We start from the raw sequence: 115,343 nt of genomic DNA on the forward strand, positions 1-115,343 counted from the left end.
GGGTGACGCTCCGTCCGCTGCGCTCCCGGAGCAGCGGGCCCCTTCGAGGCCCGTAGCTGCCTCCGCTGCGCTCCAGCAGCCTGGTGGTGCAGCGCACCACGAAGCCAGACCCGCTGCGCGGGCCGGCCAACGGGCCTTCGGCCCGGGCAGCTACAGGAGGAGAGGGAGGCTGGGGTTCTCTTGAATCTGAGGCGGGGGGCCTGCGTCCCCCGGAGTAGTCCGCGCGGGGTGGTGGATGCCGGGGCGGCTCGTCGGTCTGTTTCCTTTGGTTCGGAACTTTTGGTCGATCCGGGTTTGGGGGTGTGCCCTCGAGGTCGGTCGGCCGGGGCTCCGAGTGCGGGTGAGGTGACGTCAGTCAGGGTGGGTGACAGGGTTGTTGGGGCTTTCTTCATGTGGGGGTGTCAGTCGTGCTGCCACCAGGTCACTGCCAGGCCCATCAGGAGGGCTCCGATATGGCGGACGGCTCCGGTGAAGAGCGCTACGGAGACCAGGCGCCGCCACGAGACGGGGGCCAGCGCCCCGCGGCCCTGGTGGGCGGAGGAGGTGCGGTTCTTCTTCGGCATGGTGGGTGTCCTTCGTTCGGGCAGGGCGCGGCAGCGCGCCGTGCAGGGTTGGGTGGTGCAGCAGGCGGTCCACGGGAGGCGGCCGGGGTGTTGTGCTGCTGTGTTTGATCGTGGCAGTGGGGTAGTGGGTGATGCATCCTCAACTGAGCCCTGGTTGACGGGAGAACGATGTAATTTCCACCTCGTGTACACGTGGGAGAGCATCAGCGGGCCCGGCACCATCGACGATCTTGTCGCGGATGCTCATGCGGCCGGCCATCCGGATATGACCGTGCGGCGGATCCACGACTGGATCGCGAAGGGGCTGCTGGACCAGCCGCGTCTGCGTACCCGGCGGCGTGGCTCGGACAAGGCCGAGCACAGCGCCAACCAGCGTCGGCTTCTGCTCCTCCTGCTGGACAAGCACCAGCAGGTCGCGCACCTGAACGCGCTCGCGCAGGTGCCGCTGGCCACGTGGCTGTGGTGGGACGGCTACGTATCCACCCAGCAGGCGCAGCGGGCGTGGGTGACGTGGGTGGGGCGCGGCAGGCGCAGCCAGGAGGTGGCGCGTGAGGGCGCGGTCGGTCTGCTGGAGCAGGTCGGACATCAGCTGGCCACGCCGACGGCGCGGGCCCGGTTCGTGCGGATCATCACCGAGTTGGGCAACGGCAAGACGCTGACGGTGCGCGGGCGGGCCGAACTGCTGGACGCTGTACGGGACGTGATGGAGCCGGAGCCAGTGTTCGCCGCCAGCGGCCTTGTCCGCGCGCTGGGCCCCGCGGGGGCGCCGATGACCGTCGATACTGTCGTGACCCATGTTGAGGCCCTGCGCACAGCGCTGTGCCGCACGCTGGACGGGAAGGTGGACGGTGCGCTGCTGGAACGAGGCCGGGCCGTCTACCGTGTTTCCGCGGTCGACTACCTCGCCAGGCGCAGGGGCCTCGCCTCCAAAGCCGGACAGCTCGCCGGGCTCTTTCGCGAACCCACCCTCCAGCAACAGTTCGACGAGGCCGCGAAGCAGCTTCTATTCGTCCTCGGCATGCACCTCGTCCATCGCCGCACGCACGTGGGCCGGGCCTGAGGCCGGGCGTAGGTTCTGGTCAATCCGGTGAGGTGGCGGCGGATCGGGCTCAAGAGGGCCTCGTTTGGGTGGCCTTCCGCCTGTCTGCCCGGCATGCTCCGAGGATGGATACTGCCTCCGATCTGCTCCCTGTCGTTTACGCCGACGAGTCCTCGAACTCTGGGCAGAACCTTCTCGATCCCGATCAGCCGGTGTTCACACTGGCTGGGGTGCACCTGTCCGACGAGCTGGCAGCGTCGATCGTGGATGAGGTCCGATCCCAGCTTCCCCGCACCCAGGGGGAGCCCAAGTACGGGTCCCTCGCCCGGTCGTCAGTGGGCCGGAAGGCGTTGAAGAGGGCCTTTGGGAGCCTGCCCGAGGGAAGCGTTCGCAGCTTTCTGATGGACAAGCGGTTCATGGTGGTCACCAAGCTGGTCGACGTTCTGGTGGAGCCGCTGGCCGATGCGGACGGTCTTGACCTGTATGAGGACCAGCGCGGTCTGGCCTTGGCCGAGTTGCTGCGCATGGCCGGCCCGGTCCTCGGTGACGAAACGGCGTTTCACCGGATGCTCAAGGACTTCGTCGACTGGGTGCGTCAGCGGGTGGCGACCGAGGATTTCTTCTCCGCCATAGCCGCCTACAGGGCGTCGATCCCCGAGGAGCACGCGGACTTCGCTGGATGGATCGAGTTGCTGGAATGCTGTCGCGGGGTGGCGGACGCGACTGCCGCCGACCTCGCTGCCGGCGAGCAGAGCGACATCCTCGACCCGGCGGTGCCGGCGCTGTACTGCCTTTGCACCAGCTTCGGCGAGGCTCTCGAGCGGTTCCGTCTCGTTCATGACACCTCGAAAGTGATCGATCGGAACGCGACGCTTCTGCGCATGGTTCATCTCCTCCCGGACCTCGCCCGCCCCGGCCACTTCAACGACCCGCTTCCGGCCGTGCAGATCGACTTCGCGGACAGCACGGCGCACCCCCAGCTCCAGATTGCGGATTGGGCAGCAGGTGCGGTACGGCAATGGGCCGCCCACCTGGCAGTCGGTGGCGGTGACCGATTCTCGGAGGAACTGGCGGACGTGGTGAAGCCCTGGGTGGTCGGCGCTGTATGGCCGACTGGGGAAGTCGATCGGCGCGCGTCCGGTCTAGGAGGACGGTGACCGCGTCGCGCTCAGGCAAGTGCGACGGCCAAGCCGAGCGGGCGCGGCCCACGCGCGCTATCTGCTCGTGCCTCGGCCGTCCCGGAGCCGGGACCCTTCCCTCGTCGGCGTCGCCCGTTGCCGAGGGCGGCACCGTGCCCGGGCGGTCGTGGAAGGCTGGTGTGTACCGCGCAGCCCCGCATCCGCAGGGCCAACTGCCGTAGGGATGCGCCTACTTGCGACCATCTGCCCGGGTCCCGGTTCTTCGTGTGCCGGGACCCCCGTCAGGACGGAGTCCTCTTCGTCATGTCCCACCAGCCCCTCCCCCTCTACCTCCGCGTCGCTGGCTGCCGGCGAGGTGCCTCCGGGACGCCTGGGGCCCACGCACACGCTGATCCTGCTGATCGCGTTCCTGGCGTTGGGCACCGTTCTGTTCGTCCAGGGCACACCGATCGGCCACATCCTCATCCTGCTCGGCGGGTGCGGGGCGCTCGGCGCAGCCACCCTCGCCGCGGCCGGCGGCGCTGGCTGATGGCCGTCTTCGTCGAGGCCGCGGTGCGCTCCGGCGCGGGCAAGCAGAGGAGAGGGCGATGGCCTCTCCCCGACCTGACGGCCCGCGCCTGCCGTTCGCCGGCCTTGCCGAGCACCTGACCGCCCTGCGCCGGGCGGCGCGGCTGTCCCAGCGTGAGCTCGCGGCGGCCGCGGCCGTCTCCCGCGGCACCGCACGCCGAGTCCGGCACCGCAGTCCCCTCGACAGAGGTGCTCGACGCCCTCGTGCGCGCCTGCGGCGGAGACCAGGCGGCCCAGGGCCGCGCGCACGTCCTGCGCATGCGGGGTCGCACCGAGCAGCGCGGCCGTCTCCGTGGTCTCAAGGCTCCCGCGGCTGGCCTCGTCCATGCCCGCGCAGGACCTCGGTGCCGCGCTCGCCAAGGAGTACGAGAACGCCGGTGCTCCGCCCCTGAGCCACTTCTTCCGCCCGGCAGAGGGCCACAAGCGGATCCCGCGCACAACCGCCTGGCGCATCATCAGGCGCCAAGGGCTGCCCGTCAACGCCGAGCAGCTGCAGACGTTCCTGGATGTCTGCCGGGTCGGCCGGACGGCCCAGCGGCAGTACCGGCAGGCGTTCGCACGTCTCGCGGCCCGGCGCAGCGCGCCTCCACGTCATACCGTCCGGCGCACGCCCGTCGCCGTTCCGGTCCGGGGTATCGACAAGATTCCCCAGTACTACAGGGACCTGCTGGACCTCATGCCCGAGGAGAACATCGAGACCGTCCTCGCGTTCGGCCGCGCCCACTTCGTCGCCGGGCAGGCGTACCGCAACGGCGCCACGCCGCCCAGCTCTCTGAACCAGGTCATGCAGATCGCGGTCGATTTGTTCGTTGAGGCGAACCACCTCCCGATCGCTCAGGACCGCGGCGCCTGGCTCTCCGGCTCCGACGGGCCTCTCGTGGAGACCAAGGAGTCCGCCAAGGACCCGGGGCTATGGGATCTGTTCACGCGGTTGCAAGCGCGGGGTGCGGTGTCCGGTGGTGGTGCGGCGTGGGTCGCGAAGGGCAACCGGGGGCCGGAGAGCAGACGCGCGGCGTAGGACAAGGCGTTGGTGGTCCCGGCCGGCCCTGGTGCCGGGCGAGGACGCTTGCCTTCCCGAGGCCCGGCCGGGGGGCCGGAGGGCGGTCACGACTCCCCCGCCGTCGAGGAGGGCCGCACCCCTGCCCGGGCGGGCGTTAGGCGAGGACGGCGGGGCCGGCGCTCTCAATCGTCCAGTCGCCGTCGAAGAGCGCGGCGACGAGGCGCACGTGGTGGTCGGGGAGCTGGCCGGCTCGGTGCTTGGTGCGTGCCTTGGCGAGCCAGGCGCCGAGCTTGGCGGCGTCGCCGTCGACGCGGATGGTCTCGCGGGCCGTGGGGGCGCGGCCTTCGCGGTGGAGGAAGAGTTCCAGGAGCTGGACGGTCTCCTCGAAAGTGCGGCGGGTACGGCGTGCGGGGGTGAGGGGGTTGGTGTCGGGGGTGAGACCGAGGGCGGTCATCATCTGCTGCTGGCCGGACGCGAGGGTCTGCCAGGTGGTGAGCTGGCGGTGGAGCCAGGAGCCGATCTTCACGCCGGCCAAGAGGGTGTCGCGGGTGAGGGTGGCGGGGTCGGCGCCGGTGGCGAGATGGGCGCGGAGCAGGTGGTATTTGCGGTGCCAGTCCGGGCCGTGCGGGAGGCGCCAGTCGGGGGCGAGGCGGGTGAGGGCGTCGGCGCGGGCGGGGTCGAGGGGGTTCTTGGTGGCGTGGTGGCGTTGTTCGGCGAGCCAGGCGCCGACGGGGGTGGTGGCGGGGGCGGCGAGGTGGCCGTGGACGCGCAGGTAGTCGGCGGCCGCGGTGAGGCGGGCGCGCCAGGCGGCGTCGTGTTTATCCCAGATCATGCCGAGGGCGTCGAGTTCGGCGATCCAGTCGGCTTCGAGGCGGCCGGTCTTCGCGGCCTCGCGCATGGTGGTGACGAAGGTGCCGAGTTTGTAGCCGGTGGGGTCGGTGTGGTCGGTGGGCACGTCGAGGTGGCCGTGTTCGTCGCGGTAGGCCTGGGCGGCGGCGAGGCCGAGACGGCGGGAGCGGGAGACGCCCGGGCCGCGGGGGTCGAGGGAGATCAAGTCCATCGCGCGGGCGATGCGTTCGGGGTGGACGGTGAAGTCGAAGTGCCAGCGGCGCTGGATGACCTGGCTGGTCTCGCGGGGCAGTCGGTTGGCTTTGTCGGGGAGGCGTTCCAGAATGCGGTGGTCGTGGCCGGCCAGCGCCGAGGCGATCGCCCACACCGGCTCATACGCGGTGCCCAGGATGTCCTCGCTGTCGGCGCCGGGCGGGATGTAGACGGGGACGATCAGGGAGGCGGTCTTGCCGGAGACGTCCAGGCGCAGGGCGCGGCCGAGGGCCTGGGTGCAGCGGATGACGCTGCGGGTGGGGTCGGCGAAGACGATCGCGTCGACGCTGGGGATGTCGACGCCCTCGGCGATCAGCTTCGAGTTTGCGAGGACCGCGCGGTCGGCGGCGGCGAAGTCGTTGAAGATGTCTGCGCGCTGGGCGGGGGTGTGCTCGCCGTGGGCGAAGAACAAGGCCGGGGCGGTGTCCGGGGTGAGGGCGGGGTCAGTGCGGGCCAGCAGGCGCAGGGTGTGGGGGAGTTCGCGGGCGAAGCGTCGGGCGTCGGAGACGAGGTTGAAGTAGACCAGCACCTTCTTCAACCCGTGGTCGGTCATCGCCCGCAGGACCGCGAGGTGCAGGGCGGTGGTGCGCAGCGCACCGTCCTGGTCCTCCCCGCCGCCGTGTCCGGGGGTGGTGGGGGTGGGGAGGTTCAGGCGGCGGCGCAGGTCGGCGTCGGCGAGGGTGGGCACCACGATGCGGTAGTCTGCGGCGCGGCCGTCGGCCACGGCCTGCGCGAGCGTGTACTCGAAGATCTTCCGTCCGTAGACGGCCTTGTTGTCCATGGAGTTGGCGAACGCATCCCCCTCCGGCCCCACGGCGGCAGGGCGGCGGCGCGGGCGGGTCACGTCGGCGGACTCGGCCAGCTCCGGGGCGGCGAAGATCCGCGGGGTGGCGGTCATGTAGAGGCGGCGCTCCGCGCGGATCCGCTGCGCGTCGTTGACGACCGCCCATTTCTTGTCCGCCCTACCGGCGATCCGGTGCGCCTCGTCCATCACCGCCAGATCGAACGCCGGCACCTCGAACCCCGTGCCCTGCGTCGCCTCGATCTTCTCCAGAGAGTCGTAGGTGCAGATCACCGTCAGCGCGGGAATCTGGTCCTGCCCTTCTCCCACGACCGACATCAGACCGCCCAGCGCGTGGGGGTTCGTCGTCGACATGACGCGGGCTGCGGCCAGGTCGTCGCGGCCACCCGCGTCCATGGAGGAGACAATCACCATGTGCTCCAGGTGATGGTCCCGGCGCCAGGCCAGGGCCGTCTGCGCCGCCAGATCCAGCGTCGGCACCACGAACAGCACCAGCCGCGCACCGAGCCCGTCCGCCACCCGGATCGAAACCAGCGTCTTCCCGGTCCCCGTCGCCGACACGAACAGCCCCCGGCTGCCCGGGCGGCGCAGGTGCCGCACCAGCCGCTCAACAGCCTCCAACTGATCAGGGAACAACACGGGACGGCCAGCAGAGCGAGGGACGGCAGACTCGACCGGTGTGACCATGACCGACATCATCGCGCAGCCTCTCCATCTTCAGGCGCATTCGGCTGTGCGCTGCACCACCTGACAAGCAGAGGTTTTGCGCCATCCGTTGTGTATGCGGGGATATTGGCGATGTGGCAACAGGAGTCGCCTGTGGCGGATAGGTTCTGTCTCCTGGGAAGAGGCTGCGGGGGCGCCTGGCAGGTTATGGGGGGGAGTTTGTCTGAGCAGGAGAGCGGCTTCGAGCAGGGTGATCTGTTCGATGGTGTCGCTGCTGGCCCTCGCGGTGGCCGGTTGGACTTCGTGCGGCCTTTTGTTGCGCCGGTGGCATCGACGGCAGGCGCGGTCGTTGACGATCCTGTGTCGTTGCAGCTGGCTGAGGCGATTCACGATGCGTTCGGGGATCTTGCCTCCGATCGGGGTCTGACCCGGTCGGAGATTGCGGCAGCGTGTGCTCCGGTGGCCTCGGGCGAGGCGTTCGATGCCCGGTTCCGGGTCTTTGTGGGGCTGGGGATGCTGGAGCAGGTCCGGGGCAAAGCCTACGAGGGGCGCTACGTCTTCAGTCCGACCAGCGGTGCGGCCTTGTTGGTCTTCGAACGGCTGGCGGAAGCCGGCGGTGTCGAGGAGATCATGACTCTGCTGGACCGTACACAGGTCGGTCTGGCACAGGGCTTGCTGAGTGAGGAGCAGCTGGCCAACCGGCTGCGGCGGGTACGACGTGACCTGTCCATCACCACCGCGCATCTGCTGCGGCTGGTGCGGTCCAAGCCCATCGAGGAGCTGGTGGGTGAACGCCACCACCACCAGTCCAAGGCCGCGTTGCTGGACCATGCGAGGCAGTTGGTTAAGGCCATCAGCAGTCGCTTCCCACGGCTGAGAGCGTCGGGGACCCGGTTGATCGATGAGGCGCTTCGCTATTCGGCGGCCGTGGATGAGTTCTCCGACCGGCTGCTGCAACAGGTGCGAGCCCGCCGGGACTTCAGCATGCTGCTGCCGGAACAGTACCTGTCGGCGGCCCTGGGCGCGCCGGTGGACGCCTTGGCGGAGGTCTTTGCTGCCACAGTGTTTGATCCCGCCAGCGTGGAGATCACCGCGGCACAGGTGCTCGTGGCCGCCGGGGAGCGGCGACCGCCGGTCCCGCGGCGGCGGCCGGCGCGGCCGGCGCCGCTCCCGCCGGGGCCCGATCCGGTGGAAGCGGCGCGGGAGAAGGCATTGCTGCTGCGCCGGCGGCGTTCTGCGTCGATGAATTCGCTGGTCAGGGGCGGGCAGGAGGCTGACCTGACGGCGACGCTGGGGACGTTGCCATGGCGCGCGGCGATTGCCACGGTGGTGGACCTGCTGCAGGCGTCTGCGGACCCGGCGACACCATTCTTCGTGGAGATCGGCGAGGAGGTCCTCGTCGCTCCGGCTGGGGCAGTCACCTATGCCAGTCCGCTGTCCTTGTACCGGCTGCCGCAAGATGTGTCGGGTGCCGTGGGCGGAGACTCTTCGGCCGTGCAGGAGGGGCCAGCATGAACGAGGATGCCTATCTACTGGCCCGGGCCCGGGCCGTACGGGTCGTGCCGCTGGCGGCAGCGGGTGCGGCCGATGGGTTGTCGGTGCTGCGGCGGGCCGCCGATGATGTGCAGCGGCGCCTTGTCGATGTGGAAGCGGCCGGTGGCCCGGCGGTCATGGTGCGGTGGGCGCCGGATGTGGAGCCGGTCAGCGGTGTGGTGGGCGATCCGCTGACGCACCGGGAGGCAGCGCCGTCGCAATTGCTGACGTTGGGAGCTGCTGTGCGTCTGTGCTGGCTAGATCCTGAGCTAGCGATGTATCCGGGGGGCGCGGTGGCCGAGGAGGATGTGCTGGCGGCCTGCGTTCCGCCGGGGGACGGTCTGCTGCGGGAGGGCATGGCCCTGATCGCCCAGACATCGGCGTATCGCAGCGCGCTGCGGGTCCTGCGTGCGTGCGGCTACCTGGCCGCCGACGCCGGGGACGGCATGGTGCGGCTGGGGCCGGTGGTGGCTGCGTGGAGCGAGCGGGATGTCGATGAGTTGCGGCGTGGTTATGACCTGCTGCCCTGCCGGGTGGAGGAGGGCTAGGCATGGAAGTGCGGTATCTGGAGGTGCTGTCGGAGCAGCGCCGTGCAGAGGTGCGGGCAGCGGTGTGTGCGGTGGAGACCGCGCGGGTGCCGGTGCCCGCGGCGCGTTTTCGGGCGTTGGCGGAGGTGCCGCTGCGCAGGGTGGTCGAGGAGGTGCTCGCCGCTTCGGGCCGGACGTTGCTCGGTGTGGGAGAGGGATTCTTGTCCGGCTACGACGACACGGTCAGAGCGCGGCTGGCCGATGAGGGTGTCGGTGTCCTGCCCCGTGAAGACCGTGCCGTGTTGACGCTGGTGCTGCTGTTCAGCGTCGCCGCCCCCCGCGCCGGTGGCAGCGTCCTGCCGCAGGCCCTGTGGACCCAGGGGGTGCCGGTGAGCAGGGAGCGGCTGAAGCAGTCCGCGGTCCCCGACCGGGTTGTGGATGCCGCGCTGAGCCGTCTCGCCGCAGCCGACCTGGTGCGGACAACGGGTTCGGGGATCGTGCTGGGCAGCCAGTTGCTGCGGCTGACGTCGGTGGCCCAGGCCGACCTGTTCGAGCATTTGGTGCTGCTGGCCGAGCCGCAGGGAGTCATGGCCGAGTCGATCTGGCGGCGCCGGGCCCGCGTCGCCAGCCAGGAAGGACAGGAACGATGAACGGCACCTGGCACGAGCGCGGCACCGAGAAGCCGGGTGAGGACGAGGACGGGCAGGAGGGACTGCCCGAGCTCGTCGAGCACCGCGGCATCGTCGGTGACCGTCATCTGGTGGCGGTCCAGACGTTCGATATCGCCCGACTGACCACCCACGCGGTGCCGGTGGTGCCCGAGACGTTCGTCGCCGTGTCCGGGATGGGCTCCAAGGACGACTCCAACGGCTCAGGCAAGACCTCGTTCCTCATCGCGGTCTCGTTGCTGCTGGCCGATCCCCAGTGGCGGTTGGAATCCAACCACGGGCGGGACGCCAGCGGAATCCTGTTCAAGCCCGATGCGGCCGGGGTGGACCGGGCCCAGCAGATTCCAGCCGCCTCGCACGGCTACGTGGTCGGCGTCTTCGCACACGACAGGCCCGACGCATCCGGCGGGCGCGAGGCGCTCGCTGCGAGTGGCCCCCTGCAAGGGGCGCTGACGGTGTGGGTGCGCATCGCCGCGTCCGCCCCGTACGTCCTGGCCAACTGGACCGAAGGCATCCACGTGGCCGATGCGGCCGATGATGCCGAGCGGGCGGCGCAGGCAGACACTCTCTGGCAGGAGCTGGGCAGTGCCAGCAGGCTGTCGGCACACCGCATGGCCGACGCCCTCTACGGCAACGCACCGCGGTGCCTGACCTACCTCGACACGCCGCTGCGCCCGGCGGTTCCCTCGCTGCTGAGCCAGCAGATGACCGCGATGGAACCGCACGATATCGGAGAGGCCCTGATCGCCCTGTCCGGTATGACTCATCTGCTGGAGCAGGAGGCTGCCCGCCGTGGCAAGGCCCTCGAGCACGCTGCGCAGTTGGAGAAGGCGCACGACGAGCACGCCCTGGCCTTGGCGGACGAAGAGGCAGTACTGGAGGGTGTGCGGGCACGTGCTGCTGCCCGCACCGCGCTTGAGGAAGGACGCCATGCGTGGCGGCGCTATCTGGCTGCCTGCTACCTGGAGGCAGCCCAGGCTGACCGGAAACTGGCTGCGGACCTGGAGGACAAAGAGCAGCAGGTGGTGCAGACGCAGGAGCTACTCGACGGTGCCGAAGAGAAGCTGCGCGAGCTGACGGCGGCCACCGGTCTGGCCGCGGCAGCGGCCGCCGCCCGCCAGGAGTGGGTGGACGCCAAGCAGGTCACCGAGCAGGCCGCCGCGCAACGGACATCGGCGGCTACCCGGCGGGACGTCATCCGTCAGAGCATGGCCCCCCTTCGGCCGAGCGCGGGTGTATGGCGGGGATCACCGGTCGCTGATGCCCACAGCGCGCTGGAAGCCGCCACAGACGTGCTGTATGCGGCGCGGCAGCAGACGGCCGACGCAGACAGCGCCCTGTCCCGGGCCCAGAGGCTGGAGGAAGCGGCCCGGCAGGGACGCAGCGGGGCCGCGGGCCAGGCCTTGGAGATCCTCGACGGCCACGGCGTCAACGCCGCAGGGCTGATGGACCAGCTGCAGCTGGAGGAGTCGGTCCGTGCGCAGTGGGAGGCGCGCCTGTGGCCCTGGCGCGACGCCGTGGTGGTGCCGTGGGAGCAGGCAGAACGCGCCCGGGAGATTCTGCGCGACCTTCCCGGTGCCCAGGTCGTCGCCGCCGACCCCGCCGACGGGACGGGCAGCGGTGGGGGTGCCCTGCCTCGGGGGGTGCGCAGTGACAGGGCGCTGGCCGGGTTCTTCGACACACTGCAGGAGCGCACAATGGCTCTAAACGACCCGCCCGCGGCCTACGACGCAGGACTGTCGCTGGCGGTCGTCGGCGGCTTCCAGGCTCCGATCGCCGGACGGGACGCCCGCGTGGCCCAGGCCATCGCGCACCGCCGCCGCTGCGAGGAGGAAGTGTCTGCGGCGGGAGAGGGCCTTGCCGCGGCTGAGTCCGAGTTCGAGGTCGCCGAGATCGAGCACAAGGCAGCCGTGGCGGCACGGGATCTGGCCGCCCTGGAAGAACACGCCTCCGACTTGGACGAAGCGATCGCCGAGGCCGACGGCAAAACCACCGCCGCCCGGAGCGAGGAGGACAAGCGCCACGACGTGTGGGAACAGGCCCAGAACGATCTGACAAGCCATGCCCAGGCGGTGACGACCGCGAAGCTCACCCGGGAAGCGGCCGCCAAGACATACAAGGAGCGGGCCAAGGAGCGCACAGCGCTGGGCAGAGCCCGTGCCGAGGTCTCGTGCCCGCAGTGGCAGCGTCTGTGGGGCGCCTCCGCCGAGGAGGCCGCCGAGTTCCTGGAGGCCGCTGCCCCTGGCACACCGGTGCCCCGGCCCGGCCGCCTGCGGCGGCACGTGGAGGATCATCTGCGGAACGCGTACGAGCACTACGGCCTGCCGGCCGGCGCTGTGGCCGGGGTCGTCGACGAGGATCTGCTCCTGGCGCAACGCCTGCGGGATGCCTTCGCTGAGGAGGAGGCGTTCGCGCTGCCGCGTACGGGCTTCGACGAGGTGGCTGCCCCCTTGCAGACCCGGCTGGACGGCCACAGCGACAAGGATGCCGTCGAAGCCGCCCGGATCACCTCCGGCCGCTCCTTGCGCGAGGAGGCTTTGGCCAAGCTCACTCGTGCGGCGGAGCGCAGCGGGCACACTCTCCAGGCTCTGCAGGACATGATCGAGCATCACGTCGAGGGGCTGTTCGCGCAGATCAGCGACGCCTTCAATGCGTTGGACCGGCAGCGGGGCGGTGACGGTGCGCGCCTGGACTGCACCAGCGTGCGGCCCGAGGGTGCCAGGCCCTGGCGGTGGCAGGTGACGCCGCGCTGGAAACGCTCCCCGCGCGGTGCCTTCGTGCACTACCGGGAGAACGCCAACGGCGCCCAGGTGAAGGTGCATGCGATCCAGCTGGTTCTGGCCGCGGTGCTGGCAGACGCCGAGACCAGGGGGCGGGTGTTGATCCTGGACGAGCTCGGCAACAGCCTGGGCGAGGTCAACCGCAAGGACATGCTCGCTGCGCTGCGGGATGTGGCGCGCCGCCAGCACCTGACCATCCTGGGCACCTGCCAGGACAGTGTGCTGGTGGATGCCGCCGATGTGTGCGACGAACTGCTGTGGTTCGTCCACGCCTCCTCCTCCGACGCCTATAACCAGCCCACCCGTACCTGGGGACACGATTCCGACGGCCAGCGCGTGGAACTGACTGCCGACTGGATCACCGCAGGACGTTCCCATGCCTGAGCCCACCGTGCCTCTCCCCCGCCCCGCCCTGCTGGTCGGCGAAGCCCACGGCCGGCGGGAAGTGCCTCTGCACGGACTTCCCGCCGGGATCATCGCCGTCACGGTGCCCCGCACCCGAAAAGACGGCGACGAGGTCCTCACCCGCGTGCCCGTGGACCGCAAGCGACGCGTCAACCCGGCCGTCGTCGACCTGATTGCCTCCGACCCGGTCCCCGCATACGACCCGCCGGCCGGCCTGGCCGACCGTGATCTGATCAAGGTCCTGACCACCCGGACCCGCAAGCGGTGGACCACCATCGAGGTCGACTTCGGTCAGGACCAGGCGTGGCGCACGGCCGTGTCGTTGATCCGCTGCGGCGCCGTCATCCTGCGCTGCAAGGTCGTGCAGACCACCGGATTCACCCCTGACTCCTGGCAGCTGACCCCGTCCTGGGCATCGCTGAGGGAGGACAAGCTCGCCCAGCTGCGAGGCCACCCCGACCCCTCACGGCTGCACGCCGAACTGCTGCAGGCCATGGCAGGAATCCCCCAGCTCGCGAGCGAACACGCCCTGCTGGCCGCCACCGCTCCGGCACGCACTCTGCAGGTCCCCGCGGGCAGCACCACCGGAACGGAGGACTGGCGGGTGTACGAGGTGGCCGTCAGGTCCGCCGCGGTGTGGTGGGCCGCCCAGTCCCGCCCGCAGCCGATGACCGCCAAGGTCCTGGCGGGCAAGAGCATGCGCGACACCAAGTACACGTGGACATCGGCACGCCGGCAGGCGTTCGCCAACCTCGTCGGCCGCCCCTTCGACCAGGCGGTGGAAAAGACCGACACCGAGTTGCGCATGCGCGGGCCTCTGCGCTGGCGCGTCGATACCGTCATCGCCGACGCCGCAGCCTGCCGCCCCTGGCTGGGCCTGCCCGCAGGCGGCCTGCGCAGCCTCGGGCTCATCGAGAGCTCGGCGGTGGGCGTGCTCCTGGTCGAGAACAAGGACGCCTTCGCCCAGGTGTGCAAACTCCCCGATGTCGCAGACCAGTGGCTGTGTGTATGGGGTGCCGGCTACGCCGCGGACGGCCTGGCCGCATTCCTCAAGGCCATGGCACCGCTGCCGGTGGCCGCCTGGCAGGACCTGGACGCTCACGGCATCCAGATCATCGCCAACCTCACCGAACGCATCGGCTGGCCCATCACCCCCGTCGGCATGGACGTCGACCTGTACCGGCAAGGAACGAAGTACCGCCAGAAACCCGAAAAAAGGGAGGCGAACCGCAAACTGGCCGAGCGGCTCGCCGCCAGCGGGCCGCTCTCCCTGCGCGCCCTGGCTGCCGCCATCGCCGCGAGCGGCGGTGACGGTTGCGAACACGAAACGCTCTACGCCGAAGTCCTGCCCACCCTGGCGCACACGCTCAGTCGGATCACTGACGGAACGGCACCGGACGTCCGGCCGCTCAGTACCGGCGGGGCGTCCTGATCGACCTCTTCATCTGCACAACGCTGCCTGGGCCAGCGCCGAATGCCCTGTTCCTGGTTTCCCTGCCCACCGGCAGACCACCGGCTGTCCGGCTAACAGCTCACGGATGCACCCTGCGAGTTGAGATACGGCCCCACGCGCGCAGCAGGAGAGACGGATGGCTGTCACAACCGAGGGAATTCCGCAGCGGCCCATGGATGAGATCGCCCGGTGGCTGGACCTTTACCGTCAGTTGAGCGTGGTTGCTGTCACCTTCACTTGCCGTAGCTTCGCCGATCTCATCGCAGACCATGGTCGTTTCTTCCATCCGGCGCCCCTGACGAGCCTCAGCCGCAGAGGCCAGGGCAGTGTTCGCCGCAGCAAGCCACTGGACCGACAGGAACGGCTGTACCTATGTCGAAGGTTTCGTCGCAGTCTCCTCTAGTGCTCCCTTCACCCGTTTTGGCCATGCATGGTGCGTGACGGACAGCCGACAGACCGCTGATCCCGCGCTGCCGGACGGACTGGCCACCGGCTACTTCGGCGTCCCTCCCGGATCAGCAGGCGGAGGTCTGCCGGGCGGGGCCGGCTCGGGCGTGCTGTCTTGGGTTTCCCGCTGTGGAGCCTCGGGTCCCGGTGGGCGTTCTATTCGGCGAGTTCGACGCTGATGATGGCGTCGTAGCAGCCGGATGCGGTATCTGCGAGGGCGGTGGCCTCGGGCTGGTCGACGCTCAGCTGCCAGCGGGTCTTCACCGCGACCCAGTCCGCGACATAGCGGCAGTGGGCCGATTCGGCGGGCGGGAGCCAGTTGGTGGGGTCTTTGTCTCCCTTGGAGCGGTTGGTCTTGGCTGTGACGGCCAGCAGAGCGCGGTCGTCACCAAGGTCGTTGGCGTAGCGCTCCCTCTTGGTGTTGTCCCACTGGCCCGCTCCGCTGTCCCATGCCTCCGCGAGGGGGACCATGTGGTCGATGTCGAGCCCGGAAGCTCCATCGACGTCGACGCCGTCGTACCAGGAGTGCCACTGGCCGCCGGTGAGGGTGCAGCGGTCACCGATAGTGGGGGCGACGACGGCTTCGGCTTTGAGGACCTCCTTTCGGGTGTCACAGCCATCTGAGTCGGCGTCGGTCCAGTGTTTGAAGGAACTGCGCTGGTAGCCGGTGCGGTTCTCGTCCTCGACGGGCAGCGCGGCGATCGCCTTGGACAACCGCAGGGACACCTCCCGGGGAGCCGCGGCGGCATGGGCCGGAGCAAGGGGAAGTGTGAGCGAAACCAGGGCGCTGATGCATGCGTAGCGGAGCAGCTTGTTCATGCTGTGGTTATCGAGCGGCCCGCTGCGCTGGGGTCGGTCTGGTTCCAGGAATCACGCGGGTGCATGAAAGGTCATACCGTCACACCAGGACTCGACGCCTAGGGTCCGTCGCCTCTGCTGGGGGTGTCAGCTGTCGGCCGGCGCTGTCACGGTGAGGTCGTAGTCGACCTCGATGGAGAAGCTGCCGGCACTTCCGCGGATCTCGAGTGTGTGGTGGCCGGGGTCCAGCGGCGGCAGCTGCACCCATAGTCCGCAGGCTATGGCCGTGTGGGGGCCGGCCGCGACTGTGACCGCGTTGCCTTCGGCTGCTTCGAAGGTGATGGCTGTTCCCGGGTGATGGTCGTGCTCGACGCTCTGGCCGTTCAGGGTGGCCCTTCCCTCGGCGGTAGCCATGAACGGCTCGCAGCTCTCCGCGTCGCCGATCATGTTGACCAGCGGGAAGAAGACCGGTGTTCCGGTGGGAAGTGTGCAGGTGCGTTCCGCTCGTTCTCCGAAGGTCCCGGCCAGGAACCACATGTCGACGGGCTGTCCTTGGCTGCAGCGGCTTCCGTCGGGGTCCGAGACGGGGTCCTGACTCAACTTCTGCGAGGCCGCCCAGGCCCACCAACGTTCCTGGGGATCCGTGTGTCCGGTGGCCGGCTGGGGCCTCGACGCAGCGCGTTGGGCTTCGGCACACCCTGAGACCAGCACCAGCAGCACCGCTGCTGCTGCGACTGCCCGGTGTCCGAATCTGCCCATGGAACGGCGCCTCCCCCTGACGTGCATGGCCGTCGCGAACCCTATCCCGGACTCGCATCGGCGGCTCAAGGGTGGCTGCCGTGACGACGCATGGCGGCGGCACCGTGGGCGTACCGGTCCGACAGTTCCCGGTGGCCGCGGTGGCATCCAGCGTGTAGGACAGCGCGGGGTGCACGAACTGCAGCAACGTCTCCGCGCTGCTGGAGGGACCGGCCGAGGGCCGGGTCCGCGTCGTGGCCGCCGACGCCGTCACGCCGCTGTGGACGGGGGAGGCGGGCGGCGAGGCACGGCTCATGCTGACGACCTCGGGGCCCGCGCCGGCCGAGGTCTGGCGCTGGCGCCTGGAACCGGGCGAGGAATACCCGAGCCACCCGCACCAGGGCGGGGTCGTGGAGACCGTCAGCGTCACCTCGGGCCGGATGACGTTGATCGTCGACGGCACCGAACACACCGTCGCCGCCGGACAGACCGCCACCTTCGACGCCGACGCCCCGCACACCTACCGGGGTGCGGGCACCACGACCTGCCACCTCATCATGACGGTCCACCTCCCGCCCGGCCCCGGAGCCCCGACCCCCGTGACGTGACACCCCGGTGCTTCCCGGTGGCCCTCCGACGGGGAACGCGGAGACCCCCGGCCGCTCCCGGCTCCGTCGCCGGTGAGGGATGAGGGCGGGGCAGGTATGACCGTCCGCGCACGGCGTTGCGGCCTGACGCACGGCGTGACCGGCGCTTCGGCTGCCCGTTGCAGGGCGGTCGCCGCTGGCAGTCGTGGAGCGGCTCGGTTTGTCACCGCGGTCACTGCTCAGGGGCGCCTTGGCATATGGCTATCTGCGGCTGTCCGGCGACGCGGCCCCGAGGGGCGTTGGCGCCGGACAGCAGTACACAGCCCGCTCAGCGCTGGGTTTGCCGTGGTCAGACCGTTTGGCGTGCGCTCAGTCTCAGCGAGACAGTTCCCGATCGACCGTTCGCTCGGGATCTGGCTGTCCGGATCAGTCTTCGCCGCCGCACTGCGGCCTTACACGGAATCGCGTTGTGGTCTCCATGACGTAAGAATTTCCCTTGTGCTGATAGGAGACGGTCACGCCCTCCATGGAAGCGTGGTCGGTAGCTTTGACTCCGATGAGAAGGTTGGAGGCTTCGTGGGCCTCGACGACGGCCTCTCCGATTTCCCCGCGCAGTCTCCAGTACGAACCTCCGCTGGAATTATCCGTATATTCGGTGGGCGGGTATTCGTCAACGAGGCCGACCAGGGGTGCCAGGGAAGGATCTGCGGGCTGAGGGAATATGACCGCCTCAATGAGTTCCATATTCTTGGGTTCGATCAGCTCCACGTGTGTAACGGTCACCGGAGAATCTGAATCGTTGATCAACCAGTCGTGTCCCATGGAGAACACGGATTCACCCTCGCCCGGACCACATGCCGAGGCGGCCTCGCCTCCTGCTGACAAGGGACCGTTGTGGTTGGCAGAGCCTGCGCAGCCGCTGGCGGCAGCCAGGATGGCCACCGCCAGCATCGCCACGTGGTGGCGTGATTTCACTAAAGAACTCCCGGACCTCTGGCGACCAGCCGCCCCGGGGACGCACCCGGGTATCCCTTTGTTCCGCACAATGCCGCCGTCTGGGGAAACTCGAATTTGACGGAGGCGCTGGAAGCGAATCCTGTCTGTGTTGACAGGTCTATCCCCAGCGATGAACCCAGCTTTGCTCCCGTGGCCCAGGATGTCATTTTCGTCGTATCTTTGACAAAATCTGACCCCTTGATCATCTTAACGCAATAATTGGCCGTCGGGTAACTCGCGCTGCGGTTGTCCGCCCCGCCGGCGAAGCTCGTGGCCCTGGCGGAGAAGGTGAAGGAAGGGCCCGGACTGCGGGTGGTCGTGCAGTACTTTCCATAGGTGTACTTCGTGAAGTGGTGCGTGCCCGTCTTCGGTCCCTGGGTCCCGAAGCCGACGCTGGCAGTGGAAGACCGCTTGAGGGTTCCGCTGGTGCTCCAGGATCCGTATTTTCCTGAACCGGATATGCCAACGCCGAGGGTTGACTCCGCATTCTTGGAGAAGCGGAAAGTTGCCTTCGCGCCCGACGGTCCTGTCTGGTAATTGGAGCCGACATATACCCACTTAGTACCGAAGCTGCTGAGGTACTTCGTACCCGAGACAGGGCAGCCGTTGGCAAAGTCAAGCGCGCCGACCTCATTCTCGTCGCGCTCCACCATCTGAACGTCCACGATTGCGGACTGCACTACTTCCCCGGTGCCCGCTCCGCCTTCACTGAGAGCCACCTGGGCCATGTCCCCAAAGTCGGCATTCTCGAGTTCCGATGTGGGGCCGACCCGCAGGGAGAATGAATGGACTGCGATGTCGGTGGCGCTGCCGTCGGTGGCCACCACATCAACGTCGACGCTTCCTGACGTCGAAGCGAGCTGAGGCAGGACGGAGACGTCCTCCAGCCGCAGCTCGTAGCTTCCCTGATCCGTGCTGCGCGTCTTGGCGATGATCGGAGCATCGACGCTCGCGCCCTCTTCGATCTCGCCGAGACTTTCTCCGTCAGGCCAGGCCTGAAGGTAGACGTACGCGTTGGGGGCCAGAGTGCCGTCCGGCTTCTCTATGGTCCCGGCCACGATCGGTGCCGATGGCAGTTCGCGCGAATCGGTGACCTCCGGAAGCCATGATTCAGCCGGCCGAGACGATGGTCCGGCGTATGCTGTCGTTCCGGTTGCTACCACGACAGTCGCTGCGATGGCGATCGACTTCCACAGCGCACCTGTCGGTCTCGTTCTCAAGCTCAGCACTGAACCCCCCTGAGTAGTGACTGGCCAGCCGCTCCGTCATGGTGACGGACTGCAGCAGTGCCGGAGCGTAATGTGATTGTCGTGTAAAGGTCAAGTCCTTTTGGGGATGTGTGCGTTGGTCCCGTGCTCAGCCCCACCCAAGTCCCTCACGGGCTATGGACGGCAACCGGTGCTTCGGTCCGTCTGGACAGCGGCGAGAGGGGACATGTTGCATGGCCGGCGCGCCAGGCGGCGCCGGCCACAGAGCAGCGGGCAGGCCGGCAGCCGGGCGAGCACCGTAGCCGAAGGGCTTCCGCCATGAGTACTCACTCCGCGCCCCGGGTCATCTGAGCGTCCTGAGCGGCTGATTCAGCCCCGCTCCCACGCGCAGTTCTCCTCGTACCACCGTCGCGCGCTCCGACGCGCCCTCTTTTCTCACCTTCACCGTGCCGCCCGCCCTGTGCTGCGCCCAAGGGGAGTGAGGTCGTTGCCCCCGCACTGGGCTTCCTCTCGCGCTCCCGATGCCGCAGCCCGGCTCGCGGGGTTCTCCCTCGGTTCTGGACCTCCCTTCGGGAGGAAGCTCGGTCCGATGGCCGCTTCCCATCGCCGCGTCAGCGGTGGGCAGCGGCCCCGCCCGACTTGCCGAAACGTTTCTGCGTTCAGGAATTCGATATTTTCGCGCACTTCCAACCATTCGGCCATCAGTAATGCCCATCATCCGGGGGCAAATGCGGGAATCCGGACTGCATCATTCCGCTCTTCAAAGATGATATTCCGTCACGCGGGCGGCCAGGTTTTCTGATTACTGAGCGCATGAATAGCGGCGGACGGCCCCAAGGGGATACCGTTTCGGGTGAGAGAGCCCCGGACAGGCTGCCAACCATTGGCCGGGGCCCCTCATTTTCGAACGCTCGTACAAATTCAGGGGAGTCTCCCTTATGCCCGAACGCAATCCCACGCAGCGGCCGTTTGACGGCAGCGCGCCCTTTGACGTTAGCAGCGTGGCACCGGCCGGAACGGGACAGGGCGTGATCAGTTGCCTGTCTGTCATCGCCCCGGTGGGCGCGGTCGTTGTACTGCCCGTGATGCTCGGGCTGGTGGTCTCCGGGGCATGGCGTGAGCCCGGCGGGGTCAGCCTCGTCGGTGCGTGTCTGGCCCTGGGGTGCTCGGGACGTTACTCCTACCAGCGCATCCGCTGCATGTAGCCGGCCGGCGGTGAGTTCTCCCGCGCCGGGATGCCGGCGCGGGAGCCTCCGTGCATGTCCACCGGTCCACAGAGACGGCCCGTTGTTTTTTCTTCGCCGCTGCGCTCGTACCCCCGTGGCGGCGGGAACGAAATTCCTGCTGTGAGGAGAAGCGCTTCCGTGGCGTCCGAGGAACCCGACATCGTCTTGTGCGGCTTCTGCCGCGCTCACGTCTCCCAGTCCCCGGGAAGGGGGAGGAAGAAGCGGTACTGCGACGCGTCGTGCCGACGTAAGGCCCAGCGCGCCCGGGCCGAGAGCCGTGCTGACAACTCTCCCAGGTACGCGCCGCTGGGGAGGCCCGTGGCATTGGACCTGCAGCAGCTGGTGGCACGGCTGGTACGCGCGGAGTACGAGGACGAGCCGCTGCATGACCTCATCGGACAGGCCCGGGTGATCGAGCAGGAACTCGACACGTACATCGCCGCCGCTGTCCTCGACGCCCGCAATGCCGGAGGCACGTGGGAAGCGGTGGCCGAGGCCGCGAACACCAGCGTGGCCACAGCCCGTTCGCGGTGGCAGAAGGAGAGCGTCAACCGCCGGCTGCGACGGCGCTCCGGACAGCGTGGCACCACGCCGAGTCCGGGTATGACAGCGCCGCGGCCCGTCACGGGCCAGAACGATCAGCGGGCCGAGCGAGCGGCGGAGCAACTCGCCGCGGCGCTGACGAGTCTGCAGGAACGCAGCGGCCTGGCGAACGTCGATGTCGCCAAGTCCACGTCGCTGTCGCCCTCCTACATCTCGCGGATTCTGTCCGGCAACCGCCTGCCCGGGTGGGACGTGATCTGCACGCTCAGCCATGCGTTCAGCGGGGAGCCGGCCCATCTGCGGCTGCTGTGGGAAACCGCGCACGGGATCGCCCCCACTCCGGGCCCGCCCGTGCCCCACGCGACCAGTCCGCTGCTGTCAGCGCTCCAGGGCCTGTACCTGGCGGCTGGCCGGCCCGATGCCGCCGACATCCACCGCGGGATCGGGGGAGCCTTGCCCCTGGGTCTCATCCGGAGAGCGCTCGCTGGCGAGCAGGTTCCGCAATGGCCCGACCTCGGCCGGCTGATCACGGCGCTGGGCGGATCCCCCCAGGACTTCCAGCCCCTGTGGGAGATGACGCGGCTCGCTTTCGATGTCCGCAAGAGCGGTAAGGGTCGTGCCTCCAAGAACCCGGACAGCTGACATGGCCATCACGGAATCGCCCTCGCCAGATCCATCCGGAGGAGATCCGGCATGTCCCCCACACTCCGCCACGATGAGCACAGTTACCGCCGCCGGCTGTGCCTCCCGTCCGATGACGCACGCATGCTGAACACAAACCTCGCCCTGCGCATGCCTGCGTCGTTCACCGCGTTCTGCCTCCTGCACCACGAGAACTACCTGCGCTACTTACAGGCGCGCCTGCCCGACCGCGTGCCCTGCGGCGTGCTCATCGAATCGGCGCTGGGCGACCTCGCCACCCAGTGGCTGGCAGCCTTGAGCAGCCCCTGCACCGCGGCGGCAGCCTGGACCGTACTGCGGCGCTGGGCGCAGGGGGCGTCCCGGCAGTGCTGCGATGCCGGACACCGCGGCCACGACACGCTCCACCGCACCCTGCCCCCCGAACAGGCGGATGTGCTGCTGCTCCACCGCGAGCTTGCTCTCAGCGTGCAAGGAGTTGCCACTCTGATCGGGACGGACCGTCAGCATGTGAACTGGTATCTGACACTCGCGGAGAAAAACCTGGACCGCCTCCGGCCCGACTACGAGTCTCATGGCGGAGCGCAGCGGTAAACGGGGAAACCGGGCGCATGCCGACCCGGATTCACTACGGCGCTGCGCCCGCGCTTTTTTCACCGACCCGGGTGATTCCACGAGTGCTGTACCCGCAGAATCTGGACCCGTGATCAGAGCACGCCCTACGATGGGTTTTTTCGTCAGTCACGAATCGTTTCCCATCAGGCGAGGCATCCGTTCGCATGGGCCAACATCACAGACATCCGCTGCTCGATTCCTGCCGTTTCGATATCTCCATCCCCAGTGCCGCACGAATGTACGAGTTTCTGATGGGTGGCAGGGAATACTATGAGGCGGACCAGGATGCATGCGAAGATCTGCTGCGTCTGGCTCCCGGTATCGGGGCTATTCCCGTCATCCAGCGCAGATTCCTGCGCAGGGTCGTGCGCTACCTCGCCCGGGAAGCCGGCATCCGGCAGTTCATCGACTGCGGCTCCGGACTGCCGGCCGGGCACAGCATCCACGAGGTCGCCCGCCAGGACGCGCCCGAGTCACGTGTCGTCTACGTGGACAACGATCCCATCGTGGTGGCCCATGGCCGCCGTCGGCTGCCCGTCGACGAGCACACGGTCTTCGTCCACGCCGACATCAGTGACTGCGACGCCTTCCTCGCTCACCCCGGCGTGCGGAACGTCATCGACTTCCGTGCTCCGGTGGCGGTTCTGGCTGTGTCCACATTGCACTGCCTTCCCGACCGCGACCCGCATGAACTCATCAACAGCATCGTCAGCCGCCTGCCATCGGGTAGCTTCCTGGCGCTGAGCCAGTGGGTCTGTGAGGACGACCATCTGCGCGGCACCATCACCGACTTCATGCGGGAGCGCACCGCAGGGCAGTGGGGGTCAGTCCAAACACCTACGGCCGTCGCACGGCACTTCCAGGGCCTGGAGCTCATCCCACCGGGGACTGTGGAGGTTTCCTCCTGGCGCCCGGACTCACAACTGGACCCCAGGCCACTGACCACCACGGTTGCCGAGTACGGCGGCCTCGCACGCATCATCTGATCCATACCGGACAGCAGCGGGTCAGATCCCGGGCCGGGCTGAGGCCCTGGGCCGGCTACCCTACTCGGCGTCCTGGTGGGCCTGGTGCATCCTGGTGGCGTCCCTGATCATCTCCACAGCGCCCCTACCCGTCACACCCTCCGCGCCGATGCTCCCCAGCAGCGTGCGGTAGAAGTACGTCTGCTGCTGCTTCTCGCTGTACATCCCGCCATCGTCCATTTCCTTGTACACGATGTCGCACTGCTCCTCGCGGGAGGGGAACCGCAGCAACGTCACCGGAGAACCACCGCAGCCCGAGGCTCCCGCCGAGAACGGGATAATCGCGATGGGCATCCCCTGCTGCACGAGGTTCTCCAGGTGCTCGAGCTGGCGGACCATCACCCCGCGGTTCCCTACGTTGAGCCGCAGGACCGTCTCACTCATCAGGGCCCACAGGTCCAGCGGGCTTTCTGTCCGGGTGAGGAGTTCCTGCCTCTGCATGCGGAAGGCCACACGCCGTTCCACTTCCTGACGGCTCGCCCGCGGCATACCGACCTGAATCACAGCCCGGGCGTAGTCCTCGGTCTGCAGGAGACCCGGAACGAAGTGGGTCTCGTAGTTCCACGAGGAGGAGGCGATCGACTCCAGCGCGTAGTACAGCGTCGTCCAGCCGGAGATGGCATCCGTGGAGGAGAGATGCCACCAGTTGCGCTCATTCGACCTCTCCACCAGTCCGGCGATGTCCGCGAGATACCCCTCATCGGTGACGCCGTAGAGCCTGAACAAGGAGGTCACGTCTTCCGGCTTCAGCCGGTGATCGATGCGGCTCGCCTCGAGCCGGGTGACCTTCGACGTCTCCATCCGGCTGATCTTCGAGGACGAGCAGCCCAGGTGGGCGGCAGCCTGCGCCGCGGTCATGCCCCGCTCCATGCGCAGCCGCTGCAGCATGGCTCCCAGCGCGCACCGCACCGATGTCGGCGCCCGCCCGCGCAGCCCGGCGATCGGCGGCACGGAACCCGGCTCAGCAGCCATGGGGGGAACTCCCTCAACGCAGTCCACGAGCGCCCATTATGGCATTCCCATACCTTCACGACGCGGGAATTCCACCCACCTGGCGTTCACTCAGGACGACTCACGCGAGGAAGCAGTCGAACTCCCCCTCCTTCACTCCCAGAACAAATGCCCGCATCTCTTCTTGCGTATAGACGAGAGCCGGCCCCTGCGGATCCCTCGAGTTCCGCAGGGCCGCGCCGCCCGCAGGGAACACCGCCACCTCCACACACTGACCAGCCGCGTTACTGTGCCGGCTCTTCCTCCACACGACTCCCTCGATGGAAGTCGCCGCCACCCCGTTCACTGCGTCCTGCATCCCCATTTTCTTCTCCCGAGATCGCTAAGCCTTCAACCAGACCCAGGGGACTTAATCTCGCCAGCACGCCCATCTGTCCGGCCAAGGGCGAAATGTAACCCTGCACTTGCCGTAACGAGCAGCAGCGGGGATAGTAGCGGTGAAGAATTTTTTTCTTCCCTGGAGGAGGGCGGTCGATGGCGGCACAGCCTCCCGCCTCTTCCCTCCCCGGCAACGCACAGCACTGCACATCGCACCGCGCCCCGTGCTCCTTGGCCGGCACCGCTGCGGACGGTCACGACCCGGCACTGATGCAGTTCACCGCCCGGCAGTTCGCTCCCTCACCGCACTGGCTCGCCGCAGCCCGCACGTTCACCCGCGACACCCTGCACCGGTGGAACCTCGGCCACATCGCGGACGACGCCGCGGCCATCGCCTCCGAACTCGTCGCCAACGCCGTTCAACACGTACAACCCGAACCGGGCACCGCACCACAGCCCATCTGGCTCGCCCTGGACCGCAGAGACACCAGCGTCCTGTGCATCGTCTTCGACACCAGCAGCACCGAACCCACCCTCCACACACCCACCCCTCTATCCGAGACAGGACGAGGACTCGTCATCGTCCAAGCACTCAGCGAAGACTGGGGCTGCAACATCGAAGTCGAAGGAAAACTGGTCTGGGCTCAGATCTCCTCTGCCCACCGATGACCGCCTCGCCGGTACCATCCGGCAGACACCATGCGGCAGCCACCCCTCCTCGGCCTGGAATCAGGCGGCCCCATCCCCTGGGAGCCACAGGACAATGTCTGCTTCCCCACGTAGCTACCTCAGCGAGCGTGTGATGGATCGGCTGCCCCTCATGCCCTGTGCTGTGCACCTCCGCACATCAGAAGCAGGCACATTGAGTACCCGTCAGTCAGGCGCTCCGCCGTCGGGAGGGTTCATGAATCGGATCGGTGAGGACAGGGTTGCTGGGGAAGCAGCAAGCAGGATGAGAGCCAGGTTCTCCGAGCTGTTTGTCGAAGTGCAGCGCGCTGACGGCAAGGCGGCCGCCCTGTGCGGGCTGACCGGAGGGTTGCTCGCAGCTGGCATTGCGGCGTTGTCGAACTGGGGCAACGCCGCATGGCCGGCGAAGGCCTCCTTGGTGGTGGCGTGCGGCTTGCTGGTCTCAGCACTCATTGCGGCTCTGGCCGCCCTTCGACCATCGCTCCCCCGCCATCCCCGCTCAGCGATGGAGGGTCCTGCGCGAGGGGGCTGTGCACAGGCGCTTGTGACGTCCGTTATTGCCATGAGCAGCGAGGAGCGGCTGCATGCAGATGCGGTCCAGGTGATACGGATCGGAGCACTGGCCCACCGGAAATTTCGGGCGATCAAGGTGGCTGTTGATCTCATAGTGCCAGCCCTGTTTATGGCCGGAATTGGGTTATTGATCGCATACATGACTTCTTGAGAGCATCCCGCGTGAAGCGGGCGCCGTTACTCAGGGGGATCGATGTATCAGCCGCACAGCACTGTCATCGGCGAGCAGCTGTGGTCCAAGCTGTGCGGGCTCTCCCCGGTGCGGGTCCGGCAGTCGCGAAGCGTCCTCCTGAGGCAGGGAGATCCGGGGACCCACGTCGTGCTCCTCGCCGCCGGGACAGCACTGGTCACGCTGACCGGCGCCGAGGGGAACCGCACGTTACTCGCGGTGCGGGGGTCAGGAGAGATCTTCGGGGAACTGGCAGTCGTCGACGCACAGCCACGTTCCGCCTCCGTCATCGCTGCGGAGACCTGTCGCGTGCACATCGTCCCGGCAGCCGACTTCCTGGGATTCGTTGAAGAGCATCAGCTGCTGAACTCACTGCTGCGGCACGCCATCACCCGAGTCCGTGAGGCGGAGGCCGTCCGCCTTGAACTCGCGACCGCGCCGGTCGCCACACGTCTGGCATCAGCCCTGGGCCGTCTCGCTCAGTGGGTGGCCGCGCCGGGCCAGCCAGCACAGGTGCGCCTCACTCAAGAAGAACTCGCACAGATGATCGGCGCCTCCCGCAACGCCGTCGGCTCAGCACTCAAATCATGGCGCGAGCACGGGTGGCTGGACACTGAAGCCGGTGGCGGTCTGCTCATCAAGGACATCACCGCCATCCAGGAACACGTCGGAGCCCAGACGTGACGGGAAGCACCGATCCGGTGCACAGCAGTGGGCAGCGAGGGTCTCCGGGCGCAGACAGCATGGTGCGCCCACCTGCTGAAAGGGCCCTCGTGAACTCCTTCTATCCCTCGCGTGAGTTCGACGTACCTCCGGAGCACGCGCTCCTGGTCGTCGACATGCGCAAGTACAGCCAGATGCCCGAGGCGAAGATGTCGCTCGTCCGCGACGATCTCGACGACATCCTCAAGACCGTGTTCCTCGAGTCCGGGCTGGCGGAAGTCCACCCGGCCGCCGGCGCGGAAAGGGACACCGGCGACGGCGTCATTTTCGTTCTGCCGGCACGGGAGCTCGCTCGGCTGATCGATCCGCTGCTCGGAAACCTCAACAAGGCCCTCCTGCGCTACGACCGTGCGCGGCTGGCCAGCGCACCTCCCATTCATCTCCGCGCGAGTGTCCACGTCGGGCCTCTGACCGCCGACTACCGCGGCGACGCCATCAACGAGGCGTGCCGCTTGGTGAACTGCACCGCCGTACGCGAGGCGATGGAGGTGGCAGTGCAGCGCGGGGAGTTCCTGGCCGCAGCCGTATCGGAGGTCGCCTATCGCCGGACCGTACACGCCGGCCGTACCAGGGACCTCGTGAAGGAACACTTCCTGCGTGCGGTGGCACAGGTGGAGGACAAGCCCGAGTTCAACGAGCCGTGCCGGATCCTCGTGCCCGGTGTGAGCCCAGAAGCAGTTCAACCGCACGTTCGTGATCGCGTTGAGGCACCCGGGCTCGCGAGTACTCACGGAACGTCGTCGGGCAGCAGGGAACGCTCTTCGGCGTCGATGGTGCAGGGTTCCGGCGGGGGGATCCAGTTCAACGGACCGGTGCATCACAGCAACATTGCCGAGACCATTCACAACGCTCGTACGGAGTACTGGCCGCGCTGACTTGCGCCCGTCCCCGGTCTCTTCCCTCATCCCTGCAGATCAGGAACAACACATGTCAGACAACGGCTTTGCCCGTCCCGGCTCCATTCCACCTTTCCTCCCTCAGCCCAGCTCGCCACCGGCACCTGGTGTCTCAGTCGGTCCGCAGTTGCCACAGCAGACGGCACATCGGGCCGATGGGGCCACGACGACGCCCTCTTATCGCAGTTCAGAGCCGCCAGCGCTTTCGCCTGTGCGCAGCCCCGGTGGGACAGACACGCCGACTGCGCCCCCGCCGGATCGGGGCACTCACGTCGGCAATGCGGGTGTCGTCGCAAGCCACATCGAGCAGCTGATCCTGGAGACCCGCAAACGGGACATCCTCGAGGGTGTGGTTCTCGAGCGACATGACATCACCGATGGGCCCTTCATCCGTGAGGCCCAGTGGGAGGAGGCGTGGGAAGAAGCTATCGACCATGACAGCCGGCGCCTCAGACAGCATGTGCTGATCGTTGTGGCGCCGCGTTCCTTCGGGTCGACGACTTTCGCGCTGCATCTCCTTGCCCGGCACACCGACAGTGACACCCGCTTGGTGAAACTGGACGCCGATTGGTCCTCGCCCACCGTAGGTCGGTTGCCTTTGGAGGAACGCCACGCTTTCCAGCTCGATCTCAAGGACCCGGACTGCGACCAGCCCTCGCCCGACTTCCTGAACTCGCTCAGCAAGCACGCGACCAATCTGAAGGCGTGTGGCTCGCATCTGGTGATCACCGTGGCCAAGGAGCTGTGGACCGACGACCACTTCCTGAGGCACCGCGCGGGTATCCAGACGGTCTATCTCAAGGAACCACCCACTTCGCTGAAGGTGGTGGAAGGGCACCTGCGTTTCCACCACCATGTCCACTTGATTCCCTACATCCAGTCGTCCATCGAGGCCAAAGCGGCCTTGCTCGGGCTCGACGCTGTGGAGGCCGTGCGCGCTGCGGGGAAGGCCGTCCAGGCATGGGAAGAACACACCCGGCAGCAGACGACATCGCCGCTGCTCACTCCGGACCGCGCTTCCTACGAGGCGACTGCCTCATTTGAGGAACGTCTTGCGGGCGCGCTCTCGGACTGGAGAGACAAGCTGGACCTCCTGTTCGGCGAGGTTTCAGCAACGCACAACCAGCACGATGCGTCACTCACCATCGAGGACCGCTGTCTACTCATGGCACTCGCCGTGCGGCAGTCAGCACCCATGGCCTCCGTGGCCGCCTGCGCACGTGACTTGCAGGGGCGTGTGACGGAAGACCAGGTCGGAATGACCACGGCATCGGTGTTTGCCGGCCGTGGTCTGCGGCGCCGCATCCATGAGATCGGTGCCAGCGTCGACTCGCACGACACCGTGATCTTCGAACAGCCTTCATACGGCCGGGCTGTTCTGGCATACGTCTGGGACAACTACGAGGTCATGCGCGACCCTGTACTCGCCTGGCTCGTCCAGAACGGCACGGACCAGGAAGCGTCAGCTCGGGTGGCCGATGTCATCACCGAATTGGTGCTGCGTCACGGCCGGGTGACCTACCTCAACGTCCTGGGGACGATGCTCTCGCGCGAGGACAAAGGCCTTCTGAGCCTGGTCATGGAACGCGCTGTCCAAGACGAGCATGTCGGACGCCAGGCTTGGGAGGTGCTCTACCGATGGGCCGGACAACCCGACCGCGCGCTCACCGTGATCTCCACCTGCCAGAGCATTCTGCGGTCCTCTTCCTCAAGCCGCTCATCTACCAAGAGAGCCATGGTGCGGCTACGCAGGATCACCCACACGATCGATGACCGGGCCACTCGCGAGAGGGTGCTCGAGGCCTACCGAGACCTGGCGCAGTTGCCCGGAGGAGCCGAACGGCTCGTCGCGGAAGTCAATGCGTGGCAGTCCTCGAAGGCGAGCCGCAAGAGCGGAAGCCTGGCGTTCCTGGCACTCATGCCGCAGGAGCACAACGGCATGCCCTGGCTGCTATCGGACACACCTCCCGACATCGAGGTGGACTGTGCTCTGCAAGACCTTCTCGGGGAGGATGCGACCGCCGAGGAAGTCATCCCGGCGATCACCAACTGGATCCGCAACTGCACCACCGACCCCAGCACCTACAGCCGGCTTCGCGATCGGCTCGTTCCGACGCTTCGCGGGCACAAGATGTTCCAGGCCTGCATGGAACTCATGCGAGCCCTGGGTGACATCCCCAGCATCGGCGACATCAACGTCGCGCAGGACTTCTACCAGCACCTCGTGGAACCCGCTCTGCGCCCGGTGTTTACCCCCCAGGGGAGGTCTTTGTGAGATGGCCCTGGCAGCGCGCTACACGAACTGCCTCCTGTCCCCAGCCCAGACTCCTTCCCTCTGCCACACCCGGTGTGCCCTTCGAAGGGCTCTTCGTCATCCGGTGGCGCCCCACGTGGCGACGGGGCACAAACCTCGATGAGCAGGTGCGATGCGCTGTACTCGGCGTAGCCACGGAGAGAGCCGGGCAGCTGAGTGCGGCCGATCTCCATACTGCTCAGGACAGCATCAACACGGCTCTGAGCAATGCCCTGGTCCCGCGTGGCAGGGAGTACCGAATCCTGTCGGCCCGCGTCACCTTACGTCTGTCAGCTGGGTCGGCTGAGGTCCTCGCACAGCGCCGCGCTGATGAGGAACGGATTCGCCGGCTGCGGTTCCTCAAGAGGTGCTTGTACGACCACCCGGACCTCGTCGTCCTGGACCGTCTGGAGCAACAGCCGGGTTCACTCGGCGACGAACAGGCCGCTGAGCTGCAGCGAATCGCACGATGGATCAAGTCGTGCAACCACTGGTGGCACCCGCTGCTTCAGCAGTGGGAGCAGCTCGGCGCAGGGTTCGACAACGTTCAAATGCAGCATCAGGCCATGCTCGCCCTGCTGGAAGCGGTCAAGGCCCTCAATGGTGGCTCGCTGCCCGATGCCACACCCGCGGCAGCCCAGCACCCTCAGAGGTCTGCGGAACCCTTGAGGGCACGCTGATGAGGTTGGCACTGGTGCGGGCCTTCCTGGCGCCGATCACCAGCATGCGCGCTCTGTGGTCGTGGGGGCGCGGCAGGGGGAGTCTTTCTTATGACGTCGCCTGGCGCAGAGCTCGCGTATCGCAAGCACCGGATGAGCTCGTCTACCGACTGCATGGCCACCGTGCGAGCTCGGGTGAGGCTGAGGCAGCGCCTCTTCGCCGGTACGGGCATGCTCAGCCTCCGGCGTGTCGACGGTCTGCCGGAGGCGGATGAAGACAGGGCGTAGGGCAGGACATGGCGGCTGCATTCTTTCGGGCGCACGCTGCGGGAAGGCCTCCCCCGTCGTCTGGCAACGCTCCCCCACCCACGCAAAGCCTCGGCTCCGTGGGTGGGGGCGACCCCCGTTTCCAGTGCACCGCTCCTACCTCACATGTGGCCTCACCGCGGGGCAGGATTCACGGAGCGGTTCCGCGGTGGGCAACTGGGGAGGGCACTGCGCTCAGTCCTCGGTGGTCGAGGTGATGGCGGGCTCGGGTGACGGCGACGTAGGCCAGGCGTGCCTCGTCGGCGTCGATGGGCGCGGCAGTCGGCTGGCCGTTGGCGTCGGTCTCACCGGTGTCCTCTGGGGCGAAGTCGTTCGAGATCCGTACGGTGTTCCACTCCCGGCCCTTGGCTTTGTGGGCGGTGGAGATGGTGATGTCGGCGTAGGTCTCGGGGACAAGCTTGTCGACGGCGTTGAGGATGGCTTGGGTGCCGTGTTGTTCGACGACATCGATGAGGGGGGCGAGGTCGCCACCGGCGGGGTCGTGTTCGGCGTATTCCTTGAGGTCTGCCCAGCGCTCGAAGAGCAGGAGTTCGGGGTGGGTGGTGCGGCGGCCGTTCTGGAGGTCGTGGGCGGCGCGGGCGAGGGCCTGGAGGGGTTCGGCTCCGCCGGCCAGGGCGACGCGGCGGCCGGTGGGCAGGAGTTTCATGATTTCGATCATGGTGCCGACGTTGGTGCGGCACAGGATCGCCTCTGGTGTGTCGAGGGGGCCGGTGCTGGAGCGGACGGTGGCGGTTCCGGTCAGGCGGATGGGGGCGTCGGTGAGAGCGAGCCAGCGGTTGGCTTCCTCAGCGATGGCGTGGCCGAAGCGGAAGGAGCGGGTGAGGGTGAGCTGGGTGCCTTTGAAGGCTGACATGACGTCTTTGGCGCCGCGCCATCCGTAGATGGCCTGGGCGGAGTCGCCGACCATGACGAGTTGTGCGTGGTCGCGCTGCTGGTTGAAGACAGTCTCAAGGACAGGATTGGTGTCCTGAGCCTCGTCCAGCAGCAGGTAGTCGGCGGCGATGACCGGGTCGGTGAGGGCCCAGATCTTCAGGTAGTGGTCGTGGCTGAAGCGCACCGCGGCGCCGTCCCGGCTCTGCAGGTCTTCCCACGCTTTGTGGGCGTAGGGGAGGACGGCTTCGGCGAGCTTGTCGTGAACTTCGGGGGCATCCAGGCCGCGCAGGCGGGGGACGTGGTGGGGCTCGAGGGTGCTGTCCGCGGAGTGGCAGAAGGTGGTGACGGCCCGCAGGACGGTGGAGGCGAGGATCGGCTGGCCGACGGTTCGGCCCTTGATGGTGAGGGGCTTGGTGAGGCCGAGGTTCTGGCCCTGCTTCCAGCTGGGCACACGGGGTGCGTTGAGCCGGCCGCTGTAGTGGCGCCCGACCGTGGCAAAAGCCAGGGAGTGAGCCGTCTTGCAGGCGACCGTGCGGGGAAAGACAGCGGCCGCGGCCTGGGCGATCGCCTTGTTGAAGGCAAGGTAGCGGCCCCGGCGCGGCGTGGCCGCGGCCAGCAGAGCCAGCGTGGTGGTCTTCCCCGTGCCGGCGCCGGCCTGGAGCACGATGTGCTCCCCCGCGTTGAAAGCGTCAGCTGCTGCGGCCTGTTCTTCCGTAGGTTCCAGCACGAATCGTCATCCTGTCTTGCGCAGGGGCACGGGGCGGCGGGGCGCGGTCTGCCGTTGCTTGCTGAGGCAGGCGCGACCGCATGACGGCAAAGCGTGTGGGCCCGTACGAGCCCAGCCGCCAGGAGGACGATGAGGGGCGGCGCGCCGGGAGCTGCGCAGCGAGGCCGTGGAAGTCAGCCACTCAGCCCACCAGCCTCGAACACATGCGGCACTTAACGGATATGTGTTCCATTTTCCTGGTTGGCTCTGGGAGCCGCTGAGGTTGGCGGCCACCATGACGTCACGAGCCCTTCAGGGAGCTTCGTGTGCCAGAGTCCGCTGCCGCGCGCACGACTGAACTGGAGTTCGCTCCTTGGCCGACCGTGCGACTGCAGATGCTGATTCGGGTGAATCAGATACCGGACTCGATGGCCGGGCGAGCGGGGGTCACTGCTGTGATGGGCCGGGTGGCTGGTGGCCGTGGCAGATGCTTTCCAGCAGGTCACCGACAGGTTCGCCCAGGGCATGGGCGATGGCGTGCCAGGTCGCGAGAGTTCCCAGGGTGCGGCCCTGTTCGATCTCGATGAGCGTACGGCGCGAGAGACCGCTGCGGGCGGCGAGTTCGTCGTAGGACCATGCGCGGGCCGCTCGCAGCCGGGCCAGCTCCAGGCGGAGCTCGTCCATGTTGGGCTCGGGCGGCAAGATCGTCACCCAGCTATCGCACGACCCGGCACCCCACCCTGTCAGTGCAGACCTCTGCCCTATTTTCAGCGGAGTCTGCAAGATCACAGAGGGCAGGAGGCTGCACTACGGTGTCCCGCCGCCGGCCACTCCCCCACCCACGCCGGAACCGACCCCCAGAGCACGGCCACAGCGAGACACCGAGGAGGAGCGACATCCTCGTGGAGACGACACCCACTCACCCACCGCATCGTGCCTGGACCGTCACCATCCAACGGCGCAGAGAGGGAGTGACTGCGGTGTGCGATGCCTGCGGCTCTCTTCCCGCGCCTCTCCTGGGCATCACGAGTGCCATGCGGGCCTTCGCCCTGTCACACCTGGCCGGCCACGTCCGGGCGCAGCCACTCGCCCCTCACTTGCGGACCTGCCAGTGCGGGGCGCACGGATGCCGCCTGCACCCTCGGCACCGGGGCTGCGACGGCCTGGTTCTTCTCGTTCTGGCCCGCAGCAGGACCGGCCATCAGTGGCGGCTCGCAGACACCTGCCGTGCCTGCGCAGTCGCAACACCCAACGCCGCTGCCATTTCAGGACAGGACAAAGAGCACGAACAGCTGGGTTCAGCCGATCCACCGCTCGCCGTTCCTCTGTTCCACGGCGACGAGGCCCAGCGGTCCTTGGAAGGTGTGGTGCGCTTTTGGGACCCAGCCGAACACGATGTCTGGGACACCAACCCGACATGACCTTCTGATGCCACGGCCAGGACCGGAGGGCCTGGGTGGTGCCTGCGTTTGGGGTCTGGTGTGGCGACGGTGAGGGCAGCCACGGGGAACAGGGCAGTCTGTCAGTCGACCGGCGCAATCCGTCCCCGGGTGACAGGGCTGGTGACACGGCTGGGGGCAGCAGTCGGACGTCCGTTTCAGGCGGCGTCCGGGAGTTCCGGTTCCAGGAACTGCGGCACGACCGGCAGGCCGAGTGCGTCGAGTGCCGCGATTTGCTGAGGGGTGAGCTGGGCGGCGTCGCGCTGGCGCCGCTCGATCCAGGTATCCAGTCTGACATGGTCAACATCGACGGTCTCGACATGTCCGTCGGGGACCTGGAGATGGCCTTCACGTCGGAGAAACTTGCGCGCGGCACGCAGGCCGCGCGCAAAGATCATCGCTGGCCTGGTGGTCTGCCGCGACAGCAGCAGGGCGTGGGGGTGGAGATCCGGGTGATGGCGTGCCAGAAGCGCAAGTTGGGCGAGTTGCCCCGGCTCCAGGGTGTGTTGCCGGTCGATCTGGCGATCCAACCAAGCGGCCAGGGAGGGATCCGTTTCGTTGGTGGCGAGCTGGTATGTGGGTCGCCAGGTGCTGGTGGCAAGGCGGCGACGCAGTAGGGCGCAGGTGTACTGCCAGTCGATGCTCCAGGCGGGGTTCCAGCAGGGGTCGATGGAGTTAAGTACTTCAAGGCGTTCGGGAGGCAACGCGTCTTCGCAGTTCATGGCCCGCAATTGGTCGAGCCACTCGGTCAGGCTGCTGTCCACTCCGGGGGTATCAGCCGTGACTGCGAGGGTGTGGTGGGCGGTCGCGTAGTCGCGGGCTAGGGCGAGGTTGTGTTCGAAGCTACCGGGTGGATGGGGCCAGGAGATGCGCAGCGCGTACAGGGCGAAGGCCTGGTCGGGGTCGAGGGTGCCCTTGGCGTAGCGGTTGCGCTGCTCGCCGATCCATGAGCCGAGGTGGATGCCTTGGAGGTCCCGGTGGTCGGTGGGGACTTCGAGATGGCCGTGCTTCTCGTAGAAACGCATGGCGGCTTCGTAGCCCCTGCTCCAACCGTCGCCCTGGAACTGGTGGGCTCGTAGTGAGAGAACGCCGGCGATCTCGTCGGGGCGCTCGGGCTCGACCAGGGCGGGGTCTTCGGAGCGGCGGCCAGGGCCGCGGCGCAGTCGGGTGTAGAACTTGCTGTCGGCGGTGCGCAGTCCGTCCAGGATGGCCCACAGGTCGCGGAAGTCGGAGGACTCCATGGCCTCGCGGGTGGTTTGTCCCGGTCGGATGTACACGGGGATGATCAGTGTGGCGATCTTGCCGCTGCCTGGCGGCTGGCGCAGGGCGCGGCCGAGGGTCTGGATGATGTCGACGACGCTGCGTTTGGGGTCGGCGAACAGCACTGCGTCGGCTTCGGGCATGTCGACGCCTTCGCTCAGGCATCTGACGCTGCTGAGGATGTGGGTGTGGGCCTGTCCGGGCAGGAGGGCGGTGCGGCTCTGCCAGAAACTTCCCGCGAAGCGCCAGAGCTTGGTGTTGCGCTCGGAGCGGGGCTGGCGGCTGTCGAGAGCGGCAGCCCACAGTTTCATGGGCTGGCTGCCCTGGGCGAAGGCGGTGGCGGTGTGCGGCAGAGTGCGGGCGAAGGTGCGGGCGGCCGCGATCAGGCGGTGGAACGTTAGGACGCGGCTGAGGCGGTAGTCCTGTACGGCGCGCAGCAGTCCCACTTGCATGGCTGCCAGGCGCAGTCCGTCCAGGTGAGGGGTTTTCTCGGCCATGGTGAGGATGTCGTGCAGGTCATCCGCGCTGATGACGGGGACGACGACGCGGTAGTCGGCGAGGATGCCCTGGGCGATGGCTTCGGCCAGTTCGAGGCGGAAGACGACGGGGCCGAACAGTGCGGGGTTGTCCATCGATGCCAGTGGTTGCCTGTACGCGCCGGGGTGTCTGGGATTCGGGTGGCTCCAGCGCCGTGGCGTCGCCGTCATGTAGAGGCGGCGCTGCGCGGGGATCTGGGCATCGTCGTGGATGTCGCCCCAGCTCTTGTCGAGGCTGCCAGTGGTGTGGTGGGCCTCGTCGGCGACGGCGAGGGCCCACTCCGGCAGGCCGTGGCGGCGGTGGGCCTCGACGATCGCGGGCAGGGACTGGTAGGTGGAGAAGACGATGGTGGGGCCGCTGTGGTCGGCGACGCGGCGAGCGAGTTCGGCCGGGCTGGTGGTGAAGGGGATGAGCAAGGCGCCTCGGCCGGACGGGGGCAGGGCGCAGACCGCGATGTGCTTCTCGTCCGGGCGTCCGCGGTCCCACTCGCGTGCTGTCTGCGCCACCAGATCCTGGCTGGGGGCGAGCACGAGGATATTGCCGTGTGGGGTGTAGGTGTCGGCGCTGACCCGGGCGATGACGGTCTTGCCGGTGCCGCAGGCCGCGACCACGGTTACTCGTGGGTGGCGTTGGAGGCCTGCGGTGATGGCGCTGACGGCGCGTTGTTGGTATGAGCGTAGTCGGATGGGCTTGTGGGGCACGTGGGTGTCCTCGGCGACCGGCGGCTGGATCGGCGGGGCGATCGCCGTGCCTGCATGACTCGTGCCCCGCTCCGGGCACCAATTCGATCGGTTTTCCGGTGTTCCTTGTCAAGCGATCTTCGGAATTCCCGTCGATTTGACTGCTTGGGTGGCGCCTTCAGGAGCGTAAATGTCATCCTGATTGGTTCGGTTCGCCTTGAGGCCGCTGTTCCGTGTGAATAGCCTGATCCGCAGGCGCCGAGTAGCCGTCTCGTCAGCTCACCCAGCCAGCATTCAGCCGGGTTGCAGCAGGCAGGACAGGAGCCTCCCGCCAGGCGGCCGAAGGCGACATATCCCGCGCCCCGCAGTGCGTTGGCCGACCTTCAGCCGCCTTCTGCGGCGGCGGCTCTTCGGACGCGAGGAAACGCTTCTCCCATTCGGCTGTCAGGGCGGCCATTCTCATATTCGGCAGATCACTGTCAAGAATCGGTGCACTTTGCCGAATTATTTTCCCTGTTCCTGCCCCTCGTGCCGCTCGGCGTGGTAGCCATGGCCGCAGAGGCGAGGGAGGATCATGGATTCGGTGGCGGGCTTGGACCGGATACGGGTGCGTGAACTGCCGTTGCACGTCCGGTTCATGGCGGGCGAGTCGACCGGCTCCTACGTGACCCGCCTGGCTGGCCGTAACGGGCTGGAGGTCCAGCAGTTGCTGGACGAGGTCGGGCAGGGCAGCACGAAGGCCGTCGCGCCGCACCTGACCGAGCTCTACCTCAACCGCCCTGCCGCCGAGCGCCTGGCCGCCCTGGCCGGCCGTCCGCTGGAGGTGATGCGGCGGGCGCTCGCGAGCCTGGACGCGGCATACCTGCTCGACGACAGTGACGGAACTCCCGCCTGGTCGTTCCCATGGGCGGTGCGGGACGGCTATCTCGTGCGGGCCTGCGCGTTGTGCGCGGCCCGCCGCGGCATCGGCGAACCGGCCTGGATGATGGTGGCGGACCCCTGGCACCTGTGCGCCCGGCACGCACGGTGGTCGGACAACTCCCGTGATCCGCAGATCCCTTGGATCAGCGTGGCTGACTGGCCGCAGATCCTGGCGGCGGAACACCAGCGAGTGGCCATGGAGCGGTGCCTGGGCCGCACCGCACGCGCCCTGTTTGCGGACGCGCGCACACTGAGCGGGCCCGAATCGAGCGCGCCGGACAGGCTCCGGTTGATGGCCGACCGGCTCGGGGAGGCACGGGCCGCCTCCTTGTTGTCCTACCCGCGCACCGTGCGCATCGCCCGCATCCTCGCGCAGGCCGAGCGTCGCCGGCTCAGCCGGGAGCTGACGGCGGACTCCTACGAGGGCTGGTTCGCGCGCAGTTCACAGGAGTTGGGCCCCGGGTACCGGGGAGTGCTGAGGCGGTGGATGGAGTGCCACAAGCCGGTACCGGGTCCGGGGTCAAAGCGCGGGAGTGAGTTGGGGCGGGCCGTGCTGCTCGAACCGCACACACGGATTGCACCGCTGGATTCGGTGCAGCAGCTCAGCTGCCTGCCCTTTGGCTCGGTGGCCAGCGCGTTCGATCGGCCTTTCCTATAACGGCCGTGGTCCGCGAGGACCGGGGCCGTCCTCATCGGGCGAGGCGTCCCGTTCATCCGCGAAAAGCACATCAGGAACGAGTGGGATGCGGCACGGGAGAGGTGATCTTGTGCAGGTGCGGGTGCGTTACCGCGACGTGGACGGGCGGGTGCGTGAGGGCGGCCCGGATCAGGTGCGGGCGGTGCCGCTGGAACGGTGCGAGCCGTTGTGTGAACCGCACGCCTACAACGGCCGCACCTCGATCTTGACGCGGTACTGGTCGGCGACCACAGGCGGCATGGTGGTGTGCGGCAGCGAGCGGCTGATGCACGCGGCCATGCTGCTGGACTTCGACGCGGCCATTACCTGCTTCTCGGCCTACGCAGCCCAGATCGTCTGGGAGGACGGCAGCGCCCATGGGGTGGTCAGCCCGGCGTTCTTCGCCCGCACCGCTGACGGGCGGCGGCTGGCGATCGTGCACCCGGGCCGCGCTGAGCCGGACGGCGCGCGTGAACGCCAGGCGCTGGAGGTGGCGGCGCAGGCCGCCGGGTGGACACTGACGGGCCTGGACGCTCCCATCGGAGTGCGGCTGGCATGGCTGAAGGTGGTGGCCAGCTTCCGTTTCCCCGAACTGTTCGACGCAGCGACCCGTCCGGCCCTGCTGAATACCTTCCGCCAACCCCGCCCGCTGGTCCGCGGAGTAGCCGAAGCCGGCCTGCCCGACAGCGCCCTCGCCCACGCCTGGCACCTGCTGTGGCGCGGCGACCTCCTCTTCGACCAGGAACGGCCCCTGATCCCCGTCTCTACAGCGTGGACCGCCGACACAGCCCACCGGCAGGAGGCGTCGTGACGCCCGGGAAGGCAACGGTGCAGGCACGGGCAGCGTCCGTCCACGCGACGTGGGACCGACGTCGCGTGGACCTGACACCGGGAGTGACAGTGCGCTGGCTGGGCGGCCTGTACGAGGTCGCCGCCCTCCAAGGAACCCGGGTGCACCTGCGCGCCTTGAACGAGAAGGGCGAGGACGCCGTCGCGCTGGTATCCGCAGTGACCTGCGCCGCCGACTTCGCGCTGGTGGAGGAGCAGGGCCGGGAGCGGCCCGGCCCGCAGATCCCGGACGTGAGCATCGTGGACGTGCTCGACCCCCTGGAGCGCGATCGGATGCGCAACTGGGAGTGGCACCTGCACGAGGTCGTTCACGGACTGCCGCCTGGCGCGCCCTCGGGCACCCAGCCGCGCCCGCAGTACGACCTGGAAGAGACGTCGCGGTGGAGCCGGCTGGACGCCAAGTCCCGCGAGCTCAAGGACCTGGGCTGGACGAAGGTGTCGGTCGCAACGTTGCGGCGCCGGGCCCAGGACTACGAGGAGCGGGGCGTCGCCGGGCTCGTAAAGGTGGTCGCCGGGGACTTGTACGGCGACACCGATGAGCGGATCGTTCAGCTGCTGCTGGAGGAACTCCGTGCCGGGACGGAGGAGTCCTCGGGGTGGGCCAACCGGCTGCGAGAACGGGTCGAGGCCCGGCTGCGCGCCGAGTTCCCGAAGGAGGGCCTGAAGCTGTCGCGAAGCGGGTTCTACCGGCTGCTGAAGAACCTGGGCATGCGTGTGGAGACGCTGCGCGGGCCGGTGCGCCGCCGCGAGGAGCGGGCCAGCTCGCCCGAGCCGCCCTGGTCGCCGACCCGGGCGGCGATGCTGGGCGAGGTGGTGCAGATCGACTCCACCGGGCTGGACATCCTGGCTGTCGGAGACCACGGCTACCCGGTCCAGGTCGAGCTGACGGCAGCGATCGATGTGGCCTCGCGCAGCATCATCGCAGCGATGATCGTGCCCCGTGCTCCAGGGCGCGGCTACAAGGGCAAACGCCTGGGCGGGCGGGCGACCACCTCTTTCGACGCGACGCTGATGCTCGCCCAGGCGCTCGCGCCGATGCCCGGGCGGCCCGGCTGGTCACCTTCCGCGGCAGCAGAGAAGAGTTGCCACCTGCCGTACGGGGACCTGGTGGCGTGCGATCCACGGATGGCCGGTGCTGCGGCCCGTCCGGTGATCCGCCCGAAGATGGTGGTCGTCGACCAGGGCAGCATCTACCAGAGCGAGCACTTCACCGACGTGTGCACCTCACTGAAGATCTCGGTGCGCTCGGCGCGCGACCGCACCGCCGATGACAAGGCCGTCATCGAGTCGACGTTCAGCGCGATCAAGAAGCTGTTCTGCCAGTACGTCGCCGGGTACACCGCGCGTGACCTGTCCCGTCGCGGGAAGTTCGTGACCGAGGGCGCCATGTGGCGCCTCAACGAGCTGCAGGACCTTCTGAACGAGTGGATCGCGCTGGGCTGGCAGCAGCACCGCCACGAGGGCCTGCGCGATCCGCACCTGCCCGGGGTCGTGCTGACGCCGAACCAGATGTACGCGGCACTGGTGGCCTGCGAGGGCTACGTCCCGCTGCCCCTGTCGGAGTCCGAGAACCGCAAGCTGCTGCTGTGCGAGTGGCGACAGGTCACCGACAAAGGTGTGCGGATCGGCAACCGCACCTACGACAGCCGGGCCCTGCAGGAGTACAACAAGGAGCCGTCCGGGGTACGCGGGAAGGGCATGAAGTGGCCCGTCCGCTACGACCCCTACAGCCCGCGCTACGTGTGGCTGTTCGACCAGCGCAAAGAGCAGCGCGGCGAATATCCCTGGGTGGAGGCGGAGTTCGTCCACCAGGACCTCATCGGAGACGACTGGTCGCTGTTCTTGTGGGAGACCGCCGAACGCCTACGACTCGAGGCCGGCGGCAGCGAGGAGGACCGGCAGTGGGAGCGCGACATTGCGCTGGAGGTATCCGAGCTGCGCCGGCGCGCCCACCAGGGCCCCACCGACGATCCGGTCATGCCGACGCGACGCGGCCGCGGGCGTACACGCCGGCGGCGCCCCGCAGCCCCATACACCGGCCCCAGCCTCACCGTACGCGCACCTGCTGCTGACCGGTACGCGGACATCCCCGAGCCCGACCCCGCCCGGGTGCGCCCCGCCAGGTCGCTGAACGTCCCAGCCCACCTGCTGTTCGCCAGCGCGACCCTGGCCGACCCCCAACCGTCCCCGCCCGCTTCGCCCGCACCGGCGGGCGCAGAAAGTGTTGACACCCCACCCCCGAACGCGGACACCGAAGCGGCCCTGCCCAGGCCGGCGAAGGCGCCCAACCCGCGGCGGTGGCGTTCGCGCACGTTCTCCGGTCGCGCCACCGACCTGTTCCTGCGCGACCTCGCCCCGCCCCCCGATGACAGCAACAGCCCAGACCCGTCCAGCGACGAGGAGATCACATGAACGACCGCGCCCGCTCCCACGCCCGGCCGGAACCCGCAGCCAAGGCCGCCCCGCACTCCTTGCACCTGACCGATCCCGGGCCGCTGGCAACCAAAGAGGGCTTCCTCGCCCGGGCTCGACGCACCGTCACCCCGCCGAGCCTTCAGGACAGCGCACCCCTGGGCACGAAGGTGCGGCTGACCGACCCGCGCCTGGCCTACCACGGCGCTTTGCTGCCCTTGGAGACCGACGACTTCACGCGAGGAGTGCGCCTCGCCCGGACCATGCTGGTGAAGAACCTGTACGACTCCCCCGGCCGGAGCCCGAACTTCGCCGTCGACGGCCCGCGCCTTGCCGGCAAGTCGCTGCTCGCCGCGCGAATCGGGTTCGCCTTCCAGGGCTTGATCGACCATCACTTCCCTGCGGACGCAGACCGGCACCCGGTGGTGTACATCCACGTGCCGCACGACCGCAGCGACGCCCTGCACTGGTCTCTGCCGTTCGCGGAGTACTTCGGCCTGGAGCACTCCCGCTCGCCCGAGACGATGAACCACCGCTCCGTCGACATGACCGGGCCCATCACCCGCGTCATGCAACGCGCCGGCACGCGCCTGGTCATCGTCGACGGCATCGAGTACGTCAGGGACAACGAGCGGCAGACCGCGTTCGACTACCTGTTCCAACTCCAGGACGCCCTGCCGAGAATCACTTTTCTGTTCTGCGGCATCGGCGCGCAGGAGATCCTGCACCACGCCCTCGGCGACCACCGCAGCAAGGCCCCCGCAGCCGGCGTCGACACGCTGGAACCGCAGGGCATCCCGACGCTGTGGGTCAGACCCGTCCCCTACACCGCCGCCGAACCCGACCAGTGGTGCAACGTGCTCGACGATGCCGAAAAGAACCTGCGCCTGTACAAGCATCATCCCGGCACCCTGGTGCAGTTGGCTGCCTACCTGCATGCGCGCACCGATGGCTCCATGCACGCCCTGAACCAACTGCTGTGCCAAGCCGCGCAGACCAGCATCCTCCAGCAGACCGAAGCCATCGACCGCGAACTCCTGGAGACCATCCTCACCGGCTACAGCGACCCGACATACAACTGCCTCCCTGCCCTGGCCGAACCGGCCACCAGCGACCAAGACCACCACGGCTCGCCTGACCAGGCGAAGCCCACGGAGCCCGCCAGCCACACGGAAGAGCCGGGCCTGTAACGCAGCCACCTGCCCCTCACCTCTGGCACCCGGTGCCCTGTACGCGGCGTCTGCGGCCCCCACGTACTCCTCCTGACAGGCCTGGGCACCGACCCGAAATCCTGACCCTCGACGGCAAGCTGTCCACCACGGACCGAACCAGCCCTGATCACCGCCCAGACCGAGTCGGCCGAACCAACGGCAGCCCAAGGACATGCACCAGCAGCCGACATGAGGAGGGTCCAGGTGATCGCCCTGCTGAATCAAGATCAACAGTGTCGAGGCGACCCCTTCCTCCACCTCTCGGTTTTCCCAACTGGCTGAACAGCAGTCCCAGATTCTGCAAAGCCACAGGCCCCGGGCCTTGAAGAAGAAATCACGGCAGCAAAACCGCAGGCCAGCCAGCCAAGATCTAAAGTCCCAGATCCTGCAAGTCCAATAGCCAACACATGATCAATTAACAAGATCTTTCAAAAAGCCGGGACGGAGCAGCCCAGAAGGCCGCTGAGATCGAGCAGCGGCGTGCCGAGGGACTGCCGGTGGAGTCGTCGGCCGGGGCGCTGTCGGCGGAGCGGGTGGAGCTGCTGTCCGCGATCGGAATGCGCTGGATGTAGACGCGTACGCACGGACAGCGGCACCGGGCAGGGTGGTCCTTGTTTGCCCCGCTGTCGCCGGGTCATGCCGCAGTCGAGGTCGCCTGTGGCGGAATGGCTGGCGCCGGGGTGGGAGGCCAGGGCACCGTCCGGCTGTGCGTCCTGCGTGCGCTCCACCATCGAGCCGAGGCTCTGTTCGAAGGTGATGACTTGAGCAGGTCGCCGGAGCGGTAGAAGAGCCGGGCACCTGTGCGCAGTTGTCGGCCGAGCCGCAGGGGCGACTGACCGCGATCGGGTCCAGCCGCTTGCAGCCGTCTGCGGCCCCGGCGGCGTGGTCCGCTCGGCAAGGCGCAGTCGGCGTTAGCCAGGCGGCTCTGGCAGGGGAAGCCTTTCCGCCACGGCAGAGCTGGCCTGCTAACGGTTAGTTCGACTGAGCCGGAGCGAACCGTCAGCTCGTCACCGGAATGGGTCGGCGGTGCTGCCGTCGGGGGCCAGCCCGTATCGGAGCAGTTGGATGCGCTCCAGGTCCCGGCCGGTCTGGTGCAGCCACGTGGCCAGTTGGACCTTGCCCAGTGGGGCCCCGCAGGAGATGCTGCGGCGTACCAGTGCCTCCGCGTCTTCGGCCTCGGTATAACAGGCGATGATGCTGAGCATGCACAGGGCCCACAGGTCTCCGGCATCTGCCCGGTGGCGTAGTTCGATCGTCAGGGGCTCCACATCCTGTCCGGACGCCCGCAGATGGTAGAAGAGCTCCAGCGCCGACTCTGAGTCCCCTGACTCGAAGCACAGACGGTGCAGGCCGATCCGCTGGGTCTCCAGCCCGGCCTCTTTGAGAAGCTGCGACCACGTCATGCTCTGCCCCCATCGGGCAGGTCGAGCTGCCAGGAACTCGTCGATCTCGTCGTGCCGACCCATGAGGATGAGCAGCTTGAGCAGTTCCGTGCCGGCTTGCAAATCTCCTTCGCTGACACCAAGGCGAAGGCGCGCCTGTGCATCCTCAGCAGCCGTTGTGACGTCCTCGGCCTCCGCTCCGGTCGTCTGCAACAGTCTGATGAACGGTATCTCGGCAGTCGGCGTGCCACTTTGGATCGCCTCTTCCAGGAGGAGTCTCGCGTGGTCGTAGCGCCCCTGACTTTCGACTACCTCGACCTGGCGAAGCAGGGCATTTGTGTCACCCTCGCTTGCCGTCTGTGCCAGACGCCGTTCTAGCTCCGGGAGCGCCCCTTCATCACCTAGCAGTCCGTAGCTGAGCTGGCGCGCGGCGGTGGCGTCGCCAGCATCCGCCGCCTGGCGAAGCCACTCAAGACGGCTCGCACGGTACAGGGACTCGGAGTTGCGGCCGAGGTCAGCAAGGGCCAGTGCGGCAACGTCATCGTTCTGTGCCGCCGCCTCCACCTCCGCGATCAGCTCCCGGGACTCCGGGTTGTCCCCATCGCGCTCCGCCAGCAGCTCCGCAAGTTCGATCCGGGCCTCCCAGCTCCCCGAGTGAACCGCCTCCCACAACCACTTTTCCCGGTCCATGGACGCCCCGGCCCAATCTGCCTGCTCGGCCAGCAGGAGACAGGCTTGTGCACTCCCCTCCGCCGCCTCGTTCAGAAGGAGTTCATCGGCCGACTCCGCCTCACCGGCGCGGTCGAGCGTCATCCAGAGGTCGCCGAGGCCCGAGTCGTCCCCTGCCTCGACTTGCTGTCGGCGGAGCTGGACGAGGTAGCCGAAATGAAGGCGCCATCGGGCCGATTCGACCAGCCGCTCAATGTCGTTCCGGTCCGTCACATGGGCGATGAGGGCGTTCCACAGGGCTGCGGGAACCTGCTCAGTTCGCCGTGTCGTCCGTCCGTGCTGCTCGATGAAGTCCGCCATCCGGTAGTGGGGTTCCGAAAGGACCGGAGCATCGGGTCTGGGCCGTATCCGGGTGAGGGGGCCCGGTACCCCTCTCAGACGCTCGGACGCCCATTCCAACCCCTGATCGAGCCAGCTCTCCGGGAGCGCCTCCCACTGCTGATCGGTCAGGTACCAGTGCGCCGCCTGTTCGAACAGGGATCGCGGAAGCGCCGAGGCGAAGCCGAGCCGATGGGCATCCATCGCGGTCTCGATGACCGCGCGAGCGCCGTCGGGCGCTGACCGGCAGCGCTCCAGCTGAACCGGTCCTCCCGCAAGGTACTGGACCACGTGGCGGCCCTCCGCCATCTCGACCGCCTGGGCGAGGCGGGGATCGCCCGTTGCCGCCTCGCGCAGCCCGCGCCAGTCCCTGTCCGAAGTGAAGGCGGACGAGACGGGTATGCCATTACCGGAGAGCAGCGCACGCGCCCGGGGCGACTCCTTGCGCGCCTTCACCGCGCCCGTCAAAAGCTCCCATTCCTCCAGCCACGTAGTTCCCACGACGAGTACAGGGCTGCGCTCCGTGTCAGCGAGGAGACTGCGCAGCGCGTCGGCCAGGCGATCGCCGCCGGGGGTTCCGGGCGTCAGCAGGTACCGGTGCATCTCGTCGAGCCAGACGACCGTATGGGGTCCGACGTGTTCGATGTCGACGAAGGTCGTGCGGGCGTCGCCGGACGGCTGCCACAGCCGCCACTTGGGCCCGAGCGTCCGAACGGCCTCCCAACACGCGCGGGTCTTCCCCGTGGCCGAGTCCCCGTAGAGCACCGCGATGCGGCTGGACCCCTCTTCCACCTCCTCCAGCACCTTAGCCAATGCACAGTCGTGGCTCCGGGCTACGTACACCGGGTACTGCGGCAGCGGTTCCTCACCCGCGCGCTGAAGCGCGTCGATGGCGGCCGAGACACCCACCACGGACGGGTCGCACTGAGCGATGGGTGTGCCCAGCGGGCACACAGCCGAGGCAGGGCGCCACAGCTCACGGAGCTGCTCCACCACCCGCTGTTCGTCGAGGTCGATCCGTCCCTCCTCCCGCGCCAGCCGGGCGAGCATCCGCCCGACGGCGAGCGTTGCGTGGGGCGTGGCCTGGACGGTGGGGTCGGTGAGGCACCGGTGGACGGTGGACGCGCTCGGTGCGTCGGGCATCGTGTCGTCCGCTGCGATTCGATCGGCGATCGCCACCATCGTCGGGGACTCGCCGGCGAGGTAGAGCTCGTACAGCAGGTACTTGAGGTTCCGGAGCGGCCCCGGTCGCACCCACGGGCGCCGCACGCTGCGAGGCCTCCTGGCCGACTTCTGCCTCTCGTCTCGACTCATCTCATCATCATCCCCGATCGGTTGGGGGTTCCCGGGGCCGTCACGCCGTCCCGTCTCGACTCGTCTTGATCTTGGAAGGGGCCGGAAGAGTGGGGTGCAAGCCGGCCGGCTCCATCAGGCCCATCGACCGAGGAGTGACCATGAACCCCGTACCCCGCCTCACCCGCCGCGAGCACATACCCCTCGTGTGTGCCGCGGCCAGCGGATTCATCAGTGGCCTCGTCCGCGCCGCCCAGCGGCACACGGTCGGCATCACGGCCATCGCGGCGCAGGATGGTGCCGCGTGAGCCTCAACCAGTTCCTCCTGATCCTGATGGCGGGGGTGGTTCTGCTGCTCCTCGCCGCCATGTCCGGCATCATCGCCTTCGGCATTGCCAGAACGGTCGGTGCCACCCGCCACGGTGCCGTAGGGGCCGGCGGGCTCGTCTGCGCGAGCACCCTGACGATCGGCGTTGCCGTGTTCGGCTTCATGATCCCCCTGCTGATGTAGCGGAGTTCCCATCACTGTGGTGCTGCCCCTGTCTGTGGGGGTCAGGGGCAGCGGGACAGACGGCCGACTGCTACGCAAACGAGTCCAGCGGCTGCGCTGCCGGGCTCGATCCGTACGGCATCGCACCACCGCCGACGGTCAGGGCGTGTCACCGAAATAATAGAAGCGGCACGTCACGCTGGGCCCGGGTGCGCGCGGCTCGTCCAAGGCGGAGCAGGCATTACCGGCAACTGGGTGCCAACACCAGACACCGGGTGGCAACCGGGAGTGCCAACGGTGCCAACACCCATTGGCACCGGGTGGCACCCTCTGGGCGTGGCCTTGGCATTGGCCAAGGTCCACGGCCTGGCCGTCGCGGATACGGTCCGCGGCCAGGGAATCGCCGCCGCTCTACTCAAGCGGGCCTGGCAGGTGTACGAACAGCTCAACTACTTCGTGCTGGACGGCTCGTACGAACCCCAGCGGGATCTCGGTGCCTTCTACACTCGGTGCGGCTACACCGTGCTACCCGCTGGCGAAGGCTTCACCCTCGAACCCGTCGGCGTGCCTTTCGGTGTCCACGCCGGCCCCGACGAGTGCGTGTTCAGCCGCTGGCGTCCCCGCCACTGACCCAGCCCAATGCCGATGGACGTACCCGGAGCCGCGGCTCACGTACGCCTCGGCTGCTGCATGCAGGCGATGTGGCCGGCGCTTCCGTGACACCTCGGCGAACAGTTCGTTGGCCGTGCTGGAAGCCCTCAACCCGGTTTGCGGCACTCGATGGATCTGGGAGACGTGGTGAACGAGAGCACCGTCATGGAGCAGGAGCCGGCATCCGATCCGACCCTGGGGCGTTCATCGGTCCGGGCGCACCTGATGTACGACGGCTGTGCGATGCCCGACGTCCTTCGCGACGCTTCCGAGCTGATGACCGCACACCCGTGCATCATCCCGGTGCCGACGGCCCGGAGCCAGCTGGCCGGTACGGACTTCCGCCGGTGGCTGCTGAACACGGAGTTCGTGCACGAGCCGGAGATGTGCGCGCCCGAACCCCATCAGCTGCCCGGCCCCCGGAACGAAGCCGAGAGCGGTGAGGCGCCCGCCGATTCGTGGGTGCTGACTCCGCAGCGGTTTGCCGCCTTGTCCGAGCAGCAGAAGGTTGCGGTGTTGTTCTTCGGAGGTGCGTCACTGCGGGAGGCCGCTGGGGCGCTGAACGTGTGCTTCAGCACTGTCCGCAACCGGTGGGCGAAGCTGGAAACACTCCACGGCCCGAGGTACAAGCCGGTCAACTGAAGCACCGGCGCCACACGCCCTGATGCCACACAACGGACGCGGTGGTCCTCGCGGAATCCATCACCCGGTGACCGTCACGCCGTTGAAGGAATGGCGCGCATCCTGCGCGGATCCCACCACAGCAGCCGGATCGCTCCGCACCCGAACGAGGTCGGCACCACGACCTGATACGCGACCCGGCCATCAGCCCAGTCCTGCCGGGCCATCACCGGACACAGCGGCTGGGCGCCCTCCCACGACACTCGCAGCAGCAGCTGGCGGCCCGGCGGATACACCGTGACCTCCGGCTCCGGCACCCGCACGTGAGCACGCCACGGAGCGGCCTCTACCGCTGCTCTGTCCATACGCCGACCCTGAGCTTGTTCTTTATGGTCTGAGACCTCGTCGGGGTCAGCAGCGCACGCGAGCGGTATCGCCTTCAATCCGGACGATGCACTCCTTGAACAGTGCCATGGGATCTCCGCCGTCTTGCGGGACCAACTTCAGTCTGAGGTCCATGATGGGCTTAATGACTTGCGCAGTCCGGCTTCCGTCGGCATCTGGGCCATGCAGGGCTGCCCAGTGTTCGAACCGCGTGCGGACTGCCTCCCATCCGGGGCCGGGGATAAAGCGGCACAGGAGCGTTGGCTGATCGGTTGCGTAGTGTCGGAGTTCTCCGATTTGGGTGTCGCCTTGCATGAGCCACCATCTGTCGCTCATTCCCGTCCCCTCAGTTGGTCGCGCGAGCCGTGTGAGTCGAATCGTCTCTCGACCTGTCTCCCCACCGCCACGACCTGTACCGCCCCGAACAGAACACCGCCCACCGCCTTCGACACCGCCTACCGTGCGTGCTGGTGTGGCTGGGCGCTCGGGTAGCCCCGTCCCCTCCTCCCCCGGGGCGGCCGCCCGCCCGCCTTCGACCGAGAGGCATACAAGCACCCCAACACGCGTGTCACCAACGTCCCGGGACAACACACCTAGCGGGCTCACGCTCATAGCGAGCGACACCGGCCACGTCCTGGTCGAGCATGGCAAGACGCCAGCAGGAGGTGGCGAGCTGACAGTCAGCCGGCGCCTGGTCAAGGCTGCGGCCTCTCTTGACCGAGTTGGGTGAAGGCCACGGTGCGGCACGAGTGTTCGGGCCCGAGTACGGCCAGGATGGCGGCAGCCCAAGGACATGCACAGCAGCCGACATGAGTGGGGTCCAGGTGATCTCCCTGCTGAATCAAGATCAACAGCGTCGAGGCGATCCCTTCTTCCGCCTCTTGGTTTTCCCAACTGGGCTGAACAGCAGTCCCAGATTCTGCAAAGCCACAGGCCCCGGGCCTTGAAGAGGCAATCACGGCAGCAAAACCGCAGGCCAGCCAGCCAAGATCTAAAGTCCCAGATTCTGCAAGTCCAATGGCCAACACATGATCAATTAGCGAGATATTTCAAAACAGCCGGGACGGAGCAGCTCGCTCCAGGACGACCCGGATCTGTGGTCTTTGAGAGTTCGCTCGACAACGAATCCGGTGCAGCTGGCGCTGTGGCACGGCGAGGGGCCGGTGACCATCTACGCCACCTATGCCTCGTTGGGCGTGCTCACGGAGGCTTTCGAGGGCGCCTACGGCCAGCAGCTGGCTCCGATGGACCTGGTGGTGGTCGACGAGGCGCACCGCACCAGCGGGTCGATGGGGAAGGCATGGGCCGCCATCCACGAGCAGGCGAAGATCCCGGCGGCGCGCCGGCTGTACCTGACCGCGACGCCGCGGATCTGGCAGGAACGGGAGCAGCGCTGGGAGGCGGCGGAGGGGGTTCGGGATCCGCTGCCCAGGGAGATGGCGGTGTCCATGGACGACGAAGAAGTGTTCGGCCCTGTCCTGTACAAGCTCTCGCTCGCCTCTGCGGTGTCGCGGGGTCTGCTGGCGCGGTATCAGGTCATCGTGCTCGAGCTCCAGGACCCGGTAGTCACCCCCGAGCGGCTGATGGGCGAGCACCGGAACGGCGAGGAGGTCCGCGGACAGCGCCTGGGAGCCCTGCAGGCCGCCGTCCTGCACACCATGGCCCAGCATGACCTGCAGACGTGCATCACCTTCCATCACCGGACCATAGAGGCCCAGGCGTTCGCGGAAGGTCTGGGGCGGGTGGCGGCGAAGCTCCACGCGGACCAACCGGAGATCTATCCGAGGCGGATGTGGACCGACTGGCTGTGCGGGGAGCACGTCCCCGCACACCGGCGGGAGGTCCTGGGCTCGTTCGGGACCACCGGCCGGCGGGCCGTGCTCTCGAACTGCCGCGTCCTGGGCGAGGGCGTCGACATCAGAGCGGTCGATTCCGTCGCGTTCATCGACTCCAAAGCAGCCCCCCACGACATCGTGCAAGCCATCGGACGCGCCCTGCGACAGACGCCCGGTGAGGGGAAAATCGCGTCACTGATCGTCCCGGTCTTCCTCGGGCCCGATGACAACCGTGAGGACATGTTCACCTCCGGCGCTTACCAGCCCCTGGTGAAAGTCCTTGAAGGGCTACGGGCCCACGATGAAGAAGCAATCGAATTGTTGGCTATTCCTCAGGAGCCACAGAAAGACGTGGTACAGCCCTCCCAGTCCATCGGCCCGGAACCCGAGGAAGGTGAGGAAGAAGCCCGTCTCCTGCTCCGCTTCTCCACTCCGCGTGACCCGGTGATGGTCGCCGACTGGGTCAGGTTCAACATCATCGACACCGAACGCCAGGACTGGGCACACGGCTGGTCCAAACTCAAAAAGTTCACACAACGTGAGGGCCACGCCCGGGTGCCATACGAACACCGGGAAGGCGCACACCCGCTCGGAACCTGGATCGCCGAACAGCGACGGGCGTTCGCGGCCGGACAGATGACCAGCAACCGCGCAGCACGCCTCGAAGAACTCGGCATGGTGTGGAGCGTGGCGGATGAGCGGTTCCAGGAGAACCTCGCCGCAGCCCGCGTCTACTACGCCGAACACTGGACCCTGTGTGCACCCCGCACCGCCACCGCGCTCGACAAACCCATCGGACAATGGCTCTCTAACTTGCGGCGTCCCGGAGCACTCGCCGGCAAACCGGAATGGGAAACCGCGCTGCGCGCGCTCGACAAGGACTGGAACCCGGCATGGCCAGCCCAATGGCAACGGCATTTCGCCGCCCTACGCGAACTGGTGGGCGAGAAGGAAGGGCCGGTAGAGGTCCCGCCAGGGGTCACCATCCACGGCATGGACATCGGCAAATGGCTCACCAAACAGCGCAAACCTGAGGTGTGGGCGGCGTTGACCCAGGAGCAACGCGAACACCTGGAGCAGCTCGGCATCACCCCACCAGCCGCAGCCCCGGAAGCGCCCCCGGCAGAGCCGAACAGGCCCGCAGAGCCGCCCACAACGCCCATGAACGCCTTCGAACGCGGCGTCGCGGCCCTCGCCCAATACAAGGAACGAGAAGGCACCCTGACCGTCCCAAGAAGCCACGTAGAGGCGTTGCCGGACGGGTCAGAGGTAAAGCTCGGAGTGTGGGTCATGAACCAGAAAACCCGCCGCACGAAACTCACCACCAACAAACTCCAAGCACTCGCCAACCTCGGACTCAAATGGGCAGCGGAAGCGGGGCGAGCGTAGCCCGTACGCCGGGTGCGCCCCGCGAGTGCTGCGTGCGACGGGATTCGCGCTCTGCGGTGGGCAGCTTGGGGTGCCGAAGTTTCCCCTGACCGTCTTGATGTGTTCCTCACCGACAGGGAGAGATCACGCTTCGCCGGTCGGGCCGGCTCCGCAATGCCTCCAGCCCGTCGGCCCCACGAACGCGAGATGCCTCGGCCCGCGAACCGGCTGAGGCGAACACGCAGACCCTGCGGCGCCGGTCAGGACACCGCGGAACCGCCGACCTCCGCGAGAAGCCTGCCGGCTCACAACGGGCTCTTCAGACCCGTCACCCTCATCACGTCATCGAGCGCCAGGGCCAGCTGCTCCTCCAGCAGCTCGCGGACCTTCCCCTGCCGCGCTTCACGCAGCAGCAGCTCCGCGGAGATCTTGATGCACGCCCAGGCCTCCAGCAAGTGCCTGGGCATGCACGCCGGTGTCCTGGTCAAGCAGCTGCCGGACATGCCGCCGGCACTCCTGAGCCCGCAGACGCCCCATGCGGGATCGTTCGTCCCTGCTGCCGGACGACTTCACCCTGCGGCGGCGCTGCGCATCCCAGTCAACGATCGTCTCCCGGCACCAGAAGTCCCCTCCCCCCATCCGTCACGACCTCCAGCGCGAAGTCAGGGTCGGGCAGGTGTGTCTCATTGCCGTACCGATAGGAACGCGGCGTCCAGGACACGCGCCGCCGTCGCTACCTTCGCCGACATGGGCTTCGCCGAGCCACCGTGGCAGCGCTTCCATCGTTGGCCGATCCGTAGCCAGCGCAGACATGCGGACGCCAGCGGGCCCCCGCACCTCGAGGTCACCGTCTCTACGGGACATCCTTTGGCTCGCCGGCGAGTTTGGCGGCGATGCGGCCGAGGACCGCGAGCTCTTGCGGGTCGAGCCGGTCGACGAAGTGGCGCCGCACTGATGCGACATGAGTGGGAGCGGCTTGCCGGAGAGTATCCAGTCCCCTCTCGGTGAGAACGAGGAGGCAGCCCCTGCCGTCAGCCGGGTCCGGTGCACGGCGGAGGAGTCCACGCGCCTCCATGCGGGTGGCGTGGCGGGACAAACGGCTTCGGGACCACTCCATCTTGGCGGCTTGCTCACGCAGGGTGCTCGTGCCGTCGGTGCGCTCGGACAGGGTGCTGAGCACCTCGTAGTCGGGCTCGGACAACCCGAGTTCGGCCAGATCCTGTGCAGTGCGGGCCTGCACGACGGTCACCATACGACGGTATGCCCTCCAGGCGTGCTCCTCTTCTGGACCGAGCCAGCGGGCAGCAGCGTCCGACGCTTCCGTTGACATGTAATCAACTTACCAGCTAGCTTCATTTCCATGTCAACGAAACCAACGCGCGTTCTCGTACTGACCTGCAGTACTCGTCCCGGCGCACTCGGCCCGGCAGTCGGCGCCTGGCTGACCGAGGCGCTCGCACCGAGCGCCCTCACGCTGGATGTGGCCCTGGCGCCGCTGGCCCTCGGGGATTTGCAGCTGCCCTTTCTGGACGAGGAGGAGCACCCCTCGACCGGCGTCTACCACCGCGAACACACGCGCCGGTGGAGCACGATCGTCGATGAGGCCGACGGCTTCATCGTCGTGACGCCGGAGTACAACTACGGGATGCCCGCGACCCTGAAGAACGCGCTCGATTATCTGGGCCCCGAGTGGGCCTGGAAGCCGGTCGGGTTCGTCAGCTACGGCAACACCTCGGCGGGCACCCGAGCAGTCCAGCACGCCAAGCAGGTGATGACTACCCTTCGCCTCGTCCCCCTGGGCTCGACCGTCGCGATCCGGATCGCGGACGCGACGCGAGAAGGCCGCTTCCACCCCGGGGCACCCTACGGCGACGCCGCCGAGGGGCTGCTTGCGGAACTGGTGCGGGTCGCTCACGCCCTGACCCCGCTTCGCGAACGCGGGCGCGCGAGCGCGGTGGCAGGACCCGTCGCCGGCTCGTACGCACGGCGCCTCACCCCGGACGACGCGCCGCAGGTAACGGTGCTGCAGCGCTGCTGCTGGGCCGAGGAGGCGGTTGCCAACAGCACCCTCGCGATACCGGCCCTGCACGAGTCGCCCCACCAGGTGCGCGCATGGCTGGCCGACTGGCACGCAACGGGCCTGTGGCAGGACGGGCGGCTTCTCGGGATGGTACGAACGCGCCGCAGTGGCGCCGACCTGAACGTGGGGCGGCTCGCCGTCGTCCCCGACCTGCGCGGACTCGGTCTGGGCCGATGGCTGCTCCGCCTGGCTGAGTCAGCCGGGCAGGGCTGCCGGCGTATCGTCCTGTCCACCGGCGCCGCCAGCAGCCGGAACATCACCCTGTACGAGAGTCAGGGATATGCTCCGCTTCCCGGGGCAGCGGACGACGGCGTGGTCCACCTCGCCAAATCTGTCCTGGCCTGAGCGCTACTGGCCCCCACCCGCCCAGCTTCACCTCCCGCCTCGAACATGCTGAAGAGCTCGCTCACATGTGGATGGGCACGGAGGAACTCCTCCAGTGTGCGCGGGCGCCGACCGGTCAGTTCCTGTACGTCCTCGGTCAGATCGGCGAGGCCGCCGGCCGCCATGTCCGCCCACAGCGCCAGCAGCTCCGCGACGAAACGTTCCGGCAGCCCGTTGGCCCGCAGCCCGGCGGCGGCCTGTGCGGGCGGGACGTCGTGGTAGGTGATACCGAGCCGCTCGGCAATCTCGCCATGGGTCAGCGCCTCGGGACCGGTGAGTACATAAGTCCGGCCCGCGCCCACCTCCCCGGTCAGCGGTACGGCGGCGGACGCGGCGATGTCGTACGCGTCGATGTAGGCCACCCGCCCCGCTCCGTACGGTCCGGCGATCCGGCCCTCGGCGGCCATCCCGCCGTCCCCGGTCACCATGTTTTGCAGGAAAGCGCTCGGCTGGAGGATCGTCCACTCCAAGCCCGATGCCTTCAGATGGCGCTCGATCTCCCAGTGTGCCCCGACCGAGAGCCCGGCGCCCTCGGCCGGGCGCAGCACAGAGATCTTAACCACCCGGCTGATCCCGGCCGCTCGGGCCACGTCGATGGCATCGTTCTGCTGCCGGATCATCGGCTGCGGGCCCTCGCCCTCCGCCAGCGGGATGGCTCCGGCGCTGTTGAGCAGCAGCCGGTCCGCCCCGGCGAAGGCTGCCGCGAGGGTTTCGGGGCGGTCGAAGTCCCCCACGACATAGGGGCAGCCGAGCGCCTCGCCTCTGGCCTCATCACGTACCAGCGCGCGGAATGGGACCTCCGCCTCATCCAGCCGCCGTACCAGCTCCCGTCCGATGGAGCCGGTGGCTCCGGTCACCACTATCACGCACGATCACCCGTCCTCGTCCTCGGCCCTCTCGATTAACCTGAGAAGATCTCGACTTCTGCCCTCGACAGCTTAACCTGAGAGACTCTCGACTTATGCGTGCCGACGCCCGCCGCAACTACGAACGCCTGCTGACCGAGGCCGAAAACGCCTTCCTCGAACACGGTGTCCAAGCCCCCCTCGACACCATCGCCCGCCGCGCCGGAGTCGCCATCGGCACCCTCTACGGCCATTTCCCCACCCGCCGCGCCCTGCTGAAGGCGCTGCTGCACGACCGGCAGGCGGCGCTTCTCAGGCTCGGCGACAAACTCACCGAGGCACCCGATCCCGGCGTTGCACTGACCGCCTGGATCCGTGCCGCCACCGAGTACAGCGCCACCTACCTGGGGCTCGCCGAGCAGTCCCTGGACAGCCTGACGGACACGGCCTCCGAACTCCATGCAGGCTGCACCCACAACGCAGCCACCGGCGCCACCCTGGTCACCCGCGCCCAGCAAGCGGGCGCGGTGCGCCCCGATGTGACCCCCGAGGATGTCTTCGCCCTGATCAGCGCCGCCGCCTGGCTGCACGGCCGGGTACCACGCGAACAAGCCGACCGCCTTCTCGCCGTCTCCCTCGCCGGACTCGCCCCTCGGGCAGATGACCGTAGGTGACCAGATCACCGGGGAAGGGGCCGGGACACATGGCACCACCGGTGCGCGGGCGACCACCCGAAAGCCGGCGGCGTCGGGGACGGTGGAGTTCGGAAACAACGAGGTGAGGGAGACCAGCGCCGCCCGGCAATGGCAGGCAGTCCCGCCCCGGCCCCACACGTGCGCGCCGCTCCTGGCCGGGCGTGACACGCGACGCCACGTGACGGGGCGGTCAGTCGGACGGCTGATGGGCGAGGTACTCCGCCTTCGCGGTGGCCAACCAGGAGGAGAGCAGGCGCGATCCTTTCCGGGGCCGAGCCGGGTTCCGCCGTGTGGATGGTCAGGGTGAGCCGGGTACGGCACCCAGCTCCACACCCACCGTCTCGGTTCCGAGCTCGGTTATGGATTGATGCGCGGAAACACACCGGCCGTAGCGTGGCGTCCTGCGCCCCAGTCGGACTGTGTGAGCGGTTTCCCGACAAGGACGATGCCCGGGCGGCGCGGTACCAGACCGCGGGCGTCGGCGCCCGGCTGAAGGTGCTCGCGTTCCTCCAGGCCCAGGGCGTGCCGCGACTGAGGCGGACGACCTGGTGGCCGCGCCGGAGACCGGCGCAACGTGGTCTCGGAGCCGGAGCGGCCGCGGACCTCGCCGACGACACAGATCGCCCGCCGGCGCTGCCCGGGTGCTGCGATGGGCCGTTACGTGTCCCGACCGGCGACGGGGGTGTCGCACAGGGCGTGGTCGACGAGATCGCTGGCGGCCTGTTCCTGCTGAAGGGCGTTGTCGGGCGAGTCGGCCAGGGCGGTGGACATGGACACGGTGACGCTGCGGCTGCCGTCGTGGGTGGCGCCGTTCAGCGTCATGTAGCCGCTTTCGCCGCCTTCGTGACTCCAGTAGCTGCCGCCGCAGGACAGCGGCCGGTTGACCAGGCCGAGGCCGTAGCGCCCGTCCGGCCAGAACACCTGTGTCTCCTCGTCGACCGGGACGGTGTCCTGCATCTCGGCCAGCCGTTCCAGGGGCAGCAGTTCGCCACCGAGCAGGGCCCCGAAGAAGCGGTTGACATCCGCGGTGGTGGAGACGTAGCCGCCGGGGTCGGGAACGATCACCCGGGTGACGTCGATCCGTTCACCGGAGGGGTAGACCTCGTAGGCGTTGGCATGGGGCCTTCGGAGGGTAGGGGTGCTGCCCGGCAGGTAGGTGTGGTGCATGCCCAGCGGCCGCAGGATCCGGTCCGCGACCTCTTGGTGCCAGGGGCGGCCCGTGACCTCCTCGATGATCATGTCGAGCAGGACGTAGCCGGTGTTGGAGTATGCCCATCCGTCGCCGGGTGCGAAGTCCGGGCGGTGCTGCATCGCCCGGGCGACGATCTCCTGGGGGGGTGTACGTGTCGTACCGGTGCTCGTAGTACTGCTGTGGAGTGGCTAAGCCGGGGAGGTCGTCGTGGAGGCCGCTGGTGTGCTGGAGGAGGTGGCGGACGGTGATCCGGCTCCCGTCGTTGCCGTTGCCGTCCACCAGGCCGGGAAGCCAGCGGTCCACCGTGTCGTCGAGCGCCAGTTCGCCCTCGTCGACCAGTTGCAAGACCACGGTGGCCACCAGAGCCTTGCCGGTGCTGGCCATCCGGAAGTAGCCGTTGCCAGGCACGGGACGGTCGGTGCCCACCTCGGCGACGCCGCTGGTGGCGACCAGGTCCCGGCCGGCACCGGTGGTCACCCGTGCCTGTACGCCCGTGATTCCCAGGGCACCGATGGCGTCGGTGTCCCGGCGCAGGTCGTCCTGACCGTATCCGGGTGCGGTCGCGTCGTGCGCGCCGGCCGGCAACCGGGTGGCAACGGCCGCGCCCGCAGCGAGCGCTGCCGCTGCGAGGACCAGCCACCGGCCGGGGACGCGGCCGCGGCGCCGCCACGCGGGCCGGGCGGGTGAGGCGGTGTTCCGTTGAGGCGGAGCGGATGCCGGGCTCGTGCATGTCATGCCTCCACGCTAGAGAGACAAAGGATCACCGATCGCTACCGCAGGCTCCCGAACGAGCGGTACAGCTACCTGTAGTGCCGCGGGCCACCCCCTTCCCTAGGGTGGACGCCGTGGGGCTTCCACTGCCCTCCGGAACGACCAGGAAAGCGACACGAGTGCACGGCATACTCCGCGCGGCCCGCGCACAGTGGCTCACCACATGGCGTGGCGGGCGTTACCTGCTGCACACCCTGCTGGCCGCGACGGTGACGCTCGCCGCCGCGCCCCTGCTGTTCGTGCCGTCGCTGGCTCAGCCCTGGGCGGAACGTCATCGCCGGCGCGCCGGGAAGCTGCTGGGACGGCCGGTGCAGCCGCGCCCGCGCGCCGCCCTGCGCAACCTGGGATGGTGCGGGACACAGCTGGTCACCGGGCTGCCGGCCGGCGCCCTCGCCCTGCTCCTCCTGGGCAGTTGGGTAGTCACTCCCGTCATCTCCCTGTCGTGGTGGGCCTTTCCCACCGCGCCCTGGCTGCCCGTGGTCAGCCACCGAATCACCGGCTGGGGCACCGCGGTACCGCTCGGCCTGATCAATCTCGTGGTCCTGGCGGCCCTGGCCGCCATCACTCTCCCGCCGCTCGCCAGAGCACACGCCCGGTGCTGCCTCACGGTCCTGGCGCCCTCACCCGCCGAGCAGCTGGTCGAACGCGTCACCGAACTCACCCGGACACGTACAGACGTCCTGCAGGCGCACAGTGCAGAACTCCGCCGGATCGAGAGGGACCTGCACGACGGCACCCAGGCCCGGCTGGTGGCCATCGCGATGCGGCTGGCGGTGGCCGGTGAAAGCCTCTCCGACGACCCCGACAGGGCCGCCGTCCTGGTACGGCAGGCCCATGCCGAGACCGAGGACGCCATGACCGAGCTGCGTTCCGTCATCCGCTCCATCTATCCGCCGGTGCTCGCCGACCAAGGCCTCTCCGGTGCGCTCGGCACCCTGACGACCAGGGCCGGAGTCCCGACCCGCATCGACATCGGCCCGCTCGGTGAGATCCCCGCGGCCGTCGAAGCCGTCGCCTACTACGCCGTCACCGAGACGCTGGCGAACATCGCCCGGCACAGCCGGGCGACCAGGGCCTCCGTGCGAGTCGGACGCGACGGTGCACTGCTCCGTGCGGAGATCGCCGACAACGGGAGGGGCGGAGCGGACCCAGCCCGGGGGTCCGGCTTGGACGGAATGCGCCGCCGCGCCGCCGCTCTGGACGGCGCCATGACCATCAGCAGCCCGTCGGGCGGGCCGACCGTCATCACCGTGGAGCTGCCGTGCGCATCGTGATCGCCGAGGACAACGTCCTCCTGGCATCCGGACTGGAACTCCTCCTCAATTCCCGGGGCTTCGAAGTCGTCGAGATCACGGCCGACGCCCCCGGCCTCCTCACCGCGGTCCGCACCCACCGACCGGACATCACCATCGTGGACGTCCGGCTGCCCCCGGCCTTCCGCGACGAAGGCATCCGGGCCGCGATCCGGGCCCGCCGCGAGCACCCCGGGCTTCCCGTCCTGGTCCTGTCCCAGTACGTGGAACAGGAGTACGCGGGCCGTCTCCTCGCCGATGCCCGGGGCGGCATCGGCTATCTGCTCAAAGACCGGGTGAGCCGCGTCGCGGAGTTCACGGACGCATTGCGCCGGGTGGCCGGCGGCGGCACCGCCATGGACCCCGAGGTCATCGCCCAACTCCTCGCCGCACGCGGGGATCCCGTCGACGCCCTGACCGCACGCGAACGCGAGGTGCTGGCGCTGATGGCCGAAGGCCACGACAACGCGGGCATCGCTCAACGGCTCGTCGTCACCGACAACGCCGTTCACAAACACATCGGCAACGTCTTCCTCAAACTCGGCCTGTCCGCCGGCGACAGCGGCCACCGTCGCGTACGCGCCGTCCTGGCCTACCTCCGCCGCTACGGCAAAGACACCACGCCCACCGCCACAACACCGCACCCGCCGACATGAACAGTGCACTGGGCTTCCGGCGATCTTCAGGGGCCCTTGGCACGCAGTTCCTCGGCGGCATCCTCACTGAGGAACGCCCGCCATGGGTAACAGCTCACCGGGCAAGGAGTACAGAATCAGGCTCATGCCCGTGGTGCGGCTCAGCCCCCACCCAGCCGACGTCGTTGCGCGGCGTGCGGCAACGGGCCGCGGACGGGGGTGTTCATGGTGAGTCGCGCCGGCTTGTCCGTACGTCAGCCTGAGACCTCTTCGACGGTGGCCAGGGTAAGGACCGGGAAGAAGTCGATGGCGCGCTTCGGCGAGGGCCTGTCCTTGGGGCATGAGCCAGCTGACCTGGAGTTCGCCGCCGCCGTGGGCGTACGGCACCGCGGAGCGGGTCGGCCGGGGCTTGACCACGAGCTTGCCAAGGGCTTGACGGAGCCGGTCAAGCGCAGGTCAGCGCCCCGGCAACCAGCCGCGCGCGGGGTCAGTAGCCGCGCCACAGCCGTCCCAGGAACGCGCGTTCGGGCAGCGGGTTGAGTTCCTTCCGGCAAGCCGCGCAGTGGACGCCGTCGGGCTCCATGACCGTGCGCCGGAGCTCCGGATCGCTCTCCCACTGCTCATCGCGGCGGGGCTCGCGGCAGCGTCGGCACGCCTGGCGCCGGGCGGCTTCCCGCTCGGCCTTCGCTCGGGCAGCAGCGGCGTCCGCGCAGGCCTCACACCGGTCACGGTGGGGGGCCCAGCGCCCGTTGCTGCTGTCGGTATACGTCCACCGCTCGTCGCTGAACTTCTCCCCGCAGTCCGGGCAGACGGGCCGGCGGGCCTCCCGGGCCGCCGCCTGTTCGAGGGCGTACTGCCGGGACGTTTCCTGTTGGAGTACGCGTTCCCGGGCGAGGACGGCGTCGCGGACCGGGTCGCCGACCGCGTCGATGAGGGTCTGCGGCTTGTCGCGGCCGGCGCGGTGGAAGACCGGCGCGGTGGGGCCGTGCTCGCGCAGGACGTCGATGGTGGTGAACACCAGCGGGATCTTGCCGTCGTAGTTGTGGTACCCGTACTCGGTCTTGTGGCCTTGCCAGTGTTCGCGGGAGCGTTCGGCCACCAGCAGCTCGGTGATGTTCCCGCCGACATCCCAGCGGGTGCGCCACATCGGCGTCTGCCTGTTCCTGCCGTTCTTGACGGTGCGCTTGAAGAACCGCATGTACTTGTCCAGCCTGGTCGCGATGCACTGGGCGTCCATGTGGCAGGTGTCGACCTCGACGAACAGCAAAGGAACCCCCGAAGGCTTCACCACAACCAACAGCCAGCTCACGAGCCAAACCGCAAGGCGACGACGAAGCCGGCTACGGCGCCGTGCCGGCCGGGGCGCGAGGCTGGCCGGCGGGTCGCGCGGGGTTCGAAGTTCTTCGCAGGCGGGGGCTACTGGCTCGCTGGGCGTGCCCGGCGGAGGGGGCTCCGGCGAGACTCGCCGGGAACGTTATGGGTGGGTGTGCTGCTCGGCGGCGTCGAACGCGGGGGCCAGGGGGGCCAGTGCCGCGCGCAGGTGGTCCGGCAGCGAGCCGGAGGGGATGAGCAGTGCTCCAGCCGTGGGTCTCCCAGCGTTGGCCGGGCGGAGCCAGGATTCCAGCGCGATGCGCACCGCCGCGGCCACGCTCGCCGCCAGCACGCGGGCCGTGTGGACGCCGGTGCCGGGCAGGCGTTCGGTGATGACCGTGGTGAGCGGGGACTCGATGTCGGCGGTGGTATCGAGGAACGCGTCGCGCAGTGCGGGCCGGGTGGTGATCAACAGCAGTGCCTCGTGGGCGCGCTCGCCGGTGTCCGTGTACTGCTCGATCACCGCTTCCGTGACGGCGTCGGCCAGACGTACGTCCGTGGGCCGGGCTGCGACCCGTGCCGCGATGTGCGCCTGCCGGTCCGCGGTGACGGCGGAGACGATCGCCTGCTCGCGGCTGGCGAAGTAGTTGTTGTAGGTGCGCGGCGACACCCCGGCCGCCTCGGCGATGTCCTCGACCCGGACCTTGTCCGGCCCTCGTTCCACGGCCAGGCGCAGAGCCGCCTCGCGCAGCGCCGCACGTGTGGCCTGCTTTTTTCGCTCCCGCAGGCCCGGTGGTGGTGTCGTCACGGTGACAGAGTCGCACAGGTAGTTGCGCTCACGCAAACTTGCGTGCACGCATCTTTTTCTGTCAGTCTCGGCCCGTCCGGAGAGCAGCACAGAGAGGGCATCACCATGCGCGCCCGAGGAATGACGTACGACACCGGCTTCGTCCTTCACGGACGGACGTCCCGCACGCACTTCGAATCGACCGTCGTCCGCCGCGAGCTCGCCGTCATCCGCGACAGCTTGCACTGCAACGCGGTCCAGATCATCGGCGGCGACCCGGAACGGCTCGAACTGGCCGCCGCTGCCGCCGCCGAGCTCGGACTGGAGGTCTGGTTCTCGCCCTATCCGCTGGAACTGGACCCGCAGCAGATCCTCACGCTCTTCCGTGACTGCGCCGAGCGTGCGGAACGGCTCCGGCAGCAGGGGGCCGCGGTCGTGTTCGTCGCAGGGGTCGAGCTGAGCGTGATGAACCGCGGATTCATCCCCGGAGAGAGCCCCGAGGAGCGGGTCCGGCAGCTGATCAGCCGGCCCGAGCGGCGGGCCGACGCCATGCGCGAGCTCGGCGTGCGTATCAACGCGTTCCTCCGCGATGCCGTGGCCACCGTCCGCGAGTGCTTCCAGGGCAAGCTCACCTACGCCGCCATCCAGTTCGAGCAGGTCGACTGGACGCCCTTCGACATCGTGACGTACGAGCTGCTCCGCTCCGCAGAGGTCGCCGACCGGTTCCGGGAAGCGGTGCGCACCCTGGCCCAGGGCCCGAAGCCGCTCGCGATCACCGGGTTCGGCACCGCGGCTTACCAGGGTGCGGGCGACCGCGGCGGGCGGGTGCTGGAAGTCGTCGAGCACGATCCGGAGACCAAGGCTCCACTACGGCTGAACGGCGTGTACGAGCGCGACGAGGCCGGCCAGGCCGCGTACCTGAGCGAGCTGCTGGAGATCTTCGAGACAGAGGGTGTGGACAGCGCGTTCGTGTACCTTTTCGCCCTGGCCGGCTACCCCCACCGGCCCGACGGCGACCCCCGGGATGACCTGGACCGAGCCAGCCTGGGCATCGTCAAGGTTCTCGAGGGGCACCGGGGCCGGACCTACCCCGACATGGGATGGGAACCCAAGGCCGCCTTCACCGCAGTGGCACAGCGGTATCGGAAATGACACGTCCCCGGCGGATCACCGCATCTGCCGAACCCTTTACACCGGGCCGCAAGCGGTTTGTGCGGGCCCGCTGAATCGACTGGGATGAGGTTCTGACTGCCTGTAGTTGTGGCATGGAACGTGCGTCAGCGCGGGCCCCTGCCGAGGATCGTGCAGGGGCCCACGCTGTGAACGTCCTCGATATGCGGTGTGCCGCCGGCAGCAACTACCTTCGTCGTCCGGTCCGACGGCCCGGCGTCACTTCAGGTGTCGGGTGAAGAACTGGGCCGCGGCGTCCCCCGCGAACTGCGGGACGCCGGCGTGACCGCCCATGTTGGCGTGCAGCGTCTTCTCCTCGGAACCGAAGGCGTCAAAAAGGTCCAGGGCCGCCTGCCGGTCGTTCCCTTCGTCGTCCCACTGCAGCAGGACGTGCAGAGGAACGGTGACCTGGCGGGCCTCCTCGAACACCGCCCGGGGGACAAAACTTCCGGCGAACAGAACGGCGGCCGATATGCGCGGTTCGACCACCGCCAGTCGGATGCCGAGAGAGATCACTCCGCCCGAGTATCCGACCGGACCGCCGATCCCGGGCAGCCCCAGGAGAGCGTCCAGGGCGGCCTGCCACTCCGGGACCGCCTTGTCGACCAGCGGAAGGATGAGGGAGTCGACGATCTCGTCGCTGACCGGCTCGTCGGCCTGTATCGCCCGGCGCAGGTCGGCGCGGGTCTGGTCGAGGGCGGGCCAACTGGGCCGGTCACCGCTTCCGGGGAGCTCGATGGTGGCCGCGGCGAAGCCCTCCGCCGCAGAGGTGCGGGCCCGGGCCGCCAGTCGCGGGTACATCGTGCCCAACCCCAGCGGGGGGTGGCCGAGCAGGATCAACGGCACCGGTGCGGAAGTGGATGCGGTTTCGGGCGTCCACAGGATGCCGGGGATCTCGTTGAGAGTGAATCGGCGTTCGAGGACGCCGTCGTCGAGGCGTTGCTCGGAAGTGACATACATGGTCGTGCCTTTCGGGAGTGCACTGCAACGGCGCTCCCGGACGACCTGTCTATCGCCCGACCGTGACCCCGGAGGGGAGCACCCATGTCCATACTGCGTTCACGGGTACCACCTCCTCGTTCTCTCGGCACGGCCTCCCCAAAGGTAGCAGCGGTCGGCCCTCGCCCGGCAAACAGTTTTCGTGCGGTCTCCGTGGCTGGGCGACACGGAAACGTGTCCTGACGACTGGCAGCTGAACTCCTCCATGGCGCGTCGGTGGCACCCGGGGCTGCTGCTGCCCTTAGCTCTGCCGACGGAGCAGGTTCAGATCGGAGCCCCAGGAGTCCAGGAGCTGGTGGTGTCCGGACTGGCGAGCTGCCTCTTCGATATGGGTGAACAGTGAGCGCTGCGTGTCCGGATCGCCGTCGGCGATGATGCGCAGGAGGGTGGTCAGCAGGTGGTCAACCTCCCACTGCGGTCCGCTCAACGGATGCCGCTCCAGCTCCCACCGGAGGAACTTGTTGTAGGGCCTCACGCGCTGATGCAGGGCGAAGATCACCTCCAGCGCGAAGGGCACACTTTCGGCAGCATCGAGGTGGCCCATGGCGGCCCGGCCGTCGCGGTGGCTCTTCAGTGATCGGAATGTCTGGTTGACGTAGGCGTCGAGGTATCCGTGGGCTGCGTTCCATGCTTCCTGGGGGTGCAGCCTGCGCTTCTTGTCGAGGATCTCGACGATCGTCCCGTCGAGCCGGTCGAGCAGCACGCGCGCGTGCACGTAGGCATACCGGTGCCAGCCTTGCGGGTCGGTGGGCAGCCCGCGAAGCCGGAAGTCCGCGAGGGGCATGACCACGATGTCGAGGTGCTCGAAGCGGAAACCGTGGAACTCGCGTACTGCGGAATGACCCTGATCCCGTGTGATGACATGGACGTCGTAGTCGGAGTGCCCGGTTGTCATGCCGTCGTGTGCCCGGGATCCGCTGAGGACCAACCCGACAACGGCGGGATCCGCCTCGGCCCGGGACACGAAGGCAGCCATCGTCGCCTCGGACGTGGCGCCGCGCGGCGGAGGGGAGGAGAAGGAAGCGGGCGTGATGTCGTTCACCGTGATGATCTCCCTGCGGAAACGTGCACAGCCAACAGCTGTGTGGAACTGACGGTTTCGCGGAGGTGACGGCTCTGGGAGCACCACCGGGGAGATCACTTCACAGCGCTGACTGTACCCCCGCTCGGTGGTGGGGCGCCTGATTTCCTCTCGGCGCCCGGCAACGGGAAGCAGTCCGTCCCCGGCCTCGCCCGTCCGCGTCGGTCCTGGCCGGAGCGCCGCGTGCGGGGGTGCGGGACGGGGCGGTCAGTTGGACGGCTGGTGAGAGGGGTGCTCAGCCTCTGCGGTGGCGGACCAGGAGGAGAGCAGGCGCAGTCCTTCCTCGGAGGCCGAGCCGGGTTCCGCGGTGTAGACGGTGAGGGTGAGGCCGGGTTCGGCAGCCATCTCCAGGCCCTCGTAGGCGAGGGTCAGGTCGCCGACGGCGTGGTGGTGGAAGCGCTTGGTGCCGGTGCCGTGATGGCGGACGTTGTGGGCGCCCCAGCGTGTGCGGAAGGCGTCACTGCGGGTGGACAGCTCGCCGACCAGGTCGTGCAGATCCTTGTCGTGCGGGTCGCGGCCGGCTTCGGTGCGCAGGATGGCCACGGAGACGTCGGCGGCCAGATCCCAGTCGGGGTAGAAGCGGCGCGAGGCGGGGTCGAGGAACTGGAACCGGGCCAGGTTGTCCTGGTTGCCGTCCGTGGCGTACACGTCGTCGTAGAAGGCGCGGGCGAGCTGGTTGGTGGCGAGCAGGTCCATGCGGCCGTTGCGGACGAAGGCCGGGCCGGTGGTGATGGCGTCCAGTACCCATTGCAGGCTGCGGTGCGCGGTCCAGGTGCGGGTGGAGCGGCGGCGGGGCCGGGTGAGGGCGTCGGAGCCGTCGGCGGCCTGCGCCAGGTTCATGAGGTGTGCGCGTTCGGCGTCGTCGAGGCGCAGGGCGCGGGCGACGGCTTCGAGGACGGCCGGGGAGGCTCCGGCGAGATTGCCGCGTTCGAGCTTGGCGTAGTACTCCACGCTCACATCGGCGAGCGCGGCGACCTCGCTGCGGCGCAGGCCGGGCACCCGCCGGCGGCTGCCCGGGGGCAGGCCCGCCTGCTCGGGGCTGATCTTCGCGCGCCGCGAGGTCAGGAACTCGCGGACCTGTGCCTGGTTGTCCACGCCTTCGACGGTACGTCCTGCCCAGGTCCATAGGGATGTACTGGCAGTACATCCCTTGATGGTGTCTCGCTACGGGCGCGGGGAGCGGGTTACCTGGATGACGTGGTGCTGTCCGCCCGCCCCGGCACGGCGGGCGTGCACCCGCTCCGCACACGGCGGCGGTCCCGGTCATCCGGCCCGCCGCACGCCTCGGCACGCAAAGGAAACCCACTCATGCGCGGCGCAGTCATCCATGCTCCCGGCGACGTCCGTTTCGAGACCGTGGACGACCCCCGGATCCTTCACCCGACCGACGCGGTCATCCGGACGGCGGTGACCTGTGTGTGCGGCTCGGACCTGTGGCCGTACCGCGGTGCCGAGCCGATCGGCGACCCGCACCCCATGGGTCACGAGTACGTGGGCTTCGTGGAGGAGGTCGGCTCCGAGGTCACCTCGGTCCGGCCGGGCCAGTTCGTCGTCGGTTCCTTCGCGACCTCCGACAACACCTGCGCGAACTGCGCGAACGGCTTCCAGTCGAACTGTCTGCGCCGGGAGTTCATGTCCACGTGCCAGGCGGAGTACGTGCGCATCCCTAACGCCCAGGGCACCCTGGTCGCCACCGACGAGGTGCCGGACGAGACGTTCTGGCCGGGTCTGCTGGCCGTCTCCGACGTGATGGGGACCGGCTGGTGGGCCGCGGACGCCGCCGAGGTGAGGCCCGGCTCGACGGCCGTGGTCGTCGGGGACGGCGCGGTCGGCCTGTGCGGGGTGATCGCGGCGAAGGAGCTGGGCGCGGAGCGGATCATCGCCATGTCCCGGCACGAGACCCGGCAGAACCTCGCCCGGGAGTTCGGCGCCACCGACATCGTCACCGAGCGCGGCGGGGAAGGCGTCGAGCGGATCAAGGAGATGACCGGCGGGATCGGCGCGGACAGCGTGCTGGAGTGCGTCGGCACGGCCGAGGCCATGCGGCAGGCCCTGCACGCGGCCCGGCCCGGCGGGAACGTCGGCTTCGTCGGTGTCCCCCACGGGGTCGCGGTCGACGGGCAGGAGCTGTTCTTCTCCCACGTCGGCCTGCGCGGCGGCCCCGCCCCCGTACGCCGCTACCTTCCCGACCTGATCGGCCGCGTCCTGGCCCGCCGCATCGACCCGGGCAAGGTCTTCGACCTCACCCTGCCGCTGGACGAGGTCGCCGAGGGGTACCGGGCGATGGACGAGCGCCGCGCCGTCAAGACCCTTCTCAAGCCCTGATCCGACCCCGCCAAAAGGAGCAACCGTGCAGATCACCCGCAGTGCGATCGACACCGTCAAGGGCCCGGCCGACTGGTTCACCGGCGACGTCTACATCGACGCCGTCGCCGCCGCCCCGGCCCCCTCTCGCGTCACCGCGAATCTGGTGCATTTCATGCCCGGCGCCCGCACCCACTGGCACCGCCATCCGCTGGGGCAAACCGTCTTCGTCACCGAGGGCGTCGGCCTGTGCCAGCGCCGCGGCGGCCCGGTGGAGATCATCCGGCCCGGCGACCGCGTCCTGTTCGAGGCCGGGGAGGAGCACTGGCACGGCGCGGCCCCGAACCGGCTAATGGTCCACGTGGCCATCAACGAGGGCGACGAGGACCACGACGTCGTGCACTGGCTGGATCCCGTCACCGACGAGGAGTACCTCGTCACCCCGGCCGGCGACTGAACGAGGAGGAACCCTGTGACCACCTTCGCCCTCGTCGGCCCCGGCCCCGGTCTGGGCCCGGACGCCGAGCACTCCAGCCCGGCGGCGCTGGTCGAGCGCCTGTACGCCATCCACATCGAGCGCGGCGCCTTCCGGCACTACGCCGAGCCCATGCCTGCCTGATCCACGCCCGGGGTCCTCATGAACCGGGCAGTCCGCCGCAGCCGGGTTCGAAGCCGTTCCCCGACGCCACGTCCGCGCCCGCGGCTCGCCGTCCTCCGGCCACCGACGCCCTCGCGCCCGCTCCGGGAGCGGGATGACGCAGGCTGCGTGGGTCATGCGCGGTCCTGGAGGTATGCCTCCAGCGCGGCGCCGCCGGCCAGCATCGCCCGGCCGCGCGCGGAGACCCGCTCGCGCCAGTCGTGCAGTGCGGCCTCCAGCGGTTCCACGCCCCCGGCCTGCCGTACCCGGTCCAGCAGTGGAGCGATCCGCGCCAGTGGGTAACCGCCTCGTCTGAGCTGGTGGGCGAGACGGGCGTCGCGCACATCGGCCTGGTCGTAGACGCGGTATCCGGTACGCGGGTCGCGCCGTGGGTGCAGGAGTCCGGCGCGTTCCCAGGTGCGCAGCGTCGCGGGGCGGATGCCGAGCCGGCCCGCCAACGAGCCGATCAGAGCTGCCTCCGGCCCCGCGGGCGCATCGTGCGCGGGCAGCGGGGTGGAGGTGAGGTCGTGCAGGGCGGCGCGGACGGCGTGCAGGGTCCGCCGGTCCTCGCGGAGCTGGGCGTGGCTCTCGTCGATGAGCCGGAATGCCTCTTCGGGGGTCTCCTCGTTCACCGCTCGCATGATCGATGTGGCCGTGTGGTGGCCGTGCCCGGGTACCAGGGCGAGGAACGCGCGCAGGGCCTGGGCGTGGAGCGGGGTGTAGCGGCGATAGCCGTGCGGGGTGCGGGCGGCCGGCGGAAGGATGCCGGCCTCCTCGTAGTTCCTGACCGCCTGCGTGGACAGGCCGTGCCGGCGGGCCAGGTCGATCGGCCTGAGCCGTTCAGCGGTTTGAGGGTTTGCTCCCATGTTCCTGCCGTTGTCGCGCAAAAGTTTCAACCGGACCTTCAACGATAGCGTTGAAGCCATGGCTATTGATGTCAAGGACAGCGCCCAGGCAGCCGACGCCGCCTCCGTCATGCGGCTGCTTCCGGCCCGGCCGCGGGTGCTCGCCCTGGGGGAGCCCACCCACGGTGAGGAATCGCTGCTCGAGGTGCGCAACGGGCTGTTCCGGCAGTTCGTGGAGGAGGAGGGGTACCGGACGATCGCGATCGAGAGCGACTGTCTGATGGGCCTCGTGGTGGACGACTACGTCACGGGGGGCACGGACGATCTCGACCGGGCGATGGAAGAGGGGTTCAGCCACGGGCTCGGGTCCTCCGGGGCCAACCGTGAACTGGTGCGCTGGATGCGGGCGTACAACGAGGGGCGGCCGGTCGCCGCGTGTGTGCGGTTCGCCGGTTTCGACGGTCCGCTGGAGATCACCGGTGCGGCGAGCCCCCGGTACGCCCTGGTGGCGCTGTACGACTACCTCGCGGCGCGGGTGCCCCCGGGCCTGCTGCCCTGCACGGCGGAGACGCTGGAGCGGCTGCTCGGGGAGGACGAGCCGTGGACGGAGCCGGCCGCGATGACGGACGCCTCGCGGTCCGTGGGGCAGTCGGCGCGGGCCAGGGAGCTGATGCTGCTCGCGGACGACCTGGTGGCGCTCCTGGACACGCGGACCCCCGAGTTGGGCACGTCCGGGTCACAGGAGGAGTGGGACCGGGCGCGCCTGTACGGGCGCACCGCCACCGGTCTGCTGCGGTACCACTTCTGGATGGCCGACACCTCACCCAGCCGGATGAACCGGCTGGTGGAGCTGCGGGACCGGATGATGGCCGACAATCTGCTGGCGCTCGCCGAACGGGGCCCGGTGCTGGTCCACGCCCACAACTCCCATCTGCAGCGGGACAGGAGCTCCATGCGGATGTGGGACCAGCCGCTGGTGGAGTGGTGGAGCGCCGGTGCCATCGTGAGCGCGCACCTGGGCGCGGAGTACGCCTTCGTGGCCACGGCGCTCGGCACGATCCGGCACCGGGGTGTGGAGGAGCCGCCGCCGGAGAGTGTCGAGGGGCTGCTGTACGCGCTGCCGGAGGAGCGGTACGTCGTCGATGTCCGGCGGCTGGTTTCGGTTCTCGGGGAGCCCCGGCCCGCCGCTCGTACTTCGCCCTGGTTCGGGTACGCGCCACTCGACCCGGCGCACCTGGGCGGGCTCGACGGGATGGTGTTCGTGAAGGACCTGCGGCGGGGTGAGGGCGGTGACCCGGGAGCCTGACCGGCGTTGCCGGGAGGGGCCATCGTGGGAGGAGTGGCCGCCCGCCCCGTTCCAGGGCGGGCGGCGTCTTCGTCGGGGAGTACGGCTCAGCGGCCGCCGGTCTGTGTCTCCGGCTCGCTGATGCCCTGTCCGATGTAGTTCACCCAGTTCACGTTGAGCTCGCCGGTGGTCTTCACGAAGTACAGCGGACCGCTGTGTCCGGCGCTCTCACCGCTCACCGGGCCGGCGAAGTCCTCGTACGTCTGCCAGCCGCCGGTGGGCTCGACCCGCACGGTGGCGACCACCGGCCCCTCCGGATCACCGGTACGGACCTCGACCGTCGCGCCGGCGGAGGGCGAGGCGGCCCGCAGGCTGATCTCGTCGATGCCGGTGAGATTGGCCGGCTCCCACGCCCACCAGTCGCCGTCCTCGATGAAGCCGATGTTCTGGCCGCCGCCGGCGGTGTCCCCGGTGGGCTCGATCTCCACGCCCGGAGTGCCGCCGGCCGGAGCGGACGGGACCCGGCCCGTGGCGTCGAAGTGCTCGGCCTCACGGTGCTTCGGCTGGAGGACCAGCACCTCCTGGCTGGTGATCGGCGGGGCGTCACCGGCGCCGTCGTCCGTGTAGGTCACGGTGACGGTGCCGAAGATGTTGGCCCCGGTGTGCCCCTCGTCGCCGGGCAGCGGGAAGGTCCCGGAGCAGCCCCGGTACTGCTCGTAGCCGTGGGAGTGTTCGTCGTGGCCGAGCCCCGGCTGCACGATCACCCGGTCGCAGTCGATCTGCGCGTCCTCGGCGTCGGTGACGGACACCTCGTAGGCGATGGTGTCGCCGAAGGAGAAGTACCCGCCGTTCAGGGGCGCGTGGACCTCGATGGCGGGGGCGGTGTTGCCGGCCGTAATGTCGAGGTTGGAGACGGCGGTGCGGCCGTCGGCGTCGGTGACCGTCAGCCGTGCGGTGAAGCGTCCCGCCTGGGTGTAGGTGTGGGTGGGGGCGGTCTCGGTGCTGTCCGTGGTGCCGTCACCGTCGAAGTCCCAGGCGAAGGTGATCGGTGTGCCGTCCGGGTGGTGGGACGGCGATGCGTCGAAGGTGACCTCCAGCGGGAGGGGCCCCGAGGTATGGCTGGCGGTCATCCGGGCGACCGGGGCGCGGTTGCCGTGCACGTAGTCCACGCGGTACACGCCGGAGTCGGCGTTGTCCCCGCCGAAGCCGCTGCCCCACTCGATGACGTAGAGCGCGCCGTCCGGGCCGAACCGCAGGGCGTGGGGGCGGGTGAAGTCCATCTCCTCCAGGATCCGGGAGACGTCCGAGACCCCGGTGCGTTCCGCGTCGGGCTGCACGGAGAACATCCGGCTGTTGTTCCAGTCCGCGAAGACCGCCTTGCCGTCGAAGTAGGCGGGCCACTTGCGGTCGGAGTCCAGGTCGGCGTCGTACGCGTACGCGCCGCTGGTCATCGGGGCGCCGCTGGTGCCGATCTCCGGGACACCCGTGCTGGAGGCGCCCATCCACAGCTCGGCGGGGACGGCCGGGGGCAGTTCGCGCACGCCCGTGTTGTGCGGGGAGTCGTTCACCGGCGCGGCGCAGTCGAAGGCCGCTCCGGCGGTGCCGGTCGCGTAGTCGAAGGCGTGGTAAGGGGTGTTGTCGCCGACGCAGTAGGGCCAGCCGTAGAAGCCGGGCTCGTCCACGATGTTCCACTCGACGCGGCCGTCGGGGCCGCGGGTGGGATCGGCGGCGGCGGCGTCCGGACCGTAGTCGGCGACGTAGAGGGCGTCCGTGCTCGGGTCGAGGCCGATCCGGAAGGGGTTGCGGAAGCCCATGGCGTAGATCTCGGAGCGGGTGTCGGCGGTGCCCGGTGCGTAGAGGTTGCCCTCCGGGACGGTGTAGCCGCCGTCGTCCTGGGGGGTGATGCGAAGGATCTTGCCGTTGAGGACGGCGCTGTTGGCCGAGGTGGCCTGGGCGTCCCAGGCGGCCCGTCCGGGCCGCTCGTCCAGGGGGGCGTAGCCGTCGGTCGGCGATCCGAAGGGGTTGGTGTTGTCGCCGGTGGCGATGTAGAGGTTGCCCTGTCCGTCGAACTCCAGGGCGCCGCCGGCGTGGCAGCACTGCTCGCGCTGGACGTCGATCTCCAGGAGGACCTCCTCGCCGGCGAGGTCGAGGGTGTCGCCGCTGACCGTGAAGCGGGAGACGCGGTCGACGGGGTCGGTGCCGGCCGGCGAGTAGTACAGGTACAGGTGGCCGTTCTCCGTGAAGCCGGGGTCCAGGGCGATGCCCAGCAGGCCGAACTCCTGGCCCGTGTAGACGGGGAGGGTGCCGATGGTGGCCACCGTGCCGTCGGTGTGCACCACCCGCACGGCGCCGTTGCGGTCGATGTAGAAGACCCGGCCGTCCTCGGCGATGCCCAGTTCCATGGGGTTGCTGGTGTTGTCGTCGAGTGCGATCTTCTCGAACCCGGCGGTCAGGGAGGCCCCGCAGTCGGCCGGGACGGCGCCGGCGGCGGTGGTGATGCCGCCGAGCAGGTGCTCCAGGAACTCGGGTTCGGCGAAGGATTCGATGGTGTGGCCCAGGCCGGTGTACCAGGCGCGGCCGCCCGAGTAGTCGTGGCACCAGGAGATGGGGTGCTCGTCCCCCATGTTCCCGCCGCTGTAGGTGTCTTCGTCGAGCGAGGCGAGGACGTGGACGTCGCCGCGCGGGTTGGGGCTGTAGTCGTACCACTCGTCGTGGCGTTCCCAGCGCACGGGGAGGTGGGCGGTGGAGGGGTGGGCGTGGTCCTCGACCTTGATCGAGGCGTCCTGGGGGGCGGGGTGGCCGGCGAACCAGGCGCCCACGAGCCCGCCGTACCAGGGCCAGTCGTACTCGGTGTCGGCCGCGGCGTGGACCCCGGCGTAACCGCCGCCGCCCTCGATGTACCGCTCGAAGGCCGCCTGCTGGCTTTCGTCGAGGACGTCTCCGGTGGTCGAGAGCCAGATGACGACGGCGTAGCGGGCGAGGTCCTCGTCGTTGAAGACGGCGGCGTCCTCGGTGGCGGTGACCTCGAACCCGTTCTCGGCGCCGAGTTGCTCGATGGCGGCGATCCCGGCGGGGATCGAGTCGTGGCGGAAGCCCGCCGTTTTGCTGAACACCAGGGCGTGGAAGGTGTCGTCCGCGGAGTCGGGCTGGGCGGTGGCGGGTCCGCCTGCCAGCAGCAGGGCGAGGACGGCCAGTACGGCGACGGCGATGCGGGCCGCCAGTCTGCGTGGGGGTGGGGGTGCGGCTGTCACCACGTGCTCCTCACTGAACAGCTGAAGAAGGTCGTGCGTGGGGGTGTCGCCGGGCCTGCGGGCCGCAGCGGAGCTGTCGGAGTGGCGGGTGGCGTGGAGGCGTCCCGGCCGCCACGCCACCCGATTTGTAAGACTGGATGACAAATTAGGAATGGAAGGCGTACACGTCAACCCATCCGACGCGGACCGGGCTCGGGGCTCTGCTCGGCGAGGCCGGTCTCCCGCGCACCGGCGTCACTCCTCCCGCAGGACGAAGGCCCTGATGGCGGTGACCGCGGCGGCCCGTGCCCATTCGCCGAAATCCGGCGCGAGCGTCGTCACCCGCAGGGAGCCGTGGTCGCGGTGCCGCCGGTCCCTGATCCCCGCCTCCACGCACTCCTCTTCGGCGGCGATGAGGACCAGGCCCTCCCCCGCGACGACGAAGTCCTTGACCATGCAGAGGTTCGCGACGGTGGCCAGTGCCGCCCCCAGCGCCCAGGCCGCCGGGCGGAGCACGTTCCGGCACACCGGGTCCCCCGCGCGGGCCAGGGCGGCCACCTGCTCGGGAGTCACGCCCCGGCGCAGACCGTGCGCGGCGGCGGCCAGGATCGAGCGGGTGGAGAGGTAGGACGCGAGGCAACCGCGGTGACCCTCGGTGCACATCGGGCCGCCCGGGTCCAGCACATGGTGACTGAACTCCATCAGGTCCACCGCGTCGGCGGGCACCATGCGGCCGTGCCGCACCAGGGTGTAGCCGATGCCCGCCCCCACCGTCAGCAGGGCGAAGTCGCTCAGGCCGCGCGCGGCGCCGAACCATCGCTGGGCGTGTGCCAGGGCGGTGACGTCGTTCTCCACGACGCAGGGCACGCCCGTACTGCGCGTCAGCCGCTCGGAGAGTTCGACATCGCGCCAGCCCAGGAACGGGGCGTCGAAGCGCGGCGCGGCGGCCGGATCGGAGCGGGGGCGGGCCGCGCCGCCCAGGGTGACCCCGGCGGCGACGGGCGCCGTGTCCGCGGTGCTGAGCCGTTCCCGCACTCCGGCGATCCGGGCGCTGACGGCCTCGGGGGTGGTGGCGTCGAGCGGTTCGGAGGTCTCGGCGATCACCCGGGCCCGCAGGTCGGTGACGGCGGCGTACAGCCGGTCCGAGGTCAGTTTGACGCCCAGGAAGTGGTGGTCGGCGGCCACCACGTCCAGCGGGCGGGTGGGACGGCCGTTGGCCGGGTCGTGGACGGTCCCGCCCTCCACCACGAGGCCGGCGGCGGTGAGCGGCTTGGTCAGCCGGGTGAGGCTGCCGGTGGACAGACCGAGCACCCGGGCGAGATCGGTGCGGGTGCTGGGGCCGTTGACCAGCAGTTCGCGCACGACGGGGCGGGCGGCGCGGGAGACCGTCGCCCAGGCGCCGACGGGGGGACGCCGGCGGGGCGCGGCGGCCTCCGGTGGGGTGGGCGTGGCGGGGGGCACGGCGACTCCCGTCCTCGGCGGATCCTCGGTGGGTGGCGGGCGGCACCGCTTGCGGCAACGGAGCGGTACACACGCCTACTTGGCTTTGTGGCAAAGCTAAGGGGCCGACGATGGGGCACGTCAACTCCACATATTCCAAAGAATTCGCGCAAGACCTCGTGACAAGTCGACGCGTGTGACCTAGCTTGGCTCCGTCTCAGAGCCAACTTCGCCGGGACGGGGCGTGATTGGCGTGTCACCCGGGACGCGCGTGCGGGCCGCGCGCGAGCCGGAGGAGAGGAACGCATGCAACTGGGCGGACATACCCGATACGGTGCGCTGCTGGGCGCGCTGACCCTGGTCACGGCCTGTTCCGGGGGCGGCGCCGGCGACGGCGTCATCACCCTCGACTACTGGTGCTGGAGCGGATCCCAGGCGGCCAAGGTCGCCGCGTTCAACGCGGCGCACCCCGACATCCAGGTCCGGCACACCGACGCCGGTGGCAGCGTGGACTCCTCGACGAAGCTGCTGACCGCCAGCCGGGCGGGCAACGCCCCCGACGTCTCCTGCGTCGAGTACCCGACCGTACCTTCCATGATTGTCTCCGATGTGCTCGCCGACATCTCCGAGTTCACCACGGACGTCGAGGACGCCTTCACCCCCGAGGTGTGGCAGATGACCCGGTTCGAGGGCCAGGTCTACGGCATCCCGCAGGACATCGGCCCCATGGTGCTGCTGTACAACGAGCGGCGCTTCGAGGAACTGGGCATCGGGGTGCCGGCCACCTGGGAGGAGTTCGCCGAGGTGGCGGCCGAGGTCAGGGAACGCGACCCGGCCTCGTATCTGACGACGTTCGCCCCCGGTGAGTTCGGCAACTTCGCCGGTCTGGCGCAGCAGGCCGGGGCCTCCTGGTGGTCCGTGGAGGACCGGGAGTGGACGGTCGCCATCAGCGACGACCGGACGCTGGAGGTGGCCGCCTACTGGCAGGACCTGATCGACCGTGACCTGGTCATCTCCGAACCGCTGCTGACGCCCGAGTGGAACAACCGGGTCAACCAGGGACAGGTCCTGACCTGGCCGGCCGGTCTGTGGGCGCCCGACGTGATCCACGGAGTGGCCGAGGGCCAGGCCGGCGACTGGGCCATCGCGCCCCTCCCCCACTGGGAGGGCGACGGTGCGGAGGTCGCTCTGCAGGGCGGCACCGCGCTGTCCGTCACCAAGAACTCCGACCACCCCGAGGCCGCCGCGCAGTTCGCCATCTGGATGAACACCGCCGAGACCGCCTACGAACTCCAGATCGCCGCCGGACAGTACCCGGCCTGCATCGAGGGCCAGACCGCCGCGGCCCAGGGACCTCCCCCCGCCCTGACGGCAGGGCAGGAGGACTACTGGGAGGTCGCCACCGACGCGGCGGCGCACACCGTCTCCGACATCACCTGGGGTCCGAACGTCAGTACCGCGGGCGACGCCTTCCGCGACGCGATGTCCGCAGCCGTCCGCGACGGCACTCCCCTTCCCGACGCGCTCCACGAGACCCAGCGGGTCGTCGTCGAGGAGATGCGACGCGTCGGCTTCAGGCTCTCCCAGTGACCGGCAGCCCCATGACCTCCCCGACAGGTGACCCGCCCATGGCAACCGCAGCCACCAGCCCGCCCCCGGACGGCGGGCCCCGCACCCGGCGACGGCGCGGCACGATCGCCCCGTACGTGCTCATCGCCCCCGCCCTGGTGCTCTTCGCCGCCTTCATGGCGGTGCCCATCCTCTACGCGCTGCACCTGAGCACTCAGGGGCTGCGCATCGTCGACGAAGGTGTCTTCGGCATCCGCGACGAGGTGTTCGTCGGCCTGGCCAACTACGGGGAGATCCTCACCGACGGGTCCTTCTGGGCCGGGTTCGGCAGGCTGGGCCTGTACGGGCTGATCGCCGTCCCCCTCACCCTCGGGCTGGCTCTGCTGTTCGCGCTGCTGCTGGACCACCGGGCCTCGCGCGCCAAGCGGTTCACCCGCATCGCGATCTTCCTGCCGTACGCCATCCCCGGCGTGGTGGCCTCCCTGATGTGGGGGTTCATGTACCTCCCCTCGACCAGTCCCTTCAGCTATCTGACCCGGGAACTGGGTCTGGGCACGATCCCCTTCCTGGGCGGCGACGCCATCTATCCGTCGCTGGCCAACATCGCCATCTGGGGCGGCACCGGCTTCAACATGATCATCATCTACACCTCGCTGCGGGGCATCCCGGCCGAACTGTGCGACGCCGCCCGCATCGACGGCTGCAGCGAGTGGCAGATCGCCCGGCGGATCAAGATCCCGCTGGTCGCCCCCGCACTCGTCCTCACCGGGCTCTTCGCCCTCATCGGCACGCTCCAGGTCTACGGCGAGCCCACCATGCTCCGGCCCATGACGACGGAGATATCCCAGACCTGGGTTCCGCTCATGCACATCTACCGCGACGGCTTCATCCGGGACGACCTGCCCATGGCGGCCGCCGGCTCCGTGATTCTCGCCGTCGGCACCCTGCTCCTGTCGCTGGCCCTGCTGAAGGCCACCCAGCGCCGCGCCTTCGGAGGCTTCAAGTGACGGACCCCCAGGCCCGGCCGCGCACGACGGGATCCCCCCGGCTCCCCGGTGCGCTCCCCACCGCGATCCTGCTGATCGGCGCGTTCTACTCGCTGATCCCGATCGTGTGGATCGTGGTCGCCGCCACGAAGACCAACGCGCAGTTGTTCTCGACCTTCACCTTCCAGCCGGGCACCGGACTGCTGGACAATCTGGGAGATCTCTTCGCGCACGGCGACGGCCAGTTCACGCGGTGGGCGCTGAACAGCCTCTACTACGCCGGCCTCGGCTCCCTGCTGTGCACCCTGGTGTCGACCGCCGCGGGGTACGCCTTCGCCAAGTACAGCTTCCGCGGCCGCACCCCGCTCTTCTACCTCATTCTGGCCGGGGTGCTGCTGCCGGGGATGACGCTGGCCATCCCGCAGTACATCATCATGTCCGAGGTCGGCATGGTCGGGACGTACTGGTCCGTGCTGCTGCCCGGCCTCATCTCGCCGTTCGGCATCTATCTGGCCCGGGTGTACGCGGAGGCGTCCGTGCCGGACGCCACGATCGAGTCGGCCCGCATCGACGGGGCGGGGGAGTTCCGCATCTTCACCTCGATCGGGCTGCCCATGATGCTGCCCGGCATGGTGACGATCTTCATGCTCCAGTTCGTCGGCAACTGGAACAACTTCCTGCTCCCCTTCATCATGCTCTCGGACGAGGACAAGTACCCGATCAACCTGGGTCTTTACACCCTGCTGTCCAAGGGGTCGGGCGAACCGGCGCTGTACGGCATCGCGATCGTGGGCACCGCCGTGTCCGTGATCCCGCTGATCGTCCTGTTGCTGTTCCTGCAGCGGTTCTGGCGGCTGGACCTGATCAGCGGGAGCCTCAAGGGCTGAACGGCGGACCGGGAACGGGGCCGCCTCCCCGGCCGGCCGGCACACGTACGGGTTCGACGTGGCTGCCGGCCGGCCGGGGAGGCCGGTTCTCACACGGGCAGCCGGGCGAGCAGACCGTGGGGCGCGTCGTGGCCGAAGCACAGGTCCAGGACGGCGCCCGCTTCGGCCGCGTACGCCGCGGCACGCGGGAACAGGGCCTGTTCGTAGGCGGCCAGGGCGCCTTCGGTGTCGCCCGGCCGGGCGGCGAGTGCGGTGCCCAGTTCGGCCCCGTCCAGCATCGCGAGGTTGCCCCCCTCCCCGGTGAACGGCGGCATCATGTGCGCCGCGTCGCCGAGCAGGGTGACACCGGGCGAGCGTTCCCAGCGGTGACCGACGGGCAGCGCATACAGGGGCCGCGGCGTCAGCGGTCCGTCGGCCTGACCGACCAGTGCGCGCAGCGCCGGATCCCAGCCCTGGAAGTGCTCCAGCACCGTGGCGGCCACCGCGTCACCGCGGGTGGTGTCGATGCCCGCCGACCAGTCCTCCGGAACCGTCAGCGCGACGTAGATGTGCAGGCCGCGGTCGGGCCGGGGGTGCGCCAGCAGGCCCTGCCCCTCCCCCAGCGCGTAGAAGAGGCCGTCGCCCACGAGCGCGGCGCACTCCGGATGACGGGCCTCCGCCTCGTACAGGTCGGCCTCCACCAGCGTCATGCCCGTGTAGCGCGGCCGGACCGCCGACAGCAGGGGGCGGACTCCGGACCGGGCGCCGTCGGCTCCGACCAGCAGACCGGTCGTGAACACCGAACCGTCGGCGAGCCGCACCTCGTGCCGGCCCTCCCCCAGCGCCCGTGCTCCCGCGACCCTCGCGCCCCAGCGGACCGTGTCCCGGGGCAGCGAGTCGAGCAGGAGATCGCGCAGCCGGCCGCGTTCGAGGGCGGCGCGGACGGTGTCCTCCGCCGCGCCGTCCTCCCGGCACACGACGGCGTTCTTGTCGAGGATGCGCACCGCTGGGGTACCGGTACGGGCCCGGGCGCGGAACCGGGTGTGCAGGCCGGCGGCTCGCAGGGCCGCCTGCCCGGTGTCCTCGTGCAGGTCGATGACGCAGCCCTGCGGGCGGGCCCGGGGCGAGGCGTCGCGGTCGTACACCGCGGCGGGGACGCCGGCGGTGTGCAGGACGCGGGCCAGCGTCAGGCCACCGAGGCCGGCTCCGATGATGGCGATGGGTTCGTGGCGGGGCATGCCGCTCTCCTCGCGGGGATGTGACGTGATGTCGGGGAACGCGTGAGGCGCGGCGTGATCGCTGGGGCCGCGCAGGGCGGAGCGCGCCGTTCCGGTGCGGGAGGCGAGGCGACCGGTCACCAGGGAAGCCGTGCGGGCAGGTGCGGCTCACGGTTCGGCGCCACACGGCGCGGGCGACCGGGGCGCCGGCAGCGTCGGAGCGCGGCGCGGCAGCCGTCCGTCACGGCTCGCGTGGCTGATTCCGGGAGAACGCCCGGGCGATCGTCCATCTCCTCCGGCCGGAACGAGGACTCCGGCGGGTGTTACCCGGCGCAACGGCCGGGGGGTCTCACACGTTCCCGGGCGGGCAGAGGTTCATCAGCGCGCCCCAGGCGCTCACATACCCATTGGTGCCCGCGGGACGCCATTCCAGTGGCCCTCGCACCGATGCCTCACGACACCGGTCGGGTGCCGGGGGGTGGGAGCCGTGGTGCAGCGGGGATCGCACAACACCCTCCACCGAGCGGTTGTCCTCTGCCACCCCCAGCCTACCGAACGGGATTCTGCGGAATCCACCATCTGCGCCTGGATTTCAGCGCGTTGGGCGGCGACGCCGGGCTCGTCCCGGCCCCGCGGCCGACGACGTGCGCCCCCGCCCGTCACCGTACGGGCGGGGGCGCGGCTGTCGGGGGGTCAGATGCCGCAGGTCGGGGCGGACCAGAAGCGGCTGGAGCGGTGGGCGACGTGCGTGTGGTCGTTGTGGCCGGGGTAGCCCGGGCCCAGGATCTCGTTGAAGCCGTGGTACCTGGCGCGCTGGGCGAGGGTGCAGAAGGACGGGGTGCCGGTCAGGTCGACGCCGTCGCCGTACAGGTGACGGCTGTTGGTGGCGCCCCCGGCCGCGTTGTTGCAGGCCACCGAGCGGAAGCCGCTGCTGACCGTGATGGGCCGGTCGCCCAGGGCCTTGCGCAGGGCCTCCAGCTTCCACATGCTGACCAGGGCGTTCTGCCGGGCCGTCGCGGCACTGACCGCGCCTCCGGCCCAGGTGGTGTTGCAGCGGTTGAGCTCGGCGAAGCTGAAGTGGGCCGGCGAGCAGTCCGGGGACTGCAGCGCGTAGATCCGGTTGAAGGTGTTCGGTCCGGCCACTCCGTCGGCGGCCAGGCCGTACGCCTGCTGGAAGCGCGTCACGGCCGCCCGGGTCGCCGGGCCGTAGGAGCCGTCGAGGGCCAGGACCTCACCATAGGCGGGGTAGCCGGAGACTCTTATCTGTAGTTGGCGCACGTCTTCTCCGGAGGAGCCCTCGGAGAGGGTGCGATTCCAGGTGTAGCAGCTGTCGGCCGCTGCCGTGGAAGCGGTGCCGGCGCCGACCAGGGTGGCGGCGGTCAGCAGGACCAGGGCGGCCAGTGAGCGGAACACTCGTCTCATGGGGGAGCACAGTGGCGGTCATCCGCTGCATTGACAAGGGCGCGTCAACCATGCGGCCGGAGTCTGCTGCGCGGGTGCCGCTTTCTCCCTTCCTTCCGAGGTTTCCCGGGCCGCTGTCCGGTCAAGGAACGCCCGCCCCCGGGACTTCCGTCCGGAGCCTCCTCACGGCGGGCCCGCCGGCAGGCGGCGGAAGGCGGGGATGGCCAGCAGGGCCGCGCAGCCGGCCAGCAGGCCCACGGACGAGGTGGTCAGGACGGTCCCGGTCCCCAGCAGGCCGGCGGCGGGGCCGGCCAGGGCGCGTCCCACGGGCTGCAGGATGAGCGAACCGGTCTGGTCGTAGGCGTAGATGCGGTTCAGTACGTCGGCGGGGATCTGGGTCTGGACCGTGGTCGCCCACATCACCGCCCACACCGACGCCCCCGCGCCGGCGGCCACGAAGGCGGGCGCGAGCAGCACCGGTGGCGCGCCCTGTCCGACGAGGAACGGGACCGGGAGGTAGCCGAGCAGGGCGACGATCCCGGTCCGCAGCGGGAAACGGGGACGCATCCGCATCGCCACCAGCCCGCCGGCCGCGGCGCCGGCGCCGAAGAGCGACATCATCAGGCCGTACCCGCTCGCCCCGTCCCGGTCGGTCAGGACCGTGGCGGCCAGCACCTGGAACGGCCCGTAGAGGGTGAGGCCGAGCAGGGCGAACACGGCGATGACCGGCCAGAGCCAGGTACGGGAGCGGAACTCGTACCAGCCGTGCCGCATCCCCTGCCACAGATTCTCCCGGCGAGGAGTGGGCACGGCCACGAGCCGGATGACGGACAGACAGACGGCGCTGACGGCGAACGACGCGGCGTCCAGGGCGATGGCGGTGGCCGGTGCGGCGAATCCGACGACGATTCCGGCGCCCATCGGCCCCAGGGCCGCGCCGAGGGATATCCCGATCCGCAGCGCGGCGTTGGCCTCCTTGAGATGGCCGGGGGCGACGGCCGGCACCATGCCCGCCACGCCGGGCTGGTACAGGGCCGTGGCGGCGCCGGTCACCGCCTGGGTGGCGATCAGGAGCCACAGCGAGGGCCGCCCGCCGGCGACGTCCACCGCCATGAGACCGATGGCCACCAGCCGGACGAGGTCGGCGACGATCATCATCCGCCGTGCCTGGAAGCGGTCGGCCAGCACACCGCCGACGAGCATCAGCACCACCATGGGGGCGATGTGGGCGGCCAGGACCAGCCCCACCTCGCTGGCCCCGAAACCGGCCGCGAGCATGGCCACGGTGAGCGCCACCGGCAGCATCATGTCCCCGACGAAGGAGATGGTCTGCGCGGAGAAGAAGAGCAGGAAGTGACGGTTGCGCCACACCGACGGTACGGCGGGGGCTTCCTGGGTGACCTCAGTCGCCATCGTGACCCACGATCCCGCTGGGGTTCCGGCTCCTGGTCACCCGTGGGTGCTCCCCTGCGGTGTCGGCGTGGCCGGCGAGAGTCGCACCGGGATCAGGACGCTGCTGATGCAGCGGCGGTAGAAGGCGTCCCAGTCCGAGGCCGGCATCTCGACGAAGCGGGTGCAGCAGATGAGTGCCGGTACGTGTCCGTCCGCCGTGCGATGACGCCGGACGGTTTCGGCGGGCACCCGCAGCGTCACCCGCCATCCGGAGGCGTCGACGTGCCAGGCGGACGCGGTGGCCGAGGCGTAGGGAAAGACCCGGAAGCCCGCCTCGTGGACGTCCCGCGCCGTGTGGAGCAGCTCGTTGCCCAGGCACACGGCGATCTCGTCGAGGTAGACGCCGAGCCCGCGCGCGGAGTGGAAGGTGAAGAGGATCTCGCCGTCCGCCTCCGAGACGCCGCACTCGACGGCGAAGACCTCCTCGGGGTGGGCCGGCGGGGTGGACCACAGTGCCGGGACACTCCCGTCCTGCCCGTCGGCCCGGACGGAGAACGTCACCGGGGTGGGGCCCACCTCCACGGGTGTGGTGCCGATGCCGTCCGGTGCGGAGCCGAGCGTGTCCTGCCTGACGAGCATGTCGGCCACCTCGGTCCCGACATCGACGAGCAGGCCGAAGCCGGCTTCCTGGGGGAAGCTGTCCCGGCTGCCGGATCGTCCGGCTCCGGCGAGCGGGGCGGGCAGCGCGTCCAGGCCGTTCAGGACGTGGCGTGCGAATGCGAGGACGTCCTGGGCCTGGTGATCGCGTACCAGCGCGGCGAACCGGTCGGCGTCGAAGTCCGGGTGGTGCGCGAGGTCACGGATCTCGCACAGTTCGGCCAGCCGTACCTTGGCGATCGGCTGGACGAAGGGCATTTCGACGTAGTCCTTGAACACGTGCGCGCACAGCAGGAACGTCGCCGTGGTGACGTCGGGGATTCTGAGCGTCCCGGCCTCGGAAGCGGGGTGCGGCACGGAGCCCGCGAGGATCGTGTCGTACTCCAGTTTCCGGGTGGAGACCCAGTCGGCCATGGCCAGGCCCCCGGCACCGTTGGGCGCCTGGTAGGTGCCCTGCGGATAGCGCCAGACGGGGAAGTACCCGTGCAGGTCGAGCGGGGACCTGTCCGGCGAGGAGAAGGTGGCCTCCTCGTGGCAGGCGCTGTTCGCCAGCCGGTGATAGCCCAGGTCTTCGAAGATGCGGCCGTACCGCACGGGGTCCGCTGTCAGCAGGTCCAGGTCCGAGGTCAGCCGGGGGAAGCCGGCGGCACCCAGGAGGTGGGCGGCGCTGTTGCCCTTCAGCAGCAGCACCGGCCGCCCGTCCCAGGCGGGGTGGCTCCTGACGCCCTTCTCGACCCATGCGGCGTCCGTCTCCACGCGTGCCGCCGCTCCCGCGTGGTGCGCGTACGACCGGCGTGCCGCGTCCAGCAGCCCGTCGGGGACGGGGATCGTGGGGTTCTCCGCGACCCGGACCAGGAACCGTCCGGCCACGCGATGGACCTCCAGCGCGCCGGCGATGTCCTCGCCCCGCCCGCCGGACAGAGCCGTCGCGTCGTCGCTGAATCCGCCGGCCCACAGCACCGCGTCAAGCACCGGGTTACCCATCGCACTCCTTGTCGTGATCCTCGTTCAGGTCTTCCGGGCAGCCGTGCCCCTGTCAGTGCCGGGGTCCGCCGCCCGGGGCGGCATCCGTCGCCGGCGGGAGCAGGTGCCGCGCCGCCCGCTCCCGCAGCGATCCGGGTACTCCGTGCGCGGTGAGGTAGCCGGCGACATCGCCGTACTCCCGGGTGATCCAGCTCAGGGCCTGTTCCATAGCGGGGACGGCTCCGCTGTTCATCGCGTCGAAGAAGCCGATGTCCTTGCCCTTCGCGAGCCAGGAGGCGCGCCGCCGGGCCACGGTCGGGGCGACGGCCTCAGCGGCCCGGGCGTGGTGGGCCACGATGTCCGGTGGCCGGGCGCCGGCCAGGCCGAGGGTCAGCGCCACGACGAGCCCGGTGCGGTCCCGTCCGGTGCGGCAGTGCACCAGCACCGCACCGGCCCGGGGTTCCAGGACGAAGGTCACCGCCTCGGCGAGCGCCCGGCCGTGCCGTTCGAGATGCCGCAGGTACAGTTCGGCGAGCGAGGCGCACCGTCCGGGCTGCGGACGTGACGCCTCGTCACCGATGGGCAGGCGCCGGTAGCTCAGGTCCGGCTGCGCGGCCAGCGTCTGGGGTACCTTGCCGGCTTCGCGGTCGCTGCGCAGGTCCAGGACGGCGGTCAGGCCGTGACCGCGCAGCAGGTCGACGGCGGAGGGGGCGTAGGGGGCGGTGAAGCCTCCCCTGAGCAGCTTTCCGTGGGTGAGGGGTGCACCCCGGATCTCCTGCCCGCCCACATCGTGCACCAGATGGGGTGGACCGAGTTCGATCGCGCGCACGCTTTTCTCCCCTGCAATCGAGGTTCGGCAGAACGTCGTTCCGAAATGCTTTTTCATGGACCGGCACGCCTGCGGGTGTTCGGCGGCGTGCGACGGCGCCAATCCGGATTGCGCATGAAAAGAGGGAACCCCGAGGAGCGGCGCGGTGAAAAACGGGCATCCCGGGTACCTGTAAGCAGCAACTGCTCGGCGGGAGCCTAGGTTCCGCTTCTGGGGGTGTCAAGGACGCCTCGTGGGCGGAAGCGCTTCAACAAATAGTCGGCCGGAGGGGACATTGTGGCCGCGCATTCAATCTTCGATCCGCAGGAGGGCCGGCCCGGTGGCCCGTTCGTTCCGGCGTCCACCGATACCCCGACCTATTGTCGAACAATCGATTGCAACCGCCCGCCACCTGCGGCGCCGACCGCGCCGCCACCCTTCACCGCCGGGCCGACCGGAACGGTGCGGCAGGCGCGCCTGCCGCCATTCATGCTGTTCAGCACTGGAACGAAGGGGACACCAGGCGTTCATGAACCCGATTCCGTCCGGATCGCGGCACGTCATCTTGCCGGGACGATTTGAGCAGTTCTGGACCGCTTCCCAGCAGAACCCCGGGTCCCGCACCGCCGCGTGAAAACCGGCAATGTCGTAAATCTCGGCACAGCGTGACTCCGTCGGCGGGCAGGAAAAGGATCACTCAGCGCGGCCCGGCCACGCAGCCGGAGAACACTTTGCGCCACATCCGGGAGCGGCAGCCGGGCGAATCAAGCGGTTGCGTGGTTGACGGTTGCCAATGCCGCTCCTAGTGTCTTGGCTCGCCGCACAGCAATCGTTTTCCCGGGTGTTCGCAACTCCGACCCGAATTGGGCGGTCAATAGGGCGGCAAGGCAGCAGAATGCCGCCCTTGGTTGCGACGGATCCGCGGCCCGTCGCTGCCCGGAATTCCACTGCATCCATCCTTCTCGTACAGCGCGCTTCGACATGGCGTGCATTCCTGTGCCCGCGCCGCCCGCCGGCTCGGCCGGTGCGCCGTGTCCGTCCGATCAGCTTCGCCGAACCGGGAGAGCAGCCAGATGACGCAGAGCATGACCGCCCCGCCGGAGCAGTTCCACTTCGGGATCGACTACATCCGCGAGCACTTCGGCAGCAACGTGGCACTCGCCACCCAGCAGATGGCCCACAACCGCTACCGATCGAACCTCCAGCCCCTGGTCGACCACATCTTCGCGTCCCTGGAGCTGACCGGGCGTGAGTCCCTGCTCGACGTCGGATGCGGCAACGGCTTCATCCTGCGCGACATCGTCAGCAGGATGCGGGACGGCGGGCGCGTGGTGGCGCTGGACATCTCCCCGGCCATGCTGGAGCTGGCGAAGCGCAACGTGACCGTCGCGTGGGTCCCGCTGGAGTTCACCGAGGGCAACGCCAACGATCTCTCCCGCTACGCCGACGGCGCCTTCGACCGGGTGATGGCCAACTACATCTTCCACTACATCGACGAACCGGACACCGTGCTCTCCGAGTTGCGCCGGGTGACCGCCGACGACGGGCGCGCGCTGGTGACCATCGAGGCGCGCCACTCGATGCCCGAGATGTACGCGATGCACTTCGAGGCCATGGAGCGGGTCGGCTTCCCCGCCGACTTCATCGGCCGGCTCCCCCGTGGCCGGCGCGGCGTCATGACGCTGGACAACACCGCGGAGTACGCCGCCAAGCACTTCTCCTCGGTCGAGGAGCGGCCCTATGCCGACGCCCTGCGCTTCGCCACGCCCGAGCCGTTCATGAACTTCTACGTCGCGGGCCACCGCTACTGCGGGGCTCTGCCGAAGGCCGACGACACGATCCCGCGGGAACTGTTCGACGCGCTCCACGCCGACGTGGAACGTCAGGTCAGCGCGCGCATCGCCGAGCGCGGGTACTTCGAGCTGACCAAGCACAACTCCGTCTTCGTCTGCTCCTGACCACTGGAGACGGCCATGACTACCCCTCACCCCCCACGCATCGCGCTGTTCGGGCTCCCCGGCGCGGGCAAGTCCACCACGGCCGCCCTGCTGCGGCGCGCACTGGAGGAGCGCGGCGAGCGTCCCGCCGTCGTCCGGATCGCCGCTCCGCTGTACGACGTGCAGCGCGCCTTCCACGAGCGGATCGGCAGCCCGCTGCCGGAGGACCGCCAGGACGGCGCTCTGCTGAACTTCCTCGGCTCGCACTTCCGGCGCACCGCGCCGGACTTCCTCCTGGAGGACTTCCGGCAGCGCTGCGCGGACGCCCTCGCGGCGGGGGCCGATGTCCTCGTCTGCGACGACGCCCGCCCCGTGGATCTGGGCGAACTGTCCGCGCAGGGGTTCACCCTGGTGCGGATCAGCGCGCCGGACGCCCTGCGCCGGGCCCGGAAGTCCGTGCGCGGCGACCGTACCAGCGGGGACGACGTTCACCCGACGGAAGCCGGGGTTCCCGACGCCGAGCCCGACCACCGGATCGTCAACGACGGTGACCTCGCGCATCTGGAGCGTCTGATCGCCTCGCTGCTCACCAACCTGGACGGCGAGCAGGCCGGCGCCCGGCTCGCCGCGGCAGCGCCGTCCGGTGAGCGGGACCGGCTCCGGTCCCTGTTCGACAGGGCGGCGCACCTCATCACCCCGCACTACGCGGAGAACCGCCACCAGATCGGCGCGGTCATCGTGACGGCGGACGGCCGGACCTTCACCGGTCTGCACATCGAGGCCATGGTCGGGCGGGCCTCGGTGTGCGCCGAGGCGGTCGCGCTCGGCAAGGCGCGGGAGGCGGGTGCGACGGACCTGCGGCTGGTGCTCGCGGTACGCCACCCCAAACCCAGTGAGGAGGACCGGCGCATCCGTCCGGTCCCGCCCTGCGGTCTCTGCCGGGAACTGCTCCTGGACTACGGTCCGGACATCCGGGCGGTCATCGGGGCACCGGAGGACCTGACCGTGGTCCCGATGAAACAGCTGCTGCCGTCCAAGTACGTGGGAACGAAGTGGAATACGCCCGGTACCGCGCCGGCCGCACCCGTGCTCCGGCACGGCTGACCGGCGGTACGCACAGGAGAGTGGGAGTCCATGTCCAGTTTCGAGAGGTATCTCGTGGCCCGGTACCCGGGGGCGCGCGTGAGCCGGCTCAGCACGTCGAACAACTCCGTCTTCCTGGTGGACGACGCGGGCCGGCAGCTCGTGGCCAAGCACCTCACGGACACCGATATCCCGCTCTCCTACCTGGCCGATTCCAATGAGGCGCTCGCCCGTTCGGTCCCGGTGCAGCGGATCCACCACGTCCTCGACCGGGCGCAGGGCGATCCGTTCGACGGGACGCTGGCCGCGTACGTGCCCGGCACGGACCTGGCCACCGTGCTCGCCGGGGACGAGCGGGCACCGTCGCCGCAGGAGCTGGCCGCGTACCTCGGACGTTTTCTGCTGGCGTGCCGTCAGCTGCCGCGGATGCACGAGGGCTACGGTCCGTACAAGAGGACGGCGCCACAGCTGGCCTCGCACGAGGAGTTCGTCGTGGGGTACGCCGCCCGCTACTGGGGGCGGGCCCGGCCCTTCTACGAGGGCACGCGGACCGGCGACGCCGTCGACGCCTGGGTGGAGCACGGACTGGGCGCGGCGCTGCGGCGCAATCCGGCCCCGCACGCCGTCGTCCCCATCGACGCCAACCTCAAGAACTTCATCCTCACCCCCGACCGGCGGATCGTCGCGCTCAATGTGCCGATCGCCGCCGTGTCCACACCGGCGCACGCGGTGGCGGCCGTCGGCGCGCATCTGCGGCACCGCCCGTACCACGCGGCCTTCCTCGACGAGGTGCTGGCGAGCCAGTGCCCGGCGGACGCGGAGATGGTGCCGCACTTCGAACTGTGGGCCCTGCTCGGCATCCTGTCCTTCTACGCCGTGCGCCACCCCCTGGAGCGCGACACGTGGCGCGACTGGGGATCGCCGGTGCTGCTGGACGAGGACTTCCGCGGCCTGGTCCACGACCTGCTGCCGAAACAGGCGACCCGGTGATCCTCACCGGCGCGGCCATCACGGAGGCCGTGCGCGCCGGAGACATCGTGGTCGACCCGTTCGACACCGCGCGGGTGAACCCCAACAGCTACAACTACCGGCTCGGGGCGGAGATCCACGAGGTGGTGACCTCCGGCGAGGCCGTGCCGGCGGCCCGCCACGTACCGCTCGTACCGCACGAGGGCCGGTGTCTGCTGCGCAAGGGACACCTCTATCTCGGGCACACCCTGGAACGCATCGGCAGCCAGCGGTACGTGACCTCGCTCATCGGGCGCAGTTCCATCGGCCGGCTGGGGCTGTTCGTCCAGCTCTCGGCTGATCTGGGCCATCAGGGCGCCGTTCACCGCTGGACGCTGGAGCTGCTGCCGGCGATGGACATCTACGTGTACCCGGGACAGGTCATCGGCCAGGTCTCGTTCTGGAACATCCAGGGCGTCCCGGCCCCGTACGCCGGCTGGTACGGGCGCCACGACGTGCCGATGCCCTCGAAACTCCACACACCCCCCACGAGAACAGAAGAGTCGCCGTGATTCTCAGCGGACCCGAAATCAGACGGCAGGTGAAGAACGACGTCATCACCGTCACGCCGTTCAATCCCGATCACCTCAACCCCAACAGCATCGATCTGACCCTGGAGGACACCGTCCTGCGCTATCGCAGCCCGGTGATCGACCCGCGGGAGGAGCAGGAGGTCGAGGAGGTGACCATTCCCTCCACCGGGCTGCTGCTCGAACCGCTGGGGTTCTGCCTGGGCGCGTCCCGCGAGACCGTGGGCAGCACCGCGTACGTGCCCATGGTGCACGCGAAGTCCAGTACGGCCAGGGCCGGGCTGTTCGTCCATGTGACGGCCGATCTCATCGACATCGGGTCGCTGGGCACCGTCACGTTCCAGCTCTTCTCGACCCTGCCGCTCACGGTGTACCCGGGGATGCGCATCGCCCAGATGACCTTCTGGCGGCCCCAGGGCGACATCACCCTCTACACGGGGAAGTACCAGGGCTCCAAGGGGCCGAAGAAGTCGATGATCTTCCGCGATCCCTTCTGGCAGTCGCTGCCCGTCGGCCGGTGACGGCAGGGATCCCCGCATGCTCAGGAAGGGAATGTCCATGAGCCGCGACCGAACGGCGATCGCGTCCGCGCGCGGGGCGGTCGTCCCGGTGACCGCCTCCCCCGAACTGCTCGACGGGCTCGCCCGGGTGATGGCCCCCTACATCGCGATGGAGCCGGCCGGCGGCCCTGTGCCGGCTCCGCGGGTGAGCGTGGTTGACGACGCGCCCACCGGGGAGGGCTGGCGGCGGATCGCGCTGCGCTCGGAGTACGAACCGGACCGGGTGCTGTGGGTCGACGACACCCGCCGGCACCTCGCGCTGCCGCGCGCGGCCGGGGAGTGGACGCTGCAGCAACTGCTGCGCTCGGTACGGCATCTGCTGCGCTGGCAGGCCTACGCCCGGGGTGATCTGTTCCTGCACGGCGGTCTGGTCCGCGCCGCCGGCACCGGCATCGCCTTCCTCGGGCACAAGCGCTCCGGCAAGACGTCCAGCGTGCTGAGCGCCCTGCTCAACGGCGGTGCCGACTTCGTCTCCAACGACGATCTCGTCCTCACCGACGGCGATGACTCCCCCGCCGCTCTCACCGGCTACGGTTCGCCCCGGACGGTCAACATCCGCACGGATGTCCTGCTGGAGCTGGCCCGTACCGCCCCGGCGCTGCGTGGCCTGCTCACGGAGGCCGGCCATCCGACCAACGCGTTCCCCGGCCGGCACCACACCCGCGACGCCATCCGGTCCGGGGAGGGTACGCGGCTGCCGGGATCGGTCTGGGTGCGCTGCGCCGAACTCGCCCGCGTCACCGGTCGCCCTCTGGTGTCCGAGGCCCGGGTGGACGCGGTCGTCCTGCCCCGGTTCGGCTCCGGTGACGGTGGGCCCGCCGTGAGCCGGCTCGGAACGGAGGAGGCGCTGCGGGCGCTGAGCGAGCAGGTGGAGGGGGAAGCGACCAAGTACGACCCGTTCCTGGCCGCCTGGTATCCGCACACGGACGGCGAGCGGCGCACCCGGTTGCTGCGGCGGCTGGCCGCTGGGACCCCCTGCTACCGCCTCACCCAGGACATGGAGCGGCTGGGCGAGGCGACGTCGGTCCTGCTGCGGACCGTCAGGACGGCGGGTGCGGCGGCGTGATGCCCCTTCGGTCATGCGGATCCGCGCCGCTGTGGACGGAGCATGTTCATGAACCCTGACCATGGGGCGCCACGCGTCGACAGCGCGGCGCTCGTCACGGACGCGACCGGCGGCGTCCTGCTCACCCGCTCGCCGGACGGCGATCTGCGGCTGCCCACGAGCAGGACGTCCACGGAGTTCGGGCCCCGGGCCGCCGCCGTGCGGGCGGTGCGGGCGAGCACCGGTCTGATCCCGCGGCTGGGTGGGCTGCTGGTGTGCGACTGGGGCGGGCAAGGGCCGGGCGGTGCCGTCCGGTACGTCTTCGACGGCGGCGGCATCAGCACCACGGCGGCCCGCCGCCGCACCGGGGGCACGCTGTTCCTCGCCCCCGACGCCTTGGCCCGGGCCCTCGCCCCGGTGGAGGCCCGTACCGTACTCGCCGCGCTTCGGGCGCGCCGGGAGGGCCGCACGGTGTACACCGAGCACGGCCGCCCGCCGCCGGTGCCGGCCGCCATGGACCGGTTCGGCATCGTCCCGGCCGTGCAGAGCGGCGGCGTGTGGGAGTGGCGCGAGGAGCCGGTCCCGGCGAGCCTGCCGGTCCGCCAGTCCTGGGTGTGGCTGTTCGTTCCGGACGGCCGGGTGGTGGTGTACGTCGATGTCGCGGGCCTCCTGGGCCTGCCCGGCGGCACCCTGGAGCCGCAGGACGGGGCGGACGCCGCCGCGGCGGCGGTGCGGGAGATCCGGGAGGAGACCAATATCGCGGTGACGCCTCCGCTCTACATCGGCCACGTCGTCGACCGGGGGGTCGGGGGCCCGGCGGTCGCGCGGGTACGCATGGCGGCCCTCGCCACGGCCATCGGGCCCGCCACCGTCGATCCGGCGACCGGGACGGTTCACCGGCGGCTGCTGGTGCCGCCCGGTCTCGTCCCGGAGCTGTGCGGCTGGGGACCGGCGGCCGGGGCCCAGGCCCGTGCCGCTGTCGGCGCGGTGGCGCGGTACGGCGTGCGGAGCGAGGGGGTGTGCGAAGAGGTCGAGGACATCCCGGCCGAAGGGCTGTTGCCGTCGCGTGCCGGCCCATGAAAGGGGTGGGCGGCCGTCAGCCGTTTCCCGCCGGGGCCCGGGAGCGATATCCCTTCATCGGTACGACAATTCCTGTGGGTGGCGCTGAAAAAGGAAATCCTCCGGCGGCGGGCGTTTCACGACAGGGCTTGATTGACACTCAAACCGCGCCGCTCCTAGGCTTCCTGTTCACCCGTCGTGACCTGGAGAAGAGCACGGGCGACAGCTTTTCCACCCGAGTGCGGCACTCCACGGCCACGCATATCCGCACCAATGACCGGAAAGACGCATGGCGGCTGAATACAGGGACGGACGTAAGATTCTGCGGCGCACGGCGGCCCGGGTGGTGCTGATCGACCCGGATTCCCGCACGCTGCTGGTCCAGGGATGCAATCCGCACAACCGGGCCGCCGGCAGCTGGTGGTTCCCGCTGGGGGGCGGCTGTGAGGCGGAGGAGACCCTGGAGCAGGCCGCCCGGCGGGAACTGTACGAGGAAGCCGGCATCCGGGACGTCGAGCTGGGCCCCCTGATCTGGACCCGGTCCGTCGAGCACCCCTATATGAAGGACCAGTACCTGTACCAGGAGGAGTACTACTTCGTGGGGCACACCGCGTCATCGGACTTCGGGCGGATGGCCTGGACCGCCGAGGAGCGGCAGCAACTGATGGACATGCGCTGGTGGAGCGCCGGGGAACTGCGGGAGACGGAGGAGACCATCCTGCCCCCGGCGCTTCCCGGTCTCCTTCCGCGGCTCATCAGCGGCGCATACCCCGACCGGCCGATCGCCCTGGACCGGTAACCACCACGGGCCTCGGCGTGCCCGAACGGAAGGCGGGTCGATCCCCGCCGGCCGAACGACTGCGGAAGGCAGGCACGGTGACCATCGACGAAGCCAACGGCGTATTCGACGGAGAAATGGGAAAATGGTACGCCGAGCACGCGACGGACAGCATTTACAACGCCCACTACGATCGCCCTGCGGTGCTGGATCTGATCGGGCCGTGTGGGGGGCAGCGTATTCTCGATGTCGGCTGCGGCGCCGGGCACTACATGACGGAACTCGGCGCCCGTGGCGCCGAGGTGACCGGTATCGAGGGGAGTGCGGAACTGCTCTCCAGCGCCCGGGACCGGCTGGGTGAGGCGGCGCGGCTGCGGCAGCACGATCTGGAGACGCCCCTCGATTTCCTCGACGACGCGTCGTTCGACGGAGCGCTGATGGCCCTGGTGTTCCACCACATCGAGGCCCGCCGCAGGCTCCTGGACGAGTTGTTCCGGGTGGTGAGGCCCGGCGGGTGGCTCGTCATGTCGACTTTTCACCCCACCCGGTACTGGGAGCTGTTCGGCGGTTCCTATTTCACCGCGGAGAAGGTCGAGGCCGACTTCCTGGACCGCTGGACGGCCCCGGTGTGGCGCATGCCGCTGGAGGCCCTGATGACCGAACTTCTGGACTCGGGCTTCACGCTGGAACAACTCCGGGAGCCCCGGCCGACGCCACGGGCGGCGGAGATCAGCGAGCGTCACTTCCGCAAGCTGTCGACGGAGCCCAAGTTCCTGGCCCTGCGGCTGCGCCGCCCCTGAACCTCCGGCCCCGGGCCTTGTCCGTCGCGCGCCGAGGTCATCGCGCAGGGCACGGGCCGGGGGGATGGTCGCCCCCCGGCTCGTGCCCGCACCCGCCCCGGCCCTGGCGGGCCACGCCTCTGCCGGCCGATGTCTGAGGCGATGGCTACCGGATGGCCGGCCGGCGGTGCGTGTCCCCGGCCGGCGCCTGCTCGGGCGGTGTCTCGCTCAGACCGACGCGGGCGTGGAGGCGGCGCAGGGCGGGCGGGGCCCACCAGTTCGCGTCACCGGCCAGCCGCATGAAGGCGGGCACTAGGACCGTCCGGATGACCAGCGCGTCGACCAGGACGGCCAGTGCCATGCCCACGCCCAGCTGTTTCAGGAAGACGACCTGGCCGGTCGCGTAGGCGGCGAAGGTCAGCGCCAGGATGCCGGCCGCCGCCGTGATGAGAGGAGCGCTGCGCTGGATGCCGACGGCGACGGCGCGGGTGTTGTCGCCGGTGCGGTCCCACTCGTCCTTGACCCGGGCCAGGATGAACACTTCGTAGTCCATCGACAGCCCGTAGGCGATGCAGAACATCAGGATCGGGATGCTGGGTTCCATGCGTCCGCTGGGCGTGAAGTCCAGCACGCCGGAGAGGTTGCCGTCCTGGAAGATCCATACCAGGGCGCCGAACATGACGGTCAGGCTCAGCGCGTTGGCGACGGTGGCCTTCAACGGGATCAGTACGCTCCCCGTCATCAGGAAGATGATCACCACGGTGACGAGCACGATGAGCGCGACGACCAGCGGCAGCCGGTCCAGGAGGGCCGCGCGGAAGTCCGTCATGGCCGCCGGAGTACCCCCGACCAGGACGTCGTAGGGGGCGTCCAGGGCGCGCACCTCGTGGACGAGGTCGGCGATGTCACCGCGCAGCGCGTCCTGGCCGGGAATGACGGACAGCCACACCGCGTCCGCCGAGGAGAACCGCCGGGAGGCTTCCGTGGCCGCGGCGGTGAGCGCACCGTCCCGGTACGATCCTGCCTCGGTGTCCACCCGGAAGACGCCGGGCAGCCGTGACAGCCGCAGCGCGTACTCCTCGGTCCGTGCCGGGTCGCCGGGCTCGGGCGCGACCACCTGCAGGGCGTCGGACTCCTCCGCCGGGAAGTTCTCGCCGATCTGTTCCTGGGTGACGCGGCTGGCGGCCGATGGGGGCAGCACCCGCTCGTCGGGCAGCCCGAAACTGGCCCCCAGGAACGGAGCGCCCAGCATCAGCAGCGCGGCCAGGGCAGGCAGCCCGAACAGCAGCGGCCTGCGCATCACCCGCACGGTCATCCGGTACCAGCGGCCCTCTGTCACCGAGGTGGCCGCGCGCGGCGGCCGGCGACGCAGCGTCCGCTGCCCGACCGCCGCGAGCGCGGCCGGGAGCAGGACCACCGCGGCCAGCGAGACGGTCAGCACCACCGCGATGCCCGCGTAGGCGAAGGAGCGCAGGAACGGGAAGGGGAAGGCGAACAGCGCGGCCAGCGAGGCCGCCACTGTGACACCGCTGAACAGCACGGTGCGTCCGGCGGTTTCCACGGTGCGGATGACCGCTGCGGCCCGGTCCGCCCCGGTGGCGCTCTCCTCCCGGAAGCGGGTGATGACGTAGAGGCCGTAGTCGACGCCGAGGCCAAGACCCAGGACCAGGGCGAGGTTGGCGGCGAAGGTGGAGACCTCGGTGAAGGCGGTGACGCCGCGCAGGATGGCCAGGGTGCCGAGCACCGCGAAGAGGCCGACGGCCAGGGTGAGCGCCGCGGCGGTCCAGCGACGGTAGACGCCCGCCAGGAGCAGCAGGACGACGGGGACGATGACGAGTTCGGCCCGGATGAAGTCGCGTGCTGCCTCCTGCCCCACCTCGCGGAAGATCTCGTCCGCCCCGCCGTGCCGGACGGTCAGCAGCTCGGTGTCCCGGCCGGAGAAGTTCTCCGTGATCAGGGGCAGCTGTTCGCGTACCTCGGTGGCCGAGCCTGCCAGCCAGGCCACGATGAGCGCCTGGCGGCCGTCCTCGGCGGCCAGCGTCGGGGACCGGTCACGGGACCAGTAGGAACCGGTGGCGGTGACCCCCGGCTCGGCGGCGAGGTCGGATTCAAGTGCGGCGGCCTCGGCGGCGAGTGCCGGATCGTCGACCGTCCCCTCCCTTGCCGTGATCAGCAGCAGGTAGTTGGGACTGCCGTTCTCGAACTCCTGCGCTATCAGGGCGTCGGCGGTGTGCGACTCGGAACCGGGCGCGTCGAAGCGGGACAGGGACAGGGCGTTCATCGCACCGGCGCCGGCCACGGCCGCGCACAGGAACAGGAGCGCCCCGGCGATCAGCACGGCACGCCGCCGCGTGGCGACCAGGATGCCGAGCCTGCGCAGTGGCGGGGGTGATGGGGACATTCGGGTCGCTCCTCGCGATGTGCCGGGTGGAAAGGGGGCGGGGGGTGCCCGCCGGTCGAACGGTGCCGCAGGCCGCTGACCGAACGCTGGAAGAAGCGCTGAAGCCCCAGGTCCGGACCGGTGGACGGCCCGGCGCGGTGCTTCCGCCGGGCGCCGGTGGGTCGGTGATACTGGGACGGGGAGGAGGGGTTGTGATCGGCGACGCCGTACGTTTCGAGGTGCTCGGCCCGTTACGGGCCCTGGTGGGCACCACCGAGGTGGTGCTCGGGCCGCCGAGGCAGCGCGCCGTGCTGACGGCGCTGCTGCTGCGGGCGCCCCGGCCGGTGAGCACGGAGAGCGTCATCGACGCGGTCTGGGGTGCCACGGCGCCCGCGGGCGCCGTGAACCTGGTGCAGAAATACATGTCCGCACTGCGCGCCGCGTTGCGGGGGCCCGCAGGCATCGTGCTGACGGGTGGCGGTTACGCGCTGACCGGCGCCGACGGGGCACACGCCCTGGACCTGTGGGAGTTCGAGCAGTCACTGGCCCAGGCCCGCGCGCTGCGCGAGGCGGGCGACCCGGCTGAGGCCGTCGCCGCCCTGACCCGGGCGACGTCGTTGTGGCGGGGCCCGCTCGCCGAGGGGCTGTCCGGTCCGGGCATCGAGCTGGAGCGGGAGCGGATGGCGGAACGTCGGGTCTCCGCGTACGAGGAGTTGTACGCCGCGGGGCTGCGGCTGGGCCGGGGCGGGCAGTACATACCTGAGCTGGCGCGGCTGGCGGCCCGGCATCCGCAGCGGGAGCGGCTGCACGCATTGCTGATGCGGGCCCTGGTACAGGCGGGGCGGCCGACGGAGGCGCTGGAGGTGTACGCCGGGGTGCGCGGCCGGCTGGCCGACGAGTACTGCACTGATCCGGGTCCCGCACTGCGGGCGGCGCACCAGTGGGTGCTGGCGGGCGGTGACCACGACCGTGGCCGGGAGGACGCGGGTGGGCGCTTCCCGGACGGCACGGAGGACGAGGTACGGGCGGTGTGGCCGGAGGGGGCCGACGGTGTCGGCGGACGCCCGGTGGTGCCCGTCCGCCCGGAGCAACTCCCCCACCCGGCGGCCGCTTTCACCGGGCGCACGGCCGAGAGCGCGCGCGTCACCGGCCTGCTGCGGTCCGGCGGCGTCCCCATCGTCTGTGTGGAGGGCACCGCGGGTATCGGCAAGACGGCCCTGGCCGTGCACTGCGCCCACCGGGTGACCGACGCGTTCCCCGACGGCCGGCTGTTCGCGGACCTGCGCGGCTTCGACCCCATGGCCCCCGCTCAGCCCGCGGATGTCCTGGGGGAATTCCTGCGATCCCTCGGCGTGCCGGCCCGCCGGGTGCCGGAGGGCGAGGGGGCCCGCTCCTCGCTCTTCCGTTCGGTGCTGGCCGGGCGCCGGGTGCTGGTGGTGCTCGACAACGCCGCCGACGCCGCCCAGTTGCGGCCGTTGCTGCCGGGCCCCGGGGGGTGCGCCGTCCTGACCACCAGCCGGCGCGGGCTGACGGGACTGGCCGTCACCGACGGTGCGCACCGGGTGGTGTTGCCGGGGCTGTCGCCGGACGAATCCGCCGACCTGCTGCGGACGGTACTCGGACGGGCCACCGCGGCGGACGACGGCCATCTCGCGGAGGTCGCCCGGCTGTGCGGGCATCTTCCGCTGGCGCTGCGCGTGGTGGCGGCAGGCGCCGCCACGGTTCCCGGTCTCACCGCGCGGGACATCGTCGCCCAGCTCACCGCCGGGGGGCCTCTGGCCTCCGCTGTCGCGCAGGACGAGGACCGGGTGTCGGTGACGGCGTCGCTGACCCTGTCGTACCAGCGCCTGGACCCCGCGGCCCGCCGGATGCTGCGGTTGCTGGGCCTGGTTCCGGGAGTTGACCTGACCAGTCGGGAAGCGGCGGCCGTGAGTGGGCTGCCGGTGGCCGGCACGAGCCGCGCCCTGGGCGCCCTGACAACCGCTCACCTGCTGGAACAGCACCGGCCGGGCAGGTTCCGGTTCCCGCACGACCTGCTGCGCGCGTATGCGGGGCAGCGGGCCGGCGCGGAGGAGACCGAGGCCGGCCGGCGGGAGGCGACCGGCCGGCTGACCGCCCGGTACATCCGGCTCGCCCGGGTCCTGGAGGGCGGCGCGGATCGCGTCCGGCGGGCGGGTCCGGGCGGCACGGTGACGGATGTGGTGTCGGCTCCCGCCGGGGTGGCGGAGGCCGAGCTGCGGAACATCGCCGCGATGGTCGAGTACACCGCTCGGCACGGGCCGTACCCGGTGGCGTGGACGCTGGCGTCCCTGCTGCACGACGTCTGCAAACGACGCACCCTGGTGACGGAGTGGCTGGCGCTGGCGGACGCCGGGCTGCGGGCCGCTCACACCGCCGGTGACCGGCGGGCGGCGGCCGGGTTGTCCCTGACCCTGGTGGACGCCTATTTGACGGCGGGCCGTGGCGCCGAGGCGGACACACTCGCGCGGCAGGCACTCGAGGCGGGGCGGGAGGAGGGCTGGGCGGACGTGGTGGGCGCCGCGTGCGAGCAGCTGGGCCGTGGCCGGTGGTTGCTGGGAGACCTGGCGAAGGCCCGGGAGCTGCTGACCGAGGCGGTGGGGACCGGTGGCGCGGCGGGCCTCCACCTCGCGACGGCGAAGTCCCTGGGGGCGCTGGCGCGGGTCGAGGCGGACAGTGGCGCGTGGCGGGCCGCGCACCGGCACTACCGGAGGGCGCTGCGGATCAGCCGTGCCCTGGGGGTGCGCTATCTGGAGGCCGTCTTCCTCGCGGAACTCGGCGCCGTGCACCGGGGTCTGGGTGAGCCGGAGGCCGCGCTGAACGTGCTGGAGTCGGCGCTGGCGCTGAGCCGGGACGACGTCGAACTGTGCCGGCCGGCGGCCCTGGGGCACGCTTATCTGGCCGAGCTGCACGCGGCGGACGGCCGGGAGCAGCAGGCCCGGGAGTGCGTACGGGTGGCGCTGCGCATCGCGGCCGAGCAAGGCGATTCATGGGCGCTGACGGAGGCCAACAACGCCGCCGGGCGGGCCCTGACGCTGCTGGGCGCCACGGGTGAGGCCGCCGACCGGCATCACGCTGCTCTGGGGGCGGCCCGGGCGCTGCCCTACCGGCGCGGCGAACTGCACGCCCTGGCCGGGCTGTCCGCGGCGACCCGGCTGCCGGTCTGGCGCCGCCGGGCGACCGCGCTGGCCGGCCACCACGCCTACGACCTGGATTCGCTGCTCGCCGGCTGATCCGGGGCGGGCATCGGCTGAGAACGGCGGCCGGAGTCGTGCGCAGGCCGGACAGCCGAAGGCTCCGCTCCGGAGTGGGCGCGCCCCATCGCGGCGAGGACCCGGAAGGGTACGAGCCGGGGGACACACGTGCCACAGCCGCCCGCGGGAGTCTTCGTCAGCCCGGGAAGGTGGGGCGGGCCGGCGGTGGAGGGTGTCCTCGACGGTGTCCGTCAGCCTCCGCGAGGGCGGCCGCGGCTGTGGCCGCAGCCGGGTCACCTGCTCGGGGTTCCCAGCCCTGTCACGTCGTGCGGCGTGTAGAGCATGACCCAGTGGTCCCGCTCGGCGTCGTGGAGCATCTCCATGTCGAAGCGCGACCACCCGTGCCGGGGGTGGTGCATGCGTTTCACCGCGGACCGCCACGCGCCGACCTCGCCCCGTTCCCAGTAGTCGCGGAAGCGTGCACTGACCGCCGTGAGTTCGGCGAACATGCCGTGCAGATGGCCGTCGCCGGGGTACCGGCTCAGGGCCGTGCGCAGTTCGGCTGCCGCGGCCCGGGCGAACAGGTCCGCGCCGTCCTCGCCGAGCAGGTCGGGGAGCGCCGGTGCGGTGAAGGCCTGGTAGGCGATGTTGCGTCCGTAGCGGCCGGTGCCGGCCGCCAGCGGACCGAGCAGTTCGGCGGCGGACGCGTTGCAGGCCAGCAGGGTGAGGCGGCCGTCGTGCACGGTGACCGGCATGGTGTCGTCCAGGCCGCGCAGCAGGCGCAGCAGTCCGGGCCGGATCACGGCGTCGGGGGCCTCGATCTGCGGAGGCTGCTCGCCGCCGAGCCGGAACAGATGGTCCCGCTCGGCGACCGAGAGCCCGAAGGCGCGGGCCAGCGCGTGGAGGACCTCGCGGGACGGGCGCGCCGCCTTGCCCTGTTCGAGGCGGGTGTAGTACTCCACCGATATCCCGGCGATGTCGGACAGTTCCTGGCGCCGCAGGCCCGGAACCCGCCGTCGCGATGCCCGACCACTGTCCGGTGGGGCCATCGCGGCACGACGCCGGCGCAGATAGTTCCCGAAGTCCGTCCGATCTCCGCTGAGCACCCGTTCATTGTGCCTCCCGCGGGGCACCGCCGGCAGCGCGCTGCCTGACCCTGCCGGTACCAGGCCCGACGAAGTCTCCCACCGGGCCGTGCCGTGCCGCAGATTCGTGGCACGTACCGAGATCACCGGCGGTACGGCGTGCGCCTTTTCCCTCAACCCCAGGAGCGAGTGATGCCCGCAGCGACCCGGACCATCGTCATGACCGGCGCCACCGGAGGGATCGGTCTCGAAGCGGCACGAGATCTCCTGCGCCGCAGCCCGGAGACCCATCTGGTGGTTCTGGCACGGGAAGCCTCCGCGGCACGCGTCCTGCCGGGGCTGCGGGAGATCTCGCCCCACGTCTCGGCGCTCCCCGTGGATCTGGCCCGCGTGGCCGCTGTCGACACCGCCTCGGCACGGGTGGAGGACCTCCTGGAAGCGGGGGAACTACCGCCGCTGCGGGGCATCGTGTACAACGCCGGCGTCCATCTCCGCGACGCCCTGCACACGAGTGCGGACGGATACGAGCTGACCTTCGCTGTCAATGTTCTGGCGACTCACCTGCTGCTCAGGAGGCTTCATCTCCATCTGCGGGCTCCCGCGCGCATCGTCGTCACCGTCAGCGACGCCCATTTCGGCGATCTCCGGCACACCGGAGGCATCATGCCGGCGCCCCTGTGGAGGGATCCGGAATCGCTCTTCCGGCCCGGTGCCTACCCCCGTTCCCACCGGGTCCGCTCCGGTGGCCGCCGCGCCTACACCACGAGCAAGCTCGGCGCCGTCCATCTGGTCCACGAGTGGGCCCGGCGGCTGCCCGGCGGAATCGACATCCTCGCCTACAACCCGAGTCTGGTCACGGGTACCGGACTCGCCCGGGAGATGGGGGGCGCCGCCCCGTTCGCGATGAAGTGGCTCGTCCCGGTCCTCGGGGTGACACCGCTCGTCGACGCCCCGCCGGCGGCCGGCCGCAAGCTCGCCGATGTCGTGCTCGGGCGCACCGACGCGCCGACCGGGTCCTACATCCATCGCACCCGGGCCATGTCCTCGTCCGCCGAGTCCTACGACGCCGACCGCGAGCGGGGCTTGTGGGAGTGGCTGGAGCAGCAGGGCTGACGGCGGTCCGCCGGCCGCGGGCGACCGGAGGGCGTATCGCTCGCGCCGGTCGATGGCCGCGCCGGGGCAGGCCGGCATGGGGATGTGGGCGCGACGGCGGGCCCGCTGGGGCACAGCAGGTCCCAGGTCGTGGCTGCAATGCCCGTGCCCGTCCGGCGACGCAGGCCCACCCCCGCCGCCGGCACGCCGACACTCCCTCGTCGTGCGATCGGTGACACAGAGGCCGGGCCGATCGGGAGCCACAGCCGTGACCTCGCCCCTGTGTTGTTCCGATGACGTCGCCGCCGTCCGCCGGGGACGCGGGCGCACTCCGGTCAGCCGCTCCCCAAACCCGGACCCCGTATCTCCGGCCCGACGGAGAAAGGCGGGGGAACCTCCGGCCGCACCCGGGGCGGTCCTGCCCGCAGTGGCTCGGCCCAGGAAGGTCAGCCGGACCTTGCGGTACAGGTTGTCCTTGTTGGTGTCTGTCAACCTCCGCAAGGTCAACCGCGACAGTGACTGTGGTCGGCTCACACCCCGCTGGTGGCGCGCTGCTGACGCGCCTCATGACGGTAAAGGCTAAGTGCACTCGGCCGTTTCCCCCGGTGCTATCGGGAGTCCGGTCCTGGCCTCCAGAGCTCACCCATACAGGGCTGTCGAGATCGATGTCAACGACCACTCCTGCAAGGACAGGAGCTTGCGTTCCAGGGCATGGGGCGGATGGCCCACGGATCAATCACCGAGAGAACCCTCCCTGAGCGTGCAAGCGACGGCTCGACGACACTAGCTCCGGACCTCTGAGGAGGTCCGGAGCTAGTGGGGGTCTTATCAGGCGGTGGCACCAGCCGCCAGTTCACGGGCCTTGGCGGCCCACTCCCCCATCCTCGTGATGGCGGAGATCATGTGCTTCACCGCGGCGGAGATCTCCTTCACCGGCTTGCGGAGGTGACGGCTCATACGAGCCATTGCACCCGCTGAAGCACCGAAGGAGCTGATCTGAGCCAGACCGTCCTGCGCAGCCTCGTCCAGGGACATCAGTTGCTCCAGAAACTCCTCCGCTCCCTCGCCACGCCCGTCGGGCGGAGCCATTTCGATCAGCCCCAGAGCGGCGCGCACCCCGCTGTCGAGGCTCACCATCCGCCCGGCGAACGTGGCAGCGACCGTGTGAAGTTCTTCTGCGGGTGCACTGAGCGTTTCCGAATACCGGGCAACGCTGGCCAGCCGTGCGCTCATGGGGGCCTTCGCCTGGGCCAAGTGGAGCATCACGGCATTGGATTGCTCGGTCAGCCTTGCGATGGTCTCGATCGTCTTCTTGATGGCCTCCATGTCGGCCGTCATCTCGCCGACCCCCTCCTCGATCACCGCGAAGTCGTCGAGCAGACCAGGTGAATCCTCGTCCTCCGCCTTCGCGCCGTTTCCGGCCTCCGAAACGGAGACGGAATCATCATCCGTCTGGAGTGCTCGCAGCACCCTCGCCGGGGTGAGGAGTTCAAAGCCGTCCCGGAGTCCGGCCTCGAGAGCGCTCTCGATCTCTTTGCGTGCTCCGGCCAGATGGCTGCGCGTCCGCTGGTAACGAATCGTCCTGATCGACGCGATGTCGAAGGGCAGCTGACCGGCCTCTCCGATGTGGATCGTCGGCTTGCCGGTGATGTGCCGCAGCCCCAGCTCGTACATCACGTTGGGGTTGCCGCCACTGACGTCCGCGACAACCAGGTCCGACTCGACGACATACCGGCAGATCTGCTCGTTGATGTCACCAGCGTGCGTGATGCTGTCCGCGCGCACGGCGCTCATGCCGTACTTCTTGCAGGCTGGGACGATCACCTGCTCAAAGATGCCGAGGTTGTGCTCGTACACCTCTCGCTCCGGACTGTCGGGGGCGGCGTGCGGGTCGCCAATGGGCCCGACGACGAAGCACCTCTGCGGCTGGTCGGGATCCTGCCGGAGCCTCTGTGACGCGTTCATGTGAGCTCCTTCGATGTACGTGGGTGGGTGGCGTCAGGTTGGCCTGCAGGATCGGCGTCGTCCGCCACGGGGACGGCGTACACCGGCCGCTCCTCGATGCCGAGCGCAAGCAGCAGGTGGGCAGTGGCGATGCGGTATTGTCCGCCCACCCGCAATACGGGGCAGGGGAAGGTACCGAGGCGGATCAGCTTGTACGCCGTCGCCGGGCAGATGCCGAGTGCGCGGGCGCTTGTGCGCACGTCGATACACAGGGGCAGGTCGAGCGCTTCGGCGAAGCCGAGCGGCATCACCGACCGCCCGCTCACCGCCGGGCTCCCGCGTGGCTCAGGACCAGCGTGCCGATGACATCGGCCGCCTCGTGGCGCCGGGCCCGAAACACCAGGTCGGGCAACCGGCTGCCTGAGCGACGCCCGTCCTGCCGGGGGCGTGACTCGGAGAAGCGGAGCGTGGCACACACACCTTCGCGTCGGGGCGGGGGCGTGATGTGAACTTCCCATCCCTCGGACATGGGGGTCGCTTCCGCCGGTGGAAGGGCGATTCTGCGGGCCTCGGCGAAGACACTGATGTCGATGACAGGAACTTCCCGTGTGACGCGCTTGGCATAGGCCCACATCTGCTTCACCGCCCTCTTGACCAAGAAGCGACCGATGTCGGGATCATCCGGGTCCGCCTCGTCGAGAGCGGCCAGCACTGCCAGGGCCGCCTCTGCCTCCAGGTCGTCCCGGTCGATCCCCTGCCACAGGTTCAGGATCCGGTGCAGATTGCGGTACAGCCCGGGGAGGACCAGCCAGACGACCAGCAGCCGTTTGGCGTCGCCGTGACCGTCACCGTCCGCTGTCTCGCGTGTCTCGGTGACGGCCTGTCGCCAGATCGCGGCACCCAGCGACGCGTCCCGTCGCGGGCCGTAGAGTGCCTTCCTGCACTCCTCGGGCGACAACAGGACGACGTGGGAGCCAAGGTGCACGGTGCGGGGCCGGGAACCTCCCGGTACGCCGAGGAGACCCTGCTCAATCTGGGCGAAGACGCCAGATGGTGGAGTCGTTGTCACTGTTCCTCCTTTCCGGCCTCGTCGGGCCGGGAGTTTGCCAAGGCAGCGGCAGCTCGGTCGCAGGCGTGCGCGAGGGCGGCAAGGGCCGCCCCCAAGGCGGTGTGCCAGGTCGTATGGGCGGGGTCCTCCACCCCGTTCCGGTGCCGGGTGTGTGCGGTAGGTTCGGCGGGCAGGTGAAGATGAATATCGCCGTACACCGCGTGGCCGACGTTCACGCCGTAGTCCGCCCACTGACTGTCATCCCGCTCGCGCCGGAGCGGGTCCTCGCAGAAAGCCGTCATCAGGCGGACCCCGAGCCGGCCCACGGGGCCGGCGTGCAAGGGCCGATACTGAGGCCGCCCACGACATCCCGGCCGACAGCGGCGCCGTGGTGAACACGCTGTGACAACGTCGGCCGGCCCGGGGAGTCGGTCTGCGACAGGTCCTGCGGTGGCTCCGCCACGGCCGACCGAACGACGTCCGGAGTCTGGCCCGGCACGTGGATCCAGCCGTAGCCGCCGAATTCCTTCACCTGTACGTGGGCTCGCACGTACTGCGCCGGGTCGAGGTCCCACCGCCTTGACCGCACAACGTCCTGGTAGAGCCGGTCCGACACGATGACGGCGAGATCCGCCACGGCGAGGGTGGTGAGTGCCGCTTTGAGCTGGGGCGCGTTGACATAGCGCGCCACAGCGACGGGGGCCGGGCCCGCGTGGCCGAGGGCGGCGTCCGCGACGACGCCGGTGTCCACCGCCATCCGCAGCCTGATCCGCGGGGTGGCGGGACGTGTGTTCGCGTCCGTGAGGCAGAGCGCGAGATTCTGGACCAACGGACCCAGCACGGCCTCCTCGGGCGTGGCCTCGGGGAGGACGGCCAACTCCAGGTCACCCTGCGGCTGGATCTTCCAGGCTGCCCGATCGAGACCGGTCAGCTCCGCCGCCTCGTCCATCATCCTGACCAGCTCGCGCTGAACGACCGACTGGGCCCGGGTGTCGAGACGGCTGTAGTGCTCCATATCTGCGGCCAGGCACAGTCGGCGGTGTGGCAGGCCGCTTGGCGGCCATGAAGAAGAGAAGCCTTTCCTCACAACACGTCACCTTCCATAGACATTGGGTGCGTTGCACGCCAACTGTGAGCGGAAGGCACAGGAACGGCCCACCCAGCCGCATTAATACGGATCACGTGACGTGGCCCTGGGTACGCGGTAAACTGACCTGTGCTGCCTCGCGCAGCCGGTTCATGTCGTTGATGGTGGTCAGCCGGCACCCGGCGGCGATGATCCGCTTCTTCCGCAGGTCGGTCAGAGCCTTCTGGACAGTGGTTTTGGCGCAGGCGGTGAGGGCTGCGAACTCCGACTGCGACAAATCCACGGGAATGCGGATGACATTCTGCTCCGGCCCTTTTAATGTCCATCTGGGCTGCCCGTAGGACTCCGCAAGTTCCAGGAGGACGCGCGCCACGCGGACTGGCACTTGATATCCGCCCAGTTCGAGCCTCAGGCGGTCCGCTCTGCGCAATCTGTTGGAGACCAAGCTGGTGAAGGCCAGTGATGCCTCGGGGTGAGTCAGCAAGAAGTGCTTGAGTTCGCCGGGCGGGACAACGGTGGCGGAAACATCGCTGCAGGCGGTGACCGTGGCTGATCGTGGTCCGTCGTCCATGGCGGCCACCTCGCCGACGATGTCCCCGGTGGTCCTGATGTCCATGAGCCATTCCCGGTCACGGCTCTGCCGGGCGGTCACCTTCACCAAGCCTTCATGAAGGACCACGAGTTCCTGTGTGTGATCGCCCTCCTGGATCAGCACGTCTCCCCTGGCGTAGCGCCGTGGGGTGCCGAGCCGGGAGAAAGCCGCGTGTGCTTCGGGGGACAACATCTGGAGGAAGGCCGGGCGACGATTGGGAGGTGCTTCGTGCATCATCTGCACAGCACAGCACCAGGGTTCACTCAGCAGGCATCGTTCCGCTGGTCCCACCGGTGCACCGAACGCACATCGGGGCGCACGGAGGCGCACGGCTGAAGCATGCTGTGGGCCGGGGGAGGTCTAGCTCATTCAGCTCCGGTCCGAGTCGGTGATCGCCCTGTCCACACCGTAGGAGCCAAGGAGCAGCAATCGGTCCAGCAGATCGAGGATCTCCCGGCGCATGACTGGAGATGCCTGAACATACGCGCGGACCAACAGCTGGCCTATGTGACGGGCGCTGGCCGCCGCGCCGCGGGACGCGTCGACTGACTCGGCTCCGGACACGATGAGAAATTGCCGCACCGACATCAGAACCAGTTTGTCGACTCGATCAAGCGCCGCCTCGAGTGTGATGAGCAGCTGAGGCAGGGCTGCATCGAAGGTTCGGGATTCGATCAGCGCGATCAGTGTCCGCTGGTACGGCGCCAGACGTTGACCGCGCAGCTCCACTGCCACCTTCGCAGCGGCTTCCCGCACCACCATTCCGGAGTCGTGGAAGAAGTGAACAAGTGCACGATGGGCCAGCTCCCTGTCACCGGTATTCAGCAGGCGCTGGGCGCATACCTCGGCGGCTCCCTGCCGCTGCTCCCTGTCCGTCCCGTCCAGCACCCTGGCCAGCAGGTCAGGCATCTCCCACTCCATCGCGGCCAGCGCGGCGAACTGGCCACCGACCCGGCGCACTCGGGCCACCCGGGAGTTCAACATACGTTCCGTCAGAGGCCGGGCCAGCGCCGGATCCCCATGCATCAGGGCAAGGACCAAGCGGTACACGTATCGTGACGCCAGCAGGTGATCAGGGGCCCGGACGAGCACCGCGAAGGCATCGACAACCGCCGGACGGTCGTGACGGATCACGGCCCCGAGAACGTGGGCGACACACGCCCGGACCGCGAGGGAGGGTGCGGCCGCCAGCCGGCTGAGGTGGGCCACCATCAGAGCGACGCGGGTCCCGTCCCGGTCGTGGAAGAGCAGATCTCCCAGGATCTTTGCCGCACTGCCACTTACGGTGTTGATCCCGGCGGAGAGCAAGTCATCGCTCATGGTGTCCGCGTCGAACGCGGAGTCGCCGGGCAGCTCGTCGGCATCGCCCTTCTCTCCCCCGTCGAGGGCACAGGTCAGCAGGGTTTCCACCAGGTCGAGCGGCACGCAGTCGAGGTAGTTCCGCAGGGCGTGCCCCAGCCACCGGTCCTGCTCCGGCTCACCCCTGCCCGCGAAGTGGCGCACCGCCGCAAAGACGGTTTCCGGGTCGTCGTATGGCTCGGCTTCCCCCAGGCCCAAGAGGAGTGAGGTCCCATAGGCCGGGTGTGTCCCGGGATCGATCCGGAGGGCGAGCCGCGCGAACCGTCCGGGGTCCGCCACTGTCATTCGTTGCAGCACTCCAGAGAGCTCATGCGCCCCGCCGGTATGGTTCGCCCAGTCGATCCGGTCCCGGCTGTGCTTCCGTATCGCCCTCAGCCACTGATCGTCACTCATGTGCCGGGCCGCTTCGGCCGGAATCGGCGGGCCAACGAATCCACCCGTAACCCCCTCCGGTTCATCCGGCACCTGTTGGTCGTCATGAAGCCGCCGCAGCTCTCCGAGCCGGCGTGTCGCCCGATCGGAGAGCCGCTCTTCGGGAAGCGCCGTCAACAGGGTGAACTCGTGCCAGGGCGAGCGTTTCTGGTCAGGGGGAAGGCGCAGGTGGAGCAGGGACTGTTCCACCTGACGGAGAGAGCGGTCGGGCAAGGCTCCGCCGATGGCATGCAGGACCTCACGTGCGGTCCACACAACGTTGGACACATAGCCGGACAGCAGACGGTGTCTGCCCTGGAGAAGGATCTCAGCGGCCCACGGGGCGAGATCAGCTCCTCCCGCGATGAGTACCTGGTACAGCAGCCACTGTGCCGCCTCGTACGGCTCGCTCACCAGATGTTCCACCAGCTGACGTGCTCGCGCCGCATCCTTGCCGGCCGTTATCCGCAGAGCCTTGGCCGTGCCGTGCAGGAGTGCGTCACCCAGGTCGTCGGGGTCCTCACCGGGAGAGCGGTACGAGAAGTGCCGGTCTTGTACGGGGCATCCAGCCCGTGCCGGGTAGGCGGTCAGGCTCATGGCGGTCAAGAGCACCGGCAGCACCTCGGCGCAGAACTCCTCCGGCGCTCCGACCGCGGCGGTGGCTACAGCTTGCCGCGCCGCGTGGTCCCGGTCCGCGAACAACGCGACCTTGCCTTGGTCGTCGCGTCGCAAGCTGCCGGGGCATTCCGCCAGCAGCACGCCAAGCAGCTCAACCACCCACCCAGGTTCTTCGGCTGCCAGGACTCTCACTGGGAACCAGAACGTGTGTGGGAGCCGAGCGAGATGGCCTGCTCGTATGCCATCGAGCAGAAGATCGAAGAGCGGACGGCCGCCGGCGAAGTTGGCGTGGGGGAGGATGCGAGTCAGCCATGCGCTGTATCCCGTATCGGCGGCGTGCGGTTCCAGAAGGCGGGCCACTCGGTGGGGCAGCGTATCCGCCACCGCCACCAACAACCGCACCGCCCACTCCTGTTCTCTGGTGTCGGCGCTGTCGAGCCAGTTCTCGAAGACCCCCTCGTCGTCCGCGCGACGGAACCAGCCGGGTGTCCCGAGCATGTCGACGAGCCAGCCGCTGAAGGGCGGGCGCGTGTCCAGCACCCGCGCCACCATGCTCCATTCGGTGGCGGTGGGAGCGTCCAGGCCGCGCAGCACGGCCAAGGTCAGATGCTTGAGGTGGTAGCGGATGTCCGGACTGGTCAGCAGATCCTCGACCTCTTCGGCGAACCGTTCCGGTTCGAGATCCCGCAGGTGGTCGAGCACCTGTCGGAGCTGTCCGCGGCGGAACAGCTCCTGTTCTCCGCCGGTGAGGAAGGCGACCAGGCTCTCTTCCCGCGCGAGCCAGGCGCGGGCGAAGGCGTAGTCGAAGAAGCTTTCGTGAAAGAAGGCCAGTTGTCGACCGTCGCGCACCAGGAGGTGCTCCGATTCCAGAACCTTGCGGGTGACCGCGAGGCTGTCGGTGTCGAGCACGCTGTAGGGCGCTGTGAGCCGTTGACGTTTGCTCATGGCTTCGACGACAACGGAGACCGCCTCGTGGAAGCGCACGGAGGAACGCCGGGCGCACGCCTCCTGTTTGGCGTCCCAGAAGGTGTCGAAAAGCTGCCGGGAACTGTGAAAGAGGAGGGCCCCCTCCTGGTCCGTGACCTGAGCAAGGAGGACAAGATGCAGCGGTGAGCGCAGCAATGCCTTTTGCGAGGGGCCCAATCGGGAGACGTTCAGGCCCATACGGGCGACGGCGGTTTCGACCTGGGCGTCGGAGAGCGATCCGACGGTGACGCGTGTGCAGTGCTCCGGAGCGGTGAGCCTTCGGATTCGGGAGTCGGCATCGGCATCGAACGCGCGGCAGGCAAGGATCACCCGCATCCCGGGGTATGCCGCAGCCTCGTCCACCAGATCGGCGACCGCGTCGAAGGTGTCGGGGATCCGCCCCGACGCCAGGCTGACGGCGTCGAGCTGGTCCACCACCAGGACGCAGGGCCGTCCGCCCGCCATCACGCCCAGCGCACTGACGGGAGACATGGACAGGCCGACCCGCTCCCCCAGTTCATGCGTCGAGCCGAAGGGGTCAAGGCGATCAAGGCGGATGCCGAGAACCGGGGTGCCCGCTTCGACAAGTGCGGTGACGGTCTGGTGCAGCACGGCGCTCTTCCCGTCGCCTGCCGTTCCAGTCAACAGAATGAGCTGTTGAGTACCCTCCCTGATCTCCTGCACGAGGCGGACGGCCTCGTCCCGGGGGATTTCCGGTTGGAGCAGCAAGCGTTCGACGCTCGCTGCCCACCGGCCGGTCACCGTTCCGACGGCATCGGATACGGCTACAACATCGGCCCTCACGATGCCCCGAAGTCCGTGCAGTGCCAGGCGGCTGAGGAGGGCGGCGGCGTCGAGTGTCGTTCCGAGGTTGTCGAGCAGGACTTGACCGAGGGCGAGCGCCGCCAAGTGGCCCGGTGCACCGGCCAGGAGCTGTTCGGCCAGGACTGCGTTCGTGCGCACGAGCTCTTGTTCGTCGTGGCACTCCACGCGAAGCCGTCTCAGTATCTGCCAGGCAGTGGTGGCCGAACCGTAGATGCCGTCTGCGGCAAGGGCATCGAAGGGGCCCCGGAGCTCATCCGTCAACCACTCCGCCTCGAATGAGGCGACACTGTCGGAACGGCCGGCGCGGTCGGCCAGTTCAGCGAGGGCCCGGCCGGGGACCGTGGACACAAAGTGAAACGTCCGGCCCGCCTCGGCATGCGAACGCAGGCTCTCCCACACTCCCAGGGCACGGAGCGAGGCCACATTCCAACTGTTCGCGTTGCGGTGCTGCCGCTTGACTTGGTAAACATCCGTCCCGTGAGCGTGCCTGAAGACGAACTCCGCTCCCTCGCCCAGCGGCCCGCCCGGTTCCACGCACAGCGATGTGCCCGACCCCAGCAGCACGTGCAGGGCCATTCTGATCGTCCATGCTCCCTCATAGCGATTGCCGAACTTGTCGGTCTCGCCGCCCGGCCGAGGTGCCACCGCGCGCCCCTCTCTCTCCGGCCTCACCAGATGAGCCGCACACGTGCGCGGACGCTACCGCATCCAGGCCGGGCGCAGCCGCCCAGGTTGCAAAGGTCTCAATGGCCCGCCCGAAGCAATACAAGAGAATATTTCAGTCGATTGAGCCTAATTACCGCGAAGGGTCCCCTTCAGCCCAGGAAGGTCAGGCGGATCTGGCGGTGGAGGTTGTCCTTGTTGGTGTCCGCCAACCTCCGCAAGGTCAACCGCGACCGTACCGTCGGCCGTGGGTTCGAGTCCCACCCGTCCCATCCCCAGCAGGCCAGGAACAACCGCTCCTGGCCTGCTGCTTCTCCCGAAGGGTTACCGCCCTGGGCGCACCGAGATCATCTGCCGGCCCCGTGCCGGCCCCTTCTGCCCGGCGCCGTCGCTGTCCGCCAGGTCCTCGGGGCTCAGGCCTCTGGCGGGGCGGAAGCCGCGAGGTGGGCGCGCCAGCCGCCGGGAGCGGTGATCTCGTGGATTCCGGGTCCGGCGGCCGGGGGCCGACGGCAGACCATGCTGAGCGAACCGCGGCCGTCCTCCAGCTGGATGGCGGAGAGTTCCAGCTCGACGGGTTCCCGGGGCAGCAGCTTCTCGCGCAGGTCGCCGTAGGAGATCTCGTAGATCTCGCCAGGTACCGGCCAGCCGCCTTCCCGGGCCGGCAGAAGGCCGGGGAAGCGGTCGTGGAAGGAGTAGAAGCGGTAGCGCGGCGCGGTCCGGACGGGGCCGAGGAAGCGAGCACCCGTGAGGGCGTCGTTGAGCTCCCCGCCGCTCATGGCCTGCCCGTTGACGAACATGGTGACGGTGTCGTGCACGTGGGGCTCCTGTGGTCGGTGAGTCAATCCGTGAGCGTGGTGTTTCCGTGGCCGCGCAGTGCGTGCACGCGTACGGCGGTGACGGCGCGTTCCAGGTCGCCGCTCGCGAGGTCGTCCAGCAGCGCCCGGTGCTGGGAGACCGGCTCGTGTCCCGGCTGCTGGACGTAGTCGTCCGTCGGGTAGAGGAGGGCCTGTCGTTCCATGAACGACGAGGTGGTCTCGGAGAAGGCCGCCCGGTTGATCGCCATGTGCAGGTCGAGGTGGGCCATGGAGAACTGAGGGCTGCCGATGCCGTGTTCCCGCAGGGCCACCTCCAACGGGTCCAGCAGCGTGTAGAGCGGCGCCCAGTCCACCCGCACCGCCTTGGCGGTGAGGCTGCGGGCCGCCACTTCGTCGAAGGCGACGCGCAGCAGGTGGAGCTCGGCCCGTGCCTCGGCGTCGACGCTGACGACGACGAGCTGGCCGCGCCGGATCCGCAGGACCAGCCCTTCGCTCGTCAGCCGCTGTAGTGTCTCGCGCACCGGGGTGCGGCTGACCCCCAGTTCTTCCGCGATCTGTTCCTCGACCAGGCGGATGCCTCCCGCGTACTCGCCGGTGGTGATCCGCTGCCGCAGGAAGCGGTACACCCGCTCCCGTGTGGTGGTCGTCATGAGGCCCTCGCGGTGAGCAGGGCGGCCCGGCACCGGTTGGTGACCCGCTGCATGAACGTGCCCGACATCACGCTCATCCCGGCCCGGAGCGCGGCGTGTTGCAGCGCCGAGACGCGGTTGTTCAGGTCGAAGAACCTGCTGCCGGGGGTCAGCAGCCGGGGCAGGGGGAAGGCGAAGGGCTGCTCTTCCGAGACGTCCGTCTCGCCCCAGGTCGTGGTGTTCACGATCAGCGAGGGTCCGGTGGTGGAGAAGGGCACGTCGGGCAGGGCGTCCGGGGCGACGGTCAGGGCGCCGAAGTCCGCGGCCCAGGTGGCCAGCTCCGAGGCGTTGCGCGCGCTGCCGAGGAGCGGGACGTCCGGCCAGGCACGGCGGGCCGCCAGAGCCACCGAGCCGGCCGAGCCTCCCGAGCCGAGCACCAGCACGCCGGCTGGGGTCGCTCCGCCCATCAGGACCTCCATCGCGGCTTGTGCCGCCCAGGAGTTGGTGTTGACGCCGAGCAGTCCTCCGTCGCCGTTCCGGAGGATCGTGTCGACGACGCCGGTCGCGGTGGCCGAGTGCGTGAGACCCCCCAGGCGGGAGGCGACGGCCTTCTTCCACGGGCTCAGGACGAGTGCGAGCTGCCAGGCCGGGTTGGCGAGCAGCGCGGCGGGGTCCTCGAACGGGAGGTGGTGCCCGCACGTGAGGTGCTCCGCGTCGAGGGCATCCCGGAGCAGCCGGCCGTCCAGGGCGTGCCGCGCGGTGGTGCCGATGCCGGCGAGGACAACCGGTGGCCGCCCCTCCGGGCCGGGCGGCGGTTCCGCCCGCAGCCCGGCCTCTGCCAGGCAGCGGCTCACCGCCTCGCCCATGCTGTCCACCCGCGTTCTGTGTTCTGCCGTGGTCACGTGGCTCCTCACCTCTTGCCTGCCGGGGCCGGGCGCACGTGGCGGCCACGCGGTGCGCCGACGATCCCGCTCTTGTCGTACACCGATTCTCCGCGCAGGTAGGTGGCGACCACCGCACCGGTCAGCGGCCAGCCCTCGTACGGAGTGACGTTGTGCCGGGAGTGCATCGTGGCCGGGTCAACCGCCCCGGTGGCGTCGGGGTCCACGAGTACGAAGTCGGCGTCGAAGCCGGGGGCCAGCTGTCCCTTGCCGGGCATCGACCAGCGCCGGGCGGGGGTGTAGGAGCACAGCCTGACGATGTCCTCGACGGACAGGCGGCCCTGTGCGGCGGCGGTGAGCAGCAGCGGCAACATCGTCTCGACCCCGATGAAGCCACCGTGCGCGCACCAGACGTCGCCTTCGGCTTGTTCGGAGGGGGTATGGGGGGCATGGTCGGTGGCGATGACGTCCACGTCGCCGCGGGCGATTCCGGCCCACAGCTCGGCGACGTTCTCGGCCGGCCGGATCGGTGGGTTGAGCTTGATGAGGTTTCCGTGGGTGTCGTAGGCGCTGTCGTCGAACAGCAGGTGGGCCACGAGGGCTTCCACGCTGACCCGGTGGCCGTCGGCGCGCAGGTCGCGCACGCGGCGCAGCCCGGCACCGGTGGACAGGTGGTGGATGTGGAGCTTGGTGCCCGCCTCGGTGGCCATGGTGACGATCCGGGTCACGGCCTCCACCTCGACGAAGGTCGGCCGGCTGACCAGGTGCGCCCGGGGATCGGTACGGCCGGAGGCCCGCAGCCGGTCGATGAACATGCGGAGCAGGTGGTCGTTCTCCGCGTGCGCGCCGACCACGAGTCCGGCCGCCGCGGCGGCCTCCAGGCCGCGGAAGATCGCCGCGTCGTCGGGGCACCGGTTGTCGCCGGTGGTCTGCCCCATGAAGAGTTTGAAGCCCATGGCGCCCAGCTCGGCCATGGCGGTCATCTCCTCGGCGTTGTCCTGGCCGAGCATGCCGTAGAGCCCGAAGTCGACATGTGCCTTCGGCGCCACCAGGCTCAGCTTGCGCCGGAACTCCTCCGCGGTCGCCACCGGGGGAACGGTGTTGGGCATGTCCACGACCGTGGTGACGCCGCCGGCCGCTGCGGCTCGGGTACCGCTGGCGAAGTCCTCCTTCTCGGTCATGCCGGGCTCGCGGAAGTGGACGTGGACGTCCACCAGGCCGGGCAGTACGAGCAGCCCTCCGGCGTCGACCACGGGGATGTCCCCGGCTGTCCTGGCCGCCAGGTCCTCCCCGACGGCGGCTATCCGGCCGTCCCGGACGGCGATGTCGTGTCGGTGGCGGCCGTCGTGCGAGACGACGGTTCCGCCCGTGAGGAGCAGGTCGTACGGCGCTGGGTGGGGCATGGAGCGTCTCCTTCGATGGGAGCGGGTGACAGCGGGGCGTCAGGCGTTCAGGGTCAGGGAGGGGTCCTCTTCGTAGACCTCCCTGATGGGGCCGAGGTCGAACAGGTCCTCGACACCGAGGTCGAGGCCGCCCGCGCGGGCGGCGCGGACATTGGTGGCGGCGGTCTCCTCAGAGAGCGCGAGGATGTGCTGGGCGGGATCGCCGTCGAGGATCAGCTCGTTGCCGGTCCGGCAGGCGGTCAGGGTGATGCCGGGGTCGAGGCCCAGATCCCGGCCGTACTCCTCCACGGTGACCCGGGCCGCCAGCTCCGGATCGGCCAGCACGTCCTTCCAGCCGCGGATCTCGGCGCGGAGGAACGCCTTGACCTTCTCGCGGTTCCGGCCGATGTTCTCCTGGGTGGTGACGTAGGTCTGGCCGACCAGCGGGAAGCCGGCGTCGGCCAGCAGCATCTCGTCGATCCCGAAGCCGCGGTTGCGCAGCTCTATGGGCTGGTTGTTGGTGTAGCCGAGGTAACCGTCGATCTCGCCCTCGGTCATGCCGATGGGGTCGCCCTGCACGGGCACGGTGGTGATCCGGGACTCGTCCAGGCCGAGCGCCGCGAGGAACAGCCGCCACAGCGGCTCACTGGATGAGGAGCAGCCGATGGTCTTGCCGTAGAGATCCTGCGGGGTGCGGATCGGTCGGTCGCTCATGGACATGACGCAGCTCGCGTTGCGCTGGTAGACGGCACCGATGATCTTCAGGGGAGCGCCCTCGGCGATCGCGGCGCCCACTCCCGCTATCTGGGACACGCCGGCGAAGGTGCCGCTCAGGACATCGGATTCGATCGGCGGGGCGGTCGGCCCACCCGGGATGAGGTCGCTGCCGCTGAAGCCCTCCTCCTTGTAGTAGCCGTTCCGGTCCGCCAGGAAGCTTCCGGCGAACTGCGTGTTCTTCACCCAGGCCAGGCGCTGGGAGGCGATGCCGAAGCCGGCCGGGCCCGGGTCCTGGGAGGGACCGCCGGGTTCCGCCGGGGCGCAGGCGGCCAGCGGGCCCGCGGCCAGGGCGAGCCAGCCCAGGGCGAGGCCGCCGGTCAGGAATTGGCGCCGACCGGACGGTCCGCGGGTGGATGCGGTCATGGTGTGCTCCGTTCCGTGGGCTGAGCGGTGGGCGTCAACGCGTGGCGGTCATGCGGGAGGAGACGGCACGTTCGAGGAGCGCGAGCACTTGGTAAATCGCCATGCAGACGGCGGTCAGGACGACCACCGAGGACCAGAGGCGGGAGAACTGGAACTCGTTGGCGTCCCGCATCATCTGGCCGCCGAGGCCGGCGCCGGAGGCGAGCCATTCGGCCAGCAGCGCGCCGACGATGGACG

Annotated in this window: 96 protein-coding genes and 2 pseudogenes (1 of these 98 running past the window's edge); 52 read left to right on the forward strand and 46 right to left on the reverse strand. The window is 69.5% G+C overall.

Going from position 1 to position 115,343, the window contains the following annotated elements; genetic code table 11:
- Nucleotides 1-401 precede the first annotated feature (401 nt).
- A complete protein-coding gene (locus tag ACTFAP_RS00005; RefSeq protein WP_500467864.1) occupies nucleotides 402-563 on the reverse strand; it encodes a hypothetical protein in 162 nt (53 codons plus the stop codon).
- 184 nt (nucleotides 564-747) lie between these two features.
- Here ACTFAP_RS00005 and ACTFAP_RS00010 point away from each other — a divergent pair, with 184 nt between their 5' ends.
- The 4 genes from ACTFAP_RS00010 (at nucleotide 748) to ACTFAP_RS00025 (ending at nucleotide 4,326) form a co-directional block, all read left to right on the forward strand.
- Nucleotides 748-1,623 carry a hypothetical protein gene (locus ACTFAP_RS00010; protein ID WP_500467865.1) on the forward strand — a complete coding sequence of 292 codons (876 nt, stop codon included), beginning with the start codon at nucleotides 748-750 and terminating at the stop codon, nucleotides 1,621-1,623.
- A gap of 104 nt (nucleotides 1,624-1,727) precedes the next feature.
- The gene (locus tag ACTFAP_RS00015) at nucleotides 1,728-2,759 is read left to right on the forward strand and encodes a DUF3800 domain-containing protein (RefSeq protein ID WP_500467866.1); all 1,032 of its coding nucleotides are present in this window, start codon (nucleotides 1,728-1,730) and stop codon (nucleotides 2,757-2,759) included.
- A gap of 337 nt (nucleotides 2,760-3,096) precedes the next feature.
- The gene (locus ACTFAP_RS00020; protein ID WP_500467867.1) at nucleotides 3,097-3,270 is read left to right on the forward strand and encodes a hypothetical protein; all 174 of its coding nucleotides are present in this window, start codon (nucleotides 3,097-3,099) and stop codon (nucleotides 3,268-3,270) included.
- 363 nt (nucleotides 3,271-3,633) lie between these two features.
- Nucleotides 3,634-4,326, forward strand: a complete 693-nt coding sequence (locus ACTFAP_RS00025; protein ID WP_500467868.1) for a hypothetical protein — start codon at nucleotides 3,634-3,636, stop codon at nucleotides 4,324-4,326.
- 136 nt (nucleotides 4,327-4,462) lie between these two features.
- Here the strand turns inward: ACTFAP_RS00025 and ACTFAP_RS00030 are convergent, their stop codons facing one another.
- Nucleotides 4,463-6,910 carry a helicase associated domain-containing protein gene (locus ACTFAP_RS00030; protein ID WP_500467869.1) on the reverse strand — a complete coding sequence of 816 codons (2,448 nt, stop codon included), beginning with the start codon at nucleotides 6,908-6,910 and terminating at the stop codon, nucleotides 4,463-4,465.
- Nucleotides 6,911-7,096: 186 nt separating this feature from the next.
- On the opposite strand from ACTFAP_RS00030, the gene ACTFAP_RS00035 reads away from it, so the two are divergent.
- From ACTFAP_RS00035 to ACTFAP_RS00055, 5 genes are read left to right on the forward strand one after another with little or no spacing between them, the layout of a single operon-like run.
- Nucleotides 7,097-8,392 (forward strand): hypothetical protein, encoded by a 1,296-nt coding sequence (locus tag ACTFAP_RS00035; RefSeq protein ID WP_500467870.1) that lies wholly within the window; start codon nucleotides 7,097-7,099, stop codon nucleotides 8,390-8,392.
- Nucleotides 8,389-8,958, forward strand: a complete 570-nt coding sequence (locus ACTFAP_RS00040) for a hypothetical protein (protein WP_500467871.1) — start codon at nucleotides 8,389-8,391, stop codon at nucleotides 8,956-8,958. Before ACTFAP_RS00035 ends, ACTFAP_RS00040 begins: the two co-directional genes overlap by 4 nt.
- Before the next feature lie 2 nt (nucleotides 8,959-8,960).
- Nucleotides 8,961-9,587 (forward strand): hypothetical protein, encoded by a 627-nt coding sequence (locus tag ACTFAP_RS00045; protein ID WP_500467872.1) that lies wholly within the window; start codon nucleotides 8,961-8,963, stop codon nucleotides 9,585-9,587.
- Nucleotides 9,584-12,769, forward strand: coding sequence for a hypothetical protein (locus tag ACTFAP_RS00050; protein ID WP_500467873.1), 3,186 nt, complete (start codon nucleotides 9,584-9,586; stop codon nucleotides 12,767-12,769). The genes ACTFAP_RS00045 and ACTFAP_RS00050 overlap by 4 nt, the downstream gene beginning before the upstream one ends.
- On the forward strand, nucleotides 12,762-14,222 hold the full coding sequence (locus tag ACTFAP_RS00055) for a Wadjet anti-phage system protein JetD domain-containing protein (RefSeq protein ID WP_500467874.1): 1,461 nt from the start codon (nucleotides 12,762-12,764) through the stop codon (nucleotides 14,220-14,222). The genes ACTFAP_RS00050 and ACTFAP_RS00055 overlap by 8 nt, the downstream gene beginning before the upstream one ends.
- Before the next feature lie 624 nt (nucleotides 14,223-14,846).
- Here the strand turns inward: ACTFAP_RS00055 and ACTFAP_RS00060 are convergent.
- Together ACTFAP_RS00060 and ACTFAP_RS00065 are read right to left on the reverse strand one after the other, a co-directional pair.
- Nucleotides 14,847-15,509, reverse strand: coding sequence for an HNH endonuclease family protein (locus tag ACTFAP_RS00060; protein ID WP_500467875.1), 663 nt, complete (start codon nucleotides 15,507-15,509; stop codon nucleotides 14,847-14,849).
- Nucleotides 15,510-15,635: 126 nt separating this feature from the next.
- The gene (locus ACTFAP_RS00065) at nucleotides 15,636-16,025 is read right to left on the reverse strand and encodes a hypothetical protein (RefSeq protein ID WP_500467876.1); all 390 of its coding nucleotides are present in this window, start codon (nucleotides 16,023-16,025) and stop codon (nucleotides 15,636-15,638) included.
- Nucleotides 16,026-16,432: 407 nt separating this feature from the next.
- Here ACTFAP_RS00065 and ACTFAP_RS00070 point away from each other — a divergent pair.
- A pseudogene (locus ACTFAP_RS00070) lies at nucleotides 16,433-16,834 on the forward strand (cupin domain-containing protein); the annotation flags it as partial.
- A 405-nt stretch (nucleotides 16,835-17,239) separates the two neighbouring features.
- Here the strand turns inward: ACTFAP_RS00070 and ACTFAP_RS00075 are convergent.
- Together ACTFAP_RS00075 and ACTFAP_RS00080 are read right to left on the reverse strand one after the other, a co-directional pair.
- Nucleotides 17,240-17,770, reverse strand: a complete 531-nt coding sequence (locus ACTFAP_RS00075; RefSeq protein ID WP_500467877.1) for a hypothetical protein — start codon at nucleotides 17,768-17,770, stop codon at nucleotides 17,240-17,242.
- A gap of 17 nt (nucleotides 17,771-17,787) precedes the next feature.
- Nucleotides 17,788-18,867: a hypothetical protein gene (locus ACTFAP_RS00080; RefSeq protein WP_500467878.1), complete on the reverse strand. Its 1,080-nt coding sequence runs from the start codon at nucleotides 18,865-18,867 to the stop codon at nucleotides 17,788-17,790.
- Nucleotides 18,868-19,955: 1,088 nt separating this feature from the next.
- On the opposite strand from ACTFAP_RS00080, the gene ACTFAP_RS00085 reads away from it, so the two are divergent.
- From ACTFAP_RS00085 to ACTFAP_RS00100, 4 genes are all read left to right on the forward strand, one after another.
- Nucleotides 19,956-20,222 carry a hypothetical protein gene (locus ACTFAP_RS00085; protein ID WP_500467879.1) on the forward strand — a complete coding sequence of 89 codons (267 nt, stop codon included), beginning with the start codon at nucleotides 19,956-19,958 and terminating at the stop codon, nucleotides 20,220-20,222.
- Nucleotides 20,223-20,561: 339 nt separating this feature from the next.
- Nucleotides 20,562-21,428, forward strand: a complete 867-nt coding sequence (locus ACTFAP_RS00090) for a helix-turn-helix domain-containing protein (RefSeq protein WP_500467880.1) — start codon at nucleotides 20,562-20,564, stop codon at nucleotides 21,426-21,428.
- A gap of 51 nt (nucleotides 21,429-21,479) precedes the next feature.
- Nucleotides 21,480-22,019 carry a hypothetical protein gene (locus ACTFAP_RS00095; RefSeq protein WP_500467881.1) on the forward strand — a complete coding sequence of 180 codons (540 nt, stop codon included), beginning with the start codon at nucleotides 21,480-21,482 and terminating at the stop codon, nucleotides 22,017-22,019.
- A gap of 185 nt (nucleotides 22,020-22,204) precedes the next feature.
- Nucleotides 22,205-23,026 carry an SAM-dependent methyltransferase gene (locus ACTFAP_RS00100; protein WP_500467882.1) on the forward strand — a complete coding sequence of 274 codons (822 nt, stop codon included), beginning with the start codon at nucleotides 22,205-22,207 and terminating at the stop codon, nucleotides 23,024-23,026.
- Nucleotides 23,027-23,086: 60 nt separating this feature from the next.
- Here the strand turns inward: ACTFAP_RS00100 and ACTFAP_RS00105 are convergent, their stop codons facing one another.
- Together ACTFAP_RS00105 and ACTFAP_RS00110 are read right to left on the reverse strand one after the other, a co-directional pair.
- Nucleotides 23,087-24,037, reverse strand: a complete 951-nt coding sequence (locus ACTFAP_RS00105; protein ID WP_500467883.1) for a helix-turn-helix domain-containing protein — start codon at nucleotides 24,035-24,037, stop codon at nucleotides 23,087-23,089.
- Between the two features lie 100 nt (nucleotides 24,038-24,137).
- Nucleotides 24,138-24,380, reverse strand: a complete 243-nt coding sequence (locus ACTFAP_RS00110; protein ID WP_500467884.1) for a DUF397 domain-containing protein — start codon at nucleotides 24,378-24,380, stop codon at nucleotides 24,138-24,140.
- A gap of 170 nt (nucleotides 24,381-24,550) precedes the next feature.
- Here ACTFAP_RS00110 and ACTFAP_RS00115 point away from each other — a divergent pair, with 170 nt between their 5' ends.
- The 6 genes from ACTFAP_RS00115 (at nucleotide 24,551) to ACTFAP_RS00140 (ending at nucleotide 30,415) form a co-directional block, all read left to right on the forward strand.
- Nucleotides 24,551-25,063, forward strand: a complete 513-nt coding sequence (locus tag ACTFAP_RS00115) for an ATP-binding protein (RefSeq protein ID WP_500467885.1) — start codon at nucleotides 24,551-24,553, stop codon at nucleotides 25,061-25,063.
- A gap of 283 nt (nucleotides 25,064-25,346) precedes the next feature.
- Nucleotides 25,347-25,805, forward strand: a complete 459-nt coding sequence (locus ACTFAP_RS00120; RefSeq protein WP_500467886.1) for a Pycsar system effector family protein — start codon at nucleotides 25,347-25,349, stop codon at nucleotides 25,803-25,805.
- A gap of 42 nt (nucleotides 25,806-25,847) precedes the next feature.
- Nucleotides 25,848-26,507 (forward strand): Crp/Fnr family transcriptional regulator, encoded by a 660-nt coding sequence (locus ACTFAP_RS00125; protein ID WP_500467887.1) that lies wholly within the window; start codon nucleotides 25,848-25,850, stop codon nucleotides 26,505-26,507.
- An 89-nt stretch (nucleotides 26,508-26,596) separates the two neighbouring features.
- Nucleotides 26,597-27,421 carry a hypothetical protein gene (locus tag ACTFAP_RS00130; RefSeq protein ID WP_500467888.1) on the forward strand — a complete coding sequence of 275 codons (825 nt, stop codon included), beginning with the start codon at nucleotides 26,597-26,599 and terminating at the stop codon, nucleotides 27,419-27,421.
- Between the two features lie 232 nt (nucleotides 27,422-27,653).
- Complete coding sequence (locus ACTFAP_RS00135; protein ID WP_500467889.1) at nucleotides 27,654-29,717, forward strand: hypothetical protein; 2,064 nt, start codon at nucleotides 27,654-27,656, stop codon at nucleotides 29,715-29,717.
- A 389-nt stretch (nucleotides 29,718-30,106) separates the two neighbouring features.
- Nucleotides 30,107-30,415: a hypothetical protein gene (locus tag ACTFAP_RS00140; protein ID WP_500467890.1), complete on the forward strand. Its 309-nt coding sequence runs from the start codon at nucleotides 30,107-30,109 to the stop codon at nucleotides 30,413-30,415.
- Nucleotides 30,416-30,851: 436 nt separating this feature from the next.
- Here ACTFAP_RS00140 and ACTFAP_RS00145 read toward each other — a convergent pair whose 3' ends face one another.
- The 3 genes from ACTFAP_RS00145 to ACTFAP_RS00155 all read right to left on the reverse strand — a co-directional run bounded on the left by ACTFAP_RS00145 (nucleotide 30,852) and on the right by ACTFAP_RS00155 (nucleotide 36,237).
- Nucleotides 30,852-32,318: a UvrD-helicase domain-containing protein gene (locus ACTFAP_RS00145; RefSeq protein ID WP_500469592.1), complete on the reverse strand. Its 1,467-nt coding sequence runs from the start codon at nucleotides 32,316-32,318 to the stop codon at nucleotides 30,852-30,854.
- A 429-nt stretch (nucleotides 32,319-32,747) separates the two neighbouring features.
- Nucleotides 32,748-33,011, reverse strand: a complete 264-nt coding sequence (locus ACTFAP_RS00150) for a helix-turn-helix transcriptional regulator (RefSeq protein WP_500467861.1) — start codon at nucleotides 33,009-33,011, stop codon at nucleotides 32,748-32,750.
- Nucleotides 33,012-33,897: 886 nt separating this feature from the next.
- Nucleotides 33,898-36,237, reverse strand: coding sequence for a helicase associated domain-containing protein (locus ACTFAP_RS00155; RefSeq protein ID WP_500467860.1), 2,340 nt, complete (start codon nucleotides 36,235-36,237; stop codon nucleotides 33,898-33,900).
- A 553-nt stretch (nucleotides 36,238-36,790) separates the two neighbouring features.
- Between ACTFAP_RS00155 and ACTFAP_RS00160 the strand changes: the two genes are divergently transcribed.
- The 4 genes from ACTFAP_RS00160 (at nucleotide 36,791) to ACTFAP_RS00175 (ending at nucleotide 42,264) form a co-directional block, all read left to right on the forward strand.
- A complete protein-coding gene (locus tag ACTFAP_RS00160) occupies nucleotides 36,791-37,795 on the forward strand; it encodes a TniQ family protein (protein WP_500467859.1) in 1,005 nt (334 codons plus the stop codon).
- Nucleotides 37,796-37,910: 115 nt separating this feature from the next.
- Nucleotides 37,911-38,624 carry a TnsA-like heteromeric transposase endonuclease subunit gene (locus ACTFAP_RS00165; RefSeq protein ID WP_500467858.1) on the forward strand — a complete coding sequence of 238 codons (714 nt, stop codon included), beginning with the start codon at nucleotides 37,911-37,913 and terminating at the stop codon, nucleotides 38,622-38,624.
- Between the two features lie 83 nt (nucleotides 38,625-38,707).
- A complete protein-coding gene (locus ACTFAP_RS00170; RefSeq protein WP_500467857.1) occupies nucleotides 38,708-41,074 on the forward strand; it encodes a Mu transposase C-terminal domain-containing protein in 2,367 nt (788 codons plus the stop codon).
- A complete protein-coding gene (locus tag ACTFAP_RS00175) occupies nucleotides 41,071-42,264 on the forward strand; it encodes a hypothetical protein (RefSeq protein WP_500467856.1) in 1,194 nt (397 codons plus the stop codon). Before ACTFAP_RS00170 ends, ACTFAP_RS00175 begins: the two co-directional genes overlap by 4 nt.
- A 1,028-nt stretch (nucleotides 42,265-43,292) precedes the next feature.
- Here ACTFAP_RS00175 and ACTFAP_RS00180 read toward each other — a convergent pair.
- Nucleotides 43,293-46,028, reverse strand: coding sequence for a hypothetical protein (locus ACTFAP_RS00180; protein WP_500467855.1), 2,736 nt, complete (start codon nucleotides 46,026-46,028; stop codon nucleotides 43,293-43,295).
- A gap of 140 nt (nucleotides 46,029-46,168) precedes the next feature.
- Between ACTFAP_RS00180 and ACTFAP_RS00185 the strand changes: the two genes are divergently transcribed.
- The 4 genes from ACTFAP_RS00185 to ACTFAP_RS00200 all read left to right on the forward strand — a co-directional run bounded on the left by ACTFAP_RS00185 (nucleotide 46,169) and on the right by ACTFAP_RS00200 (nucleotide 47,790).
- Nucleotides 46,169-46,315, forward strand: coding sequence for a hypothetical protein (locus tag ACTFAP_RS00185; RefSeq protein WP_500467854.1), 147 nt, complete (start codon nucleotides 46,169-46,171; stop codon nucleotides 46,313-46,315).
- Nucleotides 46,312-46,518 (forward strand): hypothetical protein, encoded by a 207-nt coding sequence (locus ACTFAP_RS00190; protein WP_500467853.1) that lies wholly within the window; start codon nucleotides 46,312-46,314, stop codon nucleotides 46,516-46,518. The genes ACTFAP_RS00185 and ACTFAP_RS00190 overlap by 4 nt, the downstream gene beginning before the upstream one ends.
- A gap of 315 nt (nucleotides 46,519-46,833) precedes the next feature.
- Nucleotides 46,834-47,127, forward strand: coding sequence for a GNAT family N-acetyltransferase (locus ACTFAP_RS00195; protein WP_500467852.1), 294 nt, complete (start codon nucleotides 46,834-46,836; stop codon nucleotides 47,125-47,127).
- Between the two features lie 168 nt (nucleotides 47,128-47,295).
- Nucleotides 47,296-47,790: a hypothetical protein gene (locus ACTFAP_RS00200; protein ID WP_500467851.1), complete on the forward strand. Its 495-nt coding sequence runs from the start codon at nucleotides 47,296-47,298 to the stop codon at nucleotides 47,788-47,790.
- Nucleotides 47,791-47,864: 74 nt separating this feature from the next.
- Here the strand turns inward: ACTFAP_RS00200 and ACTFAP_RS00205 are convergent, their stop codons facing one another.
- Nucleotides 47,865-48,134: a hypothetical protein gene (locus tag ACTFAP_RS00205; RefSeq protein ID WP_500467850.1), complete on the reverse strand. Its 270-nt coding sequence runs from the start codon at nucleotides 48,132-48,134 to the stop codon at nucleotides 47,865-47,867.
- A 1,149-nt stretch (nucleotides 48,135-49,283) separates the two neighbouring features.
- Between ACTFAP_RS00205 and ACTFAP_RS00210 the strand changes: the two genes are divergently transcribed.
- Complete coding sequence (locus ACTFAP_RS00210; protein WP_500467891.1) at nucleotides 49,284-51,377, forward strand: helicase associated domain-containing protein; 2,094 nt, start codon at nucleotides 49,284-49,286, stop codon at nucleotides 51,375-51,377.
- 284 nt (nucleotides 51,378-51,661) lie between these two features.
- Here the strand turns inward: ACTFAP_RS00210 and ACTFAP_RS00215 are convergent, their stop codons facing one another.
- Together ACTFAP_RS00215 and ACTFAP_RS00220 are read right to left on the reverse strand one after the other, a co-directional pair.
- The gene (locus ACTFAP_RS00215; RefSeq protein ID WP_495683014.1) at nucleotides 51,662-51,823 is read right to left on the reverse strand and encodes a hypothetical protein; all 162 of its coding nucleotides are present in this window, start codon (nucleotides 51,821-51,823) and stop codon (nucleotides 51,662-51,664) included.
- 386 nt (nucleotides 51,824-52,209) lie between these two features.
- The gene (locus tag ACTFAP_RS00220) at nucleotides 52,210-52,686 is read right to left on the reverse strand and encodes a MarR family transcriptional regulator (protein WP_495683015.1); all 477 of its coding nucleotides are present in this window, start codon (nucleotides 52,684-52,686) and stop codon (nucleotides 52,210-52,212) included.
- A 30-nt stretch (nucleotides 52,687-52,716) separates the two neighbouring features.
- Here ACTFAP_RS00220 and ACTFAP_RS00225 point away from each other — a divergent pair, with 30 nt between their 5' ends.
- Entirely contained in the window at nucleotides 52,717-53,781 is a 1,065-nt protein-coding gene (locus ACTFAP_RS00225; protein ID WP_495683016.1) for a GNAT family N-acetyltransferase, read from the forward strand.
- Here ACTFAP_RS00225 and ACTFAP_RS00230 read toward each other — a convergent pair.
- Nucleotides 53,709-54,686, reverse strand: coding sequence for an NAD(P)H-binding protein (locus tag ACTFAP_RS00230; protein WP_495683017.1), 978 nt, complete (start codon nucleotides 54,684-54,686; stop codon nucleotides 53,709-53,711). The genes ACTFAP_RS00225 and ACTFAP_RS00230 overlap by 73 nt on opposite strands.
- Nucleotides 54,687-54,781: 95 nt before the next feature.
- On the opposite strand from ACTFAP_RS00230, the gene ACTFAP_RS00235 reads away from it, so the two are divergent.
- Complete coding sequence (locus tag ACTFAP_RS00235; RefSeq protein WP_495683018.1) at nucleotides 54,782-55,339, forward strand: SbtR family transcriptional regulator; 558 nt, start codon at nucleotides 54,782-54,784, stop codon at nucleotides 55,337-55,339.
- A 678-nt stretch (nucleotides 55,340-56,017) separates the two neighbouring features.
- Here ACTFAP_RS00235 and ACTFAP_RS00240 read toward each other — a convergent pair.
- Both ACTFAP_RS00240 and ACTFAP_RS00245 read right to left on the reverse strand, forming a co-directional pair.
- Nucleotides 56,018-56,671 (reverse strand): serine hydrolase domain-containing protein, encoded by a 654-nt coding sequence (locus ACTFAP_RS00240; protein WP_500467892.1) that lies wholly within the window; start codon nucleotides 56,669-56,671, stop codon nucleotides 56,018-56,020.
- A gap of 109 nt (nucleotides 56,672-56,780) precedes the next feature.
- Nucleotides 56,781-57,287 (reverse strand): annotated as a pseudogene (locus ACTFAP_RS00245) (serine hydrolase domain-containing protein); the annotation flags it as partial.
- A 155-nt stretch (nucleotides 57,288-57,442) separates the two neighbouring features.
- On the opposite strand from ACTFAP_RS00245, the gene ACTFAP_RS00250 reads away from it, so the two are divergent.
- Both ACTFAP_RS00250 and ACTFAP_RS00255 read left to right on the forward strand, forming a co-directional pair.
- Entirely contained in the window at nucleotides 57,443-58,597 is a 1,155-nt protein-coding gene (locus tag ACTFAP_RS00250; RefSeq protein ID WP_500467893.1) for a sensor histidine kinase, read from the forward strand.
- Nucleotides 58,585-59,271 carry a response regulator gene (locus ACTFAP_RS00255; RefSeq protein WP_390121294.1) on the forward strand — a complete coding sequence of 229 codons (687 nt, stop codon included), beginning with the start codon at nucleotides 58,585-58,587 and terminating at the stop codon, nucleotides 59,269-59,271. Before ACTFAP_RS00250 ends, ACTFAP_RS00255 begins: the two co-directional genes overlap by 13 nt.
- A gap of 466 nt (nucleotides 59,272-59,737) precedes the next feature.
- Here ACTFAP_RS00255 and ACTFAP_RS00260 read toward each other — a convergent pair whose 3' ends face one another.
- Nucleotides 59,738-60,559, reverse strand: coding sequence for a hypothetical protein (locus ACTFAP_RS00260; RefSeq protein WP_500467894.1), 822 nt, complete (start codon nucleotides 60,557-60,559; stop codon nucleotides 59,738-59,740).
- Between the two features lie 165 nt (nucleotides 60,560-60,724).
- Nucleotides 60,725-61,369, reverse strand: coding sequence for a TetR/AcrR family transcriptional regulator (locus tag ACTFAP_RS00265; protein ID WP_500467895.1), 645 nt, complete (start codon nucleotides 61,367-61,369; stop codon nucleotides 60,725-60,727).
- 105 nt (nucleotides 61,370-61,474) lie between these two features.
- Between ACTFAP_RS00265 and ACTFAP_RS00270 the strand changes: the two genes are divergently transcribed.
- Complete coding sequence (locus ACTFAP_RS00270) at nucleotides 61,475-62,500, forward strand: glycoside hydrolase family 113 protein (protein WP_500467896.1); 1,026 nt, start codon at nucleotides 61,475-61,477, stop codon at nucleotides 62,498-62,500.
- Nucleotides 62,501-62,737: 237 nt separating this feature from the next.
- Here ACTFAP_RS00270 and ACTFAP_RS00275 read toward each other — a convergent pair whose 3' ends face one another.
- From ACTFAP_RS00275 to ACTFAP_RS00285, 3 genes are all read right to left on the reverse strand, one after another.
- Complete coding sequence (locus tag ACTFAP_RS00275; protein ID WP_500467897.1) at nucleotides 62,738-63,478, reverse strand: dienelactone hydrolase family protein; 741 nt, start codon at nucleotides 63,476-63,478, stop codon at nucleotides 62,738-62,740.
- Between the two features lie 280 nt (nucleotides 63,479-63,758).
- Nucleotides 63,759-64,559 carry a hypothetical protein gene (locus ACTFAP_RS00280; protein WP_500467898.1) on the reverse strand — a complete coding sequence of 267 codons (801 nt, stop codon included), beginning with the start codon at nucleotides 64,557-64,559 and terminating at the stop codon, nucleotides 63,759-63,761.
- Nucleotides 64,560-64,805: 246 nt separating this feature from the next.
- On the reverse strand, nucleotides 64,806-65,693 hold the full coding sequence (locus ACTFAP_RS00285; protein WP_500467899.1) for a helix-turn-helix transcriptional regulator: 888 nt from the start codon (nucleotides 65,691-65,693) through the stop codon (nucleotides 64,806-64,808).
- A 213-nt stretch (nucleotides 65,694-65,906) separates the two neighbouring features.
- Between ACTFAP_RS00285 and ACTFAP_RS00290 the strand changes: the two genes are divergently transcribed.
- The 3 genes from ACTFAP_RS00290 to ACTFAP_RS00300 are packed head-to-tail and all read left to right on the forward strand — an operon-like array spanning nucleotide 65,907 to nucleotide 67,521.
- A complete protein-coding gene (locus ACTFAP_RS00290; protein WP_500467900.1) occupies nucleotides 65,907-66,923 on the forward strand; it encodes a zinc-dependent alcohol dehydrogenase family protein in 1,017 nt (338 codons plus the stop codon).
- A 25-nt stretch (nucleotides 66,924-66,948) separates the two neighbouring features.
- Complete coding sequence (locus ACTFAP_RS00295) at nucleotides 66,949-67,359, forward strand: (R)-mandelonitrile lyase (protein ID WP_390121274.1); 411 nt, start codon at nucleotides 66,949-66,951, stop codon at nucleotides 67,357-67,359.
- Nucleotides 67,360-67,374: 15 nt separating this feature from the next.
- Nucleotides 67,375-67,521 carry a hypothetical protein gene (locus tag ACTFAP_RS00300; protein ID WP_500467901.1) on the forward strand — a complete coding sequence of 49 codons (147 nt, stop codon included), beginning with the start codon at nucleotides 67,375-67,377 and terminating at the stop codon, nucleotides 67,519-67,521.
- A 152-nt stretch (nucleotides 67,522-67,673) separates the two neighbouring features.
- Here the strand turns inward: ACTFAP_RS00300 and ACTFAP_RS00305 are convergent, their stop codons facing one another.
- Nucleotides 67,674-68,405, reverse strand: a complete 732-nt coding sequence (locus ACTFAP_RS00305; protein WP_390121268.1) for a TioE family transcriptional regulator — start codon at nucleotides 68,403-68,405, stop codon at nucleotides 67,674-67,676.
- Nucleotides 68,406-68,463: 58 nt separating this feature from the next.
- Between ACTFAP_RS00305 and ACTFAP_RS00310 the strand changes: the two genes are divergently transcribed.
- The gene (locus tag ACTFAP_RS00310; protein WP_500467902.1) at nucleotides 68,464-69,690 is read left to right on the forward strand and encodes an erythromycin esterase family protein; all 1,227 of its coding nucleotides are present in this window, start codon (nucleotides 68,464-68,466) and stop codon (nucleotides 69,688-69,690) included.
- Nucleotides 69,691-69,776: 86 nt separating this feature from the next.
- Here the strand turns inward: ACTFAP_RS00310 and ACTFAP_RS00315 are convergent, their stop codons facing one another.
- Nucleotides 69,777-72,920, reverse strand: a complete 3,144-nt coding sequence (locus tag ACTFAP_RS00315) for a ThuA domain-containing protein (RefSeq protein WP_500467903.1) — start codon at nucleotides 72,918-72,920, stop codon at nucleotides 69,777-69,779.
- A 234-nt stretch (nucleotides 72,921-73,154) separates the two neighbouring features.
- A complete protein-coding gene (locus ACTFAP_RS00320; RefSeq protein ID WP_500467904.1) occupies nucleotides 73,155-74,360 on the reverse strand; it encodes an ROK family protein in 1,206 nt (401 codons plus the stop codon).
- 285 nt (nucleotides 74,361-74,645) lie between these two features.
- On the opposite strand from ACTFAP_RS00320, the gene ACTFAP_RS00325 reads away from it, so the two are divergent.
- Genes ACTFAP_RS00325 through ACTFAP_RS00335 form a run of 3 tightly spaced genes read left to right on the forward strand, consistent with a single transcriptional unit; the run spans nucleotide 74,646 to nucleotide 77,781 of the window.
- Nucleotides 74,646-75,929: an ABC transporter substrate-binding protein gene (locus tag ACTFAP_RS00325; RefSeq protein WP_500467905.1), complete on the forward strand. Its 1,284-nt coding sequence runs from the start codon at nucleotides 74,646-74,648 to the stop codon at nucleotides 75,927-75,929.
- Between the two features lie 38 nt (nucleotides 75,930-75,967).
- A complete protein-coding gene (locus ACTFAP_RS00330) occupies nucleotides 75,968-76,915 on the forward strand; it encodes a carbohydrate ABC transporter permease (protein WP_500467906.1) in 948 nt (315 codons plus the stop codon).
- A complete protein-coding gene (locus tag ACTFAP_RS00335) occupies nucleotides 76,912-77,781 on the forward strand; it encodes a carbohydrate ABC transporter permease (RefSeq protein ID WP_500467907.1) in 870 nt (289 codons plus the stop codon). Before ACTFAP_RS00330 ends, ACTFAP_RS00335 begins: the two co-directional genes overlap by 4 nt.
- Before the next feature lie 89 nt (nucleotides 77,782-77,870).
- On the opposite strand, the gene ACTFAP_RS00340 is transcribed toward ACTFAP_RS00335, so the two are convergent.
- The 5 genes from ACTFAP_RS00340 to ACTFAP_RS00360 form a co-directional block, all read right to left on the reverse strand.
- Complete coding sequence (locus tag ACTFAP_RS00340; protein WP_500467908.1) at nucleotides 77,871-78,998, reverse strand: FAD-dependent oxidoreductase; 1,128 nt, start codon at nucleotides 78,996-78,998, stop codon at nucleotides 77,871-77,873.
- Between the two features lie 672 nt (nucleotides 78,999-79,670).
- Nucleotides 79,671-80,399 (reverse strand): D-Ala-D-Ala carboxypeptidase family metallohydrolase, encoded by a 729-nt coding sequence (locus tag ACTFAP_RS00345; RefSeq protein ID WP_495683033.1) that lies wholly within the window; start codon nucleotides 80,397-80,399, stop codon nucleotides 79,671-79,673.
- A 162-nt stretch (nucleotides 80,400-80,561) separates the two neighbouring features.
- Entirely contained in the window at nucleotides 80,562-81,791 is a 1,230-nt protein-coding gene (locus ACTFAP_RS00350) for an MFS transporter (protein WP_495683034.1), read from the reverse strand.
- A gap of 36 nt (nucleotides 81,792-81,827) precedes the next feature.
- Nucleotides 81,828-83,411: a nucleotidyltransferase family protein gene (locus ACTFAP_RS00355; RefSeq protein WP_500467909.1), complete on the reverse strand. Its 1,584-nt coding sequence runs from the start codon at nucleotides 83,409-83,411 to the stop codon at nucleotides 81,828-81,830.
- Nucleotides 83,412-83,463: 52 nt separating this feature from the next.
- Complete coding sequence (locus tag ACTFAP_RS00360; protein WP_500467910.1) at nucleotides 83,464-84,219, reverse strand: tyrosine-protein phosphatase; 756 nt, start codon at nucleotides 84,217-84,219, stop codon at nucleotides 83,464-83,466.
- A 1,052-nt stretch (nucleotides 84,220-85,271) separates the two neighbouring features.
- On the opposite strand from ACTFAP_RS00360, the gene ACTFAP_RS00365 reads away from it, so the two are divergent.
- From ACTFAP_RS00365 to ACTFAP_RS00405, 9 genes are all read left to right on the forward strand, one after another.
- Nucleotides 85,272-86,156, forward strand: coding sequence for a class I SAM-dependent methyltransferase (locus ACTFAP_RS00365; RefSeq protein WP_400011001.1), 885 nt, complete (start codon nucleotides 85,272-85,274; stop codon nucleotides 86,154-86,156).
- Between the two features lie 15 nt (nucleotides 86,157-86,171).
- Nucleotides 86,172-87,239 (forward strand): cytidine deaminase, encoded by a 1,068-nt coding sequence (locus ACTFAP_RS00370; RefSeq protein WP_500467911.1) that lies wholly within the window; start codon nucleotides 86,172-86,174, stop codon nucleotides 87,237-87,239.
- Nucleotides 87,240-87,269: 30 nt separating this feature from the next.
- Complete coding sequence (locus ACTFAP_RS00375; RefSeq protein ID WP_500467912.1) at nucleotides 87,270-88,208, forward strand: hypothetical protein; 939 nt, start codon at nucleotides 87,270-87,272, stop codon at nucleotides 88,206-88,208.
- Nucleotides 88,205-88,738 carry a dCTP deaminase domain-containing protein gene (locus ACTFAP_RS00380; RefSeq protein ID WP_495683038.1) on the forward strand — a complete coding sequence of 178 codons (534 nt, stop codon included), beginning with the start codon at nucleotides 88,205-88,207 and terminating at the stop codon, nucleotides 88,736-88,738. The genes ACTFAP_RS00375 and ACTFAP_RS00380 overlap by 4 nt, the downstream gene beginning before the upstream one ends.
- On the forward strand, nucleotides 88,735-89,277 hold the full coding sequence (gene dcd, locus ACTFAP_RS00385; RefSeq protein WP_390115569.1) for a dCTP deaminase: 543 nt from the start codon (nucleotides 88,735-88,737) through the stop codon (nucleotides 89,275-89,277). Before ACTFAP_RS00380 ends, dcd begins: the two co-directional genes overlap by 4 nt.
- Before the next feature lie 37 nt (nucleotides 89,278-89,314).
- Complete coding sequence (locus ACTFAP_RS00390; protein ID WP_495683039.1) at nucleotides 89,315-90,382, forward strand: hypothetical protein; 1,068 nt, start codon at nucleotides 89,315-89,317, stop codon at nucleotides 90,380-90,382.
- A 48-nt stretch (nucleotides 90,383-90,430) separates the two neighbouring features.
- Nucleotides 90,431-91,441 (forward strand): NUDIX domain-containing protein, encoded by a 1,011-nt coding sequence (locus tag ACTFAP_RS00395; protein WP_500467913.1) that lies wholly within the window; start codon nucleotides 90,431-90,433, stop codon nucleotides 91,439-91,441.
- A gap of 268 nt (nucleotides 91,442-91,709) precedes the next feature.
- Nucleotides 91,710-92,219: an NUDIX hydrolase gene (locus ACTFAP_RS00400; RefSeq protein WP_500467914.1), complete on the forward strand. Its 510-nt coding sequence runs from the start codon at nucleotides 91,710-91,712 to the stop codon at nucleotides 92,217-92,219.
- Between the two features lie 77 nt (nucleotides 92,220-92,296).
- Entirely contained in the window at nucleotides 92,297-92,998 is a 702-nt protein-coding gene (locus ACTFAP_RS00405) for a class I SAM-dependent methyltransferase (RefSeq protein ID WP_500467915.1), read from the forward strand.
- A gap of 145 nt (nucleotides 92,999-93,143) precedes the next feature.
- Here the strand turns inward: ACTFAP_RS00405 and ACTFAP_RS00410 are convergent, their stop codons facing one another.
- Nucleotides 93,144-95,378 (reverse strand): MMPL family transporter, encoded by a 2,235-nt coding sequence (locus tag ACTFAP_RS00410; protein ID WP_500467916.1) that lies wholly within the window; start codon nucleotides 95,376-95,378, stop codon nucleotides 93,144-93,146.
- Between the two features lie 191 nt (nucleotides 95,379-95,569).
- Between ACTFAP_RS00410 and ACTFAP_RS00415 the strand changes: the two genes are divergently transcribed.
- A complete protein-coding gene (locus tag ACTFAP_RS00415) occupies nucleotides 95,570-98,608 on the forward strand; it encodes an AfsR/SARP family transcriptional regulator (protein WP_500467917.1) in 3,039 nt (1,012 codons plus the stop codon).
- A 254-nt stretch (nucleotides 98,609-98,862) separates the two neighbouring features.
- Here ACTFAP_RS00415 and ACTFAP_RS00420 read toward each other — a convergent pair whose 3' ends face one another.
- Nucleotides 98,863-99,675 carry a helix-turn-helix domain-containing protein gene (locus tag ACTFAP_RS00420; RefSeq protein ID WP_500467918.1) on the reverse strand — a complete coding sequence of 271 codons (813 nt, stop codon included), beginning with the start codon at nucleotides 99,673-99,675 and terminating at the stop codon, nucleotides 98,863-98,865.
- A gap of 171 nt (nucleotides 99,676-99,846) precedes the next feature.
- Between ACTFAP_RS00420 and ACTFAP_RS00425 the strand changes: the two genes are divergently transcribed.
- Entirely contained in the window at nucleotides 99,847-100,767 is a 921-nt protein-coding gene (locus ACTFAP_RS00425) for an SDR family NAD(P)-dependent oxidoreductase (RefSeq protein WP_500467919.1), read from the forward strand.
- 807 nt (nucleotides 100,768-101,574) lie between these two features.
- On the opposite strand, the gene ACTFAP_RS00430 is transcribed toward ACTFAP_RS00425, so the two are convergent.
- The 13 genes from ACTFAP_RS00430 to ACTFAP_RS00490 form a co-directional block, all read right to left on the reverse strand.
- The gene (locus ACTFAP_RS00430) at nucleotides 101,575-102,711 is read right to left on the reverse strand and encodes a hypothetical protein (protein ID WP_500467920.1); all 1,137 of its coding nucleotides are present in this window, start codon (nucleotides 102,709-102,711) and stop codon (nucleotides 101,575-101,577) included.
- Entirely contained in the window at nucleotides 102,708-103,016 is a 309-nt protein-coding gene (locus ACTFAP_RS00435; RefSeq protein WP_500467921.1) for a helix-turn-helix domain-containing protein, read from the reverse strand. The genes ACTFAP_RS00430 and ACTFAP_RS00435 overlap by 4 nt, the downstream gene beginning before the upstream one ends.
- Nucleotides 103,013-103,675, reverse strand: a complete 663-nt coding sequence (locus ACTFAP_RS00440) for a hypothetical protein (RefSeq protein WP_500467922.1) — start codon at nucleotides 103,673-103,675, stop codon at nucleotides 103,013-103,015. The genes ACTFAP_RS00435 and ACTFAP_RS00440 overlap by 4 nt, the downstream gene beginning before the upstream one ends.
- An 80-nt stretch (nucleotides 103,676-103,755) precedes the next feature.
- A complete protein-coding gene (locus tag ACTFAP_RS00445) occupies nucleotides 103,756-104,040 on the reverse strand; it encodes a hypothetical protein (protein ID WP_500467923.1) in 285 nt (94 codons plus the stop codon).
- Entirely contained in the window at nucleotides 104,040-104,753 is a 714-nt protein-coding gene (locus ACTFAP_RS00450; RefSeq protein ID WP_500467924.1) for a hypothetical protein, read from the reverse strand. The genes ACTFAP_RS00445 and ACTFAP_RS00450 overlap by 1 nt, the downstream gene beginning before the upstream one ends.
- Before the next feature lie 163 nt (nucleotides 104,754-104,916).
- On the reverse strand, nucleotides 104,917-105,654 hold the full coding sequence (locus ACTFAP_RS00455; protein WP_500467925.1) for a Crp/Fnr family transcriptional regulator: 738 nt from the start codon (nucleotides 105,652-105,654) through the stop codon (nucleotides 104,917-104,919).
- 132 nt (nucleotides 105,655-105,786) lie between these two features.
- Nucleotides 105,787-110,172, reverse strand: coding sequence for an NACHT domain-containing protein (locus ACTFAP_RS00460; RefSeq protein ID WP_500467926.1), 4,386 nt, complete (start codon nucleotides 110,170-110,172; stop codon nucleotides 105,787-105,789).
- A gap of 500 nt (nucleotides 110,173-110,672) precedes the next feature.
- Nucleotides 110,673-111,074, reverse strand: coding sequence for an allophanate hydrolase-related protein (locus tag ACTFAP_RS00465; RefSeq protein WP_500467927.1), 402 nt, complete (start codon nucleotides 111,072-111,074; stop codon nucleotides 110,673-110,675).
- 23 nt (nucleotides 111,075-111,097) lie between these two features.
- A complete protein-coding gene (locus tag ACTFAP_RS00470) occupies nucleotides 111,098-111,724 on the reverse strand; it encodes a GntR family transcriptional regulator (RefSeq protein ID WP_500467928.1) in 627 nt (208 codons plus the stop codon).
- Entirely contained in the window at nucleotides 111,721-112,605 is an 885-nt protein-coding gene (locus tag ACTFAP_RS00475; protein ID WP_500467929.1) for a hypothetical protein, read from the reverse strand. Before ACTFAP_RS00475 ends, ACTFAP_RS00470 begins: the two co-directional genes overlap by 4 nt.
- Nucleotides 112,606-112,613: 8 nt before the next feature.
- A complete protein-coding gene (gene allB, locus ACTFAP_RS00480; RefSeq protein WP_500467930.1) occupies nucleotides 112,614-113,987 on the reverse strand; it encodes an allantoinase AllB in 1,374 nt (457 codons plus the stop codon).
- Nucleotides 113,988-114,026: 39 nt separating this feature from the next.
- A complete protein-coding gene (locus tag ACTFAP_RS00485) occupies nucleotides 114,027-115,106 on the reverse strand; it encodes an ABC transporter substrate-binding protein (protein WP_500467931.1) in 1,080 nt (359 codons plus the stop codon).
- A gap of 34 nt (nucleotides 115,107-115,140) precedes the next feature.
- A protein-coding gene (locus tag ACTFAP_RS00490; RefSeq protein ID WP_400011031.1) for an ABC transporter permease crosses the window boundary here: on the reverse strand, nucleotides 115,141-115,343 show its 3' portion. The gene runs 601 nt beyond the window's last position; the window shows 203 of its 804 coding nt (coding positions 602-804); its start codon lies off the right edge, out of view — the gene reads right to left on this strand; its stop codon occupies nucleotides 115,141-115,143.

The organism is Streptomyces sp. PH9007 (genome assembly GCF_059813725.1).

Bases quoted from the DNA above. Each gene is read 5' to 3' on its own strand.
- ACTFAP_RS00005 (WP_500467864.1), bottom strand. From the start codon at position 563: ATGCCGAAGAAGAACCGCACCTCCTCCGCCCACCAGGGCCGCGGGGCG.
- ACTFAP_RS00015 (WP_500467866.1), top strand. From the start codon at position 1,728: ATGGATACTGCCTCCGATCTGCTCCCTGTCGTTTACGCCGACGAGTCC.
- ACTFAP_RS00025 (WP_500467868.1), top strand. From the start codon at position 3,634: ATGCCCGCGCAGGACCTCGGTGCCGCGCTCGCCAAGGAGTACGAGAAC.
- ACTFAP_RS00030 (WP_500467869.1), bottom strand. From the start codon at position 6,910: ATGATGTCGGTCATGGTCACACCGGTCGAGTCTGCCGTCCCTCGCTCT.
- ACTFAP_RS00040 (WP_500467871.1), top strand. From the start codon at position 8,389: ATGAACGAGGATGCCTATCTACTGGCCCGGGCCCGGGCCGTACGGGTC.
- ACTFAP_RS00045 (WP_500467872.1), top strand. From the start codon at position 8,961: ATGGAAGTGCGGTATCTGGAGGTGCTGTCGGAGCAGCGCCGTGCAGAG.
- ACTFAP_RS00050 (WP_500467873.1), top strand. From the start codon at position 9,584: ATGAACGGCACCTGGCACGAGCGCGGCACCGAGAAGCCGGGTGAGGAC.
- ACTFAP_RS00055 (WP_500467874.1), top strand. From the start codon at position 12,762: ATGCCTGAGCCCACCGTGCCTCTCCCCCGCCCCGCCCTGCTGGTCGGC.
- ACTFAP_RS00060 (WP_500467875.1), bottom strand. From the start codon at position 15,509: ATGAACAAGCTGCTCCGCTACGCATGCATCAGCGCCCTGGTTTCGCTC.
- ACTFAP_RS00065 (WP_500467876.1), bottom strand. From the start codon at position 16,025: ATGTGGTTCCTGGCCGGGACCTTCGGAGAACGAGCGGAACGCACCTGC.
- ACTFAP_RS00085 (WP_500467879.1), top strand. From the start codon at position 19,956: ATGCCCGAACGCAATCCCACGCAGCGGCCGTTTGACGGCAGCGCGCCC.
- ACTFAP_RS00095 (WP_500467881.1), top strand. From the start codon at position 21,480: ATGTCCCCCACACTCCGCCACGATGAGCACAGTTACCGCCGCCGGCTG.
- ACTFAP_RS00100 (WP_500467882.1), top strand. From the start codon at position 22,205: ATGGGCCAACATCACAGACATCCGCTGCTCGATTCCTGCCGTTTCGAT.
- ACTFAP_RS00105 (WP_500467883.1), bottom strand. From the start codon at position 24,037: ATGGCTGCTGAGCCGGGTTCCGTGCCGCCGATCGCCGGGCTGCGCGGG.
- ACTFAP_RS00110 (WP_500467884.1), bottom strand. From the start codon at position 24,380: ATGGGGATGCAGGACGCAGTGAACGGGGTGGCGGCGACTTCCATCGAG.
- ACTFAP_RS00115 (WP_500467885.1), top strand. From the start codon at position 24,551: ATGGCGGCACAGCCTCCCGCCTCTTCCCTCCCCGGCAACGCACAGCAC.
- ACTFAP_RS00120 (WP_500467886.1), top strand. From the start codon at position 25,347: ATGAGAGCCAGGTTCTCCGAGCTGTTTGTCGAAGTGCAGCGCGCTGAC.
- ACTFAP_RS00125 (WP_500467887.1), top strand. From the start codon at position 25,848: ATGTATCAGCCGCACAGCACTGTCATCGGCGAGCAGCTGTGGTCCAAG.
- ACTFAP_RS00160 (WP_500467859.1), top strand. From the start codon at position 36,791: ATGGATTCGGTGGCGGGCTTGGACCGGATACGGGTGCGTGAACTGCCG.
- ACTFAP_RS00175 (WP_500467856.1), top strand. From the start codon at position 41,071: ATGAACGACCGCGCCCGCTCCCACGCCCGGCCGGAACCCGCAGCCAAG.
- ACTFAP_RS00180 (WP_500467855.1), bottom strand. From the start codon at position 46,028: ATGAGTCGAGACGAGAGGCAGAAGTCGGCCAGGAGGCCTCGCAGCGTG.
- ACTFAP_RS00185 (WP_500467854.1), top strand. From the start codon at position 46,169: ATGAACCCCGTACCCCGCCTCACCCGCCGCGAGCACATACCCCTCGTG.
- ACTFAP_RS00205 (WP_500467850.1), bottom strand. From the start codon at position 48,134: ATGGACAGAGCAGCGGTAGAGGCCGCTCCGTGGCGTGCTCACGTGCGG.
- ACTFAP_RS00215 (WP_495683014.1), bottom strand. From the start codon at position 51,823: ATGCCCAGGCACTTGCTGGAGGCCTGGGCGTGCATCAAGATCTCCGCG.
- ACTFAP_RS00220 (WP_495683015.1), bottom strand. From the start codon at position 52,686: ATGTCAACGGAAGCGTCGGACGCTGCTGCCCGCTGGCTCGGTCCAGAA.
- ACTFAP_RS00225 (WP_495683016.1), top strand. From the start codon at position 52,717: ATGTCAACGAAACCAACGCGCGTTCTCGTACTGACCTGCAGTACTCGT.
- ACTFAP_RS00235 (WP_495683018.1), top strand. From the start codon at position 54,782: ATGCGTGCCGACGCCCGCCGCAACTACGAACGCCTGCTGACCGAGGCC.
- ACTFAP_RS00240 (WP_500467892.1), bottom strand. From the start codon at position 56,671: ATGCAGCACCGCCCGGACTTCGCACCCGGCGACGGATGGGCATACTCC.
- ACTFAP_RS00270 (WP_500467896.1), top strand. From the start codon at position 61,475: ATGCGCGCCCGAGGAATGACGTACGACACCGGCTTCGTCCTTCACGGA.
- ACTFAP_RS00275 (WP_500467897.1), bottom strand. From the start codon at position 63,478: ATGTATGTCACTTCCGAGCAACGCCTCGACGACGGCGTCCTCGAACGC.
- ACTFAP_RS00290 (WP_500467900.1), top strand. From the start codon at position 65,907: ATGCGCGGCGCAGTCATCCATGCTCCCGGCGACGTCCGTTTCGAGACC.
- ACTFAP_RS00305 (WP_390121268.1), bottom strand. From the start codon at position 68,405: ATGGGAGCAAACCCTCAAACCGCTGAACGGCTCAGGCCGATCGACCTG.
- ACTFAP_RS00310 (WP_500467902.1), top strand. From the start codon at position 68,464: ATGGCTATTGATGTCAAGGACAGCGCCCAGGCAGCCGACGCCGCCTCC.
- ACTFAP_RS00325 (WP_500467905.1), top strand. From the start codon at position 74,646: ATGCAACTGGGCGGACATACCCGATACGGTGCGCTGCTGGGCGCGCTG.
- ACTFAP_RS00330 (WP_500467906.1), top strand. From the start codon at position 75,968: ATGGCAACCGCAGCCACCAGCCCGCCCCCGGACGGCGGGCCCCGCACC.
- ACTFAP_RS00340 (WP_500467908.1), bottom strand. From the start codon at position 78,998: ATGCCCCGCCACGAACCCATCGCCATCATCGGAGCCGGCCTCGGTGGC.
- ACTFAP_RS00345 (WP_495683033.1), bottom strand. From the start codon at position 80,399: ATGAGACGAGTGTTCCGCTCACTGGCCGCCCTGGTCCTGCTGACCGCC.
- ACTFAP_RS00350 (WP_495683034.1), bottom strand. From the start codon at position 81,791: ATGGCGACTGAGGTCACCCAGGAAGCCCCCGCCGTACCGTCGGTGTGG.
- ACTFAP_RS00355 (WP_500467909.1), bottom strand. From the start codon at position 83,411: ATGGGTAACCCGGTGCTTGACGCGGTGCTGTGGGCCGGCGGATTCAGC.
- ACTFAP_RS00365 (WP_400011001.1), top strand. From the start codon at position 85,272: ATGACGCAGAGCATGACCGCCCCGCCGGAGCAGTTCCACTTCGGGATC.
- ACTFAP_RS00370 (WP_500467911.1), top strand. From the start codon at position 86,172: ATGACTACCCCTCACCCCCCACGCATCGCGCTGTTCGGGCTCCCCGGC.
- ACTFAP_RS00375 (WP_500467912.1), top strand. From the start codon at position 87,270: ATGTCCAGTTTCGAGAGGTATCTCGTGGCCCGGTACCCGGGGGCGCGC.
- ACTFAP_RS00390 (WP_495683039.1), top strand. From the start codon at position 89,315: ATGAGCCGCGACCGAACGGCGATCGCGTCCGCGCGCGGGGCGGTCGTC.
- ACTFAP_RS00395 (WP_500467913.1), top strand. From the start codon at position 90,431: ATGAACCCTGACCATGGGGCGCCACGCGTCGACAGCGCGGCGCTCGTC.
- ACTFAP_RS00400 (WP_500467914.1), top strand. From the start codon at position 91,710: ATGGCGGCTGAATACAGGGACGGACGTAAGATTCTGCGGCGCACGGCG.
- ACTFAP_RS00410 (WP_500467916.1), bottom strand. From the start codon at position 95,378: ATGTCCCCATCACCCCCGCCACTGCGCAGGCTCGGCATCCTGGTCGCC.
- ACTFAP_RS00425 (WP_500467919.1), top strand. From the start codon at position 99,847: ATGCCCGCAGCGACCCGGACCATCGTCATGACCGGCGCCACCGGAGGG.
- ACTFAP_RS00430 (WP_500467920.1), bottom strand. From the start codon at position 102,711: ATGAACGCGTCACAGAGGCTCCGGCAGGATCCCGACCAGCCGCAGAGG.
- ACTFAP_RS00445 (WP_500467923.1), bottom strand. From the start codon at position 104,040: ATGACGGCTTTCTGCGAGGACCCGCTCCGGCGCGAGCGGGATGACAGT.
- ACTFAP_RS00450 (WP_500467924.1), bottom strand. From the start codon at position 104,753: ATGGAGCACTACAGCCGTCTCGACACCCGGGCCCAGTCGGTCGTTCAG.
- ACTFAP_RS00455 (WP_500467925.1), bottom strand. From the start codon at position 105,654: ATGATGCACGAAGCACCTCCCAATCGTCGCCCGGCCTTCCTCCAGATG.
- ACTFAP_RS00460 (WP_500467926.1), bottom strand. From the start codon at position 110,172: ATGGCCCTGCACGTGCTGCTGGGGTCGGGCACATCGCTGTGCGTGGAA.
- ACTFAP_RS00470 (WP_500467928.1), bottom strand. From the start codon at position 111,724: ATGACGACCACCACACGGGAGCGGGTGTACCGCTTCCTGCGGCAGCGG.
- allB (WP_500467930.1), bottom strand. From the start codon at position 113,987: ATGCCCCACCCAGCGCCGTACGACCTGCTCCTCACGGGCGGAACCGTC.
- ACTFAP_RS00485 (WP_500467931.1), bottom strand. From the start codon at position 115,106: ATGACCGCATCCACCCGCGGACCGTCCGGTCGGCGCCAATTCCTGACC.